Below are 110,398 nucleotides of genomic sequence, written 5' to 3' on the forward strand. Positions count from 1 at the left end.
GACCCCCTCGGCTCGGCACGCCAGGACCCCGGCGCCCGCATCCCGAAGACCCGCACCACGTCCCCCTACGACGTCACGCAGGCGTTCCAGGACCTCAGCGGCACCGTCGACGCCATCGACACCCAGCAGCTCGCCGAGAGCTTCGAGACCATCTCCCAGACCTTCGAGAAGTCGCCGCCGCACGTGCGCAAGGCGGCCACCGGCCTGTCCGACCTGTCGAGGACCGTGTCCAAGCGCGACCGTGAACTGTCCGAACTCCTCAAGGGCAGCGCCCGGTTCACCAAGACGCTGGAGAGCAAGAAGGCCGGCTTCGAGACCCTCATCGAGGACGCGGGACCGCTCCTCGGCGAGCTGCGCGACCGCCGGGACGCCATCAGCGCACTGCTCGAGGGCAGCCGCGACCTCGGCACCGAACTGGGGGGCCTGGTCGCGGACAACGACAAGCAGCTGGACCCCACGCTCAAGGCGCTCGGCCGGGTCACGACCGTCCTGGAGAAGAACGGCACCCAGCTGGACAAGACACTCGCCCTGGTCGGCCCCTACTACCGCCTCGTCGGCAACACCCTGGGCAACGGCCGGTGGTTCGACAGCTACCTCTGCGGGGTCGTGCCCCGCGACTACCTGCCCGCCCAGTCCCAGCCCACGAACGGGTGCATGCCGCCGAAGCAGCAGGCGGCGGCCCGGGGGAGCGGTGAACGATGAGCAGACGCAGACGACTCCTCTCGGCCGCGATCGCCCTCGCCGTGGTCGCCGCCGGGCTGGCCACGGCACGGGCCCTCGACGACGGCGGCACCCGGATCACCGCCTACTTCGACCGCGCCGTCGGCATCTACGCGGGCTCCGACCTGCGCGTCCTCGGGGTACGGGTCGGCGAGGTGGAGTCGGTGCGGCCCGAGGGCACCCGGGTGCGGGTCGAACTCGACCTCGACGACGGCGTACGGGTCCCCGCCTCGGCGCGGGCCCTGGTGATCGCACCCAGCGTCGTCGCCGACCGCTACGTGCAGCTCACCCCGGCCTACCGCTCCGGACGGACCCTCACCGACGGCGCCGTCCTGCCGGCCTCCCGCAACCGCACCCCGGTCGAGATCGACCAGCTCTACGCGTCGATCACCGAGCTCAGCGAGGCACTGGGGCCCGACGGGGCCAACTCCTCCGGTGCCCTGTCCGAACTGCTGAAGACCGGTGCCGCCAACCTCGACGGCAACGGCGAGGCCATCGGCGGTGGCATCGAGGAGTTCGGCAAGGCCGCCAAGACCCTCGACGGCTCCAGCGACGACCTGTTCGCCACGTTGAGCAGCCTCCAGACCTTCACCACCATGCTGAAGGACAAGGACACCGAAGTCCGCACCGCCCAGGAGGGCCTGGACACGGTCGTCGGCTTCTTCGCCGACAACAAGGACGACCTGGCCGGCGCCCTGGAGGAACTGGGCACCGCACTCGCCCAGGTGAAGACCTTCATCGAGGACAACCGGGGCGAGCTGAAGAAGAACGTCGACAAGCTGGTGCCGATCACCGAGACCCTGGTCCGCCGGCGTGCCTCGCTGGCCGAGGCCCTGGACGTCGCACCGCTGGCCGCGGGCAACGTCGTGGGCGCCTACGACACCGACACCGGCATGCTCGACGGCCGCGCCAACCTCAACGAGATCAGCATGGGCGGCCCCTTGCTGCCCCTGCCGGTGACAGGCGGTTCCGCGACGTCGGGGGAGGGGGCGAGGTGAAGCGCGTCATAGGCCGCCGGGGCCGGGGAGCCGATCCGGTGGAGGCTCCCGGCGAGGACCAGGTGGAGACGGCGCGGGCCGACCGGGTGGAGGTCCACGGCACGGTGCGGCGGGGAGCACGCACCACCGGTACGGCCGTCGGCGCCGGACTGGGCGGAGTCCTCGCCCTCGGGCTCGGCTTCGCCCTGGCCCTCGGCGCGTTCTCCGTCACGGCCCCCCGCTTCGGCGGCATCGAGGACCTGCCCCTGCCCGGCGGCGCCGACCTCGGTTCCCACCCCTACACCGTCAGCGCCGAACTCGACGACGTCCTCAGTCTCGTGCCGCAGGCCGCGGTCAAGGTCAACGACGTCGCCGTGGGCCGGGTCACCGAGATCCGCCTCGACGGTGACGACTGGTCGGCCCGCGTCACCATGGAGATCAACGGCGACGTGCGGCTGCCCGCCGACGCCACCGCCCGCCTCGAACAGTCCAGCCTGCTCGGCGAGAAGTACGTCCAGCTGAGCGCGCCCGCCGAGCCGGCCGCGGGCAGGCTCGCCGACGGCGCCGTCATCCCCCTGGTGCGCACGGGCCGCAACACCGAGGTGGAGGAGGTGTTCGGCGCCCTGTCCCTGCTCCTCAACGGCGGGGGCGTCAACCAGCTCAAGACCATCACCCAGGAGCTCAACAAGGCTCTCGGCGGACGCGAACCCGAGGTCCGTTCGATGCTCAGGCGGGTCGAGAAGCTGGTGGGCAACCTCGACGACCACCGCGGCGACATCACCGACGCCCTCGACGCCGTCAACCGCCTGTCCTCGACGCTCGCCGGACGCAAGGACGACGTACGCACCGTCCTGACCGATCTCTCCCCCGGACTGAAGACCCTGCACGAGCAGCGCGGCTCCCTGCTCACCATGCTGCGCTCCCTGGACACGCTCTCCGGGGTCGCCGTCTCCACCGTCGAAGCGAGCAAGGACGACATGGTCGCCGACCTCAAGGCCATCGCGCCCACCCTGAAGGCGCTCGCCGACGCGGGCACCGACCTGCCCGACTCCCTCCAGGTACTGCTGACCTACCCCTTCACGGACGAGGTGCTGAACGGGGTGAAGGGCGACTACCTCAACGTGTACCTCACCATGACGGCCGCCCCCGGCACCCAGATCATCCCGCCGCTGGTGCCCCGGAGCACGCCCTCGCCCTCCGCCTCCCCGCAGCGTGGGCGCGACAGCGCATCCGGCAAGCGGTCCGGTGCCGGAGCCCGCGGCGGGGCCACCCCCTCGGCGCCCCTGCCCCTCCCCTCCGTCTCGACGCCGCCCGGGAACGGAGACGCGCAGCGATGATCACTCTCGCCGTACGGCTGAAGAACCTCGCCTTCCTGGTCATCGCGGTCCTCGTCCTCGGCTTCGTGGGCATCCGCTACGCGGACCTCGGCCGGTACGTCGGCGCCGCCGACTACTACACCGTGGACGTCGAACTACCGCGTACCGGCGGGCTGTTCACGCACTCCGACGTCACCTACCGGGGCGTGTCGGTGGGCCGGGTCGGGCCGATCGACCTCACCGCCGACGGGGTGGTCGCGCACCTGCGCATCAAGAAGTCCGCCCCGTCGATCCCCGCCGACGCACGGGCCGTCGTGGCCGGGCTGTCCGCGGTCGGCGAGCAGTACATCGACCTGCGGCCCGAGAGCGACACCGGTCCCTATCTCGAGGACGGCACGCGCATCGAACAGCCCGACACCGAGGTGCCGGCGCCTGTCACCGACGTCCTCGCCGGCGTCAACGACCTCACCCGCTCGGTGCCGCTGGAGGACCTGCGCACGGTCGTCGACGAGTTCGGCGCGGCCTTCGAGGGCCACGGCGACGACCTCCAGGTGCTGCTGGACAACGGCAGCGCCTTCGTGGAGGCCGCCGACCGGGCGCTGCCCTCCACCACCCGTCTGCTCACCGACGGCGAGACCGTGCTGCGCACCCAGGCCGAGGAGGCGGCGGCCATCCGCGGCTTCGCCGACGGCGCCACGGAGCTCGCCCGCACCCTCAAGGGCTCCGACGCGGACCTGCGTCGCCTGCTCACCGTCACACCGGAGGCCGCCACCCAGGTCAGCGGCCTCCTAAGAGACCTCGACCCCAGCCTGGGCGTCGTCCTCGCCAACCTGCTGACCACCTCCGAGGTCGCCGTCACCCGGCAGCGCGGCATCGAGGAACTGCTCGTGAAGTACCCGGCGGCCGTCTCCGCCGGCGCCACCGCCGTCGACGGAGGAAAGATGAAGCTGGGCCTGGCCGTCACCTTCTTCAAACCCCTGCCGTGCACCGCCGGCTACGGCGGCACCCGCTACCGCAACGGCCTGGACCTCGGTACCGCCCCCGCCCTCAACACCGGTGCCTCCTGCACCGCCCCGCCCGGCAGCGGAGTCAACGTGCGCGGCTCGGCCAACGCTCCTCGGGGCGGCCCGGTACCCGAACCGGCCAGGCCCGGCTCGCTGCCCTCGGGCAGTAGCGGCGGCTCCGGCAGCGCGAAAGGGCCGACGTCCCCGAGCGCGTCCGCCGTCGAGCCGCTTCCGGGTGCCCTCGCGCTGCCGGACGTGGGCGGCGCCCGGGCTCCGGGCCTCGCGGGGCTGCTCGGCGCGGACGAGGAGGGCGGCCGGTGAGGCGGGCCCGGATCCTCACCGGAGCGGCCGTGGCGCTGTCTCTGGCCTTCTGCGGCGCCGGAGCGTGGACCTACGCGCAGGCACGCGGCGACGACTCGCTCGCCTACGGCCGCGAACGCGACGAAGCACTCGCCGACGGGCGCGACCGTCTCTCCCTCCTCCACACGCTGGACGCCTCCTCGCGGGAGCGCGCCCGGGAGGGCATCCGGGTCTGGCGCGCCGCCGCGACCGGCCCGCTGCGTGCCGAACTCGGGCGTACCAGCCCCGAGAAGGGGGCCTCGGCGCGCGGCACGGTCACGGAGGCCGCCCTCACGGCCCTCGACACACGGGCCGGCACCGCCAAGCTCATCGCGACCGTGCGCGTCGAGGTGACGCCCGCCGGAGCCGCGCGGACGACCACGGACCGCAAACGCCTGGAAGCGGTCCTGGCCCGCACGGGGCCGGGCGAGTGGAAGGTCAAGGCACTGAGCGCGGTACCGCTCGCGCGGACGGCTGAGGAGGACGACGGCCGATGACACGGCTGCTGCACATCAGGCGGGCCCGGGACGCCGCGGCCGGGGCCGGACGAACGCCACCGATCGGCGCCGACCGCGACGAGGCCGGCGAGGAGGGGGCGCGCGGCGCGCACTCGGGCGGTGGCACCGAGGCCGGGAACGAGGGCGACGCCGAGCGAGGCGAGCACGACAGGACCGCCGAGCAAGGAGCGCACGACAGGACCGCCGAGCAAGGAGCGCACGACAGGACCGCCGAGCGGGACGCCGAGAAGGACCGCACCGCCGAGAAGGATGGGCCCGCCGAGCGGGACGCCGGGGACGGCGGGGACGACAGGGCGGCCGGACCCGACGCGGACTCCGAGGCGCGACGCCCGGATCGCCGCCGTCCCTGGCGGAGCCGGCTGAGCCGGACCGTCCCGGCGGCGTGCGCCGCGGCGCTCGTCCTCGGCGGCTGCGGCTTCTTCTGGGCAGCTCACCAGGCGCGGTCCACCCCGTCGGCCGAGAACCACGCGTTGACCGACACCGCGGCCAGCACCCGCGTGGCCGGGGACGTCGGCAACGCCCTCGCCCGCGTCTTCTCGTACACGCCGGACGGAGTCGAGGCCACCGAGCGGTCCGCACGCGCCGTCCTCGGCGGACGGGCGGCCCGTCAGTACGCCGAGCTGATGGACCGGGTCCGCGCGGACCTCGCCGAGCAGCGCGTCACCCTGAGCACCCAGGCCGTACGCACCGGAGTGATCGAACTCGACGGCGACCGGGCACGCCTCCTGGTCTTCCTCGACCAGATCTCCCACCGCGGCAAGGACGGCACCACTTCCGCGGCGGCTCAGCTCACGGTCACCGCGCGTTGGGAGGAGGACCAGTGGCGGATCGTCGACATCAGGACCCACTGAAGCCCGAGCGGCGGAGGGGAGCACTCATGAAACGCGCGGCGGCCCTGCCGGCCGGGCTCCGGGCGTTGCCGGTCACGGGCCTCGCCCTCGCCCTCACCCTGGTGGCCGGGGGCTTCGCGGCGTGGACGGGCTGGGACTGGTACGAGGCGGCCCACGACGACACGAGGGCGTACGCGGTGCAGCGCGACGAGGCGCTCGCGGCCGGGGAGCAGGCGGTCCAGAACCTCAACACCCTCGACCACCGGAGCCTCGACCGGGGCCTCGACCTGTGGGAGTCCTCGACCACCGGTGACCTGCACGAACAACTGGTGTCCGGACGCTCGGAGTTCGCCACCCAGGTGAAGGGCGCCAAGACGGTCACCACGGCACGCGTGCTGTCCGGCGCCCTCACCGAACTCGACGACCGGGCCGGCCGCGCCCGGGTGCTCGTCGCCCTGAGGGTGACGGTGAAGGCGCCCGGTGACGCGAGCACCGACAAGGACAGCCGCATGCTCGGTGAACTGACCCGCACCGGCGGCCACTGGAAGCTCAGCGCCCTGGGGCAGGCTCCCGTCGGCGGCACACCGGCCGGCTGACCCGGCCGGAGGAGAGGACGACACACCATGCCGACGACCCGGCACCACCTGAACAACCTCCGCCGCCGCCAGGCCCGCGAGGCCCTGCGCTCCCCGGCGGGAACCGACGCTCCCCAGGGACGCGGCCCCCTGCGCACCCCCGTCGCCGTCGACGCCCCCGAGGGACGAGGGCGACTGCGCGATCAGCCCCGACCCGACCGGACCCGGCACACGCCCCCCGCCGCGACCGATCCCACCCGGGCGACCTCACCCGCACGCGGCACGGGCACGGGCACGGACCAACTCGACCGGGCACCCCGGCGCCCGCCCGCGGCCCACCGCCACCGTCGGGCACTCGTGGCCCTCTGCCTCCTGACCCTGGTCCTCGGCGGCTTCGCCGGCTGGGCACACGCCCGCGCGGAGTCCCTCCGCGACACTCCGGCCGCACACAACACCGCCCTCTCCGACACCGCCCGCACGAGCGAGATCAAGGGACAGTCCACGAAGGCCGTCGCCGCCCTCTTCTCGTACGACCACGCCGACCCCGACGCCCTCGACAAGGCCGCGAAGGAATGGCTGACGGGGCGCGCCGTCGCCCAGCACCGGGACCTGTTCGGCGACGTCCGCGCCCAGGCCGACCAGCAGAAGGCGGTGATCACCACGACGGTCACCGACAGCGCGGTCGAACGCATCGACGGTGACCGGGCCCGCGTCCTGGTCTACGCCGACCAGAGCAGCGTCAGCACCGCGGGCGGCAAGAAGGCCGAGGACGACGGCACCTACGCCGGGGCGATGTTCGCCGTCGACGTCCAGCGACGCGACGGTCGTTGGCTCGTCTCGGGCATCGACACCTTCGGCCGCTGACACCCGTACGCGCCTCACGACCAGGGAGTGACAGACCATGCCCGAACCCCGCGACCGACGCGTACCCGTCCGGACCCGGCAGGGTCTGCGGGCGACCGCCGTCGCCGTGACCGCGGTGGCGGCACTGACCGCCTCGCAAGCCCCCGGGCTCCCGCGGGAGGAAAGCGCCCGCCCGGGCTCCGAGGGCCGCTCCGCGCCGGCCGCGGACCTCCCGTACGCCGAGCTCGCCCCGCCCGACGACGGTTCATACCACACCGAACTCCCGCCGCTGGTCACCCCGAACGTCCCGCCGCGCGCGGGGCAGGCCGCCCGGGCGCGTGCAGAGTCCGGCATACCGGCCACCGTGCTGCGCGCCTACCGTGCCGCGGAGAAGTCCGTCGGCCGGACGGACCCGGGCTGCGCGCTGCCCTGGGAACTGCTCGCGGCCATCGGCAAGGTGGAGTCCGGGCAGGCGCGCGGCGGAGCGCTCGACCGGCACGGCACCACGCTCGGCCGGATCACCGGCCCGGCCCTCGACGGCCGCGGCTTCGCCCTGATCCTGGACAGCGACGGCGGCGTCCACGACGGCGACAGGACGTACGACCGGGCGGTGGGGCCGATGCAGTTCCTGCCGTCGACGTGGGCGCGCTGGGGCGCGGACGGCAACGGCGACGGCCGCGACGACCCCAACAACATCTTCGACGCGGCCCTGGCCGCCGGGCACTACCTGTGCGCCGGGGACCGCGATCTGAGCCGGGCCGCCGACCTCGACCGGGCGGTCCTCAGCTACAACCACTCCCGCTCCTACCTCGAACTCGTCCGCCACTGGCTGGACTTCTACCGCGGCGGCGTGCACACCGTGCCCGACGGCAAGGGCGTCATCCCGCAGTCGCCCGGAGCCGGCGGCGACACTCCGGCGACGGAGCCGGCCGACAAGGACGAGCGCGGGGGCGCCGGCGGCAAGGACGGACGCGGGGGCGGCGGCAAGGGCGAGGACGGCATCGTCATCGGCCCCGATCCCGGCACTCCCGTCCCCTCCCCCTCCCGCTCGGATCCGCCGTCGTCCTCACCGCGGCCGTCCCCGTCCGCGACGAGGCCCGTCCCCTCCCCGTCCCCCGACCCGTCCCCGACGGGCTCCCCGTCACCGGACCCCTCACCGACTCCGACCCCCACCGACTCGCCCACGCCGACCCCCGACCCGTCCACCCCGCAGGACTGCCCCACCGACTCGGCGAGTCCCTCCCCGAGCACCGGCACCTCTCCCGGCCCGGACCCGGAGGCTCCCGGGTCGGAGCCGACCTGCCCGGCCTGAGCGGGTCATCAACACCCTCCGGGGACGTGACGCGGCGGCCACGTCCCCGGAGGCTCACGCATCGCACGGCCCAACCGTGGAAGAAGGGCCGCATGACGTCACACAAGGAACAGCAGAATGCCGCCGACTTCTACGACTTCGAGAGCGCTCTGCCCGAGGAGGAGCGCAAGATCCTGGCGAGGACGCGGGAGTTCATGCGCGACGAGGTCCGGCCGCTGGTGACCGACCACTGGGCCGACGGCACCTTCCCCATGGAGCTGATCGCCCGCTTCCGGGAGAGCGGGCTGGTCGGACTGCCGTACGAGGGCTACGGCGAGCCGGGCCCGGCCGCCAGTCATCTGCTGACCGGGATGATGGCGATGGAGATGAGCCGTGTCGACGCTTCGGTGGCCACCTTCTTCGGCGTGCACAACGGACTGGCGATGTACTCCGTCCAGGCGGGCGGCGACGAGGAGCAGCGCGAGCGCTGGCTGCCCGGCATGGCGAGGATGGAGACGGTGGGGGCGTTCGCACTGACGGAACCGCTCGACGGCTCCGACATCGCGGCCGGCATGCGCACCACCGCCCGGCGTGAGGGCGACACCTGGGTGATCGACGGGGCCAAGCGCTGGATAGGCAACGCGACGTTCGCCGACCATGTCGTCGTCTGGGCCCGGGACGTCGAGGACGACCAGGTCAAGGGATTCGTCGTCGGTCGCGGCACACCCGGTTTCACGGCCGAGCCCATCGCGCACAAGACGTCGCTGCGCATCGTGCAGAACGCGGACATCACCCTGACCGGCGTGCGGGTGCCGGAGACCGACCGGTTGCAGCGCGTCTCGTCCTTCCGCGACGTCGCGGAGATCCTGCGCGCCACGCGCAGCGGGGTCGCCTGGCAGGCCCTGGGCGTCATGATCGGCGCCTACGAACTGGCCCTGCGCTACGCCACCGAGCGGCAGCAGTTCGGCAGGCCGCTCGCCGGGTTCCAACTGGTGCAGGACCTCCTGGTCAAGAGCCTGGGCAACATCACGTCCAGCTGGGGGATGCTGCTCCAGCTGGCCCGGATGCAGGACGCCGGAGTCTTCCGGGACGAGCACTCGTCGCTGGCCAAGGCACACGTCACGGCCCGCATGCGGGAGGTCGTGGCCTGGGCACGGGAGATCTTCGGAGGCAACGGCATCGTGCTGGAGCACGACGTCGCCCGCTTCTTCGCCGACGCGGAGGCCATCTACTCCTTCGAGGGCACCCGGGAGATGAACACCCTGATCGTCGGAAAGGCGATCACCGGGGAGAGCGCCTTCGTCTGACCCTCCCGGCAGTCAGCGGAAACCGCCCCGGCATTCGGCAGGCCCCGCCGGGTACGCGCGTACGGGTAACCAGTAGCGTTCACGAACGAGCGGAAGAGATCATGACGGAGAAGCCCGAGGACAAGACCCCCATCCGATCCTGTATCGCCTGCGGCACGCCCGCCGGGGACGGTGAGCTGTGCGAGCACTGCGGCAGGGTCCTGGAACTCCCGGCGGAGAACGGGCTGACGGAGGACCGGGCCGCGGCGGTGCGCCGGGACTTCGAGGGCCGCGGCAGGTAGCGAGCCGCGAGCGGGGGTACACGCCCGGCATGGCAACGAGGAACGATCACCGGGCAGCGTCGCCCCGCACGCGTCAGATCCGCCAGCTCCGCCATATCAGGGCCTTCTACGGGGCGGGGTTCGCCCTGTGGGCGGCATCGGCCGCGTGGACGGGCCTGGAGTCCCCCGGGAGCCGGCAGATGTGGGTGGCCCTGCTCCTCCTGGGGGTCTTCACCGGTCTGCTGCTCACGGCCTCGACCTGGGTCCGGCGCCTGGAGAGCGACGGCCCGCGACGGCCCGCGCGCCATGCCGCCGCGCGTGTGACGGCGACCTCGCCCCACGGGACCCCCTGACGCGGGCGGCGCGAAAGCGGGCGCGGGAACGTCGTCACGGTCGCCGGCATCCCTCGCGCACCGGGTCACTGACGCACGCGCGCCTGCGGGACGGCTTCGGGGCGGTCCCTCAGGCGCGGCGGGCGGCCCAGACGGTGCGCTCGGTGCGCACCGCCAGGTCGTCGCGGCGCAGGATGCTGTGGGGGCTGTCGGTGTCGAGGAGCTGGTCGAGCGCGGTCAGGTCCTCGGGGTGCAGCCCGGTGGCTGCGGCCTGGCGGATGCGTCGGAGACCCGCGAGGGCGTAGCGGCCGACGGTCTCGCTGCGGGAACCGTCGATGTCGACCGCGAGGGTGCGCCGACCCTCGATGGTGAAGCCGGCGGCGGTCAGCAGCGGGCCCCAGTCGGCGCCGCGGTGGGGCATGTGCTCGGCCTGGTGACGGTCGGTCAGGGCGTGGCAGCGCTCCTCCAGGCCAGGTCGGCCCTCCGGGGCGTTCTCGGGCAGGAAGCGCGGGAAGCCGGCCAGTTCCACCACGGCGAACACGCCGCCGGGCGCGAGCGCGTCACGGACGGTTCGCAGCGCCCGGTCGGGGCGGGACAGGTGGTGCAGGGAGGCCGACGCCCACACCAGGTCCGGTGAGCCGAGGTCGGGCCAACCGGGGCTGTCGAGGTCGGCCTGCACGGTGCGCACGCGTTCCGCCAGGCCGTGGGCGCCCGCCTTGGCCCGTAGGTGCTGGAGAAGCGCGGCGGAGGCGTCGACGGCGGTGACGTGTGCCCCGGGGAAGCGGTCGAGGAGGGCGAAGGTGCCCGTGCCCGTGCCACAGCCCAGATCGACGATCCGACGCGGACGGGTCTCCAGCGGCAGCCATGCGGTGATGGAGCTGAGGTGCTCGGCGAGAACCTCGGCGTCCAGGTCGAGGATCTCCGCCAGGTCGTCCGCGTCGTGCTCCTGGTGGCGCCCCTGCTGTGCGCTGTGGGGGAGGGGGTGCGGGTGTGTTCGGTCCATGCCTTTCACCCTAGAAGGCTCATGCGCATGCAGCATGATGTCTCCCGGTTTGCGCAAGAAGAGGGGCGCGGGCGCTGCCGGGCGCGCAAGAGGGCGCCCGCCGTGGCGCGGGTCCGTACGGTTACCGGCCGGCCCTCCGAGGGCTGCTGTCACCGTCCTCGCTCTGATGGCCGCGGCGCGCGTCGCGATCGAAGATGCCCAGGATCTCGCAGGGTCCGCCTTCCGCGCCGATCGCGTGCGGCATCATCGTGGGGAACTCGGCGGCCTGGTTGGCTTCGACGCGATAGCGGCGGTGGCCGAGCATGAGGAGCGCGGTGCCGGACAGGACGACGAGCCATTCGCGCCCCGGGTGCGCCCGCATGCGGGCGGGATTCTCGGGAGGCGGTTCGGTCATGCGCCGGCGCACCACACTCATGCCGGGGTCTGCCTTCACGAGCCAGCGCATCGAACCGTGGGTGCTGTCGATCACCGGACTGGTGATCACGTCGTCGGCCGCGGTCTCCACGAGCTGGTCCAGCGTGGTGTCCAGGGCACGGGCGATCGTGACGAGCTGATCCAGCGCGAGGCGGCGTTGGCCGTTCTCGATGCGGCTCAGCGAGGACTGGCTGAGCCGCGCGCGTGTGGCGAGTTCCTCGAGTGACCAGCCCTGCGCCACTCGAAGGGCCCGGATCCGCTTGCGGACGAGGCCGTCCAGATCGTCATCCCCTTGCGTCATGAGCAGCACTGTATGCGGCTCCCGCATGACGTTGTCGCACGCACCACTCCCACCAGCCGGTCCGACTCACCGTCAGTGCCCTGTGTCATCATGCGGACGCGTCCCAGGAGTGGGCCGCGAGCTGTTAGCCAGGGTGTCAGGGGGTTTGTGCATGGGCGCGGGTACCGAGCCGGACGGCTCGTCCAGGTCCGACGAGGAGTGGGAGCGGTTCCTCCGCGAGTCGGTGGAAGGTGCCGCGGACTCGCCCAAGGAGCCGTCGGCGAGGGCCCGGGAGGTGGCGAAGCGACTGCGTGCGGAGCCCGGTCGCGACGTGGAGCGCTGGCGCAGCTACACACCCGCGCGACCCAAGCGGCGTACGGGCTGGTACGTGGTCGGGGTGCTGGCCTCGCTGGTGCTGCTCGTCGTGGCGCTCGCGCCGGGACGGACGGCGGACCTGTTGGCCGGCGGCGAGGAGGCCGGCTCCCCGACCCCGGCGGCCGAGCCCACCCGCCCCACCGGGGACGAGCCGTTCCGCGGCTCTCCGGCGGCGAGTTGGGCGAGCGGGGCGGAGGGCATCAGCATGCCGAAGGCCAGGGCCGTCGGCTGGATGAGCGAGACCGAGGTCGAGCGGGCACTCGCCCGCAGCCGGGACTTCGTCGTCCGGACCAACCTTGACCGTGCGGTGCTGCGGGGCGAGCGCCCCGAGAAGGCGATCGCACTGATCAACCCGCATCAGAAGGACGTTCAGGACCTTCTCGGGACCGCGTTCCGGAGCCCGAGCGAGGACGACGACCCCCTCCTGCTGTTCAGCCGCTTCCAGCCCTCCCGCACCCGCCTGGTCGGTGAGATCGTGAAGACCCGGGGCGAGCTCACCTACCGTGAGGGCGAGCGCGGCGCGCTCCAGGTGACCGCCGACGTCACCTTCGTCTATCCGGTCACCCGTGCCGACGGAGGCGGCGACGGCGAGATCGTGCGCACGATCGTGCGACGGGAACTGGTCCTCAACTGGGACGATCCTCGCAAGGTGATCACCGAGCCGGGCACGTTCTCGATCGTCTCGTACAAGTACGACATGACCAACGGCGGCTGCGGTACCCCCACGGGCTATTTCACCCCTCCCTTCGGCACGGACCGCCCGGCGGGCGAGACCGGCCCGGAGGTCGATCCGTACGACCGCAGCATCCCGGTCGGGCGGGGCGCGTCGTCCGGGGACGAGTGCGCGAGGGCGACGCGGTCCTGACGGTCCTCACTCACCGTTTCCGCCACACGGAGACGTGTGGCCCACGTCACTCCTCGGCTGCGCCGGGTGCCCTGGTGAGGGACTCCTGGTAGACGTCCGCGTAGGTGCGTGAGTCCTTGATGAGGTCGTCGCAGAACGCGGCGACGTCCGTGCCGATGAGTTCCACGACCCCCTTGCCGGCGGCGGCGCCCTCCTCGAAGAAGTCGACGATCCCGGGCAGCAGAGGCCCGTCGGGCAGGTCGACCGGTCCCACCTTGAACAGGTACTTCTGCATCTCCTTGTAGACGATCCGGTAGTCCGGCGGCAGTGCCTTGACCCGGGCCACGTGCGCACGCCACTGCTTCTTGCCCTCGATGATGTCCTGGATGCCCATGTCAGCCTCCCAGCCGGCCCAGTTTCCTTGCGGCATTCCTGTTCAACTGCTCGCGCCAACGGTCGCGATAGGACTGAGCCCCTTCTCCGTCGGCCAGCGCCGCGCAGAAGCCCTGGACGTCGTCGCCGAGCACCTCGTGGACGCTCTGCCCGTCCGCCGCCGTCTCTTCGAGCAGTCCCAGGGCCGAGTCGAGGATCGGCATCAGGTTGCGGCCGGTGAGACTCCCGTGGGGGAGCAGGTGGGCCTTGATCTGTTCCCACGCCGCCCGGTAGTCGTCCGGCAGGGCCGCGGCCCGGACTTCGAACGCCGTCCATTCCCTGGTGAGATCGCTGCCTGTGACGGTCTCCCAGAAGTTCATCTCCCGCCCTCCCTGAGCCTGTCGATGCGCGATGAGACGTACTGCCATCTCGTCCAGAACCTCGCGCGTTCCTCACGTCCGGCGTCGTTGAGCGCGTAGAACTTGCGCGGCGGACCGACCCCGGACGGGCGTTTCGTCACCTGGACGAGCCCGTTCCTCTCCAGCCGCAGCAGGATGGTGTAGACCGTCCCCTCGACGACGTCGCCGAAGCCGAGCTCGTTGAGCCGGCGGGTGATGGCGTACCCGTAGGTCTCCTCGCTGCCGATGATCTCGAGCACGCAGCCTTCGAGCGTGCCCTTGAGCATCTCCGTCAGGTCGTCCATCGTGGACCCTCCTCGGCACCCTCGGTACTGCGTAGTACCGAGTACCGCTACACGGTACCACTGAGTAGCTGAGGAGTGCGTCGTAGGCGTAGGGGAGAGTGGAGTTGGTGGAGGAGGCCTACCCGGCCGGGTACCTCGGAGGGGATGCGCTCACCGGTCGCCGTCGATCGCGGGGCGGGCGTCGGCGGCCGTCACCGTACCCAAGCGGGTCCGCGCGGCGGACAGCCGGCGCCGCAGCCGTTGCGGCGGAGTCGCCGGCAGCGCGCGCGAGTCGCCCCGTGCGTAGTACCGCTCGACGTAGTACTGGCCGGCGCTGAGCACGCTCGTGACCGCGATGTACCAGAGCGTCGCGACCATGAGCAGCGGGATCACCTGGTACGTCTGGTTGTAGATCAGCTGCACGGAGTACAGCAGGTCGTGCACGGCCAGCACGCTGACGATGCTGGTGCCCTTGAGGGTGCCGATCAGCATGTTCCCGGCGGTGGGCACGATGGAGCGCATCGCCTGGGGGATGACGACGCGGCGCAGGGTGCGCCGCCTGCTCAGCCCGAGCGCCTGGGCGGCCTCGGTCTGGCCGGGGTCGACGGAGAGGATGCCGCCCCGCACCACCTCGGCGGCGTAGGCGGTCTCGTGGAGGGTCAGGCCGATGACCGCGGTGAGGGTCGGACCGAGCAGGTTGACCGTCTTGACGGAGACGAACTCCGGTCCGAACGGGATGCCGAGGCCGAGCGTCGGGTAGAGGGCGCCGATGTTGAACCAGAACAGCAGCTGGACCAGCAGGGGAGTGGAGCGGAAGATCCACACGTAGCCCCAACTCAGCGTGCGCAGTACCGGGTTGCCCGACAGCCGCATCACCGCCAGCACGGTGCCCAGCAAGAAGCCGAGCACCATGACCGCTCCGGTCAGCCACAGGGTCAGCAGCAGCCCGTCGAGCACGGCGGGGGTCGTGAAATACCGCCTCACGAGGGCCCATTGGAACGCCTGGTTGCGGACGACGGAGTTGAGCACCATGGCGCACACCAGCAGCGCGGCGGCGGCGGTCGCCCACCGGCCCAGGTGCCGGCGCGGCACGATCCGCGGCAGGCCGGAGTCTGTTTCCACGTCCCGCGGGGGTGGCGAGGTGGGGGCGGAGGTGACATCGGACGGTGTGACCATGAGGAGGCTCTCCGGGGGAGGGAATCACGGGCTGGGTGACCACCCGGTGGCGCGTGCGGTGCAGGGCAGCGGCACCACCGCTGCGCGCGGCTGAGGCGCGCGGGCGGGAATGCGCGTCGTCACGAGCGCCGCGTCCCTCAACGCGGCCGGAGAGGCTGCCGCACAGGGCGGAGCCGTCCGTCGCCCATCGTAAGTGCGCACGCGCCGCAGGTGTCAACTGCGCCTCGCCGGGCCGGATCCGGCGGTCCGGCATACGGGCGTTGCTTGACGAGAGGCCCGTGGTACTGCTCAATTAATCGCATGAATGCCCAGCAGCGCTTGGTCTCGCGCGACCACATCGACTTCGGTCGGGTGTGGTCCGCGGCGTGTTGCGTCTGACTCGGCAGCGGGCCGTCTGACCGGCCCTTCCCTCCCTCGGTGACCCCGTCGCGGGCCGAGTTCGCTCTTCGCGCGCGCTGCCGCATCTCCGCTTCCCCCGACGCACGGCGTCGTCACACCGGCACCTTCCTCCCTTCTGACGCTTAGTCATCTCTGCCCCCACGCATGGCGACTCCGTCATGCCTGCGTGCGGTCGCTCCTGAAAGGGCCACTGTCATGCCCGTGGAATTCCTCGGCATCGCCGCCACCCACGACGGCTCCGAGACCACCCCGCGCTCCGGCGCCGCCTTCGACAAGGAGTACACACTCCGGCTCGCCCGGGCTCATGAGGACCACGGCTGGGACCGGGTGCTCTTCGCCTACGGCTCCGGCTCCCCCGACCCCGCCCCGGCCGCCGCGTACCTCGCGAGCCGCCTGGAGCGCCTGCAGATCCTCCTCGCCCACCGGCCCAACGTGTCGTACCCGACGTTCGCCGCGAAGACCTTCGCCACCCTCGACCAGATCAGCGACGGCCGCCTGACCGTCCACTTCATCACCGGTGGCGACGACCACGAGCAGGGCCGCGAGGGCGACACCCTCACCAAGGACCAGCGCTACGCCCGCACCCGCGAGTACATCCGGATCGTCAAGAAGATCTGGACCACGCACGAGCCCTTCGACCACGAGGGCGAGCACTACCGCTTCCACGACTTCGTCAGCGACGTCTTTCCCGTCCAGCAGCCGCGCCCGAACGTGTCGTTCGGCGGTTCGTCGCCCGCCGCCCTCGCCGCCGGCGGTGCGGAGGCCGACGTCTTCTGCCTGTGGGGCGAGCCGCTGGAGCGGACCGCCGAGCAGATCGAGGCCGTGCGGGCCGCCGCGAAGGCCGCGGGCCGCACCGACGTGCCCCGCATCCAGGTGGCGTTCCGGCCGATCATCGCTCCGACCGAGGAACTGGCCTGGGAGAAGGCCCACCGCACGGTCGGCGCCATCCGGGAGCGGGGCGCGACCGGGCCGGGGCGGCGCCACCGCACCGGCGCCCCGCAGAACACCGGCTCGCAGCGGCTGATCGCCATCGCCGAGGCGGGCGAGCGCTACGACCGCGCCCTGTGGACCCCGACGGCCGCGGCGACCGGCGGCGCGGGCAACTCCAACGCCCTGGTCGGCACCCCGGAGACGGTCGCACAGGCCCTCCTCGACTACTACGACCTCGGCGTCGACATCCTCTCCGCCCGGGGCTACGACCTGCTGGACGACGCCATCGACTTCGGCCGGTACGTCATCCCCCTCGTGCGCGAGGAGGTCGCCAAGCGCGACGCCGGACGCGCGGCCGGCGTTCCGCGGTCCCTGGCGGCGGTGGGCGAATGACGTCCGTAGCCGAGACGCCGTCGCGGGCGGCGGCCCTGACCGTCGTCCACGTCCCGGTCTCCGACCCGCGCGTGGGGCCCCTGCTGACCGAACTCGGCCACGAGTACTCCACGCGCTACGGCAGGGACGCGCACGCCGAGATCGCCCGCTACCCGGACGAGGAGTTCACCCCGCCGCACGGCGGCCTGCTCCTGCTGCTGCTGGAGCGCGGAGAGCCCGTCGCGGGCGGCGCCTTTCGCCGCTACGACGCGGCCACGGCCGAGCTGAAGCGGATCTGGACGCACTCCGCGCACCGCCGGCGCGGGCTGGCGCGCCGCGTGATCGCCGAACTGGAACACGAGGCCGGCGCACGCGGCTACCGCCGGATCCACCTGACCACCGGGCCACGCCAGCCGGAAGCCCGCGGCCTGTACCTGTCCACCGGCTACACGCCGCTGTTCGACACCGAGGCCGACCCGGAAACCATCGGGCCGCTGCCCTTCGAGAAGCACCTGCCCGTCACCACGTCCCCCGGAAAGGCCACGGACCAGTGAAACTCCCCGCTTTCGGAGGCCGCCTGCGCGGCACCGCCGTCCTCGCGCTGCTTCCGCTCCTCACGCTGACCGCGTGCGGCTCCGGCGACACCGGCGGCACCGCGGCCGTGGGCGCCCAGGCCTCCCCGGCACCCACCACCGACCCGGTCGCCTCCGTCCGCACGGTGGACTCCGTCGCCGCCCTGCTGCCGGCCGACGTCCGCCGCTCGGGCACGCTGCGGGTCGGCAGTTCGATCGGCTTCCCGCCGGGCGCGTACTACCCGAACGGGTCGGACAAGGCGCCCGCGGGCCAGGACATCGACCTCGCCGACGCCGTCGCCAAGGTCCTCGGTGTGCGACTGCGCCGCCAGGACGCCTCCTTCGAGACGATCCTGCCCGCCCTCGGCAGCGGCAAGTACGACGTCGGCACCGGCAACTTCGGCGTGACCACCGAGCGCCTGAAGACCATCGACTTCGTCACCTACGTCAACGACGGCCAGGGCTTCGCGGTGAAGAAGGGCAACACCGCGATCGAGAAGGTCACCGACCTCACCCAGCTGTGTGGACTGACCGTCGGCACCGGCGCCGGCACCACCTTCGAGACCACCCTCACCGCGCAGAAGGACGAGTGCGCAAAGGCCGGGAAGAAGCCCTACGACGTGAAGGTCTACTCGGAGAACGCGGCGACCCTCACCGCACTCCAGCAGGGCCGCATCGACGTGATCATGTCGACCATCAACGGCTTGCGCTACCAGGCCTCCCAGCCCGCCTCGCAGACCACGTTCCTCGGCGAGTACCACCGCCTCGACGTCGGCTTCGCCTTCAAGAAGGGCTCCCCGCTCACCAAGGCCTTCCGGGCCGCCGTCGACGAACTGATCAAGGACGGCACGTACGCCCGGATCCTCCGGAAGTGGGGCACATCCGCCTCCGCGATCGAGACGTCGCGCATCAACCCGCCCGAGCACGCGTAAGAGCTGAGCAGGAACCCCACCATGGCATCCACCACCGACGCCGCACCCTCCGGGGCGGCCCCCGCGGGCACCCGCCCCCAAGCTCCGCCCGCCCCGGACGATCCGGCCTCCCTCACGGTCGTCCCCGCCCGCCACTACGCCCGCTGGGTCGCGGCTGCCGCCGTGGTCGTGCTGGTCGCCCAGTTCGTGCACGGCCTCGCCACCAACCCCGTATGGGAATGGGGCGTCTTCCGCGACTACGTCCTGTCCGAGACCATCGTGCAGGCGGTGTGGGTGACCCTCCAGCTCACCGCCTACGCCACCGTTCTCGGCTTCCTCCTGGGCACCGTGCTCGCCTTCATGCGGCTGTCCCGCAGTCCCGTGCTGCAGACCGTCGCCTGGACGTACATCTGGATCTTCCGCTCGATCCCGATGATCGTGCAGCTGGTGTTCTGGTTCAACCTGAGCGCCCTGTACCAGGAGCTGGGCATCGGCGTCCCCTTCGGTCCGGTGTTCTGGTCGGTCGACAGCAACAGCCTCATCGGCACCATCGGCGCCGCGATCATCGGTCTGACACTGCATCAGGCCGCGTACGCCGCCGAGATCGTCCGCGGCGGCGTCATCTCCGTCGACCACGGGCAGCTGGAGGCCGCCGCCGCGCTGGGCATCCCGCGACTCCGGCAGATCCGGCGCATCGTGCTGCCCCAGGCCATGCGCGCCATCCTGCCCACGGCCGGCAACGAGATCATCGGCCTGCTCAAGGGCACCTCGGTGGTCTACGTGATGTCCATCGGCGAGCTGTTCTACCAGGTGCAGGTCATCTACGGCCGCAACGGCCGGGTGATCCCGCTGCTGCTCGTCGCCACCGCCTGGTACGTGGTGCTGACCTCCCTGCTGTCGGTCGCCCAGTACTACGTGGAACGCCGCTACGCCAGGGGAGCCGACCGCACCCCGCCACCGACCCCCATCCAGCGCGCCCGGCGCTTCGCGCGAGGCCTGCGCGCGGCGGCCGCCCGGCGCGACCGCCCCGTCGTGCCGCTGAAGACACTCGGACCCGTAGGAGAGAGCCGATGAGCGAGGTCATGGTGGACGTCCACGGCGTCCACAAGAGCTTCGGCCCGCTGGAGGTGCTGCGCGGCGTCGACCTGCGGGTCCGCGCCGGCGAGGTCACCGTGGTCCTCGGCCCGTCCGGCTCCGGCAAGTCCACGCTGCTGCGCACCATCAACCACCTGGAGAAGGTCGACCGCGGCCTGATCAGCATCGACGGCGAACTCATCGGCTACCGCCGCTCGGGAAACCGGCTGCACGAACTGAAGGAGAGGGAAGTCCTGAAGCAGCGCACCCACATCGGGTTCGTCTTCCAGAACTTCAACCTCTTCCCCCACCTCACCGTGCTGGACAACCTCGTCGAGGCACCGGTCTCCGCCCTGCGCCGCCCGCGCAAGGAGGCGGAGGAGACGGGCCGCCGGCTCCTGGAGCGGGTCGGCCTCGCCGACAAGGCCGGCGCCTACCCGCGCCAGCTCTCCGGAGGCCAGCAGCAGCGCGTGGCCATCGCCCGTGCGCTCGCCCTCGAACCGAAGGTGCTGCTCTTCGACGAGCCCACCTCGGCACTCGACCCCGAACTGGTCGGCGAGGTCCTCGACGTCATCAAGGACCTGGCCCGCACCGGCACCACCATGATCGTCGTCACCCACGAGATCGGCTTCGCCCGCGAGGTCGCCGACACCGTGGTCTTCATGGACGACGGCCTCGTCGTGGAACAGGGCCCGCCCTCGGCCGTCCTCGACACCCCGCGGCACGAGCGCACCCGCGCCTTCCTCTCCAAGGTCCTCTGACCCCCCGCCCCTCCCGCACGCAAGGAGCACTGCCATGGCCACCACCCCCACCGTCCGCCGCACCACCGCGGCAGCCGCCGGACTCGCCACCGCCCTCGTCCTCGCCGGCTGCGCCAATCCCACCGACGGCGGCACGACCGAGGTCGCGGCCACACCTGGCGGCAAGACCACGACCCGGATCAACATCAGCCCGGACCAGAACCGCGTCACGACCGCCAAGGTCGACTCGATCGCCGCCGAGGTCCCGGAGCGGATCCGCAAGAGAGGCACGCTCGAGCTCGTCGCCTCCTCCGGCTCCGCCGCCCCGCTCACCTTCCACGCCACCGACAACAAGACCGTCATCGGCGTGGAACCGGACCTCGCCCACCTCGTCGCCGACGTGCTCGGACTGAAGCCCCGCCTCCACACCGTCTCCTGGGAGAACATCTTCGTCGGTCTCGACAGCGGCAAGTACGACGCGGGCCTGAGCAACATCACCGTCACCGAGGAGCGCAAGGAGAAGTACGACTTCGCCACCTACCGCGAGGACAACCTGGGCTTCGAGGCGAAGAAGGGCAGCGGCCTGGAGGTCGCCGGACCCGAGGACCTGGCGGGCAGGACGGTCGCGGTCAGCAGCGGCACCAACCAGGAGAAGCTCCTCGTCGAATGGAGCAAGGAGAACGAGAAGGCCGGCCGCGAACCGGTGGACATCAAGTACTACCAGAACGACAGCGACACCTACCTCGCCCTCCAGTCCGGCCGCATCGACCTCTACCTGGGCCCCAACCCGACCGCCGCCTACCACGCGGCCACCACCGGGAAGACCGAGGTCGTCGGTACCTACTCCGGGGCCGGCGCCACCCTCCAGGGCCTCATCGCCGCCACCACGAAGAAGGACAGCGGCCTGGTCGAGCCGCTCGCCGCCGCGCTCAACCACGTCATCGACAACGGCACGTACGCGAAGGTGCTCCAGCGCTGGGGCCTGTCCGACGAGACCGTCACCGAGTCCCGGATCAACCCGCCGGGCCTGCCCAGGACCAACCAGTAGGCACGCCCCTCGCAGGAAGGCCCCTTCATGTCATCGGCAACACCGTCACCCCTGCACCTCGCCGTCGCCCTGGACGGCACCGGCTGGCACCCCGCCTCCTGGCGCGAGCCGGACGCCCGGCCCCGGGACCTGTTCACCGCCGCCTACTGGGCGGGCCTCGTCACCGAGGCCGAGCGCGGACTGCTCGACTTCGTCACCTTCGAGGACGGCCTCGGCCCCCAGTCCTCCCACGCCTTCGACCCGGACGAGCGCACCGACCAGGTCCGCGGCCGCCTCGACGCCGTCCTCATCGCCTCCCGCGTCGCCCCGCTGACCCGCCACATCGGCCTCGTGCCGACGGTCGTCGCCACCCACACCGAGCCCTTCCACATCTCCAAGGCGATCGCCACCCTCGACCACGTCAGCAACGGCCGCGCGGGCCTCAGGGTGCAGATCACCGCACGCCCGAACGAGGCCGCCCACTTCGGCCGCCGCACCGTCCGGCGTATCGAGGCCTACGACAGCCCCGACGCCCTGGCCACGGTGACCGACCTGTTCGACGAGGCCGCCGACCACGTCGAGGTCGTGCGCCGCCTCTGGGACAGCTGGGAGGACGACGCCGAGATCCGGGACGCCGCCACCGGCCGCTTCATCGACCGGGACAAGCTGCACCCCATCGATTTCGAAGGCAGGCGATTCAGCGTCCGGGGACCCTCCATCACGCCCCGCCCGCCACAGGGCCAGCCGATCGTCAGCGCCCTCGCCCACGACACCGTCCCGTACCGGCTCGTGGCCCGGGCCGCCGACGTCGGCTACGTCACGCCCCACGACGCCGACGAGGCCAGCGCCGTCGTCGGCCGGATCCGCGCCGAGCAGGACACCGCCGGCCGGGCGTCCGAGCCCCTGCACGTCTTCGGCGACCTCGTCGTCTTCCTCGACGACGACCCGGCCACCGCCCGGGCACGCCGGGAACGGCTCGACGCGCTCGCCGGACAGCCGTACACCGGCGACGCGCCCCACTTCACCGGCACGCCCTCCCAACTCGCCGACCTGCTCCAGGAGTGGCGCGACGCGGGGCTGTCCGGGTTCCGGCTGCGACCGGCCGTCGCGGCCCACGACCTGCCGGCGATCACCCGCGGTCTGGTCCCCGAGCTGCAGCGCCGGGGTGCCTTCCGCCGCGCCTACGAGGCCGGCACCCTGCGCGGCCTGCTGGGCCTGGCCCGCCCCGCCAACCGCTACGCCGCCGCCTGAGCCGGAAGGACCCCGGACCCATGACCGAGCCCCTGAAGCAGATCCACCTGGCCGCCCACTTCCCCGGCGTCAACAACACCACCGTCTGGAGCGACCCGCGGGCAGGCAGCCACATAGAGTTCAGCTCCTTCACGCACTTCGCCCGAACCGCCGAACGCGCCAAGTTCGACTTCCTCTTCCTCGCCGAAGGCCTCCGGCTGCGCGAACAGCACGGAGAGATCTACGACCTGGACGTCGTCGGACGCCCGGACACCTTCACCGTCCTCGCCGCGCTCGCCGCCGTCACCGAACACCTGGGCCTGACCGGCACCATCAACTCCACCTTCAACGAGCCCTACGAGGTGGCCCGCCAGTTCGCGAGCCTCGACCACCTCTCCGGCGGCCGCGCGGCCTGGAACGTCGTCACCTCCTGGGACGCCTTCACCGGCGAGAACTTCCGCCGCGGCGGATTCCTGCCCCAGGAGGAGCGCTACTCCCGCGCCGAGGAGTTCCTGGCCACGGCCAACGAACTCTTCGACTCCTGGCACGGCGACGAGATCCTCGCCGACCAGGAGACCGGCCGGTTCCTGTCGGACGCCAAGGCCGGGGCCTTTGTACACACCGGCCGGCACTTCGACATCCACGGCCGGTTCAACGTCCCGCGGTCCCCGCAGGGCCGCCCCGTCGTCTTCCAGGCCGGCGACTCCGACGAGGGCCGTGAGTTCGCCGCGGCCGAAGCGGACGCCATCTTCAGCCGCCACGGCACCCTCGAAGCGGGCCGGGCCTTCTACACCGACGTCAAGAGCCGCCTGGCCAAGTACGGCCGAGGCCGCGACCAGCTCCTCGTCCTGCCCGCGGCGACCTTCGCCCTCGCCGACACCGACGCCGAGGCCGAGGAACTCGCCCGCGAGGTGCGCCGGCAGCAGGTCAGCGGTGCCACGGCCCTCAGACACCTGGAGTTCGTCTGGAACCGGGACCTGTCCGCGTACGACCCGGACGGACCGCTTCCCGACGTCGACCCGGACATCGGCCAGGACCACGTCTCCCAGGGCCGCGCCCAGGTCCGGATGTACCGGGACCCGCTGGCCACCGCCCGTGAGTGGCGCGACCTGGCCGCGGCCAACAAGTGGTCCATCCGCGACCTGGTCATCCACACCGGCAACCGGCAGAACTTCGTCGGCTCCCCGGCCACCATCGCCCGGACCATCGACGCCTTCGTCCAGGCCGACGCGAGCGACGGCTTCATCCTCGTCCCGCACCTCACCCCGACCGGCCTCGACGAGTTCGCCGACAAGGTCGTCCCGCTGCTTCAGGAACGGGGCGTGTACCGCACGGAGTACGAGGGCACGACCCTGCGCGACCACCTCGGCCTGACCCACCCGGACCACGTCCGCGCCGAGCGGGTCGCGTCGTGAAGTTCCTCGCCATCACCCTCATCGCGCACCGCCCCGACCCCGTCACCGGAGTGCGCAAGCCCACCCACGACCGCTTCCGGGAGGTCCTCGACAACGCCCTGCTCGCCGAGGAGCTGGGCTTCGACGGCTTCGGTGTCGGGGAGCGGCACGAGCGGCCGTTCCTCTCCTCCTCCCCGACCGTCGTGCTCAGCCACGTCGCGGCGCTCACCCGGCGCATCCGGCTCTTCACCGCCGTGACCACTCTGAGCCTGCTCGACCCGGTGCGCGCCTACGAGGACTACGCCACCCTGGACCACCTCTCCGATGGCCGGCTGGACCTGATCATCGGCAAGGGGAACGGCACCGCCCAGCGCGAGCTCTTCCACGTCACGGGGGAGGACCAGTGGGACCGCAACGCCGAGAGCTACGAGGTCTTCCGGCGGCTCTGGCGCCAGGACAAGGTGACCGCGGCCACCCGCTTCCGCCCGCCGCTGACGGACGCCGAGGTCTGGCCGCGCCCGTACCAGCGGCCCGTGCGGGTCTGGCACGGCAGCGCGACCAGCAAGGAGTCGGTCGACCTCGCCGCCCGCTACGGCGACCCGCTGTTCTCGGCGAACGTCACCCATCCCATCGAGCCGTACGCCGAGCTGATCCGCCACTACCGTGAACGCTGGGAGCACTACGGTCACGACCCGGCCCGCATCGCGGTCGGCGCCGGCACGGCGGGCATCCACGTGGCGCCCACCTCCCAGCAGGCGCTCGCCGCCTACCGGCCGGTGTTCGAGGCCAATCTCGCCTTCGCCCGGCAGACCGGACTGCCCGTGGTCTTCGAGACCCTGGAGGACTTCGCCGAGCGCAGCTCCGCCCTCATCGGCAGCCCCGAACAGGTCATCGACAAGGTGCACCGCTACCACGAGCGGTTCGGGCACACCGCGCTCCACGTCCCCGCGGACGCGGGCGGCCTCACCGACGCGCAGCACCGCCACTCGCTGGAACTGTTCCAGTCGGCGGTGGCCCCCGTGCTGCGCCAGGACATTCCGGACCCGCCGTTCGCGTGGGCCCCGGTACTGCCGGCAACACCGACCGCTCGTACAGAAGAAGGGCTGGCCCATGCCTGACATCCCCCTCGGCATCCTCGACCTGGTCCCCATCTCCTCCGGATCCACGGCGGCGGACGCCCTGCACCACTCCATCGACCTCGCCCGGCACGCCGAGCGACTGGGCTACGCGCGCTACTGGGTCGCCGAACACCACCTCAACCCGGGCGTGGCGGGCACGTCCCCAGCCGTCGTCCTGGCCCTGACCGCCGCGGCCACCACCACGATCCGGCTCGGCTCGGGCGCTGTCCAGCTCGGGCACCGCACCGCCCTGTCCACCGTCGAGGAGTTCGGCCTGATCGACGCCCTGCACCCCGGCCGCCTCGACCTGGGCCTGGGACGCTCCGGCGGGCGCCCGCCGGGGGAGAGCGCGACCGTCCCCGGGGCCACCCCGGCCACCGCCGGCCGGGCCCCGAACGGCCTGCTCATCCCGCCCCGCTTCTCCTTCGCGCACCTGCTCGGCTCGCCGCGCGTCGCCCTGCAGCGCAAGCTGCTCCTGCTGCCGAACGCCGAGGCCCAGGACTACGCCGAGCAGATCGACGACATCCTCGCCCTGCTGGCCGGCACCTACCGCTCCGCGGACGGTGTCGAGGCGCACGCGGTGCCGGGCGAGGGCGCCGACGTCGACGTGTGGATCCTGGGCAGCAGCGGCGGCCAGAGCGCCGAGGTCGCGGGCGCCCGCGGGCTGCGGTTCGCCGCGAACTACCACGTCAGCCCGGCCACGGTCCTGGAGGCGGTGGACGGCTACCGCTCCCGCTTCAAGCCCTCCGCGTTCCTCGACCGGCCCTACGTCAGCGTCTCCGCGGACGTCGTCGTCGCCGAGGACGACGCGACCGCCCGGGAACTGGCCACCGGCTACGGCCTGTGGGTGCGCAGCATCCGCACCGCCGAGGGCGCCATCGAGTACCCGACCCCCCACCAGGCGCGCGCTCACGCGTGGAGCGACGAGGACCACGAGCTCGTGCGGGACCGCGTCGAGACCCGCTTCGTGGGCTCACCGGGCCGGGTCGCCGACCAGCTGGAGCAACTCCAGGGTGCCACCGGAGCCGACGAGTTGCTGATCACGACGATCACACACGGACACGCGGACCGGGTCCGCTCCTACGAGCTGCTCGCGGAGGAGTGGCGTCGCCGGGGCCACGCCCCCGGGGCGCCGGGCCGGGAATCCGCCGCGCCGGGACCGGCACGCTCCGCGGCGGCGGAGGCCCACGCCCGGTGACCGCCGTGGGTCCGGCCACCAAGGCGCACGCCCGGTGACGGCCGCGGGCTCCGCCCGCGGTCTCCCGCGCTCAGCGGCTCGAAGCCGCGCGGTGGGCACCGGCGTTGCGCACGAACACGTCCGCCGCTCCAGTGGGTCCCCGACGCCGTGGCCGCCGAGGGCCAGGAGCTGCACGGCGATCCCGACGCGGTCACCGAACCGCCCCACCGCCTCCGCAGAAGGCCTCGACCGCTTCTGGCGCGACGTCCGCACCCACACGCTCCACGCGCCGGTCGCCCACAAGCGCCGCGAGGTCGGCCGCCCCGTCCTGACCGGCGAACTGCCGCAGCCCACCCGGTACTCCTGAAAGGTCCCCGCCATGGCCACGATCCTGTCCGTCTCCGGCAGCCCCTCCGCCACCTCCCGCACCGCACGCCTCCTGCGCCACCTGGACCAGCGGCTCATCGCTCAGGGGCACGAGGTGATCCCCCTCGACGTCCGCGACCTGCCCGCCGACGCCCTGCTCGGCGCGGGCTTCCGGCACCCGGCGATCGTCCAGGCGGCGGCGCTGGTCGAGCGGGCGGACGGGGTCGTGGTGGGCACCCCCGTCTACAAGGCCGCCTACTCCGGGCTGCTGAAGTCGCTGCTCGACCTGCTCCCGCAGTACGCACTGGTCGGCAAGACGGTCCTCCCGCTGGCCACCGGAGGCTCCACCGCCCACGTGCTGGCCATCGACTACGCGTTGCGCCCCGTGCTCAGCTGCATGGGCGCCACGCACATCGTCCCCGGCTGGTTCACTCTCGACAAGGACATCACGGCGGGCGACGACGGCACCCTGTCCGTCGCGCCCGGCTCGGCGGAGGCCCTGGAACAGGTCACGGACCGGTTCTCCGCCGCCCTGGGCGGCCGCACGACCGTACTGGCGGCCACGGGATGAGCGCCGCCCACGTGATCGCCGGCGACGCCGAGGCGGAGCGGCTCCCGGCGTCCGGGCTGCTGGACTGGCGATCCGGGTCCGAGCAGCCGAGGCCCTGCTCCGGCTTCGACCCGCAGACCGTGGCCTCGGTCCGGGCCGGGCCGGCGCGCAGCGAGTCCAGGGGCAGCGGCGCATGCTCGCCCCGCACGGTGGCGGCAGCCACAGGGCTCCGGCAGCGCCCCTCCGGCCGACCGGGCGGCCCCTCCCGCGCAGGTGGCGTTCGCCGGCGCGGGACGTCCGTGAACGCGCCGTCGCCGAGACCGAAGGGGACCCGTGAGCCCTGACGGAACCGCTTCGCCGTCCTGGCCGTCGCGGACAAGCCGAGGCACGGGCAACGGGCAGTAGAGGTGCCTCCGCTGTTCGTTCAGCGTGTGACCAGCAGCCCGCGCCCCCGCAGCACCCGGCGCTCCAGCGGGCTGAAGATGAGCAGGTCGATGGCGATGCCGACGAGAAGGATCAGGAAGATGGCCAGGAACACCTGCGAGATGCTGGCGTTGTTCCGTCCGTTCTCCAGCAACTGCCCGAGTCCGACGCCGAGATCGGGCGAGGAGGCGATGATCTCGGCGGCCATCAGCGAGCGCCAGGAGAACGCCCAGCCCTGCTTCAGCCCCGCGAGATAGCCGGGGAGTGCGCCGGGCATCACGATGTGCCAGGCGCCCCGCAGGCCGGTCGCGCCCAGGGTCCGTCCGGCGCGCAGGAACAGAGGGGGGATCTGGTCGATGCCCGCGACGAGTCCGTTGGCGATGGAGGGAACGGCGCCGAGCAGGATCACGGCGTACATCATCGAGTTGTTCAGACCCAGCCAGAGCACGGCGGGCGGCACCCAGGCCACCGATGGCAGCGACTGCAGACCGGACAGGATGGGGCCGACGGCCGCCCTGACGAATTTCACGCGGGCGACCAGCAGGCCCAGCGGAGTGCCGATGGCGAGGGCCATCAGGAAGCCGAGCAGGCCGCGCGAGACGGACGTCCAGATGTAGTCGAGCAGCGTGCCCTGCCGCCAGGCGTCGGCCACCTCGTCCCACACCGCGGACGGCGAGGGCAGCTTGTAGTCGGGGGCGATCTCGGCCCAGACCAGCAGTTGCCAGATCACCAGGACCAGTGCGATGGCGCTGATGGGCGGCAGTACCTTGTGGACCAAGGTCGCGCGCAGCGGTGGACGGTCGACCTGTACGGAGTCCAGCGCGTCGAGGCCGGCCTCCAGCCCCGCCAGATCCTGCGCGTCTGGTACGTCCTGGGATTCCCCGGCGGCCGATGAGCCGTCCTTCCGGGCGTCGACGCCGGTGTCAGTGCTGGCCATGGCGGCGGATCTCCTTGCGCAGTTCTTCGGTGATCTCGGCGGACAGTTCGGCGACCGCGCTGTCCTCGATGCGGCGCGGCTGCGGAATGCCGACGGTCCATTCCCGGGCGATCCGCCCCGGCCGTGAGGACAGCAGCACCACCCGCTGCGCCAGCTTCACCGCCTCGCGCACGTTGTGTGTGACGAACAGCACCGACAGTCCCGTCTCGTGCCAGATACGGGTCAGTTCGTCGTGCAGCACGTCACGGGTGATGGCGTCCAGCGCCGCGAACGGTTCGTCCATCAGCAGCACGCGGCTGTCCTGGGCCAGCGCCCGGGCCAGTGCCACGCGCTGGCGCATACCGCCGGACAGTTCGTGCACCCGCTTGCCGTGCGCGCCCTGCAGCCGTACGAGTTCCAGCAGCCGTTCCGCCTCGGCGCGGCGCTCCGGCTTGGCGACGCCGCGCAGCTTCAGCGCGAGTTCGATGTTCTTGCCCGCGGTGAGCCAGGGGAACAGGGCGTGTTCCTGGAACATCAGGGCAGGCCGGCCGTCCGTGCCGATGGAGCCGGCGGACGGCAGGTCAAGTCCCGCGACCAGGTTGAGCAGGGTGGACTTGCCGCAGCCGGAGGCGCCCAGGAGGGTGACGAACTCGCCCGGGGCGACATCGAGCGTGATGTCGTCCAGCACGAGTTGCTGCCCGCCGGACGTGCCCGGAGCGGGGAAGGACTTCGAGACGTGCTCGATACGGGCGGCGTGCGTGACCGCCGCGGTGCCCTCGTCGGCCTTGGCGAGGGTCGTGGTCGTGGCCATGGTCGTCACCTCCTGGGTACTCAGCGGGGCGTTGTCGTCGTCTGCGGTTCGGCTACTCGGCGCCGAGACCGGCGTCGTCGACCTCGTCCCTGCCCTCGGCCTTGAGGACCTTGTTGAGCGGTGCGAGGTCGTAGATGCCCGTCAGATCGGGCTTCTCCAGCAGACCGGCCTTCACCGCGTGCTCCGCCTCGGTGTTGAGGGTGGAGGCCAGCGGGTCGTCGAGGAAGGTGATGGACTTCCACGCGGGGTCGATGACCTCGGCGGGCAGGGCCTTGCCCGACTCCGTCTTCAGTGCCGCGTTGGCGGAGGCCTTCGACTTCTCCGGGTTGGCGTTGATCCACTCGTTGGTCTTCACCGAGCCGCGCAGCACCGCCTCGACGACGTCCGGGTGGTCCTTGAGGAATTCCTGCCGCACGATGATGTTCGTGATCACGAACTTCTTGTCCGGCCACAGGTCGGCCTCGTCGAGGAGGACCTTCGCGCCCTCGGCGACCAGCTTGGAAGCGGTCGGCTCCGGAACCCAGGCGCCGTCGATGGAACCGGACTTGTAGGCGTCCGGGGTGATCTTGTTGTCCGTGCGGACGACGGAGACGTCGCCCTTGCCGCTCTCCGCGTCGACCTTCCAGCCCTTCTCGGCGATCCAGTTGAGGAACGCGACGTCCTGGGTGTTGCCGAGCTGAGGCGTGGCGATCTTCTTGCCCTTGACGTCGTCCAGGGACTTGATCTTGTCGGGATCGACCACGAGCTTCACGCCACCGGAGGCGGAACCGCTGATGATGCGCAGGTTCTTGCCGTCCGACTTGGTGTAGCCGTTGATGGCGGGAGAAGGGCCGATCCAGCCGATGTCGATGGAGCCGGCGTTGAGCGCCTCGATCTCGGAGGGGCCGGCGTTGAAGGTCGAGGCCTTGATCCTGGTGCCGCCGAGCTCCTTCTGGAGAAGGCCCTCCTGGACGCCCACCAGAGCGGTGGCGTGCGTGAGGTTGGGGAAGTAGCCGATCTTCACCTCGTCGGCGGAGAGCTTCTTGGCATCCGCCGCCACCTCGGTGCGCTTGTCGTCGTCGGCGGCGTCGGAGCCGTAGCCGCAGGCGGTGAGCAGGAGGGGGAGCGCTGCCGCGACGGCGATGGTGCGCACTGCGGTGAGCGGTCTTGCAGCAGACACGGAGGTGTCCTCTCGGGGAATGGGTTGATCAGGCAGAAGCCGAAGCGGGAGGCGCAAGCACATGGGCGTGCTCTTGCGCTCCGCTCGCCGGCCCTCGACGGCTGGAACGCCGCGGCGGGGCCGGGAGCGGAGGTGTACGGGGAGGGCCACAGGCGCGTGACGCCGGAGACCGGCGAATGGTCCGCCGACGGCCTCAGGCGGGCCGACAGATGGCGCTGGACGTGCGGCCGAGGTCGATGTGGCGGCGGGAGGTCAGCAGGGGGAGCGGCAGGTCTGCGCAAGTGCGCGCGCTCATGGCCACCCTCCGATCCCTATCTTTCCTACCTGGCTGATAGGGATCGTGGCAGAAGGAGGCGTCCACCCCAAGGGGGTGTTCATATGATGGACGTGACTATCTCGCTCTTTGGGACGTGCACCGTTCGGCGGTCACGTGCGTCAGGGATTCACCCAGGCGTTGGGGGCGTCGGTCAGTGCGGTGACGTTGGCCGGCAGTTGGGCCGATGCGACGTCGGCGAGCGACACGCCCTCGAGGATCTCGCGCACATTGGACCGCAACGCGATCCACAGCGGGAGCAGGGATTCGGCGGGTCCGGTGTAGGACAGCTCGGGCGGGCGGACCCCGCGCACCGAGACGAGGGGGCCCTCCACCGTGCGGATGACGTCGGCGATGCTGATCGACTCGGCGGGCTTGGCCAGCCGGTAGCCGCCGTTGCCGCCGCGTTGGCTGAGTACGAGACCGCCCCGGCGCATGTCGTTCAGGATGCCTTCGAGGAACTTGTGCGGAATGTCCTGGGCGTCGGCGATGGCCTCCGCCTTCAGCGGCCCGTCGTCCCGTGAAGCGGCGAGCTGCAGTGCAGCACGTACCGCGTAGTCCGCTCTGGCTGAGATCCGCATGTGTGCATTATCCCGTACGCATCGGTCGGCGACCGCCGCGGGGCGGGCCGCGGCGGGGGTGCGGGGGAGGCGTCGTCGCCCCGGTCGGCCGGTCCCGCCGTGGCCCCCGCTGCCGGCCCCGGGGTCGGCTGATCACCCCCGTGGCCGGGGACCCTGGCAGCGGGACCGGCCGGCTCGGGCATGAGCGGGACGGCGCGATCCGGTCTCCCCGGCCCGCATGTCCGCCTCCGGATCAGGCGGGCAGGACGAACGGAGGGTGAGCGCCGCTGAGGAAGTAGTGTCCGACATCGCGGAGCCGATGCGAGACGGGCTCGTACAGGGTGTGTGCGCGGGTATTGCGCCAGAACCGGTCGAAGCCCAGCCGCGTGGAGGTGGAGCGGGCGCCGATGACGTCGAGGGCGCGGATCGTGGACTCCTGCGCTGCCCGGGCCGCGGCGCTTTCGGCCATGGCCACGAGGGCGGAGATGTCCGCGCACTCGTCGTAGGTGAGGTTCTCGTCGCGCTCCAGCCCGTCGCGCACCGCTTCCAGCGCCTGAGCGGTGAGCGCCGACGCGGAGCGGGTGAGGACGGTGAGTTCTCCGTAGGCGGTCTGTACCTGCGGGTCGTGCGGGGTACCGACCGGCCAGGAGGGGTGCCCGGCCGCGTGGCCGGTCCTGCTGTACTCACGGGCTTCGGCGAGCACTCCCTCAGCCATGCCGAGAAGGAGCTGGGCGGAGAACAGACGCCCGACCGGAGAGGCCAGGGCGGCCCGAGGCGACAGCAGGTCCTCGTCCGCGGACAGGGTGCCGAGCACGTCCTCGGCCCCCACCGGCACGTCGTCGAACTCCACGCTGCCGCCGGCCGCGAGCCGCTGGCCGAAGGGGTCGGCGTCGCCGTCGATCACCACACCGCGACGGCCGGGATCCACTACGACGGCGAGTGGCTCACCCGTGTCCTCCCGCACGCCGCGCACGGCGAGACGGTCGGCGACCTGGACCCCGGAGGTGTAGCTCTGCCGGCCGTTGAGCACCAGGCCCTTGGAGGTCCTGGCCAGTACCAGGGGCGGCTCCTGACGCGCGAAACCGCCGCCCCAGCACCACTCCTCGGCCGCGGACCGCTCCTCGATCCGCGCGGCGAGAGCGGGCCCCGCGAAGAACCGGACGCTCCATGAAAGGAAGTAGTGAGAGCCCAGCAGCTGACCGATCGCGCCGTCGGCCGCGGCGATCTCCCGGACGACGGCGTACGCCGTCAGCCGGTCCGGTCCGGCTTCCTGGGACCCGGTCGGCATCAGGAACGTCAGTAACCCCGCCTCGCGCAGCCGGGACACCTCGTCGAACGGGGCCTTGCCCGCCTGCTCCCTGGCCACCGCGTCCGTGGCCAGGTCGTCCGCCACCTCACGGGCCACGCGCAGCCAGTGAGCCCGGCCGGGTCCGCTGCGGTCGGACGGCGGGGTGGAGAGGGGTGGCGCGGACGCAAGGCCCATGGAAGTCGACTCCTCAAGGTCGGCCGCACAGCGCGGCGTCGGGGCTCTCCTGCTGGTCGGGCACGTACTTGTAGCCCATGCGCCGAACGGTGACGATCCGGTGCCGGTGAGCCTCGCCGAGCTTGCGGCGCAGGCGGGCGATGTGGACGTCGACCGTGCGGCCGTCACCGACGTGGTCGTAGCCCCAGACGGCGCCCACCAGCCCATCGCGTGAATGCACGTGGTGGGGGTGCTGGACGAGATGCGCCAGCAACTCGAACTCCAGGTAGGTGAGGTCGAGTTCGCGTCCGTCCACCTCGGCGACGTGCCGCGCCGTGTCGATGCGGACGGCGTCGTCTCCCACCCACCGGTCAGGGGGCGAGACCTCGACGCTGACCGGCCGGATCTCGGGCCGTGGCCCGTCCTTGACGAAGAGCTCGGCGGGATCGGTGCCCTCCGGGACGAGTACGAGGTAGCCGACGAGCGGCGGGGGAGTAGGTCCCTGGGTGCCTCGCCGCGCGGTGTCGCCCACCAGGTGAAGACGGGGGGCGGGGGAGGGGGACGGGTCGTGCGGGGTGGTCCGGGCCGGAAGTGCCGTGGTCATGGCGGTTGTCCCTCGGAAGTGTGTGCGGCCGTCAGGCGTTGTGGGTGACCTCGCCCGATCGCCTGGGAAGGCGTGAGCGGAGCGACATGGGTGAATGCGTGAGTCGCGTGCTTTACGCGTGACAGCAGGCGGCACTGACGACGTGACCAAAGTCGACATGCCGACGACGAACGAGTCGTTGCTGCTTACGGGACATGTTCATCATCCTGCGCACCCCCGGTGAACGCCGTCAAGGTTTCCCTAGTAAGTCCATGGGAAAAGTAGGGAAGGTCTCACACTCTGAGAGGCCGGCGGGCTCTTGACGGGGCCCGGCCGCGGCCTGACACTCCTTTACGGGATTCCTAGTGGAACGGTAGACAAGCATGGTCGGTGCTGTGCTGGACCTCGACAGCGACGCTGTCCGCGTCGCCGTCCGGCCGCTGCCCCTGCTGACATCCCGCCGCCACATCGACCTCGTACGTGTGTGCAGTGCGGCGAGTTCCTCGCAAGCCGGTGGTCCCGCCCCCGCCTGACCCTCCGGTGCACCTACCGCTCGGCCGCGCCGCAGCCGTCGCGCGCCGTATCCGTCCGTGCCTGTGACCGAGCACTTCGAGGGAGACGTATGCCCGCCTCATCCCTGACGTCCGTGCCGTCCTTCCGGAGCAGGATCGGCTGCGATCCGCGGAGCGGCTACTACGCTGCGCCGCACCGCTACCGGCTCCACCTCTCGCCGTCCTGTCCGCACTGTCTGCGGATCGCCGTCGCACACAGCCTGCTCGGCCTCGACGACATCCTCCCCGTGACGCTGCTGCCCGCCGTGCCCGACGCCCCGGACGGCGGGTATCTCGCGTTGCGCCCGCTGTACGAGGCCAGCTCTCACCAGCATCCCGGCCCGGCGGTGGCGCCGGTCCTCAGCGACGACTGGACCGGCAGGATCGTCAGCACCCATACTCCCGACATTCTGCGGGACCTCGCCCGGCAGTTCGGTGGCCGTGGCCCTGATCTCCACCCGCGCGGCGCCGCGGAGGCGATCGAGGCCGTCGCCCGGCTCTGCGAGCGGGGCATCACCCGGGCCGCCCAGCGCGCCGGCGAGTCCGGAGGGGACTCGGCGGCACGCGACACCGCCCTGGCCACCCTCCTGCGCACGCTGGACGTGCTGGAGTCGCGGCTCGCTTCCCGGGAGCGCCTGCTGGGTGACGAAGTCACGGTCGCCGACTTGCACTTGTGGGTGACACTGGTGCAGCTGGACCTGGTGCACCGCCACCACCTGGACGCCGCCGCCGTGCACCGCATCACCGTCCACCCCCGTCTGTGGGCGTACGCACAGCGCCTGACCGCGCACCCCGCCTTCGGTACCCACCTCGACCTGGACGGCATCGCCCGCAGGCACCACGCCCACTGCCGGGGCGAGGAGGCCGCCGGCGCGGCGGTGCAGATCGTGGACTGGGCGGCGTACGCACGCCGTCAGGCCCCGCAGCGGGCGCGTCAGCCCGGCTGAACGGGGGTCCACCGCCGGCGGTTTCGGCCGACGGCAACCCGGCCTCCGCCCTCCGCCCGGCAACACCGCATGACACGACCGGCACCGCACGACAGGCCGGGCGTCACTCACCAGGGTGAAAGCCGGGCTCCCTTCCCCGCCCTGGCGCATGCCCGGCGTGACTCACGGGGACGATGGCCCGTACGACCATTCCGGCGCCCGGACCTCAGGAGGCCGCCGATGACGGATGTGGTGTTCACGGCAGACTTCTCCAGTGACCGGCAATGGGTGGCGGGCCGCTCGTGGGCCTATCCCGACGGTGGCCCCGTCAATCCGGACGACAACAAGCTGGATCATCTGACCTCCGATCCCGCCTACAGCCGCACCGGCCGCTTCCGTGCCACGCGGCGCCCGGACGGGCTGTGGGACGCGGGCCTGCTGACCACGGAGGAGAGCGCCGACGGCTTCATGGTCCGCACCGGCGACCGCCTGGAGGCGACCGTCAGGCTCCCCACCGGCCTGGGGGCCTGGCCCGCGATCTGGACCTGGCGTGACGGTGGCAATGAGGTGGACGTCTTCGAGTACCACCCCGACAACCCCGACCTGCTGGAGCTCACCAACCACGTGCGCCGGGGCCAGGCCTACGTGCGCGACGAGGCCGTCCGCCCGGGGGGCCGTGTGGACATCGCCGTGCGGTTCGGCCGGGACAGTGTGGTCTGGTCGTTGAACGGACGGCGGGTGTACGCGGACGGCCGAGGAGTGGGGAGCCGCTGGCACGCCAGTCTCATCGTGAACCTCTCCGTCTGCGCGGGCCGCTACCACCCTGCACCTGAGGACGACGTCACCGAGTTGTCCTACGAGGTGGAGCGGCTGGTGGTGCGGCGTCCCGCTGCGCGCGGCACGGGGTGAACCGGGGGAGCCGGCCGTCCACGGCTGCGATCGCGCTCCGGCCCGCAGGCACCGGAGACGGTCGCGGCGGGACCGGGGCCGTGTGGAGCGTCAGCGGTTCACCTGCCCGTGCCCCTTTCGATCGATGCGACGCCGCTGGTCGTCCTGCCCTCGCCGTAGGATGCGGCGGTGCGTACGGTCGAGCTTCTGTTGGACGAGACGGCGGAGCTGGCGGTCCGGGAGGCCTGGCGGCGGCTCGCGGACGCGGGGCTGCCCAGCCAGGCGCGCCATCGCTCCCCGACCAACAGCCCGCACCTCACCCTGGCAGCCTGTCCGGAGCTGACCGCCCCGATCCGCTGGGAGCTCGCCGAGGTGGCCGCCGCCCTGCCGCTGCCGGTGCGGTTCACCGGAGTGGTCCGCTTCGAGCGGCCGACCTCCGTGCTGGCCTGGGCGCTGGACCTCGACTCCGCGCTGGCCGGCCTGCACCGCCGGGTGTGGGAGGCGGTGGCCTCGGACAGCACGCCCGAGACGCTCAGCCCGTTCCACGCACCGGGGCGCTGGAGCCCGCACGTCACCCTCGGCCGCACCAGGCGGGCAGGTGCCTTCGCAGGCCGGCGAATCCCCGAACTGCTGCCGGCGCCACCGCTGGCGGTCCGGCTCACCACCCTGCGCAGCTACGACACCGTGACCGGTGCCCTGGAGGTGTTGGAACCCCGTCAGCCCCGCCCCTGAGGCGCCGGAAGCCGACGGGCGACGGCCCCGACGAGGCGGCGGTCCCGCGGTGGGAGCCACGGCCCGGCAGTCAGGAACTGCCGGGTACGGCGTGTCTCGGGGGGCGGTGCGAGAGTCGGCACTGGCTGGACACACAGGCCGACCGTCACGCTCAGGAAGTAGGGGTCTTCGGCTGTTGACGGGCGTGGTGGGTGGTGCGGAGTTCCTGGTTGATGCGCTGGGCTTCTTCGAGTTGGTCTTCGAGGATGATGATGCGACAGGCGGCTTCGATGGCCGTGCCGGAGTCGACGAGCTCGCGGGCGCGGGCGGCGATGCGCAGCTGGTAACGGGAGTAGCGGCGGTGGCCGCCTTCGGAGCGCAGGGGTGTGATCAGGCGGTGTTCACCCAGCGCGCGGAGGAAAGCGGGGGTGGTGCCGAGCATGTCGGCGGCCCGGCCCATGGTGTAGGCGGGGTAGTCGTCGTCATCGAGGGGGACGACGGGGTGGGGACTGCCAGGGGGCATAGGCCTCTTCTTTCAAGGGACGCGTCGAGGGGCCCGAGTGCCGTGCCGGCACCCGGGCCCCGAGCTTTCAACACCATCTGCCGGCAATTATTGCCGACCTTCTGTGTCCGCAGGTCCGCCTGGGAGGGCGGGGCTGCGGGGATCGCGGATGCGTGACCGGGGACCACCTTCCAATCCGGGGTCTGCGGTACCCGGGCGGACTACTTCCTCGCCCGGGCGATCCTGATGGCGTTCTGCTCCTTACCTCGTTGTACTGCCGATTTATCCGGTATTGCTCCGCGGCCCGGGGGCCGCTCCTGCTGTGTGCGTGGCAGTTCGTCTCTGCCGCGCCCTTGGACTTCTGGGTACGCAAGAAGACTAACTCCCCTCGACGGCAATGTCTACTCTCGGCGCTACAGATTTACTCCAAGGGTTGCGGGTGGGAGTCTGCTTGTCCTGCGTTCGGATGAGCGGCTTGTCCGGCGGGATCCGACCGGGGGAGAGGGCCGGTGGGAGTAGGAGTGCGCTCCTCGATGCGGAATACTTGCTCGATGGGTTCACGTACTTTCCCGGTCAGTCAGCCGATCACGATCCGGAGGGCCGTTGCGCGGGATGCCAGACGGCTGACGCGGCTCGTGCGTGGCTCAGCCGCCTACGAGGGCAGGTACGCGGCCGCGGTCGCGGGCTACCGGGTCGGTCCCGACTACATCGAGGCCCACCGCGTCTTCGTGGCCGTCGGCACCGACGACCCCGAAGGCAGGGTGCTGGGGTTCTACTCGCTCGTCCTCGCGCCACCCGAGCTCGACCTGTTGTTCGTCGCCGACGAGGCGCAAGGACGGGGTATCGGGCGGCTGCTTGTCGCGCACATGGAGTCCGAGGCCCGTGCTGCCGGAGTCGACCGTGTCAGGGTCGTGTCGCACCTTCCCGCCGAGGATTTCTACCACCGCGTCGGCGCGGTACGCACCGGCACCGCGCTCGCGCACCCGCCCGCCGTGCCGTGGGACCGTCCCGAGTTCGAGTTCCGCATTTCTTCCGAATGACGCGGGGCCGCGGCTCGGCGGGGCACCGGCCTCGCCGCCTGCGGGGCGGCAGGGCGGAGGGCCGCGTCACTGAGCATCGTCCCGACGGGCCGGATCGGAAGAACTTCCTCCACGGCGCCCCTCACGGACCTCGGCGGGGGCGACGGGAACGAGGGTGAAGACGCGGACGGCTCGCCCGCAGTCTCGGGCGTAGTCGTCGAAGCAGGGCATCCGGGCGAGGATGCGGTCCCGGGTGGCCTGTTGTTCCTGGTCGGTCAACAGGCGGGCGCGCACCGCGATCGTTCGGCCGTGCCAGTCCACCGACGCGAGCGGGTTGCGCAGCAGGTGGTGGGACCAGGCGGGGTGACGAGGGCGGCCGAAGTTGGTGGCCATGACCGTGAAGGTGCCCGATGCCGTTGCGTCGGTCAGCAGGGGTGTGCGGCACGGTGTGCCGTCGCGTCGCGTGGTGTGCAGGACGAGGGTGGGCACCAGCAGCCTGCTGGGCATCCAGCGGCCACGGGTCCAGCGGTGGAACCGGCGGTCCAGTCGGGGCAGCAGCCGCGGGCCCCATCGGCGCAGCAGCCGGCTGTTGCCCACCAGGCGCAGGAAGCGTTGTCGCCGGTGACCCGGGAGCCTGTCGGTGGCGGTCTCGGGTACGGTCATGGGCGCGTGGTGGGGCTCGGTGCCGTCGGCGCCGGTGGCCGAAAGGGATGGTCGGCCAACTCCTGGGAGAGGTCCCAGAGCCGCTGGACGGCCTGGGCGTCGCTCGCCCGCCGCGCGGCGCGCACCCGCACGGGGGGACCGGAGCATTCCCATCGGCCTCCCGGGCCCAGGAACTCACCGGCGGAGATGTGGGGATCCGTTGCGGCGCGTACCAGGGTCCAAGCCGCTGCGGCCGGCGAGGCCCACCGCGTCTGCAGGCCGCGCAGCAGTCGGGCCTCGGCCTTCCGGCCGGTCGTGTGCAGGACGTGGGAGGCCAAGGTGGTGTCGACCAGGCCCGGATGGGCGGTCACGGCGCCCAGCGGAAGCCGGTGGGCCCGCGCCCACGTGACGAGTCCATGAGTGAACAGCAGTGCCGCCAGCTTGGAGTCGAAGTAGGCCTGCCAGCGGTGGTACCGCTGGGGTTCATGAGGCCGGGCGCCGTTGCGGCCGAGCCAGTGCAGCACGGAGGAGACGTTCACCACCCGGGGCCGGGGTGTGTTCAGCAGGGCGGGCAGGAGACGGCCGGTCAGCGCGAAGTGACCGATATGGTTCACCGCGAAGTGCATCTCGAAGCCGTCCGCGGAGCGAGTGGGCGGCAGCGCGGCCACCCCGGCATTGTTGATCAGGAGATGCAGGCGCCGTCCGGCGAGGGCCGTGATCCGCTCGGCCGCCTCGTGAACCTGGGCCAGGTCCCCCAGATCGCACACGACGCTCTCCGCGCGGGCGGAGGCCACCTGGCGGCGCACCGCGTCCGCCGCTGAGCGGCCCTCCTCGGCCGACGGGCAGGCGATGATCACGTGTGCGCCGCAGCGGGCCAGGTGCTGGGCGGCCGCCGCTCCGATGCCGCGGGAGGAGCCCGTGATCACTGCCGTACGCCCGGACAGGTCGGGCACCTGCGCGGGCGTCCACGTGGGCTCGGGGGCATGCCACCTCTGCCACGGTCCTGGCAGGCCGGTACTCACACCACGTCCATCGGGTCGGTCCGCGTCGACGCGAGGTGAGGTCTGCTGTAGTGCCGGGTGCGCAGGCAGAAGACGAGCATCGCCAGCAGACCGGTCGCGACGAACCAGGGAAGTGCTCGCGCGGCGCACCAGAGGGCGGGGGTGCTGGTGAAGGAGGCGGCCAGGGCCGCCTGCGAAGGGCCGTACAGAGGCAGGAGGTTCAGCCCTCGCTGGTCGCCGGCCGGGTTGGAGACAGGGCTCTGCAGGCCGACATCGATGAGCGTGGCCATGACGACGACGAAGAAGCCCTCGAGTTCCCCGCGCAGCAGGAATCCGGCCATGATGCCGAGCCCTCCGTAGGCCAGGCTCGCCCCCGCCACGGCGGCGGCGACCGTCCAGGGCTGGGTCAACTGCCAGGACAGACGCAGCAATACGGTGGTGTAGCAGGTCAGCACGGCAGTGACGACGAGGAGGCCGATGACCTGGCCGGCCAGAAGCTGCAGACGGGGGTACCCGGCCAGCACCAGGCGCTCGTCCATGTCCCGGGCGCTGAAGGTGGCCATGAACATCATGAAACCGGCGATCACCGTGACGGCGTGCAAGGCGCTGGAGACCTGGATCGTACGGCTCATCGAGGCGGTCACCTCGATGCCGAGTGCGCTGTTGTCGAACGTGACGGCCTTCTGCAGGGCGGTGGCGCGGACCAGATAGATCCAGGTCGGGATGAAGAAGGCGGTCAGGAGCAGCGCGAAACGATTGCGGAAGTGACCGGTCAGGGTGAACCCCACGGCCACGGTGAACGCGGTCCACCGATGTTTCATCATGCGGCTCCCTGTGGGTGGAGGCGCCCGTCACGCAGTTGGTGGACCATGTCGAAATGCTGCAGGTCGTGGAGCAGGTGGGAGACGACCACCACCGAGCGGCCCTGGCTGCGCAGCCGGTCCGCCAGGTGCCAGAAGCGCTGGTGCGTGTCCCAGTCGAAACCCTGGTACGGCTCGTCGAGTACCAGCAGCGGCGGGTCGTGCATGAGGGCGAGGGTCAGGTTGAGTTTCTGCCGGGTGCCGCCACTGAGCCTGCCCACCTGGGTGCGCCGCTCGTCGGCGAAACCGAGCAGATCGACCAGCTCCCAGGCCCGCTCCAGGTCCGGGAGGCGGTAGGCCACCTGGAACAGCCGCAGGTGCTGGGCGACCGTGAGGGTGTCGTTGACGACCGCCTGTTGAGGGCAGTACCCCAGCGCGCTGAAACGCCGCACGGTGCCTCGGCTCGGCGTGAGCTGCCCGACCGCGATCTTCAGCAGCGTGCTCTTGCCCGACCCGTTCTCCCCCACCACTCCGGTCAGGCTGCCCGCCGACACCGTGAAGTCGACGCCCCGCAACACCGAGCGTCGACCGTAGGACTTGTGCACGTCGCTGATGTGCAACCGTCTTTCCGGCGCCATGGGGCTCCTTCGCTGGCTCGCCGTCATACCCCTCACACAACGACGCAGGAGGCGCGCCGATACGCCCGAGAGCACCAGGTACGAACCTGGTGGCGGCTTGCTCGTTCACCTACCGTGACGATGATCATCGCGACGTGTGGGCGAACGAAGCTGGCCCGGTGGTTGAGTGCGTACCTCGCTCCTCCGTGCCTACCGGTCGCCGTCGGCGCCACGGTCAGCCTGCGCCTCACCTGGCCGCACCCCGGCGGGCTCCTGTGGGGGCTGTTCGGCAGCGGTACCTGGGCCCTGCTCTGTGCGGCGATGGCGCTCTTCGGTGCCCGTCTGGGTGGTTGGCCCTCGCTCACCCCCTCCCGGCGCGGTCCCCGGCTGCTGCTCCTGTCCGCGAGCGCCGTCGCCGGTGTCTGCGTGTGGCTGCTCTGCGTCCGCCTCGGAGCCCCCGCGCACCTGCTGTCGGTGGGAAGGACGGCGCCGCTGCTGGCCGCGCTGGTACTCGCCTGCACCCTGGCCACCAACGTGTCCCTGCACGCCGCTTCCGCGGCCGCCAGTGTGACCCTTCTCGTCCTCCATCTGGGAACGGGCTGGGCAGTCCTGTACCTTCTGGTCGCCGCTGTCGGCTGGTCGCGCCTGCACCTGCGCGTCCACACACCGCTCCAGGTCCTCGCGGGCGCGTCGCTGGGCACGTCGGTCTGCGCGGCCGTGGTGCTCCTGCACCGCTGAGGGGACGCGCGCACCGGCAGCGGTGCCTGACGCCGGTCCCACCGCCGGCTCACCACGCGGCCCATCCGTCAGGGCCGGCGGCGGGGGCCGGCCCCGGTGCTCCTCCTTCGATGGCACCGGGGCCGGAAGCTCCGCGGGGCGCGCGGACGTCAGTCGTCGTACGACAGGCCGTGCCCGGAGCGGAAGAGGACCTTGGTCGGGTCGTCGGCCCGCTGGACGGGCACGGGCAGCTTGCCGCGCGGCTCGACCCGGCCGGCGATCACCCGGGCGGCGGCGCGCAGTTCGACCTCGGTCCAGCAGTAGGAGACCAGCGATGCCGGGACCTCGCCGAGGTGGGCGATGTCGTAGGGGTTGCGCACCGCGAGGTGGACGACGGGGACGCCTGTCGCCAGCAGCCGGGCCACCAGGGTGCGCTGGGCGCTGGTGGCGCCGACGTTGTCGGTGGTGACCACCACCGCGTCCCGCCCCCCTGCGGCGGCGACGGCCTCGTCGATCGTCGCAGGGTCGGGCGCCCGGCCGGTGGCGAGGTGGGTGGTGCTGTAGCCCAGTTCGTCGAACGCCTTGGCCAGTTCGGGCACCGTGGTGCGGGTGTCGTCGGTCGGGAAGGCCGGGCTGGCGCCCACCACGAGCAGCTTCTTCTGCCCGCGGCGCAGCGGGAGCACTCCGTCCTCGTTGACCAGCAGGGTGGTGGTGCGCTCGGCGATCCGAGCGGCGGCGAGGCGGTGCTTGCGGGCGCCGACGACCCGGTCGACCCCCTTGGCAGCCACGTACGGGCTGCCGTCGAGCAGGCCGACCTTGTCCTTCACCCGCAGGATCCGCAGGACGGACTCGTCGAGTCGGTCCTCGGTGATCTCTCCGCTGCGGACGGCGGCCAGGACGCCGTTGTAGGCGACGTCGATGTCCGGCGGGAACAGCAGTTGGTCGACGCCCGCCTTGAGGGCGAGGACGGGCACACGGTCGTCGCCGTACTTGGTGCGCACCCCCTGCATGTTGAGTGCGTCGGTGACGATCACGCCGTCGAAGCCGAGTTCCTCCCGCAGCACGCCTTGGAGGATCGTGGGCGACAGGGTGGCCGGTTCGTTGCTGGGGTCGAGCGCGGGGACCTGGAGGTGCGCGGTCATGATCGAGTCGACGCCGGCGGCGATCGCGGCCTTGAAGGGCGGGGCGTCGATGCGGTCCCACTCCTCGCGGGTGTGGGTGATCACGGGCAGTCCGGTGTGGCTGTCCTCCCCGGTGTCCCCGTGGCCCGGGAAGTGCTTGGCGCAGGCCACGACGCCGGCCCGCTGGTAACCCGTCACCTGGGCCGCCACCATGCGACCGACCGCGCGGGCGTCGGCGCCGAAGGAGCGGACGTTGATGATGGGGTTGGCCGGATTGACGTTGACGTCGGCGACCGGGGCGAAGTTCTGATGGATGCCCAGGGCGGCGAGTTCGGTGCCCGAGATCAGTCCGGCGGTGCGTGCGTCGGAGAGAGAGCGGCCCGCGCCGAGCGCCATCGCCCCCGGCAGCTGCGTGGCGCCGCTGCCGATACGGACGTTGGCCCCGTGCTCCTGGTCGATGGAGATCAGGGACGGTATGGGGGTGGGAAGGGCGAGCGAGGCCCGCTGCACGCCGTTGGTCAGATCCGCGAGCTGGCGTGGGTCCTTGATGTTGTTCGCCCAGCCGGAGAAGTAGATGACTCCGCCGATGTGGTACTTGGCGATGAGCTCGGCCACGGTGCGGACGCCGAGTTCCCTGAGGTTGCGGTCCTGGTCGAACCGGCTGGGAGAAGTCGCCGACGTGCCGTAGAAGTAGGGCACGAACAGCTGGCCGATCTTCGCCTCGACGCTCATCCTGGAGATGATCTTCTTGAGGCGGTGGTCGCGCCCGTGCGCGACCGCGGGGGTGGCCGCCACGCCCACGACACCCGTTGCGCTCGCGGCGACGACGGTCGCGGAGGCGAGAACGGTGCGTCTGGACAGACTTCGGTCCTGCATGCGGGCATGCTCCTTCCGGCCTTGCTCGTCAAGGGAATCGAAGGAAACGCGAAGGACTTCCGAACAGCGGGAAACGTAGCCCGCAGGTCACGAGCGGGGCAAGAGGTCTAGACAAAATAGGTCTAGACAAAGCGGGGGAGTGGGCTCCGGCCGCAGGCGCGGGCACGTCGAGCGGTGAGACCGGCACGGGTACAACCTTTGACGGCGTGCGGATGTCTTCTCGGTGAACGCAGCAAGGTCCGTGCCCTCACCGCACTGTCCGACGGCGGGGAGACGCACACGGTCGCACGCCCTCTCGTGCTGACGCCGCGGTGTGAACCGGTGCCCACCCGGCACCCCACCGGCCCCGCCCCGGCACCCAGCTCGAACAGTGGCTGCACAACCTCGTCCGCGACGCGGCCGATCGGCAGCCGTGGGCAGTCCCGGAGACCAAGGAGGGTTTCCTCGTGCGTCACCTCAGACAACTGGCCGTCACGGCCACGGCACTCCTCACCCTCGGCGGCGGCGCGGTCGGCACGGCCTCCGCGGCCCAGGCCGCCGTGCCCTTCCCATCCATCGGGTGGCAGCAGCGCAACTGCGACTACGACGGCGACGGGTTCGACGACGTACTGTCCGGTGCCCCCGGCGCCACGGTGAACGGTGGCCCCGGCGCCGGTTACGTCACGGTGCAGTACAGCTCGTCGAGCGGTCTCAGTACGACGAAGAAGAGCGTGCTCCACCAGGACGTCTCCGGCGTTCCCGGCGGTGCCGAGGCCGGCGACGGCTTCGGCGGGGCCGTCGCCTCGGGTGACCTGGACAACGACGGATACGACGACGCCGTCGTCGGTGTCCCGGGTGAAGACCTCACCGGTCTGCCCGACGCGGGCGGGGCCGTCGTCTTCTGGGGATCGCCGACCGGACTGCACGGTTCCGACAGCACGTGGCTGGAGAACGACGACCCGCGGGCGGGCGCCCGCTTCGGGCGGGCCGTCGAAGCGGCCCGCTACTTCGCCCCCGATCCGGCGGACCCGGACGCCGACCCGCGCGATTCGATCGCCGTTCTGGAGAACGACGCCCTGCTCTTCTTCACCCGCACGCCCGGCCAGGTCGCGCAGCGGCTGACGATGTCGGACCGCGGGGTGCGGGCCGGGGACGTCGCACCGCCGGGCACCGGCTTCGAGTTCCGCAGCCTCAGCCACGGCAACTACAACGAGGACCCCTGGGCCGACCTGGCCGTCTCCGGCGTCACCACCGGGAAGCAGCCGGGCCTCGGCACCGTGCACGTGCTGCACGGTGCACCGGACGCCGGGAGGCTCGGCGACGGTGGCACGTTCCCGGGCGGTCCGGCTGTCGTCTCCGGGGACTGGGACGGCACGGGACAGGACGACCTCGTCATCGGTGACACGGGCGCCGGCGCACCGACGGGCGGCGGAATCACCCTCTACCTGGGGCGCGGTGACCTGTCGGGGCTCGAGCCCGAGCCGGCGCAGTACTGGACCCAGGACTCTCCCGGCGTGCCCGGCACCTCGGAGGCGGGTGACCAGTGGGGTGCCGAGCTGTCGGCCGGGGACACCGACGGCGACGGCCACCCGGACCTCGCCGTCGGTGCGCCCGGCGAGGACATCGGCAGTGTGCCCGACGCCGGTGCCGTGTGGGTGCTGCGCGGCGACCGGACCGGCTTCAGCGGGGCCGGGGTGAAGAGCTTCGACCAGCAGCTGGCCGACATCCCCGGCACGGCGGAGAAGTCGGACCGCTGGGGCGGGCAGGTCCGGCTGGTCGACGCCAACAGGGACGGCCTCTTCGGGCTCCTGGCGGCGGCACCGGGCGAGAACACGGACGATGGCTTCGTATGGGTCCTGCCGGCGTCGTCGTCGGGTCTGGTCGCCCACGGCTCATGGACGTACGACGGGGCGCGTCTCGGGGCGCCGACGGCCGACGCGCGCTTCGGGGCGGCGATCGACGAGTAGGTGCCGGGTTCCTGCCCGCCGCCCGTCGAACTCCCCCGGCCGCCGGGGGAGTTCGACGGGCGGGGACGATCGCACTCGGTCACTCGGCCTCGCGCCCGTCCGCCCTCCCTCAGGCTCTTCTTGTGAACGGCTTGTGAGGGCACCACCTGGCAGGTGTTCTTTCACCCTCCTGTGGGACTCGGGCGGTCCTTACGGCAGGAGGGTGTTGATGATGGCTGAGACGAGCCGTCCCGCCTCCGGCGACCATTCCGGGCGTTCTTCCTCGGGTGGTGAGCCGGTGGGGGAGTTGGTGCAGCGTGCGTCGCAGCAGCTCACCGAGTTGGTGCGGGCGGAGATGCGGCTGGCGCAGGCGGAGATGAAGGAGAAGGGCAGGCGCTACGGCAAGGGCGGCGGCCTGTTCGGCGGGGCCGGTCTCGCCGGCTTCTTCACCCTGCAGGCGCTGATCGCCACGGCGATCGCCGCCCTCGCGGTGCCGCTGCCGGTGTGGGCGGCGGCCCTGATCGTGACCGCCGTTCTCGGCACGGTCACGGGTGTACTCGCGCTGACGGGCAAGAAGGAAGTGACGCGGGCCGCCCCACCGGCCCCCGAGCAGACCATCGACAGCGTGAAGGCCGATGTGGCCGAGATCAAGGAGAGTGCCAAGCGATGACCCAACCGCCCCACGACGAACCCACCGCGGAGAGTCCGGAAGAACTGCGCCGACAGGTGGAGCAGACCCGCCACGAGCTGGGTGACACGGTCGAGGCCTTGGCCGACAAGACGGACGTCAAGGCCCGCGTCCAGGAGAAGGCGGCGGCGGCCAAGGAGCAGGCGTCGGCGAAGGCCACCGAGCTGACCGGGGAGGTCAGGGCCAAGGCGGCCCAGGCCGTACAGGTGGTGCAGGAGAAGCTGCCCGAGCCGGTCACGGCGAAGGCCGCAGCGGCCGCGGAGCAGGCGAAGGCCAAGGCAGGACAGGCCCGGCAGGTCTGGCACGACCAGGCCCCCGAACCCGTACGCAACAACCGCACGCCGCTCATCGCGGCCGGAGCGGCGCTCGTCGTCGCCTGCGTGCTGCTGCGCCGCAAGAAGAAGTAGCGGGGAGGAAGCCGAGCACGGGAGGGTGAAGGACAGGCATGCCAGATCTGCTTCCGCCCTCCCGCAGGCCGTCGGTGACGCGGCGTCGGTCGGCCACCCACCGTCCGGGCGACTGCCGGCCCCTGCGGGGCATGGCCCGCTGTCTTCCGTCGCGCGGGCGAGACCCTGGCCGGCGTCGCCCTCACGGTTGCGGTCGAGAGCGACGCACAGCCGGTCGAGGGCGACGCACAGCCCGCTTCAGACGACCAGAACCCGGCGCCCGCGCGTGTGACCGGCTTGGCTGTCGATGTGCGCCGCCGCGGCCTCGGCGAGGCCGTACGACTTCTCGACCGGGATGTGCAGCTTCCCCCGCGAGATGAGGCCGACGGCCTCGGCGAGCGCTTCCGGCACGCTCCCGGCCACGCCGGAGAAGCGGACACCGAACCGCGGCGCGTCGAGATCGGCGATGGAGATCACCTTCCGCGCGTCCCCGGTCAGCTCGACGAGCTCGCGGATCACGCCCGAGCCGGCCAGGTCGAGAGCCGCGTCGACCCGGCCGAGCTCCCGCACCCGCTCCACCCAGCCCTCGCCGTACGTCGTGGCGACGGCACCCATGCTCCGCAGGTAGTCCTGGTTCGCGGCCCCGGCCGTGCCGATCACCTTGATGCCGCGGTCGCGGGCGATCTGCAGCACCGCCGATCCGACTCCTCCGGACGCACCGCTGACCAGCAGCGTCTGCCCGGACCGCACACCGGCTTCGCGGATGACGCGCAGCGCGGTCTCCACCACGGAGGGGTATCCGGCCGCCTCTTCGAACGTCAGCCCCTCGGGCATACGGGCCCAGGCCGACAGCACGGCGAACTCGGCATACGTGCTCGACCCTTCGCCGAACACACGGTCGCCGACCTCGATCCCTTCGACCCCCTCACCGACCTCGTCCACCACCCCGGAGGCGTCGAGCCCGACTCCGGAGGGCAGCTCGATCGGATGGGCCCCCAGGACCTGGCCTTCGCGGATCCTCCAGTCGACGGGGTTCACTCCCGCCGCCCGTACGGCGATGCGTATCTCGCCGGGGGCCGGGTGGGGCTCCTCGGCATCTATGAGGTGCAGGACTTCCGGTCCGCCGAACTCGGCGAAGCTCACCTTTTTCATGGAGCGACCGTAGCACTAACGGTTAGTGTTTTGGACTCGTTATGTTTTTGCACCTGATAGCGTGGGCGCATGACCGTGCCGACCGGACGCCGTGAGCGCAAGAAGGCCGCGACCCGTCAGAAGATCGCTGACGCCGCCCTGCGTCTCTTCCTGGAACGCGGGTACGACGCGGTAGGCATCCGTGACGTGGCTGCCGAGGCCGACGTGGCCGTCACCACGCTCTTCTCTCACTTCGCCTCGAAAGAGGCCCTGGTCTTCGAGCAGGACGAGGACTTCGAACAACGCCTCACGCGGGCGGTCTCCGACCGGGCGCCGCACGAGCCGCTCATCCCCGCGCTGCGCCGTGAGATCCAGGCCCTGGTGCGCCATTGCACGGCGGGCAGCGCCGCCCCGATCTGGCAGATGATCGTCGCGTCACCCGCCCTGCGGAAGTACGACGAGGCGATGAGGCTGCGCCACGCGGAATCGCTGGCGAGGGCCATCGCCGCCGATCTCGACCTGGCGCGGCCCACCACGGCCTGTCAGGCGATCGCGAGGTTCGTGATCGACGCCTTTGCGCTGGCCCGTGAGGCGGCCGATCCGGAGGCTGCGCTGGACGAGACCTTCCGGATGATCGAGGCGGCCTGGGAGGTCACCCGCACCTCCGCAGACTCCACCGGCACGGCCGGACGGTAGTCAGGACGCGCCCCGCCCGGCGCGAAGGTGCTCGCCGCCGAACTGCTTCCCCGGAAGATCCGTGTCAACGCGATCGCCCCGGGCTTCATCCTCACCCCCACCATGGGCGTTGCCGAACTGACCGAGGAGCAGCGCGCCGAGTTCATCGAACAGGGCAACGCCTCCACGCCGATGGGCCGAGGAGGCACCGTGGAGGAGGTCGCCGCCGCGGCGTTGTACCTGGCCGTCGAGGCCACCTTCACCACCGGCCTGGAACTGCCCGTGGACGGCGGGTTCGGCCGGGGCCTCGGCGCATGATCGCCCCCACTCGGCAAGCGGCCCCGCATCGACTCCGCTGCGCCGGCGCAAGCCTGTGCAGACCACAAGCTGTCCCCCCGCGGCCCGCTCAGCCGGTCGCGGGGGGACAGGGATGGTGCACGGCCTCCGACGTCTCTCCACCGCCCCGCCGTGCCCAGAGCCGATGACGGCACAACCTCAGTCGGGGACTCCCGGCATGCCCCAATGAGCAGATCGGTCGTTGACTTGGGCTCTCGGGCATGCTTGCTGCCATGTCGTGAGGGCTGGGGGAAGGCCGGGGCGTCCGAAGAGGAGCGGCCTGCCGCGCAGGCTCAGGCGGAGACGTGCCAGGTTGTGGACGTTGTCGTAGATGACGAGGACGCGGGCCACGCGGTGGGCGTCGTGTTCGGTGATCCGTCCGCCGACGCGGCGCAGGCGGAGTCTGGCAGGGCCGTCGGCTTCGCCCGGGACGATGTGTGCCTCGACCAGACGCCGTCGGTCCCACGCCCAGTGCGCGATCTCCCCGAGTAGGTAGAGGGCGCCTGCGTAGAGTGCCCATGTGGCGTGCGAGGCCGACCACATCAGCAGCCCGAGGAGGCAGAGGAGACCGGCCGTCACCCCCATGCGTTGCAGCCGTGGAACCATGCGCATGCTCTTGTCGTCCGCTTCCCAGAGCACTACTTCGCCGGCAGCCATGCCGTCATCATGGGCCTTGACCGTCCTCGTGGAAAGAGCCGGAGTGCGCCGGCGAGGACGGTGCCGGTCGCGGGAGCGCGTTTCAGGCCGTGCCCCGGGCGTCGACCCGGTTCGTGGCCGAGGTCACGGAAGGCGGCCGAGTACGGGCGCGGCATCGGCCGCCGGTCGGCGACCCACACGCGAGGCACACCGCGAGAGACGGCGCTCTCTACGGGACGGTACCGGCAGAGCGCGGCGAACAGCGGGGTCCGTCTTCGCCGAAGCCGCCTTCCGGTTCAGGCCGGGCCGAGAACGCCGGGGGTGTCGTGCAGGACGACGCTGTGCTGGAGTGGGACGCGTCCCACGTCGATGCCGTACATCGGTGAGGTCTGGTCGCCGGTGCCGAAGGCGATGCCGAACAGCAGCTTGAGGTCCTCGGAAATGCCCAGGGTCTGGCGGACGGTGTCGGCGTAGACGCCGAGGACGGCCTGCGGTATGCCCCGGTAGCCGCGGGCGGTGAGGGACAGCAGGAAGTTCTGGGCGTACATGCCGATGTCACCGGCCGCCCGAACCCCGTCGCCGAGGACGGGCATGAAGAGCAGGGCCACGTGCGGCGCTCCGTAGAAGCGCAGGTTCTCGCGGATGACTTCCCGCCTGCCCTCCTGGTCCGAGCGGGCGACACCCCGAGTCCCGTAGACGATGGCCGCGTGCTCGTGCGACCGGTCCCGGTGGATGCCCTGGCCGTAGTCGGCGGTGAAGTCGAGAGAGGTCCGGTCCTCCTCGAACGCCTTGAGCAGCTCACGGCTCAGGCTGTCGCGTGCCGCGCCGGAGACGACGTGGACGTTCCAGGGCTGGGTGTTGCTGTTCGACGGGGCGGTCTGGGCGTCTTCCAGTACTCCGCGAATGTCCGAGGGGGGCAAGGGAGTGGACAGGAACTGGCGGGGGGAGTGCCTGGTGCGCGCAAGGTCGGTGAAGAAAGTGGCGGTAGACAACTAGCGGTCCTTAAGGAGAGGTTTCCCGGCACGGCTGCACGGCTGCACGGCTGCACGGCTGCACGGCCGGGCCGCGGCGGTTCGGTGCAGGTCGGCTCAGCGGTGCAGGGAGCGGTTGAGTTCCACCGTCTCGTCCAAGGTGGGCGCGGAGGTGAGCGTGGCGAAGCGGCTCATCTGGCGGTCGCGGTTGCGCGGGGCTTCGTCGCGGTCGGCGGCGGCCAGCGCCTGCTCCAGCTCGGGCAGGGTCAGTTCCGTGCAGTAGGCGGGCGTCATCGGCTGCTGACGCCAGGAGTCGGCGAGTACGCCGGCGTCACAGGGGTCGAAGCCGCTCTCGTCCACCAGGCCCATGCCCACGCGGCGCGCTGCGTCGGAGTCCGCGGCGACCGGGAGCGCGATACGCCCCGGGGTGCCCGCCGGAACGCCCCGGGTCTGCAGGGTTCCTGCCAGGACCGCGTTCCATGCCTTCACCACGGGCCGGCCCAGCTGCTCGGCGACCCACAGGCTTTCCACCTGCCCCTGGTCGACGGCCTCGACGCGGCCGCTCAGCTCGGGGAAGTAGTTGGAGGTGTCGATGACCACGGTTTCGGTGGGCACGGAGGCGAGGAGCGGGGCGAGGTCCGGGATGCGGCCGAAGGGGACGGACAGGATGATCACGTCCTTGTCCCGGACGGCTTCCCGGGATGTCACCGCGCGCGCCCCGAACTCCAGGACCGCGGCGTCGACGGTCTCCGGACCCCGGGAGTTCGCCACCTCGACGTCATGCCCGCCGGCACTGAACGTGCGGGCCAGCGTGGTTCCGATGGGTCCTGTTCCGATAACGGCAAGTTTCATGATTTGTCCTTTGGGGGTTGCGTCACTCCCCTGGGAAGGGGGTGAGGGGCGACGGCGTCTCCGCGCGGGAGGACGCCGTCGGAGTTTTCCCGGCGTGGCGGTCTATCCGGCGTCGCCGGGCCGGCGGTAGCCGCTCTCGATGAGATCGCGAAGACGGCCGAGCGCCTCGTCGTCGGCTGCGCCGGTGCCCATCAGCCAGGCGACGGAACAGGCCGCGAGGAACAGGTCGAAGCCCGTCACCGCGGGCCGCGCGCGCCCGGCCCGTTGGGCGGCCCGCACGTACTCATCGGTGGTGCTGATGAGGGCGTCGCAGGGCAGGGTCAGCGGGTTGTCCGGCTCCTGCGCCTTGGCCGCGGCCATGAGCGGCTCGGGCAGCCCGCTGAACGCGCTGAAGTACTCCTCCATCGCCCGCAGCCACTGCCGCAGCCGCTCGGAGGGGTCATCGAGGCGGGCGATCTCCGCCCGGCGCGCCACCAGCTCGTCCGCACGGGTCTGCAGCACCGCCGCCAGGAGCGCCTCCCGGGTCGGGAAGTGCCGGTACAGCGTCGCCGGCCCCACCCCCGCCTCCTTGGCGACCGCCTCCAGCGACGTACCCACTCCGAACCGCAGGAAGTGCCGCTGAGCCGCCTCCAGGAGTGCGGCCCGGTTGCGCAGAACGTCCGCCCGCGGCTTGCGTCCCTGCCGGTCGTCCGCCCTCATGCTCTCCGCCTCCATCATTCCAACGAAACGGATGCCGACTCCGTATTGATGCGAGCGTAAAACGGAGGCGGCCTCCGGTCAACTCGGCCGCCCCTGAGGCACGTGCCCGGGGGCGGCGCGTGCCCGAAGGCGACGCGTGCCCGAGGGCGACGCGTGCTTGTCTCGACCGCGGGCCTACAGGCCCTGGTGCTCTCACCGGGAAGGTTCGCCGGGGCGGTGGCGTCACCTCGATAGGCTGAATGTCATGACCAACTCATACGCGAGCGCCGACGATGCCGCCGTCGCGACAGCCGGAGCGCGGGCCGGCGCGGACGTGGTCCGCGGCATGTACGGCCGGCGGCTCGACCGCATCGACAAGGGCGCCGGGGATTTCGCCACCACCGCCGATGTGGAGGCCGAGAAGGCGATTCTCGGCGTCATCCGTGCCGCACGGCCCGACGACGCGGTCCTCGGTGAGGAATGCGGGCGGCAGGGTGCCGCCGACGCCGCGCGCCAGTGGTTGGTGGATCCCCTGTGCGGCACGCTGAACTACGCCGTCGGCACCATGCTGGTGGCCGTCAACGTGGCGCTGCGCGGGGGGCCGGCGGCCGTGGCCGATCCGTTCAGCGGCGAGGTCTTCTTCACCGACGGGGAGACTGCCTGGGTGCGGCATGACGGCGCCGACGACGCCCTGCTGACGCCCACGCCCACCACCCGATTGGTGGACATCAACCTGGATCCGCCGTTCCCGAGTGCGCCCGGACTGCGGGCCGTCAACCTGCTGGCTCACCCCGAGTTCGTCGACCGTTTCCGGCCTCGGGTGGTGTCCACCACGCTGGCGCTGGCCTGGGTCGCTGCCGGCAGGCGCGCCGCGTACGTCACCGATGGCAGCGACCTCTCCACGAGCGTGCACTTCGCGGCCGGCATCGCCTTGTGCCGGGCTGCCGGCTGCGTCGTCACCGGGATCGACGGTGCCCCGATCGGTGCGTCAGGTCGTGGGCTCGTGGCCGCCGCCGACGAAGAGACCCACGGGCTGCTGACGTCGATGATGCGGAGCCGAAGCTAGTGCCCGGACCGCACGAACTGCGCGGGCCGGAACGAGCTGCCCACGGTGAGAGGGCTGCGCCGCCGAAGGAGTCGGACGTGCCGGAGCCTCGCGTTGCGTATCCGCTCACTCCCGCTCCGTGCTCAACACCTCGGCCCCGTACCGATGATGTGCGGTTCGCGGTCTTCTGTGGCATCCGCTAAGCGGTGAGCGCGCCGTCCAGATAGCCCCGAACCGGTCCGTAGACGCCACCGGGGATCAGTCCTCGCAGCCCCGCCGCCCCGACCCAGGCCACTTCGGCGACCTCCCGCGGCGACGCCACTCCGGCCGTGCCACTCAGCACCCTGCACGCCACGTAGAGCACGCGCCAGCCCGTCACCGGATGTACACGACCGCCCAGCACCACGGTCGGTGCCACCACGACACCCGCCTCCTCCATGGCCTCCCGCGCTGCCGCCGAGCGCACCGACTCGGCCTGCTCCACCTTGCCGGAGGGGAAGGTCCACAAGAGCTCGCCGACGGCCACCCTGCGGCGGATCAGCAGCACCCGACCGCCCTCGACGACCACCGCGCCCGCAACCGTGCCACCCGAACCCACTCGACGACCTTAACGCCGGTGCCTTCGTGGTGGCGTCGGAGACGGCGCGACTGAGCCGGTCGCGCGTCGCCAGGCGGCTCGCCGTGCCGCCGTCTGCGCGGTGGTGATGTCAGGAGGGAGCGTCGGTCAGGGAAGGGGGGTGGGCCAGGGACGACGTCAGCGCCTGCTGTGCCAGTCGGCGCCGGGGCGGGTCCCGCCCAGCGGCTGCCCGTCGGCGGTGACGCTGATCAGCTGCCTGCCGCCAATGCCGCACGCGCGGTGCTGAGGATCTCGTCGGAGAGCGGGGAACCGCTGGTGGCCCGGGCCAGGACGAGTGCGCCGAACATGGTGCACAGCCGGGTGATGCCGTCCTGGTCCTCCGTGGTGAGCCACTGGGCGAAGTCGCCCACGCCCTCGGTGTAGATCCGGCGGGCCTCCTGGTCTCCGCCTTCGCGTGCCATGTCGGTGGCGAGCGCGGCGACGGGACACCCGTCCGCCGGGCTGTCGCGGTGCTCGGGGGAGAGGTAGGTGTCGATCAGCGCCCGCTGGGCGGTGTCGCGCCGTTCGCCGTGCTGCTCGAGTCCGTTCCGGTGGCGGCGGGTGAGTTCTGCGAAGGCATGGGCGGTGGCCTCGTCGATGAGCGCCTCCTTGGAGGCGAACTGCTTGTAGAAGCCGCCGTGGGTCAGACCGGCTGCCTTCATGAGGTCGGCCACGCTGACGTGCGTCCCCCGCTCGCGGAACAGGTGCGACGCGGTTTCCACGACCCGTCGGCGGTTCTCCTCCGCCTGCGCCTGCGATACGCGGCCCATCGGCCACCTCCAGATTGGATGTCGACTGGCATCTATCGTAGACCAGTGTTTAGATTGTGGCCGTAATCTAATTTGGCCGGGTCGGTCACGGGCCGGCCGTAACGCTGGGAGTGGGCATGGAACTGAAGAACGCGGTCGCGGTGGTCACCGGCGCCAACCGGGGGCTCGGCCGGCATCTGGCCGCCCAGCTCGTGGTACGCGGAGCGCGTGTGTACGCGGCGGCCCGGCGCCCCGAAACGGTGGACCTGCCGGGGGTCGTCCCGCTATGGCTCGACGTGACGGACGAGGAGTCGATCCGGGCCGCGGCCCGCCTCGCGTCCGACGCGACGCTGCTGGTGAACAACGCCGGCATATCCACCGGTACCCCGTTGATCGCGGGCAGCCCGGACGCGGTCCGCCTGGAGATGGACGTGAACTTCTTCGGTCCGCTCGCGGTGACGCGGGCGTTCGCCCCCGTCATCGAGGGCAACGGCGGCGGAGGCGTGCTCAATGTCCTGTCGGTCCTGTCCTGGCTGCACCCGGCCGGCCTCGGAGCGTATGCGGCGGCCAAGGCCGCGGCGTGGGCGCTGACGGGCGCGGCCCGGGAGGAACTGGCGCCCCGCGGTATCACCGTCTCGGCCCTGCACGTGGGGTACATGGACACCGACATGGCCGCGAGCGTCCCCGCCGACCAGCGGGCCGACCCCGCCGAGGTCGCCGCCCAGGCCCTGGACGGTGTCCAGGCGGGCCTGCCCGAGATCCTCGCCGACGAGATCACCCGGTACGTGAAGCAGAACCTGGCCGCATCGCCGAACGCGGCATGAGCACACGCGCATCCTGATGGGCCCCGATGCCCGGCGGTGGATACCGCGTCGGGGATCACCGCCGGCCCATCGGCGAGCGGCCCCGGCGATCCGCCGCGGACCGCAACGAGCTGTCCCTTGTCGGCGGAAGCCGGGGACGTACTGCAGTCGCGTCCCCCTGCGGACGGGAAACGGAGACGACGATGAAGGCTTTCATGATCGAGCGGTACGGCGACCGGGACGGCGGCCGCGTCACCGAGGCGCCGGACCCGCAGGTGGGCGCCGACGACGTGCTGGTCCGGGTCCGCGCGGCGAGCGTCAACCCGCTGGACCTCAGGATCCGCGACGGCGGCTTCAAGGCGATCCTGCCGTACCGTCTCCCTCTGGTCCTGGGCAACGACCTCGCCGGGGTGGTGGTCGAGGTGGGGTCGGACGTCACCCGGTTCGCAGTGGGCGACGAGGTCTACGCCCGGCCGGACAAGGACCGCATCGGCACCTTCGCCGAACTCATCGCCGTCCACGAGAACGACCTGGCGTCCAAGCCGGCCGGCCTCACCATGGTGGAGGCCGCGTCCCTGCCCCTGGTCGCCCTGACCTCGTGGCAGGCGCTGGTCGAAAGGGCTCAGGTCCAGCCGGGTCAGAAGGTCCTGATCCACGGGGGCTCCGGCGGCGTCGGGACCGTAGCCCTCCAACTGGCCAGGCGGCTGGGCGCGCACGTGGCCACCACCGCGAGCGCGGCCAAGGCCGACCTGGTCCGGGAGCTCGGCGCGGACCTCGTCGTCGACTACCGGACACAGGACTTCGAGGAGGTCCTGGACGGTTACGACGTCGTCCTGGACACCCTCGGCGGCGCAACCCTGCAGAAGTCGCTGCGGATCCTCAAGCCCGGCGGGAAGGTCGTCAGCATCGCCGGACCCCCTGACGCGGACTTCGCCCGCGAGCTCGGTGCGAACCCGGTCCTGCGGCAGGCGATGAACGCGCTGAGCTGGAGAACCCGGCGCCGCGCCAAGCGTCAGGGCGTCACCTACTCCTTCCTGTTCATGAAGGCCGACGGCGGCCGGCTGGGCGAACTCACCCGGCTCGTCGACGCCGGGGACATCCGTCCCGTCGTCGACCGCGTCTTCCCGTTCGAGCGGACCCGCGAGGCGATGGAGTACGCCGAGAAGGGCAGCGCCAGGGCCGGCAAGGTCGTGGTCGCGATGGGGTGAGGGCCGGCCCCCTCACCCGCAACTCCAACCGGTACGTCCCTGACGACCAGAGGGCCCTGCCCTCCGCCGCCCCCGCTCAGGGGTGCCTCGGGCGCCCCGCCCCCGACGCGATGGGCGGACGGCACCCGGCTCTCCCGCTCGCGCACCTGACGCGGGCGATCCGGCGTGTCGTGGCGGGCCGACGATGCGGCGTCAGTCCCGTCTCGGCGCGGCGGCGATGCGGCGTCGTCAGTCCGTCCTGGCGCGGCGGCGATCTGGCGTCGTCAGTCCGTCCTGGTGCGGCGGGCGTAGGCGCGGGCGGCGCGGGCGCGGTCGCCGCAGCGGGTGCAACACCACTGGCGGCGGCCCTGCTTGAGCAGGAAGCGGTTGCAGGGCGGGGAGGCGCAGGCGGTCAGGCGGGCGGCGTCGGGGGAGGTGAGCAGGTCGGCGGCGTCGGCGGCGATGGCCGCGAGGGCGTGCTCGACGATCGCGGTGGTGGGGTGGGGCGCGGCGCGGTAGGGGCCGGTCTTCTCGTCCCACATCAGCAGGGACGCGGTGGGGACACGGGTCATCGCGTCGTTGACCGCCGTGACGGCGGCGGGGAGGGCGGGGACGCCGGCGACACGGGAGGCCAGTAGGGACCTGACCTGTTCACGCAGGGAGCGCAGCTGTGTGGCGCACACCTCCGCCAGGCCGGCGCCGTCCGGGGCGAGGCCGCGCCGTGCCAGCCACCGCTCGGCCCGGGCCGGGGTGCCCAGGAGGTCGGCCGTGTGCCCGCCGGGCAGCGCGACGGCGCTGTTGGCCAGGGCCAGGGCGGGGTGCTCCGCCTCGCCCTGCGCCGCCGGCAGGGCGGCTTCTTCGGTCGCGAACTCTTCCATGCTCCTCATGGTACGGGTTGCGTCCATCCGTGAGGCGTGCGTACAGTCCGTCTCACGGCTAACGCACCCTCTATCCGTGAGGATTCTCCACGTGTCTTCCCCGACCCAGCAGACCGATCCGTTCCCCGTCCGTGTCTTCGGCGGCCCGACTGCCCTTTTCGAGTACGGCGGCCTGCGCTTTCTCACCGACCCGACCTTCGACGGTCCCGGTGACCATCAGGCACCGGCCGTCGTGCTGACCAAGACGGCGGCGGCCGACGGCAGCCCGGACGACCTCGGCCGCGTCGACGTGGTCCTGCTCTCGCACGACGAGCACGCCGACAACCTCGACACCTCCGGCCGGGCCCTGCTCGCCGACTTCCCGCTGACGCTGACCACCCCCGGCGGCGGGGAGCGTCTCGGACAGGCGGCCACCGGCCTCGCCGACTGGCAGTCGGTCGAGCTCGACCGCCGGGACGGCGGGCCCGGTACGGTCACCGTGACCGGCGTACCCGCCATCCACGGCCCCGGCCCGCGCGAGAAGGTCGAGCCGATCACCGGCCAGGTCGTCGGCTTCGTCCTGACCGGCGAAGGCTTGCCCACCGTCTACGTCAGCGGCGACAACGCCTCCCTCGACGCGGTCAGGGACATCGCCGAACGCTTCGCCCCGGTCGACACGGCCCTCCTCTTCGCCGGAGCGCCCCGCTTCACCGAGGTCTTCGACGGCGAGGTCATCGTCCTGGACAGCGCCCAGGCCGCCCAGGCGACGGAGATCCTCGACGCCGGCCGCGTGGTCCCCGTCCACTACGACAGCTGGGCCCACTTCACCGAGGGCCGCGACGAGCTCGTCGCCGCCTTCGCCGCCGCCGGACTCGCCGACCGCGTCGACTTCGGCGTCCGCGGCTGACCCCACGTACGTCGGGCGCATGGGCCGGACACGGCCGGGCACCGGTCGACGGGCTCGCCGCACCTGTCGACCGGCGCCCCCGCGCATCGAACCGAAGGCCCCCAGGGCCTTGACCGACCCGATCCGCGGCACCCGTCATGCCTCCGCCCTGCTGCCCGCACACCGCCCTGTCCGTACCGGACTCCGCCGTGACCTGTACCAGGCGGAGTGTCGCGGAGACCAGAGAGCTGCGGCTCGGCGCGGAGACACTCATGCCTCCACCTCGCGCGTCGTCAGGGCCTCCCTCGCGAACATGACCCGCCATCTCGCCATCTGAGTGCGGCGTGGCGGCTCAGCGACGCTTTGTGTGGGCCGGAATCGGTACGACCGGCGGCCGCCACTCTCGCCTGAGCAATCCGAACACCCACGAGTCGGACACGTCCCCGTTCACGACGCAGTTTTCCCGCAACGTCCCTTCCCGCGCGAATCCGATCTTCTCCAGGACCCGGGCGGACGCCATGTTGCGGGTGTCGGTCTCGGCCTGGATCCGATGCAGGTCCAGTGTGTCGAACGCCCACTGCAGCAGGGCGTGTGCCGCTTCCGTCGCGTAGCCGTGGCCCCACATCGCCTCGGTGAGGCAGTAGCCCAACGACGCGCTGCGGTAGTCCGGGTTCCATTCGGTCAGAACGCACCACCCGACGAAGGCCCCGTCTGAAGCACGGTCGATGGCCACCCGCACCCCGGTGCCTTCGTCCGCCATCGTCCGGCACATCGTGACGAAACGCTCGGCGCGGGCCCGGTCGGTCCACGGCGGGGAGTCCCAGTAGCGCATCACGTGGGTGCTGCTGTGCAGGGCGTAAAGGGGGTCCGCGTCGGCGTCGGTGAAGGGGCGCAGCCGCAGGCGCGCGGTGTGCAGTGTCGGGGTGGTCAACGTCATGCGCACCATCTTGTGTCCTCAGGGGGCGGACACCACACCGCATTTCCGATCACGGTCCAGCCCTCCCGACCAAGGCACCGCCTACCAGCGACTGTTCCCGCTGCTCGTGACGTCGTCGCGGGGGAGGCGGGCCACGGAGCGCAGCGTGCACGGTTGGGCTGGACTCGCGTACGCCGGCCGCGGTGCCCCTCGGAGTGTGTGGTGAGGTGCCCGCGGGCGGATGTGACGTCCGAAGAGGTACAGCCCCGCGATGTCGCCCGCGCCACCGCGAACGGCCGACCTCCCAGCTGCTTCTGACGGCCCGTCCGCTCACGAGCCCGCTCGCTCCCTCCAGCCCTCCTCTAGCGAACGCTGCTTAATGCAAGCCTAAAGAAAAGTCGTGTCAGACTCCTTGACCGAATCTGGCGCGGCGGGCAAGGTTCCGGAGAGCGCTCTCCCACAATGCCCATTTCGAGGAGCCCTTCATGCCCGCAGTCGGCATACCCCCAGCGGCGCCGGTGCCCCGCAGACCCGGCGGTCGCGCCGCGACCCTGATGTCCCGCAGACCCGGCCGCCGTGGTCTCGTCGGTGTGGTGGTCACCGCACTGGCGGCCACCCTTCTGGCCTTCGTCCCCGCCACGCAGGCCCAGGCCGCGCCCGTGCTGCTGTCCCAGGGCAAGCCGGTCACCGCCTCCAGCCAGGAGCACTACGGCACCCCGGCGACCGCCGCCGTCGACGGGGACAACGGCACCCGCTGGTCCAGCGCCGCGGCCGACCCGCAGTGGATCCGCGTCGACCTCGGCGCCCCCGCCTCCCTCAGCCAGGTCGAGCTGCGTTGGGAGGCCGCCTACGCCAAGTCGTACCGCATCGAGACGTCCCAGAACGGCACCGACTGGTCGACCGCCTACTCCACCACCACCGGCGCGGGTGGCGTGGAGACCGTGAACGTCTCCGGCACGGCCCGCTACGTCCGGATGCTCGGCACCGCCCGAGCCACCGGATACGGCTACTCCCTCTGGGAGTTCAAGGTCTTCGGTACGACCGGCGACGACCCGGGTCCGGTCATCCCGGGCGGCGGCGACCTCGGCCCGAACGTGCACGTCTTCGACCCCTCCACGCCCGGCATCCAGGCCAAGCTGGACCAGGTCTTCCGGGAGCAGGAGTCGGCGCAGTTCGGCTCCGGCCGGCACGCCTTCCTGTTCAAGCCCGGCACGTACAACAACCTCAACGCCCAGATCGGTTTCTACACCCAGATCGCCGGCCTCGGACTGCGCCCCGACGACACGACGATCAACGGTGACATCACCGTCGACGCCGGCTGGTTCAACGGCAACGCCACCCAGAACTTCTGGCGCGGCGCGGAGAACCTCGCCGTGAAGCCGGTCAACGGCACCAACCGGTGGGCGGTCTCCCAGGCCGCGTCGTTCCGCCGGATGCACGTCAAGGGCGGCCTCAACCTCGCACCCAACGGCTACGGCTGGGCCAGCGGCGGCTACATCGCCGACAGCAAGATCGACGGCCAGATCGGCAACTACTCGCAGCAGCAGTGGTACACCCGCGACAGCTCGATCGGAGGCTGGTCCAACAGCGTCTGGAACCAGGTCTTCTCCGGCGTCCAGGGCGCGCCCGCCACCGGCTTCCCCGAGCCCCGCTACACCACGCTCGACACGACGCCGATCTCCCGCGAGAAGCCCTTCCTCTACCTCGACGGCAACGAGTACAAGGTCTTCGCCCCCGCCAAGCGCACCAACGCCCGCGGCACCACCTGGGAGAACGGCACCCCGCAGGGCGAGTCGATCCCGCTGAGCCGGTTCTACGTCGTCAAGCCCGGCGCCACCGCCGCCACCATCAACGCCGCCCTCGCCCAGGGCCTGCACCTCCTCTTCACCCCGGGCGTCTACCACGTCGACCAGACGATCAACGTCAACCGCGCGAACACCGTCGTGCTGGGCCTCGGCCTCGCCACGATCATCCCGGACAACGGGGTGACCGCGATGAAGGTCGCCGACGTGGACGGCGTGAAGCTCGCCGGCTTCCTCATCGACGCCGGACCGGTCAACTCCCCGACGCTCCTGGAGATCGGCCACCAGGGCGCCACCACCGACCACGCCGCAAACCCGACCACCGTGCAGGACGTCTACATCCGCATCGGTGGCGCGGGCGCAGGCAAGGCCACCACCAGCATGGTGGTCAACAGCCACGACACGATCATCGACCACACCTGGGTCTGGCGGGCCGACCACGGCGAGGGCGTCGGCTGGGAGACCAACCGGGCCGACTACGGCGTCCGGGTCAACGGCGACGACGTCCTGGCCACCGGCCTCTTCGTCGAGCACTTCAACAAGTACGACGTCGAGTGGTACGGCGAACGCGGCCGGACGATCTTCTACCAGAACGAGAAGGCGTACGACGCCCCGAACCAGGCCGCCATCCAGAACGGATCGACGAAGGGGTACGCCGCCTACCGCGTCGACGACTCCGTGGACACGCACGAGGCCTGGGGCCTGGGCAGCTACTGCAACTACAACGTCGACCCGAACATCCGCCAGGACCACGGCTTCAAGACCCCCGTCAAATCGGGAGTGAAGTTCCACAGCCTCCTCGTGGTCTCCCTCGGCGGCATGGGTCACTACAACCACGTCATCAACGACACCGGAGCCTCCACGGTCCCGGCCGGCACGTCGACCGTGCCGTCCACTCTCGTGTCCTTCCCCTGACCGGCCGCCCGTCGGCCACGACTCCCCTCCGGGCCGGAAGACGTCCCCGCGCTCCGGCCCGGAGGGGCCACCAGGCGGCACCCCCGCCGCCCCGCCCCGTCGGCTCTCCCCAACCCGCCAGGAGCAGAAGTGTCCACAGCCCTCTCGTACCGCAGACCAGCCGGTCGCGCCGGCGTACCCCTGCTCGCCCTCGGCGCTCTGGTGGCGTCGACGCTCGCCGTCGCAGCCCCGCCCGCCCAGGCCGCGGAAGCCCTGCTCTCCCAGGGCAAGCCGGCCACCGCGTCGTCGCAGGAAGGCGGTGCGTACGCCGCCTCGGCGGCGGTCGACGGCAATCTCACCGGCACCCGCTGGGCCAGCCAGTGGAGCGATCCGCAGTGGTTCCAGGTCGACCTCGGGCAGCGTGCCGACCTCAGCCGGGTTGTGCTGACCTGGGAGGGCGCGTACGGCAAGAGCTACCAGATACAGGCCTCCGACAACGGCACGGACTGGCGGACCTTGAAGACCGTCACCGGCGGCGACGGCGGCACGGACGAGATCGCGGTCTCCGGCGCCGGCCGCTACGTCCGCATGCTGGGCACCGAACGGTCCGGTGGCTACGGCTACTCCCTGTGGGAGTTCCAGGTGTACGGCAGCACGGACGGCACGCCTCCCGTCGGTGGAGGGGCGGTCGAGGTCACCGGCTCCCAGGGCGACTGGCGACTGACCGTCGGTGGCCAGCCGTACACGGTCAAGGGCCTCACCTGGGGCCCCGCCATCGCGGACGCCCCGAAGTACATGCCCGACGTGAAGTCCATGGGAGTCAACACGATCCGCACCTGGGGCACCGACGGCGGCACCAAGCCGCTGCTCGACAGCGCCGCCGCGCACGGCATCCGCGTCGTCAACGGCTTCTGGCTCCAGCCGGGCGGCGGCCCCGGCTCCGGCGGCTGCGTCAACTACGTCACCGACACCACGTACAAGAACAACATGCTCACCGAGTTCGCCAAGTGGGTGGAGGCGTACAAGAGCCACCCGGCGACCCTCATGTGGAACGTCGGCAACGAGTCGGTCCTCGGTCTGCAGAACTGCTACAGCGGCACGGAGCTGGAGGCGCAGCGCAACGCCTACACCGGCTTCGTCAACGACGTGGCCAAGAAGATCCACAGCATCGACCCCGACCACCCCGTCACCTCCACCGACGCCTGGACCGGAGCCTGGCCGTACTACAAGCGCAACGCCCCCGACCTCGACCTGTACTCGATGAACTCCTACGGAGACATCTGCGGTGTCCAGGAGGACTGGGAGGAGGGCGGCTACACCAAGCCCTACATCATCACCGAGGGCGGGCCCGCCGGTGAGTGGGAGGTGCCCGACGACGCCAACGGCATCCCCGACGAGCCGACCGACGTGCAGAAGGCCGAGGGGTACTCCAAGGCCTGGGACTGCGTCACCGGCCACCGGGGCGTCGCCCTGGGTGCCACCCTCTTCCACTACGGCGTCGAACACGACTTCGGGGGCGTCTGGTTCAACCTCGTACCCGACGGGCTGAAGCGGCTGTCCTACTACGCGGTCAAGCGGGCCTACACGGGTTCGGCCACGGGCGACAACACCCCGCCGGTCATCTCGAACATGACCGTCAGCCCGGCCTCGTCAGCGCCGGCGGGCGGTGAGTTCACCGTCCGGGCCGACGTGCGGGACCCCGACGGCGACCCGGTCAAGTACAAGATCTTCCTCAGCGGCAACTACGCCAACGGCGACAAGCGCCTGGTCGAGGCGCAGTGGCGCTCCACCGGAAACGGCACCTTCGCCGTGACGGCCCCGGAGAAGCTCGGCGTGTGGAAGGTGTACATCCAGGCCGAGGACGGCCGTGGCAACGCGGGCATCGAGACGAAGTCCGTCAAGGTCGTCGCTCCGCCGGTCACCGGCACGAACGTGGCGCTGAACAAGCCCACCACGGCCTCCTCCTTCCAGCAGTCGTACGGCGACTGCCCGTGCGAGCCCACCAAGGCGACGGACGGCAGGACGGACACGCGCTGGGCCAGTGACTGGAGCGACCCGCAGTGGCTCCAGGTGGACCTCGGCGCCGCCACCGCCCTCCGCAAGCTCCAGCTCGTCTGGGACCCCGCCTACGCCAAGTCCTACGAGGTACAGGTCTCGGACAACGGCAGCACCTGGCGCACGGTCCACACCACCACCGCCGGCAACGGTGACATCGACACCATCGACGTCACGGCGACCGCGCGGCACGTACGACTGCACCTGACGGCGCGTGGCACCGGCTGGGGCTACTCGCTGCACGAGTTCGGCATCTACAGCTGACCGACGGCGAAGGGCGCCCACGGGCGCCCTTCACACCACCCCCACTCGGTACCTCGGCGGGCAGGAGGCCCCATGAGACCACGTTCGAAACTCCCCGCGCTGCTGCTCGGCTGCGCGCTTCTGGCAAGCGTGCTCGGCGTCGGCACCGTCGCCACGGCGGCCGGTCCCGGCAGCGCTCCGGCCGCCTCGGCCGGCGCCCACACCGGGCACACGATGGCGGTGTCGACCCAGGCGTCCGCCGACGATCCCGACGGCGACGGCTACATACCGGCCGTCCCCCAGGTCACCGGCGTGACCCCGTCCCAGGCCACCCCGCCGCCGCGCTACCACAAGGAGTTCCAGGCCAACTGCGCGGTCACGCACACCGCGCCGGACGACCCGATCGTGTACCCGGGGCAGCCGGGCAAGTCCCACGACCACACCTTCATGGGCAACAGGACGACGAACGCCGGCAGCACGACGGGGAGCCTCTACGGCGGCAACACCACCTGTCTCGCGCCGGCCGACGCCTCCGCGTACTGGATGCCGTCCCTGTACAAGGGGGACAGGAAGATCCTCCCCGTCGGCCCGCAGGTCATCTACTACAAGGCCGGTGTCACCGACTACACCAGCGTGCGGCCCTTCCCCAAGGGCCTGCGGTACGTCGTCGGCAACCCCATGCAGAGCGCCCAGGAGTTCCGCGCCCACAAGGGGTTCGTCGAGGGCTGGGAGTGCGGTGACAGCTTCTTCAACGTCGACTTCCCGGCGAGCTGCCCGAGCCGGCCCGACGTCCAGCTGAACATCCGCTTCCAGGCCCCCAGTTGCTGGGACGGAAAGTACCTCGACACTCCCGACCACCAGAGCCACATGGCCTACCCGGTCGTCAAACCCGGCACCAACGACAACATGTGTCCGGCGTCCCACCCGGTCGCGCTGCCGATGATCGAGTTCAAGATGGCCTTCCCGGTCAACGGCGACATGGGCGACGTGCGCCTGGCCAGTGGGCGCGGCTACTCCTTCCACTACGACTTCTTCAACGCGTGGGAGGAGAGGACCCTCAAGGCGCTGGTCGACCACTGCATCGTGGGCGGTCTCCAGTGCGACACCCGCGGCTACGACCAGAACCACCCGGAGCGCGGTGCGGTACTGAACGCGGACCACCGGCTGCCCTGACCCGGCCGGTCTCCAGGGCCCGGCGGCACCCGCTCGGTAGGGGTGCCGCCGGGCCCCTTCGGCCTGCCCGCACGCCCGCGTCCGCCGTCGTCCGGGGGGACTTGACGGGGGAGAGGCGCTCGTCAGACGGTTGGGAGAGCGCTCTCCCGTCGCGGGAGGGGCAGAAGGCGAGGCGGACATGGACGACGAGGCACTGGATCGGCTCATCGACAGGCTGAGCCTGGAACAGAAGGTGCGCCTGCTCACCGGCGCGACGACCTGGCGCACCGCCGGTGAAGCCGGCATCGGGCTGCGGGAGATGGTGACCTCGGACGGCCCCGCCGGAGTGCGCGGCGAGGCATGGGACGAGCGGCGCACCTCGGCCCTGCTGCCCTCCGCCTCCGCCCTGGGCGCGATGTGGGACGAGGACCTCGTCGAGCGGCTCGGCCGCCTGCTCGCCACCGAGGCCGTCCGCAAGGGCGTCGACGTCGTCCTGGCCCCCACGCTCAACCTGCACCGCAGCCCGCTGGGCGGACGGCATTTCGAGTGCTTCTCCGAGGACCCGGAACTGACCGGCCGCACCGGCGCCGCGCTCATCCGCGGCATCCAGGCCCTCGGGGTGGCGGCCACCGCCAAGCACTACGTCGGCAACGACTCCGAGACCGACCGGCTGACCGTCGACGTCCGGGCGTCCGAACGCGCCCTGCGCGAGGTGTACCTCGCGCCCTTCGAAGCGGCCGTCGCGGCCGGGGTGTGGCTCGTCATGGCGGGCTACAACGCCGTCGGCGGCACCACCATGACGGCCAGCCCGCTCCTGGCGGAGCCCCTCAAGGGGGAGTGGGGGTTCGACGGCGTCGCCGTCTCCGACTGGGCTGCCGTGCGCACCACCGAGGAGACCGGACGCGCCGCCCTCGACCTGGCGATGCCCGGCCCGGACAGCCCCTGGGGCGCGTCCCTGGTGCGGGCGGTGAAGGACGGTCAGGTCGCGGAGGAGGGGGTCGACGACAAGGTGCGGCGGCTGCTGCGGCTCGCCGCGCGCGTCGGGGCGCTCGAACCACGACACCCGCGCCGGGCTCCCGCCCAAGCGTCCCGCGGCACCCGGACGCTGCTGCGCCGCGCCGTCAGCGCCGGTTGCGTCCTGTTGCGCAACGACGCCGTCCTGCCCCTCGACCCCGCCGAGCTGACCACCGTGGCGGTCGTCGGCGTGCACGCGGCGTCGCCTCGGGTGCAGGGCGGTGGCAGTGCGGGCGTGTTCTGTTCCGACGTGGTCACGCCGCTGGCGGGCATCCGGGCCCGTCTGCGGGGCCGGGCCTCGGTGGTGTACGAACCCGGTCCGGCGCCGGGGTCGCCACCCGCTCCCCTCGGCACCGATCACTGCAGCGATCCGCGCTCGGGCGCCCCGGGCGTGCTCCTGCGGGTGCTGGACGCGGCGGGGCGGGAACTGCACGCGGAGCACCGGCTCTCGGGGCGGCAGCTGGAGCCGGACCTGCCCCCGGGCGCCCACACGGTGGAGATCGCCGCGGTGCTGCATCCCCGTCGGGCGGGGGAGTGGACGTTCGGCGTCGGGGGCTTCGGACGCATGACGCTCACCGTCGGCGACCACGTGCTGGTGGACGGGGAGTTCCCCGGTGACACGGACGACCCGGCCGTCGTCCACGTCAACCCGCCCGTGCACACGGCACGGACGGCGTTGACCACCAGGCGTCCCGTGGACGTGGTGGCGCGGCGCGAGCTGGTGCCCGGCCGAGGGCGCGCCACCGTCGTCACCGCCGCGCCGCCGGAACCGGACCCGGCCACCGCGCTCGAGGACGCGGTACGGGCGGCCGGCGAGGCCGACGCCGTGGTCGTGGTCGTCGGCACCACCGAGCACAGCGAGACAGAGGGGTACGACCGGGCCGGGCTGGCGCTCGGCGAGCTCCAGGACGGGCTGGTCCGCGCGGTGGCCGCCGCGAACTCCCGCACGGTGGTGGTCGTCAACAGCGGCGGACCGGTCGAGCTGCCCTGGCGCGGGGAGGTGGGTGCCGTGCTGCTCACCTGGTTCCCCGGACAGGAGGCCGGCGGAGGGCTGGCCGACGTCCTGTTCGGCCTCGCCGAGCCCGGCGGCCGGCTGCCCACCACCTGGGCGGCCTCCCTGGCGGACGCCCCCGTCACGCGTACCCGGCCGGTCGACGGTCGGCTGGACTACGCCGAAGGCCTGCACATCGGCCACCGGGCGTGGCTGCGGTCCGGTCGCGAACCCGCCTACTGGTTCGGTCACGGCCTCGGCTACACCACGTGGGAGTACGCGGCCGTGGAGGTCCCCCCGCGCGTCCTGGCCCACGAGCCGTTCACCGTTCGGGTGACGGTGCACAACTCCGGTGAGCGCGCCGGGCGTGAGGTCGTACAGGTCTACCTGGCCCGGCCCGGATCGGCGGTCGAGCGTCCCGTGCGCTGGTTCGCCGGGCATGCGGCCGTACGGGCGGAAGCGGGCCGGACGGCCACCGCCGAGGTGGTGGTGAGCCCGCGGGCGCTACGGCACTGGTCGGAGGCGGACCACGGCTGGGCCACGGAGCCCGGCCCCTACCGGCTCATGGTGGGCAGGTCGGTGGGGGACGTGCGGTGGGAGGGGACGGTCACGGTCGGCGGCCCGTGACGAGGGTCGAGGCCGTGGCTTCGCCTGGGGGACGTCGGGTGGGGGAGGGGGACCCAGGCCGTGGCGGACGACCACGGTCCCTGCTCACTGCTTGCCGCTCGCGCGCGGGTCGACCCGGTCGCCGGTAGACCGCGGGGTGCGGCCGGCGCCGCTCACTGCACCGACCGCTCCCGCAGGGCCGTCCGCCACGCCGGGTCCTGCTCCGCCGGTTCGGCTTCCTCCGGCCGGCCGCCACGGGCGAAGAAGTCGGCGAGCGGCAGGATCGCGGCCCCGACGGTGACGGCGTCCGGCCCCAGGGTGCCGAGGTCGATGCGGACACGGGCGGCGGGGTACGTCAGGGCGTAGGAGGTGGCGTGGGCCGTCACCGCGTCCAGGAAGCGCCGGCCGAGCTGCAGTCCGGCCCAGCCGCCGACCAGGATGCGCTCGGGCTGGAAGAGGTTGATCAGGTCGGAGAACCCCGCGCCGAGGTACTCGGCGGTCTCCTCCAGCACGGCCAGCGCCGTGGCGTCGGGTTCCGGGCCGGCCCCCGACGCGTCGGAGGCCGGGTACGCGGCCGCGAGCATCGCGGTCAGCGCGGTCTCCTCGTCCGCGCCCACGGGCGGCCGGCCGCCGGCCTCCGCCCAGCGCTGGAGCAGGGCCTCCGCGCCCGCGTACGCCTCCAGGCAGCCCTGCGCTCCGCAGCGGCACCGGCGCCCGCGCACCCGTACCGTCAGGTGGCCCCACTCGACGGCGCGGCCCGGTCGCATGTCGTCCCCGACGACGCAGGCGCCGACTCCGGAGCCGAAGAGCACCACCGCCGCGCTCTGCGCGCCCCGGCCGGCGCCGAACCACATCTCCGCCTGGCCCAGCGTCTTGGCCCCGTTGTCGATGTAGTACGGCACGGTCTCGGGCAGGATCCGGGACTCGCGCAGCAACCGCTCCAGCGGAACGGCGTCCCAGCCGATCGTCTGGCCGTGCACGACCGCCCCGTCCTCGGTGCCCCGGGCGACGATGCCCGGCACGCCGATCCCGACGCCGAGCAGCCGCTCCGCCGCGATGCCGGCCTCGGCCAGAACCTCGGGGATGCCCTCGCGCAGGTGCGTCATGACCAGGCCGACGTCGTAGCGGTCGACGCGGCGCGGCCCCTTGGCCTCCAGTGGTCTCTCCACCCGGGCCAGCTCGGTGAGGGCGAGGTCGAAGAGTTCGATCCGTACCCGGGTCTCGCCGATGTCCACACCGATCATGTAACCGCTGCGCGCGCTGATGCGCAGCAACGTGCGGGGACGGCCGCCGGCGGAGTCGACGCTTCCGGCTTCTTCCACCAGTCCTTCGGCGACCAGCTCGGAGACCACGTTGCTCACCGAGCCGGAACTCAGCCCGGTGACCGGCCCCAGGGAGAACCTGCTGAGCGGCCCGTCGAAATACAACCGTTGCAATACCGCGGTGCGGTTCTCCCGCCGCAGGTCACGCACTGTACGGCCGCTGCGTACTCTCACGCTCGCCCCCTCGTTCGGAACTCCTCACCGCAACTTACAGGTGGCAGGGCCCTTGACGCGACCTTCACTTGAGGTTTAACTCACATCCTAAATTAAGCCGTGGGGGATTTCAGGGAACGTGGGGCGCAGCTCCGACCCCCTCCGCGGGCGACCCCGTCACCTTCCGGAAGGCCTCTGGAGTCATGCGCAGAATCAGAGCCGCAGCCGTCGGCGCCGTCACCCTCTCGTTCGCCCTCACCCTGGCTGCCTGCGGCGGGGGATCGTCCGGTTCGGAGGGGTCCAACGAGCAGCCGAAGACCCTCACCTACTGGGCCTCCAACCAGGGCGCCAACCTGGAGGTCGACAAGAAGGTCCTCCAGCCGGAACTCGACAAGTTCGAGAAGGAGACCGGCATCAAGGTGAAGCTGGAGGTCGTGCCCTGGGCGGACCTCCTCAACCGCATCCTCACCGCCACCACCTCCGGCCAGGGGCCCGACGTCCTGAACATCGGCAACACCTGGAGCGCGTCGCTGCAGTCCAGCGGCGCCCTCCTGCCCTGGGACGCGAAGAACTTCGAGGCGATCGGCGGCAAGGACCGCTTCGTGGAGTCCGCCCTCGGTTCCACCGGCGTGCAGGGCCAGGACCCGGCGGCCGTCCCGCTCTACTCCATGGCCTACGCGCTCTACTACAACAAGAAGATGTTCGCCGACGCGGGCATCGAGAAGCCGCCGGCGACCTGGGAGGAGCTGGCCGAGACCGGCCGGAAGCTCTCCAAGGACGGCAAGTGGGGGCTCGGCGCCGAGGGCTCCAACCTGTCGAACAACATCCACCAGGTCTTCGTGCTCGGCAAGCAGCACGGTGCGGACTTCTTCACTCCGGACGGCAAGGCCGACTTCACCTCCGACGGCGCGGTGGCGGCGGTCAAGCAATACGTCGACCTGATGGCGACGGACAAGATCGTCGCGCCCGGCAACGCCGAGTACGCGCAGAACCAGTCCCTGAGCGACTTCGCCAAGGACAAGACGGCGATGGTGCTGTGGCAGACCGCGTCGGCCACCTTCAAGGCGCAGGGCATGAAGGACGACGAGTGGGGCGTCGCGCCCGCCCCCGTGCAGTCCGGCGAGCCCGGCTCGGGCAAGGCGACCAACTCCATGGTCGCGGGCATCAACATGGCGGTCTTCAAGAACACCAAGAACATCGACGGTGCCAAGAAGTTCGTGAAGTTCATGACCAGCGACGAGGAGCAGGTCGTCCTCAACAAGGCCTACGGCTCCATACCGCCGGTCAAGGCCGCCCAGCAGGACCCGGCCTTCAACGGCCCGGCCCTCAGCGTGCTCCGGGAGACCCTCGCCACCAGTGCCAGCGCACTGCCGCAGGTCCCCGAGGAGTCGCAGTTCGAGACCGTTGTGGGCACCGCCGTCAAGGAGCTCTTCGCCGACGCCGCCGCAGGTCGTGCGGTGACCACCGAGTCAGTGCGGGCCAAGCTCGAGAAGGCCCAGCAGCAGATGCCCAAGAAGTGAGCACGGACACCGACATGACTACGACCGCTGCCCTCAACGCAGGCGAGCGGACGGCACGCAAGGACGACCCCGGAGCGGCGCCGCGCAAGCGCCGCTCCGGGCGGCTGCGCCGCATCGGACTGCCGTACCTGCTGTTGTTCCCTGCGATCCTGCTCGAACTACTGGTGCACCTGGTGCCGATGGTGATCGGCATCGTCGTCAGCTTCAAGGAGCTGACCCAGTTCTACATCCGCGACTGGGACACCGCACCCTGGGCCGGCCTCGACAACTACAAGCTGTCGGTCGACTTCGACGCCCCCGTGGGCGAGGCGCTGCTCAACTCGTTCTTCACCACCTGCCTGTTCACCGTGCTCTCCGTCGGCCTGTGCTGGCTGCTGGGCGTCGCCGCCGCGATCTTCATGCAGGAGTCGTTCCGCGGCCGGGGCTTCCTGCGCACGGTCTTCCTCGTCCCCTACGCGCTGCCCGTCTACGCGGCCGTCATCACCTGGTCGTTCATGTTCCAGCGGGACAACGGACTGGTGAACCACGTGCTGCACGACCAGCTCGGGCTCACCGACAGCGCCCCGTTCTGGCTGATCGGCGACAACAGCTTCATCGCCCTGCTCGTCGTCTCGGTGTGGAAGGGCTGGCCCTTCGCCTTCCTCATCATCATGGCCGGTCTGCAGAACATCCCGAAGGACATCTACGAGGCCGCCGCACTGGACGGCGCGGGCGTATGGCAGCAGATCCGTCGCATCACGCTGCCGGCCCTGCGCCCCGTCAACCAGGTCCTCGTCCTGGTGCTGTTCCTGTGGACCTTCAACGACTTCAACACCCCCTTCGTCCTGTTCGGCAAGGCCGCGCCGGAGGCCGCGGACCTCATCTCCATCCACATCTACCAGTCCTCGTTCCAGACCTGGAACTTCGGAACGGGCTCCGCGATGTCGGTCCTGCTGCTCCTGTTCCTGCTCGTGGTGACGGGTGCGTACCTCTGGTTCACCTCCCGAGGAAGGAAGGTCACCGATGTCTAGCCCCACCGCCCGCCGGCCCCGTTCCCCGATGGCCGCCCCGCGGTCCTTCCTGTGGAGCCGCCGCGTCTTCCTGACGCTCCTCACGGTCTTCGTCCTGCTGCCGGTCTACGTGATGGTCTCCAGCTCGCTGAAGCCGCTGGAGGACGTGTCGGGCAAGTTCGAGTGGATTCCCTCGGGCCTCACCGTCCGCCCGTACTTCGACATCTGGGAGACGGTCCCGCTCGCCGACTACTTCATGAACTCGCTGATCGTGGCGGGCGCGGCCACGGTCTGCTCCGTCACCATCGCCGTGTTCGCGGCCTACGCGGTCAGCCGGTACTCCTTCCGCGGCAAGCGCCTCTTCACGGTGACCGTGCTGTCGACCCAGATGTTCCCCGGCATCCTCTTCCTGCTGCCGCTGTTCCTCATCTACGTCAACATCGGCAACGCCACCGGCATCGCCCTGTTCGGCTCCCGCGGCGGCCTGATCCTCACGTACCTCACCTTCTCGCTGCCGTTCTCCATCTGGATGCTGATCGGCTACTTCGACTCCGTCCCCAGGGACCTCGACGAGGCGGCCAAGGTGGACGGCTGCGGACCGATCGGCGCCCTCTTCCGGGTCATCGTGCCCGCCGCGATCCCCGGCATCGTCGCCGTGGCCGTCTACGCCTTCATGACGGCCTGGGGCGAAGTGCTCTTCGCCTCCGTCATGACCAACGACACCACCCGCACGCTGGCGGTCGGCCTCCAGGGCTACTCCACCCAGAACGACGTGTACTGGAACCAGGTCATGGCCGCCTCACTCGTCGTCAGCCTTCCCGTCGTCGCCGGCTTCCTGCTCCTCCAGCGCTACCTCGTCACCGGCCTCACCGCCGGCGCCGTCAAGTAGACCCGCCCGCACCCGCGCCCCCGCCCCGCACCCGAGACCCCCCGAGAGGCCCTCTGTGTCCGATTCGCTTGACCTCGCCGCCTTCCCCGCCGACTTCACCTGGGGCACGGCCACCTCCGCCTACCAGATCGAGGGCGCCGTCGCCGAGGACGGCAGGGCACCGTCGATCTGGGACACGTTCTCCCACACCCCGGGAAAGATCGACAACGACGACCACGGCGACGTGGCCTGCGACCACTACCACCGGTGGCCCGAGGACATCGCCCTGATGAAGCGGCTCGGCGCCGACGCCTACCGCCTGTCCGTCGCCTGGCCCCGAGTCGTGCCCGGCGGCGACGGGCCGGTCAACGCGGCCGGACTCGACTTCTACGACCGGCTCGTCGACGGCCTCCTCGACGCGGGCATCACCCCCAACGTCACCCTCTACCACTGGGACCTTCCCCAGGCGCTCCAGGACCGCGGTGGCTGGACCGCGCGCGAGACCGCGGAACACCTCGCCGAGTACGCCTCCGTGGTGGCCGGCCGCCTCGGCGACCGCGTCACCCAGTGGGCCACGCTGAACGAACCCCTGTGCTCCGGCTGGATCGGCCACCTGGAGGGCCGGATGGCCCCCGGCCTGACCGACCTGACCGCCGCCGTGCACGCCTCGTACCACCTTCTCCTCGCGCACGGCCTCGCCACCCGGGCGATCCGGGCGGCGGCACCGGGCGCACAGATCGGCCTCGTCACCAACCACTCCACCATCGAGGCCGCCTCGACCCGCCCGGAAGACCTCGCGGCGGCCACCCGCATGGACGGCCACACCAACCGCTGGTGGCTCGACCCGGTCTACGGCCGGGGCTTCCCCGCCGACATGCGCGAGCTGTACGGCGTGGAGCTGCCCGAACGCCCCGGCGACCTGGACACGATCGCCGCGCCCCTCGACTGGCACGGCCTCAACTACTACTTCCCGGCCACCGTCACCGACGATCCCCAGGGCCCCGTGCCGTACGCCCGAGAGGTCCGGCTGCCCGACGTACCGCGCACCGGCATGGACTGGCAGATCGACGCGGGCGGCCTGGAGGCCCTGCTGCTGCGCCTGACCGACGACTACGGGGTGCGCAAGCTGTACGTCACCGAGAACGGCTCGGCGTTCCCGGACGCCGTCAGCCCCGACGGCGAGGTCCACGACCCGGACCGGGCCCGCTACCTGGAACAGCACGTGGGCGCCTGCGCCAGGGCGGTCCGCAAGGGCGCACCCCTGGCCGGCTACTACGCGTGGTCCCTGCTCGACAACTTCGAGTGGGCCTACGGCTACGACAAGCGTTTCGGCCTCGTCCACGTCGACTACGCGACGCAGGCCCGCACCGTCAAGACCAGTGGCAGGCGGTACGCGGACATCATCCGCGCCCACCGACAGTCCCACGCCTGACCGCACCGGGACCGGGACGGCGCCGTCGTCGGCCCTGTCGTCGGCCACCGAGAGGAGAGGCCGGCCGCCAGGGCCTGGTCGTCTCGCACACTCGCCCGGTGACACCGGCCCCCGCGGACTGGCCGCGGGGGCTTCCCGGTGCGACCGCGATGAGCACGGGCGCCTTCGCCGTGAAGAGTCCCGACAAGGCCGGTGGCGGTACCTGCCTGTCCAGGAGCGCCTTGCGGGGCGCCGGCATGTCGAGGTCCGTCATCAGCCGGAAGGCGAAGAACGACATCGGCGTGGTCGCGGTCCACGCCCTGGTGGACGGGTCAAGCTTCTCGCCGGCCTCGCGGCAGCCCCCGGCCGGCCGACGGAGTCCACCGACCGTCCGCGTCAGGGCTTGCTCTCGGGTGCCGGGCCGCGCGGAACAGACGTCAGGGCGTGACGGGAGGCCGGCGGGGTGCCGCGAGTACGTCCCGGAGCACGTTCGCGAGCGTGACGCGGGCCAGTTCGTCTCTCAGGGTCTTCTCGATGCCCTCGTAGATGTTCTGCATCGCCGGCTGGATGCCGTGCCCCACCACGCATTCCTGGTCCGGGGTGGTGCGGTGCATGGCGAACAGCGGGCCCGGTTCCACCGCCTCGTACACGTCGAGAAGGGTCATCGACTCCAGCTCGCGTGCCAGCGACCAGCCCGCGCCCACGCCCCGCCGGGACTCCACGAGCCCGGCCTTGCGCAGCTCGCCGAGCAGCCGTCTGATCACCACGGGGTTGGTGTTCGCGCTGGTCGCGATCTGCTCGGAGGTGGCGACCTCATGGCCTCGGCGCTGGTAGAGGCCGATCCAGGCCAGCGCGTGGGCGGCGATGGTCAGTCTGCTGTTGGCGCTCACGGACTCCTCCTCTCGACCGCAACGCTTCATGTTACGACAGCGTAGTCGTAACAGAGATGGTTGCGACGAGTTGTCGTAACCATTACTGTTGCGACTGCGGGGAAGAAGAACCAGACAACGAGGTGAGAAGAATGAGCAAGCCACTCACGGGCAAAGTCGCCCTGGTCACCGGGGGGTCGCGCGGACTGGGAGCCGCGACCGTACGGCTGCTGGCCGAACAGGGCGCCGACGTCGCCTTCACCTACGTCAGCTCCGAGAAGCAGGCGCGGGCCGTCGTCGACGAGGTGCACGGCAAGGGAGCCAAGGCCGTCGCCCTCCAGTCCGACCAGGCGGACACGAGCCGGGCGCCGGCACTGATCGACGACGTGGTGGCGCACTTCGGCGGCCTGGACATCCTCGTCAACAACGCGGCGATCTCCGCGGCCGGCGCGGTGGACGACCCGGACGCCGACACCGCCGCGCTGGACCGGATGCACGCCACCAACTACCTCGGCGTGATCGCCGTCATCCGGGCCGCCGCCCGAGTGCTGCGCCCGGGCGGCCGCGTCATCACGGTGAGTTCCGGACTGGGCACCCGGGTCGGCGCCCCGGGCCTCGCCGACTACTCGGCGACCAAGTCCGGGATCGAGAGGTACACCATGGGCGTCGCACGCGACCTCGGGCCCCGGAACATCACGGCCAACGTCGTGGAGGCCGGACTGATGGAGGGCGGCATGCAACCGCCGGACGCCGAGACCCTCAAGCTCCTGGTCGGCTCGCTGTCCCTGCAACGCATGGGGCACCCCGACGAAATCGCCGCGGCCATCGCCTTCCTGGCGAGCCCCGCCGCGTCGTACGTCACGGGCGCGGTGCTGGACGCCCACGGCGGCTACAACGCCTGAACCCGAACGTCGGCCGGCCGGCGCGGTCCGTCAGCCGGTCTTGGGGGCGCAGCGCATGCCGACGTAGACGCAGCGTGTGCCGTCGGGCAGGGCGGAGAAGATCACCGGTGTGTAGTCCGTACTGAAGGCTGAACCCACACCCGTGCCGGCGAAGGCCGTTTCAGTGACCGGCAGCAGGTCGATCTGCAGGGGCTCCGAGAGGTCCTTCATGCCGTCGACGAACTCGTAGAGTGCGTGCCCGGCGCCGTCCTCCTCGGTCACCGTGATGACCACGCCCTCGCGCCGGTACGTGCCGACGAGCGGACCCCAGTCCACCACGGGGGGCGTGGCCGACGGGGCGAAGGGCTCCGGCATGGCCACCCCTGCCAGATCGGCGAGAAGCTCGCGGTAGAGGGCTGCGTACACCTCACGCGCGCCGCCGCCGTTGGTGAGCAGCGCGACGGCGACGCCGGCCGACGGCACCACGCGCAGGTAGCCGTACTGCCCGATGGAGGCGCCGTCGTGACCGTATCCCTTGACGCCGTTCCAGTCGTACAAGGTCCAGCCCAGACCCCAACCGTCCGAGCTGACCGTCCATTTGTCAGGGCAGTCCACCTCCCGGCGTTGCATCAGGGCCACTGCCGCCTCGGAGAGCACGCGGGTGCCGTCCTCGGCCACGCCGCCGGCAAGGTGCATCCGCGCAAGCCGGGCGAGGTCGCCCGCCGTGGCGATGACCCTGCCGTAAGGGCCCGCCGACCGCGGCATCATGTCCCACTCCGGCGCTGGTGCCGGCTCCTGGCCCGGCTCGCCCAGGTGCCCCATGGCCGCGCGGAAGCGCAGCGCCTCTTCGGGCAGGGTCATGGTGTGGGTGAGACCGAGCGGGGTCAGCAGCAGGTCCTTGAGAGCTGCGTCCCACGTCTTGCCGGTCACCACCTCGACGATCCGGCCGAGCACGTTGTAGCCGACGCTGCTGTACGAGATCGCACTGCCGGGCGGGCAGTCGAGCGCAACGTCTTTCGTGGCCTCGACGTACTTGGCGAGGCAGTCGTCGCCGCGCCCGCTGTCGTGATTGAAGTCGCAGGTGAGCCCGCTGGTGTGGCTGAGCAGTCGACGGGTGGAGATCATCGCGGTCGCTCCGGGGTCACCGATGGAGAAGTCCGGCAACACGTCCGTGACCGGTGCGTCCAGATCGAGTCGGCCGGACTCGATGAGCTGCATCACCAGGGTGGCCGTGTAGATCTTGGCTATCGAGCCCATCTGGAAGACCGAGTCGGTCGTCGTCTCCACGTTGGTGCCGCGGTGCAGGACGCCGCTCGCCCATTCGTGGACGGTCCCGTCGACGAGGACGGCCAGGGACGCTCCCGGCACGTGGTGCTGGGAGCAGAGCTGGTCGAGGCGAGCCTGCCACCGGGCGAGATCCAGCTTTCGCCCGGCCGAGTTCCGGGCTCCCCACGTCCCTTCGACGCTCCAATTGCCGTGTTCGTCAAAACTCATACCGTTCAGCACGGCTGACCCCCTTGGTGGCGTACGACGTTCTCTCGATGCGCACACTGTACGCATCAGAGATCAGCGTTCGCAAGCGGCGTACAGTGTCGGCTACGGTGAGGGACGACAAACAGCAGACCGACCGATGGGAGTTGGCGCGTATGCCCGCCGACGCGAAGCCGATCACCTCCGTGTGGGCGCGTCCGCATCGCCCGCAGAGAGAGCAGCTGACGCGGGAGCAGATCGTGGCCGCGACGATCGAGCTGCTGGACGCGGAGGGTGTCGAGGCGCTCAGCATGCGCAAACTCGGCACCCGCCTGAAGGCCGGGGCCACTTCCCTCTACCGGCATGTCGCCAATCGGGACGAGCTGATCCAGCTGGCCGTGGACGACGTGTTCGGTGAGCTGGGCCCGCCGGCCGCCGCCACCCGCAGGACATGGCGCACGTCCGTCGCCCGCGCCGCCACCGAGCTGCGGGCACTCGTCCTGCGCCACCCCTGGGTCGGTCCGGAACTCGGCCAGGTCGGGCTACTCCACGTCGGCCCGAACGCCGTCCGTATGACATCGGGTCTGCTCGCTCAGTTCCAGGCGGCCGGTTTCCCCGAGGGTGAGGAGGACCAGGCGGCGGGGGCGCTCATGTCCTACGTCGTCGGGATCGCCACCAGCGAGGCCGCGTACCTTTCCCTGGTCACCCGCAGTGGTGTTTCCGAGCGCGACTGGCTGTCGGACCACAGTTCGAACTTCGGGGAGGAGGTGGACCCGAGGCAGGTCCGTGAGGACCGCTTCGCGTACGGGCTCGACCGGATCCTCGACGGGCTCGCCAGTCGGCTCCCGCCGGGCGAGGACTCTGGGGCTCGCCGCACCGGGCGGTGACATGGCGACAACCGTTCCGCTCGGCCGACCGTAGCGACGAGCGTGCGACGGAGACCCGCTGGCTGCGATGAGCCGGGCGCGGCTTCGGCATCCCGCGGGTCGGCGGTCGGGGGCCACGGAACACGGCTGTTCGCCGGGGCTCGCACACCTGAGAGTCCGTTCGGATCACCCCGCCGTCACGACCGTCCGGCTCACACCGCCGTCGCGTCCGTCGTGAGGGCGCGGTCGATCTGTGCGGGGGACAGGGCGTGCTCGATCGCCAGGATGCCCGCGCCGAGCACGCCCGCGTTCTCGCCGATCCGCCCCGACACCGAACAGGCGGGCCCCCGGCTCCCGTGGGGAGATGCCGGGGCCCGCCTTCGGCGCTGCCACCCGCAGGGTGGTGCCGGCCTGATCGTCAGGGCAGTTGCCACTTCTGGTTGGCTCCGGTGTGGCAGGCCCACAGGTGGACCGGGGTGCCGTCGTTCCAGGTGCCGCCGGAGGCGTCGAGGCACTTGCCGGACTGCGGGTTGCGTACCGTGCCGTCGGCCTGCGGTTGCCAGGTCTGTGCGCCGCTGCCGTTGCAGGTCCACAACTGGATCTTCGTGCCGTCGGTGCTGCCGCCGTCCGACACGTCCAGGCACTTGCTCAGGGCTCGTACGGTTCCGTCGCCGGGCAGCGTCCACTGCTGGGCGCCGGTGCTGTTGCAGGTCCACAGCTGGATCTTCGTGCCGTCGGCCGTCTGGGAGTTGTCGACGTCCAGGCACTTGCCGTTGACGCCCTTCACCTCACCGGTCCCGGACGCTGCCCCCGGCAGTCTGTTGAGCGTGTACCAGGCTTCGGTGCTCCAGAGCGTTTCGCCGCCGGCCGAGCTGAAGGGGCGGGGAGAGCGGACGTGGACCACGCGGTCGGCCTTGAGGCCCGGGATGGCGAGGGTGACGGTCCTGCGGTCGGCGGAGAGCGTGGCCGACTGCGCGGTGAGCGCCTCCTCGTCGACCTTGGGGCCGCCGTAGTCGGCGGTCGGCACGTAGCGCCACTGCTTGATCTTGTAGTGGCCGGCCAGTTCGTTCGCCGTGTCCGTCGACAGGGGCTGGGTGTACTCCAGCTCGAAGCCGCCCGGTACGGCGCGCATGGCGCGGATGTCGAAGGCGTTGGCGCCGTTGGGGGTCAGCTTCTGCAGACCGTAGGTGAGCTTGCCCTCCTGGCCCCAGTTGCCGCCCGCGCCCAGCCCGCCGGCGTAGAGCGCGCCGTCCGGACCGACGCTGATCCGGGTGACCCCGGCCTCCAGTCCTTGCGTGAGACGGAAGACCGCTCCTTGATACTCGCCGCCGACCTTCTCCAGGAAACCGCGCTGGATACCGCCGTAGGTCACGTCCCCGAACAGCATCTGGCCGGCGAACGGCCCGTCCTTCAGTTGCAAAGGCGTGCTGGGCGAGTTGGCGATCTCGTTCTGCGGGAGCCACAGCACCGGCTTGGTCACCGGCTGGGAGTCGAAGGGCCCGTCCGGGTTGGTGTGGTGGTTGAAGAATCGGCCCTGCTTGATGTGCACGAGCTTGGACGAGGGGAGCCAGCCGCCCTGGTTGTCGGTGACGAACATGCCACCCTCGGGGCCCCAGCCGATGCCGTTCGGGGTGCGCAGCCCACCGGCGACGTAGGAGACCTGGCCCGTCGCCTTGTTCACCTTGATGGTGGTGCCGCGGTTCGCGGCGGGCTGCGGGTCCGTGGTGGCGCCGCCGTAGTTGATGGAGACCGACAGGTTCAGGTAGAAGAACCCGTCCTGGTAGAGCAGGCCGAAGGCGAACTCGTGGAAGTTCCCGCCGAAGGGCCAGGTCGCCACCCGCCGGTACTGGTCGGTGACCTCGTCGCCGTTGGTGTCGTTGAGCTCGGTCAGTTCGTGTTTCTGGGAGACGTAGAGCTTGCCGTCGACGTGCTTGATCCCCATCGGCTCCCTCAGGCCGGAGGCCACCTTCTTGGCGGTCACCTTGTCGGGCCCGGTGCTGCCGGTGACGTTGCTCAGCAGGTAGACCTCTCCCGCGGTGTTGTTGCTGCCTCCCCAGGTGGCCACGGCCAGGCGTCCGTCAGGGAGCCAGTCCATCGCGGAGACCTGCGGCTCGAAGCCGTTCGGCCGGAGGTTGGTGAGGGTGTAGTTGGGATGCACACCGGTCAGCGGCAGGCCGTCTCCCGGGGAGTCGGTGCCTCCCTCGCACTCCTTGCGGCCCGGAGCCGTCACGCGCACGACACCGGCGTCGGTGCTGAGCACCGAGTTCGGCACGACGCTGAAGGCCGAGGCGCCCGGCGGTTTCCAGGACAGCGTGAGCTGCTGTCCGCCGTCGCGCTCGAAGTGCTCGATGCGCAGCGAGTGAGAGCCGGCCGTCAGGTCGACCGTGGCGTCCTTGGGGTCCGGTCCGTGCAGACCGTCGTGGTTGATGACCAGTTGGTCGTCGATCCAGAGCCGGGACCCGTCGTCGCTGGTGAGCCGGAAGGTGTAGCCGCCCGACTGTGCGGCGCCGAGGTTGCCGAGGACGTGGGTGACGAAGTGGGACTCCAGGCCGAAGTCGTCGGCCGAGGACCAGTCGATCACGGGCATCAGCTTGTCGACGTTCGGCGTCTGGCCCGCCTTCAGCGTGCAGATCTCGTTCAGCGGGGCTTGCACGTCGAAGACGCGCAGCGTGACACCCGGTTCCTGCGGGGGGAGAGCCGCGGCCTCCGAGTCGTCCGCCGGAGACGGGGACGACGACAGGCCGACGGCCAGTAAGGAAGCGATGATCGTTCCGGCCAGGCGTCTGCCCAGCCGACGGGGGTACAGCCGTGGATACACGTGACCTCCTGACGGTCCCTCGGGCATGAGGAACTCGATCGGGTAAGTGGGAGATCCACCGCTGCCGGGACGCGCCGTCGTCCCGGATACGGAGGGGTGCATACGTGGGCCCAAGGGGGGCGCACGGCGTCGCACCGGACACAGTAGGGACTTCCACCGGGGCCGTCCACGCTTTGTCATGAGCGAGGGAAAAGTTCTGGCCGGTCGAGACGTCCTCCGCGCCGCGGCCGGGCACCACCGTCGGAAGCCGGCGTTCGGGTGGTCGGAAAAGCGCAAGTCTCGTACGCGGACCACAGGACTACGTCTTTGGTACCGGACCACCCGGGCCCGCGGTCCGATCCGCCGCACCCCGACTCCGCATAGCGTCACACCATGCGTATAGGACTACTCGGCACCGGCAATGTCGCCCGAGCACTGGCCCATGGCTGGAGTACCGCGGGACACGACGTGCTCCTCGGTTCACGCCGGCCCAAGGAACGAACCGACCTCGGTCTCCCCGTGGCGAGCCTGAGCGAGACGGCAGCCCACGCGGAGGCACTGGTCAACGCCACTCCGGGGGCCGTCTCCGTGGAACTGCTGCACTCCATCGGGGCGTCTGCACTGGCCGGCACCCTGCTGATCGATGTCGGGGTCGGCCTCTCCGACGACTTCACCGAGCTCTCGCACCCCAACAGCAGCCTGGGTGAACAGATCCAGGCGTCCTTCCCCCTGACGCCCGTCGTCAAGACGCTCTGCACCATGGACTCCACCGTGATGACCGCCCCGGACGGTCTCGACGGTCCGAGCACCGTCTTCCTCTCCGGCGACGACGCCGAAGCGAAGCGGACCACCGGCCGGCTGCTCACCGACCTCGGCTGGCCTCCGTCGTCCCAGCTCGACATCGGAGGCATCGTCACCGCACGCGGGCAGGAGCACTTCGCCCTGCTCTTCATGGGTATCGCGGGCGGTCTGGGGGGCCACACGTTCAACATCAACGTGGTCACCCCGTCTTCCGCCCAGGTGTAGTGATCACGACCGCTGTCAGCGCCGATCGGGCGAGGCCGCGCGCCTTCGCCCCACAGGCCTCGAGGTGTGGAGCCTCAAGGCCTATGGGGCGGGGTCCGGCCCGGGGAGTGACCCACGGCAGCCAGGTCAGCGTCCGGCCGTCACGAAGGCCGGGTCAGCGGCGGCTTCGGCGGCGTGCGAGTCGGTGGAATGCCTTCGGCCCGGGGGTCGGTGCGGGCAGTGCTCCCGAGACCGCGTCGGCCAGCAGGGTCCCGACCGTCTCCGCCGCGCAGACGCGGTTGGCGCCGATGCCTCCGGAAGGCCCCCGTTTGATCCAGCCCACCACGTACGTCCCGGCCCTTCCGATCACCCGGCCGCGCTCGTGCGGGACCGTCCCGGTCGCCTCGTCGTACGGCAGTCCCGGCTGCGGCACTCCGCGGTAGCCGATCGCCCGCAGCGCCATGCCGGCCGGAATCTCCAGCTCACCGGCTCCGCCGGCGACGCGTACGGCGCGCATGTGCGCGTCCCCGCACACTTCCACGGGCGTGGACAGGAAACGGAAGACGATGCGACGCCGCCGTCCTGTCGCGCTCGGTGGCGCGGACCAGTCGACGGTCTCCCGCGCCACGCCCCGCAGCACCGCCGCCTTGTCCTTCGGTCCGGCGGCGTCGATCACCGCCCCGATGCGCGGATCGTGGGCGTCCACGACCAGGTCCACCTCGGGAAGGTGTTTCAGGGCGAGGAGTTCGGGCCGGGTGCACGCCGCGTCGTCCGGACCTCGCCGTCCGAGCAGCACCACCTCGCGCACCTTGCTGTGCCGCAGCTCCGCCAGGGCGTGGCGCGCGATCCCCGTGTCGGCCAGTGCCTCCGGGTCGGTGACCAGGATGCGGGCGACGTCGAGGGCGACGTTGCCGTTGCCGATCACGACGACACGTTCGCTCGAGAGATCGACGGCGTCCGGTGCGACGTCCGGATGCGCGTTGTACCAGGCGACGAAGGTGGTCGCGGACAGGCTGCCCGTACGGTCCTCGCCGGGTATGCCGAGCCGCCGGTCCGTGGCAGCGCCCACGGCGTAGATCACCGCGTCGTGGTGTGCCGCGATCTCCTCGGTCGTGACGTCTCCGCCCACCTCGAGGCCGAGGTGCATGCGCACGCGCGGGTGGGTGTGGAAGCGGGCGAACGTATCGCCGATCTTCTTGGTCGCCGGGTGGTCCGGGGCCACACCGTAGCGGATCAGGCCACCGGCGGCCGGAAGCCGGTCGATGAGCGTCACCTCGGCCCGGGTGTGCAGCAGCAGGTCCTCAGCGGCGTACATGCCGGCCGGCCCGGTACCCACGATCGCGACCCGCAGTGGCCCGAAGTCCGGCGGCAGTACGCGGTCGAAGGCCGGCTCGCCCCAGGAATGGAAGTTCGGCCCGGAGGCGTTCGCCCCTGCCCCCTCCGCCTCTTCCTCGGCCTGCTCGAAGTAGGCCGCGTTCATGTCGGCGTACTCCCGCTGACCGGCGGTCAGGCTCTCGACCGGGAAGATGGCATCCACCGGGCACGCGTCGGCGCAGGCGCCGCAGTCGATGCAGGTCTTCGGGTCGATGTGCAGCATCTCGGTGCTGCCGAACGCCTGCTCCTCGGGTGTGGGGCGAATGCAGTTGACCGGGCAGACGGACACGCACGTGGCGTCGCTGCAACAGGTCTGGGTGATCGCGAAGGCCATGTCGTCCGCTCGGCTCCGGGTCGTCAGATCAGGTTGGCGCGCTGGTAGAAGAACAGCGCGGGCTTGGTGAGCAGGCCGACCGAGGTCAGGAACTCCATGAGACCCGAGCAGCTCGACCGCATCATCGACTTGTGGTGCTCGTTGGCCTTCGCCTCGCGGAGGGCGCGCTCCTCGTCCAGGCCGGCGTTCGCGTAGACCTTCCGGTTCACCATGCTGGTGACGATGACGTAGGCCGCCACGGCGATCAGGAGCGACTGGATCTGGCGCCGTGTCCGTCCGGCACGCGCGAGGTGCCTGCGCGTCTCGTCACGGGCGAACTTCATGTGCCGTGACTCCTCGACGACATGGATGTTGTTGATGGTCCGGACGAACGGCACGACCCGTTCGTCGCGCATCCAGTCGCGCTGCATGACGTCGAGGACCTCCTCGGCGACCAGGATCGCCGCGTACGCGGCCTCACCGAACGCGACGGTCTTGAAGAGCCTGCCGAGTTCGACGGCTGTCCGGTGCGGCCGGTAGGCCGGCGCCTGAAGCTTCTTCGCACCCCGCGCGAACATGATCGAGTGACGGCACTCGTCGGCGATCTCCGTGAGCGCCCACTGGAACGTGTCGCTGGTCGGGTCCTTCGCGTAGATGTCCCGCAGCACCATCTGCTGCAGGATCATCTCGAACCATATGCCGGTGCTCGCCACCGACGCCGCCTCCTGGCGCGTCAGTGCCTTGCGCTGCGCTTCGGTCATCTCGTTCCAGTACGCCGTCCCGTACAGCGTGCTCCACTCGGGGCTGGCGCCGTGGAACTCCGTGTCGAGCGGCGTCTCCCAGTCGACCTCGGTGAGCGGGTCGTACGAGAGCTGCGCGGACGAGTCGAGCAGGCGCCGGGCGATGCCGTCGTCCGGCGTGCGGCTCTTGGTCCTGGGGCGCGAAATGTTGAGGGCCATGTCGGGACTCCTCGAGTCGGGTCCGGGGGTTGCCTCGTTCTCGGCTGCCATTACTGGCGGTAACAGAGCCTTGTTGACGGACTTTATAGCAAGAGACGTCGTGTGCACACCCCCGAAAGGACAGTCGGCCGAGCCGGCACGTCCTGCGCGGCGGCCGACCCGCCCCGACGGATCCGCGCACGCACGTGGTTAGGGACCAAGTGCCCGCCCCGGCGCAGCGGATGCGCCCGCCCGTGCCCCTCTGGCCGGGTCGGGTCGTGCCACGCCGCCCGGCAGGATGAACCGGTCCAACTCGCCCGAGCCGGCCGGAAGGAACGCGCCGGTGACCGTGCGCGGTCCGCTTCGTTCATCCGGGCATGAGAGCGAAGCCTGACAAAGCGGACGCCTGTCGTGTCTACGCGCAGCCCCACCGGGCAGTGTCTACGCGCAGCCCCACCGGGCAGTGCGGAAGCAGGGCCGGGCCCGACCCGCGGACACCGTGAACGGGTCGGCACTGCCGTATCCGAGCGGCTGGTTCTGCGTGGGCCTGGCCGACCGCCGGCGCCCGGGCACGGTGCACAGGGTGGCGTTCATATTCCGCGGCACGGGCGGGTCCTGTCGCGTCCGGGCTAAGCCAGCAGCAGCGGCATGTCCCAGTCGGCCGGTGTGCCGTCCACCGCGTACGAGTCCAGGGCGAGCGCGACGCCGGCGGCCCCGTCGAGGTAGCCGGATACGTCGGACCCGAACGGCACCTTCGTCATCGTGAAACGCAGCCCGAAAGGCAGTGCCGGATCGAAGGCGGCGACGAGGTCGGCGGCGATGTCGTCGCGCAGTTCGGCCAGCCGGGGGTCCTGCCACCGTTCGTCGAGTCGGCCGAGCAAGTGCAGGGCCCCGGCCCAGCCGTGGCACAGCGCATGGTCGTCGATGCCCCAGGCCGACCGGGGAAGGACGAGCAGCCGATCCACCGAGGCGCGGGCGAGGTCCGTGAAATCCGTCCGGCCGAGCGCCTGTCCGGCCAGCTGCAGAGCGCGGGAAACCCCGGGAGTCCCGTAGCACCAGGCCGGCCACTTGGCGCTTCCGTCGTAGGCGGCAGGCCCCCGTTGCCACTGGGCGAAGGAGAGGTAGCCCGGCCAGAACAGGCCGTGCTCGTCCGTCACCGCCCAGGTCCGCAACAGTGCGGCCGTCGCCTCCATGGCCTCCTGCTGCCCCGGTACGCGCACCTTCTGCTCCCACGCCAGGGCCATCAGGGCGAGCGGCCCGGCGACGCCGTGCGAGAGGCCCAGGTTGAGATGGCCACCGGGGAACGCGGCCTCGGAGCCGACCCGTGGCGCGTCCAGGGCCCACCAGCGCGGCACGTCCGCGCCTTGGTGCTCCACGGTGCCGAGCGAGAGGCGCACGAGGTAGTCGAGCACCGCCGTCAGCGGCTCCTCACAGCTCTCCGCCCGGGCCAGCAGGTAACGGCCGACACCGGTCAGCCCGCGGACCACCTCGTAGTGCCCGATCGTCGGCAGCGGCCGGTCCTCGACGGGCGGCAGGACCGTCCGTACGAGATCGCGCTGGTAGGTGTCGAAGCGCTGGAGCGCGGAGACGTAGCCCCCGGTGGTGCGGTGAGCGAGGAGCACGGCGAACGCCAGGGCCCCCGGACCCTTGAAGATCCCGCCCGCGGCGCCGGGCCGGCCCGAGACGGCGCGGGTTCCCGCCGTGAGATACGCGTGGGCGCGTGGCACCTGCCGCGTCGTGTCCCGGGCCGCTCCCGCGAACGCGAGCGCCAGCCCGGGGCTGCCGCTGCCGAGGGTGAGCTCGGCCCAGATCGGCTCGTCCACCCCGTCGTCCGCGGCCTGGGCGGGGATACGCGTGGCCGCCATCGTGGCGGCGGGATCGGCGAGCCGGTCCAGGATCTCGGCGGAGACGGCGGCAGCACGCTCCCGGAGGTCCCGGCCGGACCGGCCGATCGGGTGCTCCCGTGTCCCGCCGTCGGTGGTCCCGTTCATCGTGTGCTCCCGCGTCCCGCCCCGGTGCTCCCGCTCATCGTCCGCTCCCTCCCTCGTGCCGCAGGCGCCCGGCATGGGTCCGCACCGCGCCCCGCAGAACCGCGTACCCGCGCGTCTCGGCCGCCCGGTCGATGCCGAACAGGCGGTTGTGCCGCATGTGCAGCAGCGACAGCAGGGCCTCGTCGCGGTCGGCCTCCGGAGCGGACAGGAGCAACTGCCCGTACGCGCGCGGCTCGGGCGACTCGGACCACAGCGCGCCGAGGGACGGCGCCCCGAGTGCTTCCGCGGCCGACGACACCGCGTTCCCCGGTCTGATCAGCCGGTCGGCCACGGCGCGGTGCCGCTGGTAGACCTCGTGCTCCGGGGTCTTGGTGAACATCCGGTCGACCCAGCCGCACCAGTCCCAGTCCCCGAGGGACTCCAGAAGGACCGCGTGCCCGAGCCCGGCGAGCACGGCGGCGGGGAGCGCCCGCGCGACGCCCCGCAGAGCGCGCAACTGCACGAGCGCCGACAGGCTGTCCGTGCGGAAGAACCGCTCGGCCGCCTCCTGCAGGGCCTCGCCTCCGTACCGGTCGCTCTCGGGCCGGTACGTGTCGAGGGTCATCGTGCGCAGGGCCCCGCGCTCGACGAGGGCCCGTGACACACGGCTGACCACGGGCAGCACCCGGCCGTTCAGCGCCGCGGGATCGCCGTGGAAACGCAGCCGCAGATGCGGCTCGGGATCCTGGTAGCGCAGGAAGAACCAGCGGTCGACCTCGTCCTCGACCTCGGCGAGCACGGCCGGAAGATGATCGACGAGCAGAGCGTCGTGGGCCGACGGCTCCGCGTACCACTTGACGAACAGCCAGTCCTCGCCCGGCAGATGGATCCGGGCCGGGGCAGGCCGGACCGGCAGGGCGGTCCGCGCCCGCGCGGTGTCTTCCGGTGCCGTACGCCCGGCGGGCCGCCGCGCCCCCGCGAGGGGCACCACGATCTCCGTGCTGTGCCCGCCGTTCCAGCCGAGCCCGGCGCCGTCGGCCGTCAGGTCCTCATAGAGGACGAACTGGGGATGTGCGGCGGTCAGTTCGGCGCGCAGCAGGCTCCGGTCCCAGGACTCGCGCAGGTCGACGGGGTACATCTGGTCGTTGCGCGCGATCTGGAGCCGGTCCGGGACGGCGAGGCGCCGTCGCCACGCGTCGAGACCCTGCTCCCACACCTCGGCGCCCTGTGCCCGGGCCGCGTCGCGCAGCCGGCGGCCCGGCAGCCAGCGCCCCGGCATCGCCACCACCCGCCCGTACCGAATGCGCGGCAGGTAGGGCAGGGCGTCATGGCCCGCCCAGTCCCAGCCCGACCACATTCGGGGCCGGGCCGCCGCGAGATCCATGAGGAACCGGGCCACCGGCGGAGCCTGTGTGTCCAGAGCCAGCATGTGCGGCAGCACCGGACGGACCGGCCGGCCGCTCTCCGGACACAGCAGCCGCAGCCCGTCGGAGCCGGCGGCGACGACCAGCGAGCGCCAGTCGAGACAGCAGGGGTCGTCCCGGTCGTCGGCGATGCCGACGGGGATGCGGTACGGCAGCAGCCGGGGCACCTGGACGATGTTGAGGCCGCGCGGCTCGTGGGGCATCAACTCCACCTGGGCCGCGATCACCGCGTCGTCGGGGTCGACGGCGGTGTCGGCGGCCAGCCGGGCGAGTTCGCCGGTGAGCCCCGCAGCCGCCGCGAACCGGCCCGCGGTGGCGCCCGCCGTCCAGGCCCCGATGTGCGGACTGCCGAGCAGCCGGAAGTCGCCGCGGTCCAGTGCGGCGGTGCTCTCGGCGAGCACCTGGAAGCAGAGTTCGAGGCTGCGCGGCGGCGCGGCCGCGGGATCGTGCCCGGCGACTTCGGCAAGTCGCCCCACGATGTCGTCGGTCAGCACCAGGTCGCCGCCGGACAGGACGGCCTCCTGCAGCAGCTCGCCGATCATCGCGCGCCTGGGGCCGTCCGCCTCGTCTCCGGGGCCGTTGCGTGCGTACACGGGCTCCGCACCGTACTCGGGGGGCAGGCCGAGTCCGCGGTGCGGGTCGACCAGCTCGCCCAACGGCACGGCGCAGGCGGTGCCGTAGCGTTCGATGAAGCGTTCGCGGTAGTCCCGCATGTACGCCAGCGTCGTCCACTCCGGGGTGATCGCCCAGATCGCGGCCGCATACCGGCACACCTCCTGGCCGACTGCCTCCGGTACGACGAACTCGCCGGGTATGTGCAGATCCACGTGCAGGGGTGGCCGGGCGTGCGCGTCGCCGTCCGTGCCGGGGACGTCGAGGCGGCGGACCTCGTCCAGGAGCTGCTGCCAGGAGTCGCCGCCCAGCCCCGGGGGGTCCTCCTGGTGCCGTGCACAGGCCGCCCGGACGTCCCGCAGCGCCTGCGCGTCGTTGGGAAGCGCCGCCTCCAGGACCGCCTCGATGCCGTCGAGCAGCTCGGCGTCGATGCGGTGCGGGGTGATCGAGGTGAGCAGGAAGCCGTGTTGCACGAGTCCGGCCAGCTGACGGTCGAGCCGTTCGGCGTCCAGCGTGGGAAAGCGTTCCGTCAGCGTGACGAGCAGCTCGGCATACGGCACCGGAGTCCGCGCCCGTTCGCGCACGGCGCCGACCAGGGCGTTGTCGCGCACGGACTGCTCCTGTCCGCCGGTGCGCAGATACAGCCGCCCGTCCCGCAGGAAGCACAGGTCATTGATTACGACGTCCACGCGCCTGCGGACGGAGGGCTCGGCGAGCCAGGCCAGTACCCGGCGGCGCAGCCACGCCCCGTCGAGCCGGACCGCGACCTCGCCGGTGCCCGGCTCCGCCTTGGCCGCGGAACCGAACCGGGCGGTGCCGACACCCGCGAACAGGCCGAACGGCGTGGGGCGCGCCCCGGCGCGGCGGGCGTACCGCGTCAGGGTCCGCGCGGCGCTCAGGGTCCGCTTGCGGCCCAGCGCGGTTGCGCCTTCGTCACTGGCCAGGCCGGCCAGGCTGCGGGCCAGCGAGCCGCTGGCGACCCGGACCGCCTGGCCGAGCAGGGGATCGGAGGCGAGCTGCCGCGCCCCGGAAACCGGCTCGGCGGCGTCGACCGTGGCCAGAGCGGCGCCGCGTGGCCGACTCGCCATGCGGACGAGCACCGGCTCCCGTACCTCGAATGCTGACGTTGCTTGCTGGGCTTCGGACTCCGCCGCCACGTGTGTGCTCCTCGCCGTCGTACGGAAGAGCGGGGCGGTTCCGGGACCGCCCCGCTCGGAAGAGCCCCGAGGGGGCCTCAGTCCGTCAGCAACAGATGGGGCAGCGCGTGCCGATCGCGTAGCTGCTGGGCGAGGTGAAGGTGCCCTGGCCGAACGACTCGGCCTGCTCCGGGAGATCGGAGACGCGCAGGTCCAGGTCGAGGTCGAGCTCGGGGGCTTCGTGGGACAGAACGATCTCGGTACGCATGCTTCTCCCTTGGGTGGTGGGGTTGCACGGACTCGAACATCCAGGGCCCCGGTCGAGGCCTGGACATGCGCAACCTTTGCTCACGCCACTGACAGTCGGTAGACGAAAACGAGCCATTGATCAAGGGCCGACAGCTGCCGAGGACGGGGCGCGGTGAAGGGGTCCGCGCGTGTGAAAGGCGGCAGCGCCGCCTGAACCACCCGAGTGCCCCGCCCTTCGGCCCAGGTCAGGGGGCATGAGCCGACCAGCCGACGATCCTCCCCGACAGTTCGACCCGCACTCCTGCGGCACGGCCGATGCCCGCACCGACCGCCGTGCCAGATCGGCCAGTTCAGCGCCTCGGGCGCACCATCGACTACCGTCTCCGCCTCAGTCTCGGGAGTGGCCCAGGGGACGCGGTGACGGCCGGCGTCGAACTACTGGGCAGCGGCCTGGCCATCGAAGGTGCTCCGGCCCTCGAAGTCCGTAGGGCCTTGCACACAGCGGGCACCCAGCTGCTGGACCGCCGGCGGGCTCACCTGGGCAGCGCGCTCCGGCTGGGTGAGGAGGAGCTGACCCGGCTCCGTCACGTGGCCGGGTTCTATGAGGCCGTCTACCGCAATGGCGTCTTCTCCCGGCGCCGTAACCTGCTCACCCTGGCCGACGCACGCACCACCCTGGCTCATCTGACCGCGGCGGTGCCCGCGTACGTGGTGGAGGACATCGCAGAGCAGTTCGAGCTTGCTGAACGGCCCTTCGCACCCTTCAGGCAGCTACCGGAGGGGCAGCGGGTGTGCGGGCCGGTGTTCGCCGGCAGCGGCGACCTGGGCGGAGCCGACGCGGACTTCATCGTCGGCGGGCTGCTCGGCGGCGCGATGACCTTCGTCGAGCCAGGTGACCGTCACGGTGAGGAGCAGGCCGGGGGAGAGGGCCACGAGGTGGCGCTTGCGCCGGTGGCCGCTGCCGGAGGCAGCCACTCACGCGGCGGGGTGCTCCGGCAGGGCGAGAAAGTCCGGCCAGGAGATCTCGCGGCCGATGAATCGCGGCTGCTCGAACGGCCAGTCGGTGGCGATCCACTGCGGCACCAGCGCGTCGAGGGCCTGCTCGACCTTGCTGCCCACCAGATCGTCCACCACCCACCATGAGATGTCGCCGTCCGCGCCGACCCTCTCCGGCGGGTCGATGTAGACGCAGCCGAGCAGGGCTGTCTCCGCCGAGTCGAACAGCGCGTAGTTGAAGGACTGGTGTGCGGCGATCTCCTTCTCGTGCCGCAACAGGTCGGCCCGGTCCGCCTCGAAGGTCATGGTGGCCGCGGGCCAGCCCCAGGCCGGGCCGTAGATGGTCCACAGCCGCTCGCGCGAGCCCATCACAGCCGGATAGTCGAGCGGGGTGTCCGCCTCCCGGATCGGCCGCAGGTGATGACCACCACCCGGCAGCGGGACCAGCACGGGGTGGACGAAGTCATCGGGAAGCCAGCTCATGGGGCCCGACCGTAGCAGCGCGCGGCCGTTCGATCCCCTGGGTTTCCCCCGAAGACCGCCGAGCCCTACCAAGCTGCCGTCCCCTCGCCCCGCTGCTGACGCGGGCGTGACTCTTCGATGCCGACGTCCGGCAGCAGCCTGCCTCGCTGCCGCGGTCAGTACGAGTCGACGCTGATCGAGTAACCGGCATCCGTGCTGAGGTCGGGACGGCTTCCATGGCCCTCTTCCGCGAGAAGCTCGGCGGTGAGGAAGACGACCCGCAGACTCATCGTCTTCCTGACGAAGCTCAGGTCGTCGGGCGCAGCGTCGGGGTCCGGGCTCCATCCGTCCTGTTGCGCTGCTGTCCGGTAATGCGCCGCCACTTCGGCCCGCGTGCCGGGAAAGGCGTACGTCCGCTCTGCGTACACCGTGACGTCGCCGCTGTCGGCCCAGCAGCCGGCGTCGACCTCCTCGAAGCCCCGGGCGACGGTGGCTCTGTCGGGCCGGGAGTCAAGGATGCCGAGGGCCGCCATCTCCTCGACCCGGGCGTCGGCCCCCTCGCAGTCCCGGGCGAGATCCGTCAGCGTGCAGCCGGTGAGTGCCGAGGCCGCGAACATGGTCGCCAGGAGGAGAGAGACAGGTCGGACGCGGACGCAGGCTGCTGTTCCCAGGGACAAGGCGGGCTCCAGGGCGTAGTCCGAGGCAGAGGACGAGTCACTCTCGGCACGGCCGGTTCTACCAGAAGCCGCTACCGTCGCATCATCCAGGGCGTGCGCCAGCCGGTCGCCTGGCCGTTGCAACGAGGTAGGTAGCGAGATGACGAGCGGCGGATCGGATGTCGACGCAGCCTTGGTGGCCCTGGCGTGGGAAAGGCTGCAGTCGGAGACACCGCCGGCCGCGGTCTGCGGTGAACTCGCCGCGCGGACGCCATGCTGGTGGGACGCGGTGCTGGCCGTCGGCCGGGCGATGGGGATTCCGGAGTCGGAGCTGCTGCGGCGCCTGCACGGCACGCCGCAACAGGTGCGGAGCGAGTTCCGCCCTGGCGAGGAGGAGCTGTACGGCGACCTGATGGCGGTGCTCGGGGTGTTCGACATCCCCAGACAGCTCGACGAGCGGGAGTCGGTGATCGCGGAGAGTCTGCGGACCGCGATGCGTGCCATGGGGGGTGTGGCGAGCGGCCACGGCCTCGGTCTCTCACGCCGCCTCGTCACGGGCGAGTTGGAGAGCGTCTTCCGTTCGCTTGCACGTTCCGGTCCGCGGGCCGACCGCGGTCGGCCCGCGGAGTTCTGGGGAGCCCTTGTGGCCGCCGGTGAACTACTCGATCCAGCGGACGGAGACGAGCGGGGGACCGTGGCACAGGCGCTCGCCGAGTGCCGGCTGCACCTGGCCAACTGCGCCCGCTAGGCGACGGGCAGGTGGGAAGAGGCCGCGCGGGCCCAGGCTTGCATCCTGCGCTCGCTGCACCTTCTGGCCATGGTGCAGGAGTTCGGCTCCACCTGCCTGGTCGCCCGGGCCGAGGACGGCATCCGCGGGTACGTCTTCGGGTTCGTCACCCCGGGCGGCACCGGGTACGTGCATCTGATCGCCACGCGGGACGATGCCCGTGGTACCGGTCTCGGGCGTCGCCTGTACACGGCGTTCGCTGAAGCAGCGGAACGCCACGGTGCACGGACGTTGAAGGCGATCACGTCGGTCGGGAACACCGGCTCGGTCGCCTTCCACCGCAGCCTCGGCTTCGACGCGACGATCGTCGACGGCTACGACGGCCCCGGCCGGGCCATGGCCGTCTTCCGCCGAGATCTGCCGCTCGAATTCCCGCGGCCCTGACCCGCCCACCATCACCGGTGCTCGTCCACCAGATCGTCAGCGGTGAGATGCGCTTCGCTCGTAGCAAAGCTTGGCTGCCCGCCGAGGTGAGCCCGGTGACAGCTGGTCGACGGCATACGGTCCCGGGTTCACACCGGTGTCCCGTGGCGGGACAGGCCCCGTCCTCATCGCTGCGATCAACGAGCGGTTGTGGCGTACTGATCCGAAGCCAACTCGAACACCCGCACTCGCCGGTCGCAGGAGGGGTTCACGGTCTCACGGACCGGATGCATGCCCAGTTTGGTCATGATCCGTTCGGAGGCGTTGTTGCCCACTTGAGCGATGCTGACGATCCGTTCCAGCCCTCGCTCCTGGAACCCGAACCGTACAGCTGCCGCAGCGGCCTCGGTGGCCAGTCCCTGCCCCCAGTGGGAACGTCCCAGCCGCCAGCCGACCTCGACCGCCGGCAGTACCTCCGGCAGGAAGTTGGGCACCGAGAGACCGGTGAACCCGGCCAGTTCGCCAGTGGACCGGATCTCCACGGCGAACAGGCCGAAGCCTTCCGACTCCCACTCGCTCTCCCATGCCTGGACCCTGCGGCGAGTCTGCTGTTCGTCAAGGACGCTGCCGTCACGGATCCACCGCATGACCTCGGGATCGGCATTGACGGCGGCCATGGGGGCAACGTCCTCCTCGCGCCAGCGACGCAGGATCAAACGGGGAGTCTCAAGAGTGACCATCGGATCATTCTGGATCGCAGATGGGCTCTCCGCCATCCTCACCAGGAAGTTCCGGTGCACGCTGTCGAGGAGAGGCCGACGGATCCGGTCGGCGGCTGTGCCCGGGTCCCAGTCGTGCGGCAGGGCCGTGCCGGTACGGGGGACAGCCTGCGGCGCCTGGCGCCGAGGGCGAGGGCTAGAGTCGTGGGTGATCCTTGTCATTGAGGAGGGGGCTCGGAGGATGAGCGGGACAGTGACAGCCGTCAGCAGCAACGGCGAGTACACGTTCACCAAGCCCAACCGGGACAGCATCACGCTGCTCGCCGGGCTTGGTGTGGAGGGCGACGTGCATGCCGGCGTGACGGTCAAGCACCGCTCACGCGTCGCGCAGGACCCCACCCAGCCGAACCTGCGCCAGGTGCACCTCATCCATGAAGAGCTCTTCGCCGAAGTCCGTGCGGCGGGATTCGAGGTGCTGCCCGGTGACCTCGGCGAGAACATCACCACCAGCGGTATCGATCTGCTGGGCCTGCCGGTCGGCACCTTGCTGCGCATCGGCGACGAGGCGGTGCTGGAGGTGACCGGCCTGCGGAACCCCTGCCTGCAGATCGACAACTTCCAGGACGGGCTGCTCAAGCAGGTCGTCGGCCGTGACGAAGCCGGCAACATCGTGCGCAAGGCAGGAATCATGAGCATCGTGAAGAACGGCGGCGTGGTGCGCCCGGGCGACACGATCAAAGTGGAGCTTCCCGGCGGGCCACACCGGCCTCTGGAGCGAGTCTGACGTCTCCACCGGGCCGGCCATGACGCGCCATCGACCGCCCGGGTTCTTGTGGCGTGAGCATCAAGCAGGCCCGCGCGGCCGTCTCACACCCAGAGGCCGATTCGTCCCTACGTCGCTGTCGCCCAACCGGTAACGGGGAAGGTCCGGCCCGTCAGGGCGTGAGAGTACCGTCGAGGGTGGAACGGCAGTCGATGACCTGGTCCACGCCGACGAGTCGCAGGACGCGCAGGACGGCGTCCGTGGGGGCGGCCAAGCGCAGCCAGCCACCGGACGCGGCGATGTCCTGGTGGGCGGCGATGAGGATGTTGATGCCGCTGGAGTCCATGAAGGTGACCTGGCGCATGTCGAGCACGATGCGGGGCCGGTCCGTGCCCGCCACGTCCAGGGCCTGCCTGAGCTGCCCTCCGGTGTCGTTGTCGATCTCCCCGGTGAGGGCCAGGACGCGGATGCCGTCGATGACGGTGGATACGGCGGACAGTCTGTCCGTCTGATCGGGGCGTCCGCTGTCCGTCGTCTGTTCCTGGGCCATGTGGGGGATCCTTGCACATCCCCGCACCGCACCTGACGGGGCCTCCGCTGCCGTGCTTCACGGAAGACGGTCCTGCCAGAAGACCGGTGCCGGATATTGGCAGGCATGGGCCGACCGTGCGTGGGTATGCGCGCGGGCATGAACGGGGTAGCGAAGGTGGCCGCAGTGGAAGCAACGCCTGTGGGTGAGGACGGCCCGGCGCCGTATGAGCAGGTCCTCCAGACGACGACCGCCCTGGACGGTGACAGCGCGGACATCGGCCGAGCCCGCCACGTGGCAGCGGCCTTCCTGTCCCGGGTTCAGGCCGAGCACGGGCTGCCGGTGTCCCAGCGGGCGATGGAGGTGACCCAGCTGGTGATCAGCGAGCTCGTCACCAACTCCCGCAAGTACGCGCCGGGCCCGATCCTGGTGGATCTGAGGATCACCGGTGACATGGTCGAGGTGGCGGTGTGGGACTCGGACTCCGCCCTGCCGATGGCACGGGCTGCCGATGCCGGCCGGGTCGGCCAGCACGGGCTGGAGATCGTCATGGCGGTGGCCCAGGGCTTCGAAGCCCGCCGGGAGCCGGTCGGCAAGCGGATCACCGTCCGCATCGCTCTGTTCGACGACCCCGGCGGCGCCGTCAGCGGCCGAACCCTCCTCTGACCCTCCGGCTCTCGTCCGCCAAGCGCTGTGTCCGTGAAGGTACGCCGGTTGGTGTTCGCGCCGGACACCACTCGGCCGGCCCTCGTGCACCCTCAGCGGGCGGGAGGGTCGTCGTCCCCGCCTGCTCAGCTCTGCCGAGGGGGACTTCGTGTCCAGACGGCGACGACGTGCCCGGCCGGACCCAGCCAACCGGTCACCCGTCGGTCCGTGCCCCCGTCAAGTGAGCGGAAGCCGGCAGGCAGGGACCTCAAAGACCAGTTCGAGACCATCCTCCTCATCCCACTGCTCTCCGACCTGGACGAAGCCGAAGCCCGAGATCGTGGCCAGGGACGCCACGTTGTCGGGGCCGATCGTCGCCCGCACGGTCGTGACCGTGGGCTCCGCTCCTGCCAGGCGAAGCAACTCGACCAGCGCGGACCGGCCATATCCCTGGCGACGGAAGTCGGGGGCGACGGAATAGCCGATCTCGACCATGCCGGCCTCATCGGGAGGTCCGTGGAACCCGGCATGTCCGACGACGAGACCTCCGTCGCCGACGACCGCCTGCCGCACCATCCACCGCGCATGGCCGGGATCGGCGGCCATCTGGTCGAGCCGGAACTGCCACAGCCACCGTGCGCTGTCGGTCATGAAGTACTCGGTCAGCGAAATTCCGGCCTCCCTGCCGGCCCCGGACAGGTCTCCAGCCAGCAAGGCGGACATCGCACCACCGGCCAGCTCGACAAAACGGACGCGTTTCGGGCTCCGCAGGAGCGGTCTCCGGAGATCGGCTTCATCTGTCACCTGCGGATGCTCGCTGACGAACCCGAAACATGTCCAACGATTTCGAAGCAGGCCGCCGACCAGCTCGCGCCACTGTTCACCGTCACCACCTCACTGCGGTGACCATTCCTGGTCACGGCGCCAACTAGCCCTGTACCAGGGTGCGCAGGACGCAGAATTCGTTCCCCTCGGGGTCTGCCATGACCACCCAGTTGCGGTCCGCTCCTTGGCCCACGTCCGCCCTGGTGGCGCCGAGGCCGAGCAGTCTGGACACCTCGTTCTCGGTGCTGCGGTCGATCGGACTGACGTCGAGATGCAGCCGGTTCTTGACGGTTTTGACCTCCGGCACGCGGATGAACACGAGGGTGGGCGGCATCTGGCGGGCCCGGACCTCCTCGACGGTCGGCACCCAGGAGCCGATCTCGACCTGGCGCTCCCGCGGGGCAGAGCGCACGCGCCGGCCGATCAGTTGCCCCGCGTATTCCGTGTCATCTCGACTGCCTCGGTGATGGCGCGTTGCCTGAGATCGCCGAACAGCTGCATCGTGACGGCGGCCAGGACGTCGTCCCCGCCGACAGTACGCCCGTCCCCGCAGCGGGTGGACAGGGCGAGGAGGGGGTCCTTGAGCAGCGGGACCGGGGCCGGCTCGCCCGGCACCACCGGACTGACCGTCCCGAACCGCTTGACCCCGCCCTCGCGGACGACCTTCGCCGCGTCCCGGGCCAGGCCCGTCAGGAACACGCTCGCGATTCCGTCCAGGTCGCGGACCATCGCCGGGACCGCCCTCACCCCCCGGCTCTCCAGCAGCCTTCTCACCCCGGCCTCGAACCGGTGGGCGCCGGCCACACCCCTGGGTGTACGCGCCCCGCGGCGCTGACGAAGAGACACGAGCGCACCATCGGCGTTGCGCACCTCGCCCATCAGGCCGTGGAAGGTGGGGCTGTGCAGGTACCACTCCGATCCCACCTCCACCTCGATGTTCCGGTCGATCGCCGAGATGAGGTCCTTGGGAATCAGCCTCTTCCTGGCCTCCTCGGCCGCCGCGCTTCTCGCGCCGTCGATGATCTCCGTCAGCACGGTCCGCGTCACCGACGCGGCAGCCCAGGCGGCCGGCCGGGAGACGTGCAACGAGGTCACGTCCCTGAACACCGCTTTGACGAGCTGAGGCTTGAACGGCAGGTCGGTGACGACGGAAGCGGTCTGCGGGGCGCTGCGCTCGGTGGGTAGGGGTTGTGTGGTCATCGAAGAATGGCTTTCTGCTGTCGAAGGTGTCAGTGGCCCGTGTGCCGCACCGGGCGGCGAGACCACAGAGCTCTGCGGAGGGTGCCGAGCCGGCACAGGGGCTGCCGGGCGGTGCCGCCGGCACACAGGGGGCAGGCGGCCCCGCCCGGATGCTCGGCGTTCCGGCGACCGGGCGTGCGGCAGGGGGCGCCACACGGGCGATGCGCTGTGGTGCGTCGCCGTGCCGATCAGGCGCCCCGGTACCTGCTGACTGGTTCACTTCGCTGATGTTGCCACCTGGGTCTGACAACGGCAGCTGCCCCAATGCGGTCGCAGAGCACCGTCGCTGCGGACGTGGTTGGTGTTCGGGCGGCGCGCCTTCGAGAAGGGCGGTCTGAGCGCGGCTCGTGGGAGTCGGGTCCTGATCAGGCGAGGCGAATCCTGGAGGCGGTCGGTGCTCCTCACGTGGAGGAGCGAGGACGGTGGTGGTCGCGCCATGCACGTGGCGAGAGTCCGTACGCCTGTTTGAAAACCTTGCTGAAGTGGGAGGCGTCCACGAAGCCCCAACTCCGCCCCACCGCAGCGATGGTGCGCGACCGCCCCTTCGGGCCGGCCAGCTCTCGCCTGCATGCGGCAAGGCGGTGTGTACGGATCCAGTCTCCGAGGCTGATGCCCGACCGGGACAGCACCGCGTAGAGGTGGCGCACGGAGATGCCGTGTGCGCGAGCGATCCGTGCGGCCGACAGATCCGGGTCTGCCAGGTGGGCCCGGACGTACTGCGTGACGCGCAGGGTGAGTGTCGCCTCCAGCGGTCCCTTGGCCAGTTCGGAGTTGCCGTGTTGCCACGTCAGGACTGCGCGGAGGAGCTCGATGCTGGGTTCCACCACGGCGTCGGCGTGCCCGCCCTGGTGCAGTTCGTCGGTGGCGGCCAGTTGGCAGAAATAGTCGAAGGCGAGACGCGCGACGGGGTTGTCGGATCCCAGAGTGACCGTGCTGGTGTCCCGTAGCAGTCGGTCGGGGAGTGCGAGCGCCGCGCGCGGGAAGCGGAGGAAGTGGTGGTCGACCCCCTCGTCGAAGAGCAGTGTGTAGGGAGAGACCGATTCGTAGACGGCCAGCTCTCCCGGCCTCAGCACGCATTCGCGGTCGTTCTGCACCACCAGGCTGGTGCCCGACACCTGGAGGCCGAGGAAGACGGCCGGCTCCTCGTCCGCCCGGGCCAGCCGCTCAGTGCGACGGACAGTGACCGCGGACGCCCGCGCCGTACAGAACGTGAGAGGCCCGACGTCGCCGAGCCCGATGCGGACGGAGATGTCCTCGGCCGCGGGACGATGCTCGATGTCCACCGCCACCAGCGATTCCCACACCGCGTGCCGCACCAGCTCCTCCCGGTCGCGCGGCGGAATGAACGCAGTGTCCAGGACCGGGCTCATGAGGCGGACCCGTGTCCGCGGCGGTCACGGGGTCGGCCCGACCACTCCACAGCCCGTTCCCTCACGGCTCACCCTTCGCCACGGACGCATCCCGACATCATTCTGGTAGGGATCGGTGCCGCGGTTCAACGGACACGACGGTCACACGTAGGCCCCCGGCCCAAGGTACCGAGACCCGCGCACCACCTCGCGCACGGCTGACAAAGCATCCTGCACGGCTGACAAAGTTCCGCCACCGCGTCCGGCCTACGGTCTTCAAGCGATCCCGAGACCAGATCCCCCGGAACGGCCGCGGGCCGGAGGCGGGCGTCGCGACGGGCGGCCACGTCCGCACGCCGGGCATCCAGGCCCGGCGCCACCTCGGCCGGAAAGGTGACACGTTCGTGAAGCAGAAGGCCTTCGTCGCCGCTGCCGTGACCGCGGTGTTGTGCTGCGTGGCCGGTTGCGACGTCCAGACGAAGCAGCAGGCCACTCCGGACGTCGAGGTGCGGGATCTCACCGTCCGGGAGGAGATCGAGATCGGGCGCGCCGAGGAGCGGCTCGTCAAGACCTGTATGGAGGAAAAGGGCCATCGCTACTGGGAGTTGCCGGTGCCCGGCGTGGACGAGCGCAAGGCCGGTCGCTATGTCACCGACGACGTGGAGTGGGCGCGGAAGCACGGTTACGGCCGCGGCTTCGAGGAACGGTCCGAAGAGATCCGTCGGACCGACCCGACCACCGTCTATCAGAACAAGCTCCGTCCACCGGAGCGAGCCGCCTTCAACCGGGCCCTGGACGGCGACTACCGGGACCGAATGAGCGTCGAACTGCCCGGCGGAACGGGCACGGTGGACGCTCCCCGCGGCGGGTGCGCCAACGAGGCACGTGCGAAGCTCTACGGGGACTCCGAGGCATGGTTCGTCACCCGCAAGACCATCGAGGGCATCCTGCCGCTCTACGGCCGGGACCTCATGGAGGATGCTCGACTCAAGAAGCCCCTCGCGAAATGGGCGCGGTGCATGAAGGAAGCCGGTCGCCCCTTCGCCGACCCGGGCCGGCTGCGCCGGAACCGCATGGTGGTGACGGACGGGATGCCTTCCGCCAAGGCACACGAGTTCGACAGGACACTCGCGGTTCTCGACGCGACCTGTGCCCGGAAGACCTCCCTGGCCGAGATCATGCGCGCCCTCGAAACCTCGTACCGGGAGAAGGCACTCCAGCGGTACGAAAGGGAAAGGGACGACTACCGCACGATGCGCCTGCACGCCCTGCGTGAGGCCGAAGACGTCCTTTCCTGACAGTCCACCGAATCCCCCTGCCACTTCACTCGCGGCGGATCCCTGTCCGCGATCCCTGCACCCCACCCACCGAAGGAGCTCATCATGCGCAAACTCTCTGCCGCGGCTGTCGGAGCGGCGCTTGTCGGCATCAGCTTGGTAGGCCCCCTGCCCAGCGCCTCCGCCGCCGCGGCGGCCACGTGCGCGGACAACTACGACAACGCTCTCGCCGGCTACATGTACGCCTACAACGGCGCCAACTGCGAGGGGCAACTCGGTCTCGCGGTCGGCAACGACCAGAACTGGGGCGACTCCGCGAGCAGCTTCCAGGGCTCCGACACCAACAGGGCCTCGTCAGTGCTCAACATGGGTAGGTACTCACAGGTCAAGTTCTTCGCGAACCCGACCACCGGGTCGGCCTTCAACCCTCACATCTGCCTGACCCGCGCCGAGGGTTACGCCTCGAACCTCAGCGACGACTACTTCATGGAGGACCCGGTCTTCGGCAGCGCGAACAACAGCATCAGCGCTCACATCTGGGTCGAGTTGACCGCGTGCAGCGCCCTCGCGCAGTGACGGTGCCCTGACGGGCCGCTCCGTACGGCCTCCCGGCATCACCTCGGCCCGAGGGACGAGCTTCGGCGGGGCGAGATGATGCCGCGAGGAAGTCGGTAAGGGAGTCGGAAACGACTTCGGCACCGACGGCGCTCGGCTTGGACGATGCGGTCCACCGTTCGGTCATGTCTGGCACCGTGAGGCGAAGTTGTCTGCTCTGTTCGCGGTCCGGCTGGCGGGAATGTAGCGGGATGTCTCGGTGTACCAGGCCAGCGCACCCTGGCTCATGATCTTCAGCTTGCCGATGATGTCTTGGACCCGTTCGAGATCCAGGGCGGGCAGGCCGAGATCGGTCACGTGGTCGGGGAAGACGCGTTCAAGGTGGAGGAACTCGGCAATCCGGGCTGCGATGGCGCGGGTGATCTGGTGCTCGGCGTCCGCGCGCGAGAGGCCGTGCAGCCGGCGCAGAAGATTGACGGCGTTGTGGGTGTCACTGGCTGCTTCGTCCCGAGCCGCTCCGACCAGGTCGTTCTGAAGGATCATGACGCTGAACGCCGTCTCCAGCACGTCCTGCCAGGCGGTGGTGCGGCGCACCGAAGACGGAACGTCGAAGCCCAGAGCGCCCTCGATGTAAGCCACGTCGAGGATGAGCCCGATCGTCTTGTACCTTCCCCGCAGGTACTCGCAGTGCCTCGACACCTCCAGGTCGATGTCCGGCGCGCGACGCAGACGCTCGTTGAATGCCTCGAGTCCGAAGCCGTAGAGGGCGTCGATGTTACCGGCGGCGACCTGATCGTAGTAGGCATCGCTGCCGGCGGCGGCTGTGCGCCGGCAGAGGTCCGCCAGGGAACGCAGTACCGGCTGACAGGAGTCCGAGCCACCGGCCGGTACCGCGCTGTCCCCGGCGCACCGCAGCACGTGTTCCATGTCCAGCGACAGCTTCAGCCACTGATCGCAGTCCATCTGCGGTGCGACGTCGTCCACGTAGGTCCACCAAGACCACCAGTAGGCGAGCAACAGGCCGTAGTCGAAGCTTGTGTACGGATAACAATGGCTGGGCCAAGCCCCCACCCGCATGCCCGCATACCGGGCCCGTACCTTCGGGTCGGGAAGCAGACCCATGTCACCCATCCACTTCAGTGACTGGGACTGGATCTCTTCGACGTGCGGATGGCCCACGACGGGCGTGCCGGTGAAAGCGGGAACGTCCCCGATGACCATGGAAAACCCTTCGCCTTCTACTTCCCAGCCTTGTCCTTCTCGCGCCGAAGAACACGAAAGAGCGTGCCTGCGCGCGTGTCACGACCAACGATGACAGCGGCGGCCAGCCGAAAGGCGCAAGAATGTCGGCTCGTCAGAGTGAAGGTCCGCAGAGACCATGCACGAGGGGTGCACTGCCGGAGCGTTCACATCCTCTGTGCTGGTCGGCGACGCGACACTGCCGACGGACGCCTCAAAACCACATGCGACCTTCGCCCAGGCATGCTGGGATCGATCGCTATGAATGATCATTCCCTCAACGAAGCCGACTTGCTGGACAGGATGGAGCGGAACCTGGCGGAACATGCCTGTCACCTGCACCGGAGTATGACCGGTGCGACCGTCACGGATGCTGGTGACCTCCTGGTCGCGGACAGCGGCCTGGACGACGACACGTTCAACATCGTTGCGGCGGCCCGCTTCACCGCCGCCGACGCCACGGCACGGATCACCGAGACTGCAGGGACGCTGGCTCGTACCGGCCGTCGCTTCTCCTGGTGGGTGGGGCCCGCCTCGACACCACGGGACCTCGGCACCCGCCTGACGGCGGCCGGTCTGCCGCCATCCGAACGCGAGACGGCGATGTGGGCCGAACTCGACGACACCTTGCCACCGCCTGCCGCCCAGGAACTGGACATCCAGAGGGTGGCCACGCCCGGACAGCTCGCGGACTACGCCATGGTTCTCGCCGCGAACTGGGACCCGCCCGCCGAAACCGTCCGCCGCTTCTTCGCCCAGGCAACCCCGCAGGCACTGGCCGCGCAGTGCCCGGCCCGGTACCTCGTCGGCTACGTGGAGAACCGTCCGGTCTGCTCCGCCGAGGTCTTTCACCACGCGGGGGTAGCCGGCATCTACAACATCTCGACCCTGGCCGCCCACCGCCGACGCGGCTACGGCGGCGCCATCACGCTCGCGGCACTGCGCTCGGCCCGCGACCGAGGCCACCGCATCGCGGTCCTGCAGGCATCAGCCGACGGTGAGCCCGTCTATCACCGCCTGGGGTTCCGCTCCTGCGGCCAGTTCACCGAACACGCCGTCGACCCCTGAACCGCCACACTCCAATGGCCCTCCGCCCGCCCTTCCTGAAGGTGCGGGTCACAACCACTCGTTGACGTGGCGACAGCACGACGTATCTGGAGGCGGTCGAAGCGCGTGGATCGGTGTTCCAGCGGTATTGGACATTGCCGAGTGCTCCTTGGTTGTCTTTCCGGTATGACGCGACATCTCCGACTGCGCTTATCGCTCGCCACGTTGACCGCGTTGGCGCTGCTGGGCGGCCTCGCCTGTGCGGTGGGTGCACTCACCGGCGACACGCACGCCGCCGACGGGGTGAAGGCCTCCGACAGCGCCGCCCGGGTGCAGGGCAGCGCCTCCTCCGCTTCCGGCCTGTCCAAGACGCTGAGAGCACTCGAGAAGTCCTACGACGGGCGGATCGGTGCGGTGGGCATCGATCTGGGGGACGGCCGGACGGTCGCGTACCGCGCCGACGAACGCTTCCCGTTCAATTCCTCGTTCAAGGTGTTCGCATGCGCCGCGGTGCTGGACAAGGCACGCACCGGTGACCCGGGGCTGATGGAGCAGGTGGTGCGCTGGGAGCCCGCCGACATGGCCGGGTTGACCGCGAACTCCCCGGAGACCACCGAGTACACCGACACCGGGATGACGCCCGCGCAGCTGTGCCGCGCCGGGATCACCAAGTCCGACGGGTTCGCGGGCAATCTGCTTCTGGAGCAGATCGGCGGGCCGCGCGGGTTGACCGCCTTCTTCCGCGCCGTCGGCGACCGGTCGAGTCGCCTGGACCGCCCGGAACCTCGGCTGACCGAGTGGGAGCCCGGCGGAGTGCGGGACACCACCACCCCCGCGGCGGCCGCACGGACCTTCACCGAACTCACCACCGGTGACACCCTTCAGGGCGGTGACCGGGCGCGATTGGTCGGCTGGTTGAAGGCCAGCGTCACCGGCGCCGACCGGATCAAGGCGGGGCTGCCGAAGGACTGGACGGTCGGAAACAAGACCGGCACCGGCGGCGCGAGCAACCATGGCACCGCAAGTGACCTGGCGATCGTCTGGCCACCCGGAACGGACGCGCCGCTCATCCTGTCGGTGTACACCAACCGCAACCACGACAACACCGCACACGACGACAAGGTGATCGCATCCACCGCCACCGCGCTGGCCACGGCCCTCGGCAGAGTCTGAGCGGCCATCCGCCCTGCACAGGGCAACCGGGAGGACCCACACGCGAAGCCGACTACGGACAACACCTGACGCGATAGGCCGGGCCGTACGGGCTCCAGCTGTCCCCAGGTGTCGGGTACCGTGCCGAACGGCTCCACGCTCCGTGCTGCGTCCCCCGCCGGGTCGCCGGCGAGCAGGCGTTGCGCCTCTCGGTCGGTGAGGGCTGTCGCCATACAGCCACTTCCCGACGCGCACGCGCACCCGACCAGCGGCACCGCGATACGGCTAGTGTCGACGGCATGAGCGAAAACTCGGAGCGTTCCGTCACCGTCGAACGCATCAGCAGCGGCCAGTTCGTAGCGACCAACGCCCGTGGCGGATCGATCAGCTTCGGTACCTCCCCGGGTAGCGGTCCGGACACCGGATTCACGCCTGTCGAGTTGTTCCTGGCCGCGATCGGCGGATGCACGGCTGTGGACGTCGACGTCGCCACCGGCCGACACGCAGAGCCGACCCAGTTCTCCGTGAGGGTCACCGGCGACAAGATCAGCGATGACCTGGGCAACCGCATGACGAACCTCGAGGTCACGTTCACCGTGGCGTTCCCGGACGGGGAGGAAGCGGAGCGCGCCCGTGCGATCCTGCCCCGTGCGGTCAAGGCATCCCACGACCGTCTCTGCACCGTGAGCAGAACCGTGGAGACCGGCACGCCCGTGACCACGACGATCGCCGACGCCTGACAGCTGGGCCGCGCAGAGGGGTGGGTGGTCGAGCGGCCGCACTTCGCGGCCCTCGCCGAGACCCACCCGTTTTCAGTTGCGTGACCTCCCCGAAGAGACGCCGCGCCCCATGCCGCCGAGACAGGCTGGCCAAGGGATGAGGCGACAGAGCAAGGGCTCCGTCACCTATCCCGGCCGGCCAGCCAGCCCGGCTCACCGGCCACCGCCGCGCGCGGCGGCGTCCTACCTGCGTTGCCGGTGGGGTGGCGTCGGTGGTTCTCGGTCCTCAGGCAGCCCGGCCCACACGCGTGCGGCCATTGCGTCAGCCTCGTCCTGCGGTGTCCCGGCCTGCACCAGGATGATTCCACGGGACTGGTCCGGAAACGTGACCTCCCGCATTGCCGTACCCAGCGGGCGCGGGCCCATCGGCTCGTCCGGCATGGCGGCCTCCCTTCGACGGCTGCCGCCCAGGTTACGGGGACGTCCCCGGAAAATGGGGACCCTCGTCCGGACGGGGCACAACCGCGAGTCGCGACAGGACGGAACACGTCCCTGACAGACCAAGCGGGGGAGCGGGTACTGGCAGTAGCCAGTGTGCATGCGTGATCCGGTGTCTGGGAGGAGCGACGGTGACGTCCGCCTCCCGAACAGGTGCGCCATGGCCGCGGGCACGGTTGGTGGGGTTGTTCGTCACCGTCACCGCCAAGACCGCCACCGATGTCGCCGAACGCATCCCCCGCGATGCCCTCGATGTACGCTGCGCCGCTGCGGAGATCCGCGCTTGAACACGGATGTAGGCACTGGCCAGGCCACAGGTCGTGCCCAAGCCGGCTCGCCAGGTTTCCGCGTCGCGCAGGCAGCCTGCGAGAGGTGCGCTGCGCCCGCTTTGAGCTAGGCCGCGTGCTTCGGCTGCGCACACGGTCCCCAGTCGGCGGTGGAGGGCGGTCACTGTTCTTGGTGGGTGAAGACGCGGTCGAAGCGCAGGGCGGCCAGGTCGTGGCGCTGGATGGCCCAGACGACGGTGGCGGATTCGATGGAGTCGAGGTCCTCGTCCTGGCAGGTCCAGGATGCCAGGTTCACCCAGTCTTCACCGTCCTCGGCTTCCAACAGCTCGTCCAGTTCCGTGGCCGTTGCATTGCCGCCGAGCTGGATGGGCCCGCTCACGTCCAGGAGTTGCGGGTCGGTCGCCCTTTGCCAGACTTCGCCGAGCTTGAGGGCGAGGTCCTCCTGCTCTTCGTCGTGCTCTTCGCCCCACTGTTTGCGGGCGAAGTCGTACGAGTCGAGTGCGGAGAGGCCGGACCCGACGATGCCGAGGGGCCGCTGTCGGTACGGGCTCTGAGTCGACGAGGGCCCCGTGGAGGGACGTGGCCTGGTCGGCGTACCGGCCGGGACGTAGCGCACGGCGTCGGAGGTGATGCCTTCGCCGTTGCCGTCCCACTCGACAGAGGCGAAGAACAGCAGCCGGCCGTCGGGGGGCAGCGGAAGATCGGTTGCGCGCTCCGGCAGCAGAGCGCAGTCGATGGAGAAGACGAAGGGGTTGGCTGGGATCGGCGCGCCCAACGGCAGGGACGGATCACCGCCCCTCTGGCCCACGCACCGCGGCCCGTTGCTCTCTGCGAGATGAATCGCGGGGCGGACGCCGCGTATGAACGCCTCGACGGTCTGCGGGGGAAGATTCCTGGCGGCGGCCTGGGAACGGAAGAGCTCCGCGGCGACAGCGAGGTTTTTCTCGAACATGCATGCACCCTAAGGGAGGTGCGCTGTCCACGACGTCGTAACCGAGGCCCTGGAACTGCTCGATGCGGTACCGGAGTTCAGGGCATCAGCGATGGACGCTTCCAGCCTGCCGTCATCGGCCGTGTCGGATGAGGACCTCTCGCACGCTGGTCAGGTCCGCTTCCTTCTGCTTTTCGTCGTCGTACCGACCGTCCTCTTCCCGGATCGCGACGCTGGTCTCCGCGGTGAAGTCCTGGCCGAACCGGTAGACGCCCAGGCAGTAGTCGAAACCGGACTCGCCGAAGAGGTCCACGTCCTCGCGGCGGCAGTGCTCCGCCAGACCGCTGGACACGTGCCAGTGTGTGCCGTCGTACCAGAAGACACCGCCTGCGTAGTGAATGGTCCGGCCCGTCGCGGAGTCCGTGAGGTTCAGAGACTCGTAGTTTTCGGGACGGTCGCGGACCAGGGCGACCAGGGGTTCGGGGACGCCCTCGAAGAAGGACTCCTGAAGGGCGAAATCTTCCTCGGCGTACAGGTTCAGCGACGACTCGTGGTCGAACGTCAGCAGGAGTACGCGGCCGTCGTCCGTGAAGTACCAGACGGCGGACTGGCCGCCGCGGTCGTTCCATGCCAGCCGGTGTGCGCCGGCCACCGTCACCGGTTTGACCTCGGCGAGGTCGTCCACGACGGCCGCTCGGTGCCGTACTTCTGGGAGGGGTGTCGCCACCAGGGCGTCCCATATCGCGTTACTCATGGCCGCAGAGTATCCACCGCCTACGACAAGGCCGTCACGGACCATCTCGCCGACCTCCCCGTCGCCTCATCTGGTCAGCAGGGCGCGTTGGGCGCTGCTGACTGCAGACGGACGGGGCGCCGCTCCAGCCTTTCCGCTTGACCCCCTCGTCACTCGATGTGGTGACATGTGGTAGTTGATTCACTGCAAGGAGTTACTATCGCTGCACCAGTGCGACGCGTCAGAGGTGTCGTGGTGTCAGGCAGAGCCGATCGACTGGTCGTCCATCGCCATGGCTCACCTCAAGGAGTGTTCGTGAAGCTCTCCCTCCGTCCTCGCCGTGCCGTTCTGGCGGCAGCGTCCGGTGCCCTCACCGCGCTGGCCGCGGTGGCGCTTCCGGGTCCGGCCCATGCCGAGTCCGTGCGTGGTCCAGAAGTGCGTCAGGCGGCTGCCGGGTCCCTCGCCCCGTGCGGCTTCTTCCGGTACAGCGTCCGCGAGTCCCAGTTCGCCGGCTACGGCCACTGTGGAGAGACGACGGTACTGGTCCACGTCGACGTCAGGGGCGGTGGCAGTACGAACGACTACCACCTCTGTGTCGGCCCCGGCGCCACCCAACTGCCCGGCGCCGGTCCGAACTACCTCAACGCGTACTACATCGGTGGAGCCGGTTGCGCTCTCGGGTCACGTACGGGGCACTCGGCCCACTGAGCCGAGCCCGAGGGTTGGATGGGCCGTCCGCACCGCTGCCCACGTGAGCGTCGGTGATGTTCGCGTAGATCGATCAGGGTCAGGGCGACACCGGGGAAGGCCTAGGACGCGTGGGCGGGGCGGCGTGTGCGCAGGACGAGGGTCGTGCCGCCCGCGACGGCGAGTGCCGAGGCTCCCGCCATGGCGGCGAGCGCCGGAGCGGACGTGCCGGTGCCGGCGAGGCTGGGGCGGGAGTCTTCGGCCGCCCGCAGGATCAGTCGGGTGACGTCACCGGGATTGGTCTCCATGACTGCGTGCGGCGCGTCGACCTCGACGGTGGTGGAGTCGGCACGCTCGGCCATGAAGCGCAGGTTCTCGGTGCCGATGGTGCGGTCGTCCGTGGGTACCAGGTACCAGGAGGGGATCGTCTTCCAGGCCGCTGCCTCGGTCGGCTCCGATCCGGTGACGACCGCCGCAGGGCGCTGGGCTGCCGCCAGGATGTCGGCCTGGCTCCGGTCGAGCCGGTCACTCAGGAACACGTCGCTGAACTTGTCGGGCTTGATGTACAGGTCCACATCCGTGGGCCCGTCGCCGAGGGGGACTGCGTCCAGGGCGGTGGGCACGGGAGCCTCGGGGTCGTCCGTGAGGCGACTGCCGGGGTATTTGGCCGCCAGTTCCAGCGTGGTCTCACCCTTGTCCGGCGCGAAGCCCGCCACGTAGACGAGCGAGGTGACGTTCGGGTTCCCGGCTGCGGCGTTGGTGATCACGGCGCCGCCGTAGGAGTGGCCGACCAGGACGATGGGTCCCTTGATCGACTTGAGTCGGGCCGAGAGGTAGGCGGCGTCGCCCGACAGGCTCCGCAGAGGATTGGCCGTGGCGACGACCGGGTAACCCTGGGACTGCAGTCTCTCGGAGATCTCGTCCCAGCCGGAGGCGTCCGCCCAGGCCCCGTGCACGAGCACGATCGTCGGCTTGATGCTCGCGTGGGACCCGGTGGGACCGCCGCTCTCGGAGGCCGCGGTCGGCATGGCCGCGAGGAGGACGGTCGCGGGGACGGCCAGCGCGAGGGGGAGGATGCGCCCGGCGCGGGGGTGCTGCGCTATTCGCTTCATGTTCACTTCCGTGTGGAGGGGGCTGCTCGCCGTCGACATTGCTCCGGGCCCGGTCACGCGCACAGCCGGGGAGGTCCAGGCGGGTGACTGCTCTGTTCACTCATTCGAACGAAGTGAAGAAAGTCGGGCATACCAGTAGATTTGGTTCCTGGGGTCGCGACCGACCGCGCGTCACCAGCGCCACGCCGGTTCCGGCGGCCGCCTCACCGCGTGGGCATCGCCACACGGGCACCGCACCGCATCGACAGATCCGAGCGGAGGAACGCCGTGGGAACGGTCACTACACAGGACGGCACGGAAATCTTCTACAAGGATTGGGGACCACGCGACGCCCAGCCGATCGTGTTCCACCACGGCTGGCCGCTGAGCAGCGACGACTGGGACAACCAGATGCTCTACTTCCTGGGCCACGGTTACCGCGTCATCGCGCACGACCGGCGCGGCCACGGGCGTTCCAGTCAGAGCGCGTCCGGCCACGAGATGGACACCTACGCAGCCGACGTAGCGGCGATGACCGACGCACTCGACCTGCACGACGCCGTCCACATCGGCCACTCCACCGGAGGCGGCGAAGTCGCCCGGTACGTGGCACGGGCCAAGCCGGGCAGGGTGGCGAAGGCCGTGCTCGTCGGCGCCGTGCCGCCCCTCATG

General features: G+C 71.0%; 108 protein-coding genes and 3 pseudogenes (2 of these 111 cut by a window edge). 61 read left to right on the top strand and 50 right to left on the bottom strand.

Features of this window, described 5'->3' with window-relative positions; translation table 11 throughout:
- The 12 genes from SAM23877_RS34055 to SAM23877_RS34110 form a co-directional block, all read left to right on the top strand.
- On the top strand, positions 1 to 702 hold the 3' portion of the coding sequence (locus tag SAM23877_RS34055; RefSeq protein ID WP_053141564.1) for an MCE family protein. The gene continues 402 nt to the left of window position 1, outside the view; 702 of the gene's 1,104 nt are visible here — the last part of the coding sequence; its start codon lies off the left edge, out of view; it ends in the stop codon at positions 700 to 702.
- Positions 699 to 1,718 carry an MCE family protein gene (locus SAM23877_RS34060; RefSeq protein WP_053141566.1) on the top strand — a complete coding sequence of 340 codons (1,020 nt, stop codon included), beginning with the start codon at positions 699 to 701 and terminating at the stop codon, positions 1,716 to 1,718. Before SAM23877_RS34055 ends, SAM23877_RS34060 begins: the two co-directional genes overlap by 4 nt.
- Before the next feature lie 104 nt (positions 1,719 to 1,822).
- Positions 1,823 to 3,034, top strand: a complete 1,212-nt coding sequence (locus tag SAM23877_RS34065; RefSeq protein WP_053143146.1) for an MCE family protein — start codon at positions 1,823 to 1,825, stop codon at positions 3,032 to 3,034.
- Entirely contained in the window at positions 3,031 to 4,338 is a 1,308-nt protein-coding gene (locus SAM23877_RS34070) for an MCE family protein (RefSeq protein ID WP_053141568.1), read from the top strand. Before SAM23877_RS34065 ends, SAM23877_RS34070 begins: the two co-directional genes overlap by 4 nt.
- Entirely contained in the window at positions 4,335 to 4,853 is a 519-nt protein-coding gene (locus tag SAM23877_RS34075) for a hypothetical protein (protein ID WP_053141569.1), read from the top strand. The genes SAM23877_RS34070 and SAM23877_RS34075 overlap by 4 nt, the downstream gene beginning before the upstream one ends.
- A 62-nt stretch (positions 4,854 to 4,915) precedes the next feature.
- The gene (locus tag SAM23877_RS38520; protein ID WP_079030858.1) at positions 4,916 to 5,725 is read left to right on the top strand and encodes a nuclear transport factor 2 family protein; all 810 of its coding nucleotides are present in this window, start codon (positions 4,916 to 4,918) and stop codon (positions 5,723 to 5,725) included.
- Between the two features lie 26 nt (positions 5,726 to 5,751).
- Positions 5,752 to 6,300: a hypothetical protein gene (locus tag SAM23877_RS34085; RefSeq protein ID WP_053141571.1), complete on the top strand. Its 549-nt coding sequence runs from the start codon at positions 5,752 to 5,754 to the stop codon at positions 6,298 to 6,300.
- 27 nt (positions 6,301 to 6,327) lie between these two features.
- Positions 6,328 to 7,143, top strand: coding sequence for a hypothetical protein (locus tag SAM23877_RS34090; protein WP_053141573.1), 816 nt, complete (start codon positions 6,328 to 6,330; stop codon positions 7,141 to 7,143).
- A 37-nt stretch (positions 7,144 to 7,180) separates the two neighbouring features.
- Positions 7,181 to 8,434 carry a lytic transglycosylase domain-containing protein gene (locus SAM23877_RS34095; protein WP_053141575.1) on the top strand — a complete coding sequence of 418 codons (1,254 nt, stop codon included), beginning with the start codon at positions 7,181 to 7,183 and terminating at the stop codon, positions 8,432 to 8,434.
- Between the two features lie 92 nt (positions 8,435 to 8,526).
- Entirely contained in the window at positions 8,527 to 9,720 is a 1,194-nt protein-coding gene (locus SAM23877_RS34100) for an acyl-CoA dehydrogenase family protein (RefSeq protein ID WP_053141577.1), read from the top strand.
- Positions 9,721 to 9,821: 101 nt separating this feature from the next.
- On the top strand, positions 9,822 to 10,001 hold the full coding sequence (locus SAM23877_RS34105) for a hypothetical protein (RefSeq protein WP_053141582.1): 180 nt from the start codon (positions 9,822 to 9,824) through the stop codon (positions 9,999 to 10,001).
- A gap of 29 nt (positions 10,002 to 10,030) precedes the next feature.
- A complete protein-coding gene (locus tag SAM23877_RS34110; RefSeq protein ID WP_053141584.1) occupies positions 10,031 to 10,333 on the top strand; it encodes a hypothetical protein in 303 nt (100 codons plus the stop codon).
- Between the two features lie 109 nt (positions 10,334 to 10,442).
- On the opposite strand, the gene SAM23877_RS34115 is transcribed toward SAM23877_RS34110, so the two are convergent.
- Positions 10,443 to 11,315, bottom strand: a complete 873-nt coding sequence (locus tag SAM23877_RS34115) for a class I SAM-dependent methyltransferase (RefSeq protein WP_053141586.1) — start codon at positions 11,313 to 11,315, stop codon at positions 10,443 to 10,445.
- A gap of 121 nt (positions 11,316 to 11,436) precedes the next feature.
- Positions 11,437 to 12,030, bottom strand: a complete 594-nt coding sequence (locus tag SAM23877_RS34120) for an XRE family transcriptional regulator (RefSeq protein WP_053143147.1) — start codon at positions 12,028 to 12,030, stop codon at positions 11,437 to 11,439.
- Positions 12,031 to 12,181: 151 nt separating this feature from the next.
- Between SAM23877_RS34120 and SAM23877_RS34125 the strand changes: the two genes are divergently transcribed.
- Positions 12,182 to 13,249: a hypothetical protein gene (locus tag SAM23877_RS34125; protein WP_053141588.1), complete on the top strand. Its 1,068-nt coding sequence runs from the start codon at positions 12,182 to 12,184 to the stop codon at positions 13,247 to 13,249.
- 46 nt (positions 13,250 to 13,295) lie between these two features.
- Here the strand turns inward: SAM23877_RS34125 and SAM23877_RS34130 are convergent, their stop codons facing one another.
- From SAM23877_RS34130 to SAM23877_RS34145, 4 genes are all read right to left on the bottom strand, one after another.
- The gene (locus tag SAM23877_RS34130; RefSeq protein WP_053141590.1) at positions 13,296 to 13,622 is read right to left on the bottom strand and encodes a DUF1048 domain-containing protein; all 327 of its coding nucleotides are present in this window, start codon (positions 13,620 to 13,622) and stop codon (positions 13,296 to 13,298) included.
- 1 nt (position 13,623) lies between these two features.
- Positions 13,624 to 13,980 carry a DUF1048 domain-containing protein gene (locus SAM23877_RS34135; protein ID WP_053141592.1) on the bottom strand — a complete coding sequence of 119 codons (357 nt, stop codon included), beginning with the start codon at positions 13,978 to 13,980 and terminating at the stop codon, positions 13,624 to 13,626.
- Positions 13,977 to 14,303, bottom strand: a complete 327-nt coding sequence (locus SAM23877_RS34140) for a PadR family transcriptional regulator (RefSeq protein ID WP_053141594.1) — start codon at positions 14,301 to 14,303, stop codon at positions 13,977 to 13,979. Before SAM23877_RS34140 ends, SAM23877_RS34135 begins: the two co-directional genes overlap by 4 nt.
- Before the next feature lie 150 nt (positions 14,304 to 14,453).
- Positions 14,454 to 15,458: an amino acid ABC transporter permease gene (locus SAM23877_RS34145; protein WP_053141596.1), complete on the bottom strand. Its 1,005-nt coding sequence runs from the start codon at positions 15,456 to 15,458 to the stop codon at positions 14,454 to 14,456.
- Between the two features lie 594 nt (positions 15,459 to 16,052).
- On the opposite strand from SAM23877_RS34145, the gene SAM23877_RS34150 reads away from it, so the two are divergent.
- The 12 genes and pseudogenes from SAM23877_RS34150 to ssuE all read left to right on the top strand — a co-directional run bounded on the left by SAM23877_RS34150 (position 16,053) and on the right by ssuE (position 27,339).
- Positions 16,053 to 17,180: an LLM class flavin-dependent oxidoreductase gene (locus SAM23877_RS34150; RefSeq protein ID WP_053141598.1), complete on the top strand. Its 1,128-nt coding sequence runs from the start codon at positions 16,053 to 16,055 to the stop codon at positions 17,178 to 17,180.
- Positions 17,177 to 17,713 (top strand): GNAT family N-acetyltransferase, encoded by a 537-nt coding sequence (locus SAM23877_RS34155; RefSeq protein WP_053141600.1) that lies wholly within the window; start codon positions 17,177 to 17,179, stop codon positions 17,711 to 17,713. Before SAM23877_RS34150 ends, SAM23877_RS34155 begins: the two co-directional genes overlap by 4 nt.
- The gene (locus SAM23877_RS34160; RefSeq protein ID WP_053141602.1) at positions 17,710 to 18,663 is read left to right on the top strand and encodes an ABC transporter substrate-binding protein; all 954 of its coding nucleotides are present in this window, start codon (positions 17,710 to 17,712) and stop codon (positions 18,661 to 18,663) included. The genes SAM23877_RS34155 and SAM23877_RS34160 overlap by 4 nt, the downstream gene beginning before the upstream one ends.
- 21 nt (positions 18,664 to 18,684) lie before the next feature.
- A complete protein-coding gene (locus tag SAM23877_RS34165) occupies positions 18,685 to 19,716 on the top strand; it encodes an amino acid ABC transporter permease (RefSeq protein WP_053141604.1) in 1,032 nt (343 codons plus the stop codon).
- Positions 19,713 to 20,477, top strand: coding sequence for an amino acid ABC transporter ATP-binding protein (locus SAM23877_RS34170; RefSeq protein ID WP_053141606.1), 765 nt, complete (start codon positions 19,713 to 19,715; stop codon positions 20,475 to 20,477). The genes SAM23877_RS34165 and SAM23877_RS34170 overlap by 4 nt, the downstream gene beginning before the upstream one ends.
- A 34-nt stretch (positions 20,478 to 20,511) precedes the next feature.
- Positions 20,512 to 21,504, top strand: a complete 993-nt coding sequence (locus SAM23877_RS34175) for an ABC transporter substrate-binding protein (RefSeq protein WP_053141608.1) — start codon at positions 20,512 to 20,514, stop codon at positions 21,502 to 21,504.
- A gap of 27 nt (positions 21,505 to 21,531) precedes the next feature.
- Complete coding sequence (locus SAM23877_RS34180) at positions 21,532 to 22,734, top strand: LLM class flavin-dependent oxidoreductase (protein ID WP_053141613.1); 1,203 nt, start codon at positions 21,532 to 21,534, stop codon at positions 22,732 to 22,734.
- Between the two features lie 20 nt (positions 22,735 to 22,754).
- Positions 22,755 to 24,128 (top strand): NtaA/DmoA family FMN-dependent monooxygenase, encoded by a 1,374-nt coding sequence (locus tag SAM23877_RS34185; protein ID WP_053141615.1) that lies wholly within the window; start codon positions 22,755 to 22,757, stop codon positions 24,126 to 24,128.
- Positions 24,125 to 25,225, top strand: a complete 1,101-nt coding sequence (locus SAM23877_RS34190) for an LLM class flavin-dependent oxidoreductase (protein WP_053141617.1) — start codon at positions 24,125 to 24,127, stop codon at positions 25,223 to 25,225. Before SAM23877_RS34185 ends, SAM23877_RS34190 begins: the two co-directional genes overlap by 4 nt.
- A complete protein-coding gene (locus SAM23877_RS34195; protein ID WP_053141619.1) occupies positions 25,218 to 26,423 on the top strand; it encodes an LLM class flavin-dependent oxidoreductase in 1,206 nt (401 codons plus the stop codon). The genes SAM23877_RS34190 and SAM23877_RS34195 overlap by 8 nt, the downstream gene beginning before the upstream one ends.
- Positions 26,424 to 26,564: 141 nt before the next feature.
- Positions 26,565 to 26,769, top strand: a pseudogene (locus SAM23877_RS34200) (acyl-CoA dehydrogenase family protein); the annotation flags it as partial.
- Positions 26,770 to 26,781: 12 nt separating this feature from the next.
- The gene (gene ssuE / locus SAM23877_RS34205) at positions 26,782 to 27,339 is read left to right on the top strand and encodes an NADPH-dependent FMN reductase (protein ID WP_053141623.1); all 558 of its coding nucleotides are present in this window, start codon (positions 26,782 to 26,784) and stop codon (positions 27,337 to 27,339) included.
- Positions 27,340 to 27,742: 403 nt separating this feature from the next.
- Here the strand turns inward: ssuE and SAM23877_RS34210 are convergent, their stop codons facing one another.
- The 7 genes from SAM23877_RS34210 to SAM23877_RS34235 form a co-directional block, all read right to left on the bottom strand.
- Entirely contained in the window at positions 27,743 to 28,678 is a 936-nt protein-coding gene (locus SAM23877_RS34210) for an ABC transporter permease (protein WP_053141625.1), read from the bottom strand.
- Positions 28,665 to 29,468 (bottom strand): ABC transporter ATP-binding protein, encoded by an 804-nt coding sequence (locus SAM23877_RS34215; protein WP_053141627.1) that lies wholly within the window; start codon positions 29,466 to 29,468, stop codon positions 28,665 to 28,667. The genes SAM23877_RS34210 and SAM23877_RS34215 overlap by 14 nt, the downstream gene beginning before the upstream one ends.
- Positions 29,469 to 29,520: 52 nt before the next feature.
- Positions 29,521 to 30,627 (bottom strand): aliphatic sulfonate ABC transporter substrate-binding protein, encoded by a 1,107-nt coding sequence (locus SAM23877_RS34220; protein ID WP_053141629.1) that lies wholly within the window; start codon positions 30,625 to 30,627, stop codon positions 29,521 to 29,523.
- Between the two features lie 193 nt (positions 30,628 to 30,820).
- Entirely contained in the window at positions 30,821 to 30,922 is a 102-nt protein-coding gene (locus tag SAM23877_RS41970) for a putative leader peptide (RefSeq protein ID WP_335341086.1), read from the bottom strand.
- Positions 30,923 to 31,062: 140 nt separating this feature from the next.
- A complete protein-coding gene (locus SAM23877_RS34225; RefSeq protein WP_053141631.1) occupies positions 31,063 to 31,521 on the bottom strand; it encodes an RrF2 family transcriptional regulator in 459 nt (152 codons plus the stop codon).
- 232 nt (positions 31,522 to 31,753) lie between these two features.
- Positions 31,754 to 32,983: an acyl-CoA dehydrogenase family protein gene (locus SAM23877_RS34230; protein WP_053141633.1), complete on the bottom strand. Its 1,230-nt coding sequence runs from the start codon at positions 32,981 to 32,983 to the stop codon at positions 31,754 to 31,756.
- Between the two features lie 13 nt (positions 32,984 to 32,996).
- Positions 32,997 to 33,566, bottom strand: a complete 570-nt coding sequence (locus tag SAM23877_RS34235) for a winged helix-turn-helix domain-containing protein (RefSeq protein ID WP_053141634.1) — start codon at positions 33,564 to 33,566, stop codon at positions 32,997 to 32,999.
- Between the two features lie 601 nt (positions 33,567 to 34,167).
- Here SAM23877_RS34235 and SAM23877_RS34240 point away from each other — a divergent pair.
- The 3 genes from SAM23877_RS34240 to SAM23877_RS34250 all read left to right on the top strand — a co-directional run bounded on the left by SAM23877_RS34240 (position 34,168) and on the right by SAM23877_RS34250 (position 36,642).
- Positions 34,168 to 35,043 (top strand): glutathione S-transferase C-terminal domain-containing protein, encoded by an 876-nt coding sequence (locus tag SAM23877_RS34240; protein ID WP_053141636.1) that lies wholly within the window; start codon positions 34,168 to 34,170, stop codon positions 35,041 to 35,043.
- A gap of 219 nt (positions 35,044 to 35,262) precedes the next feature.
- Positions 35,263 to 35,931, top strand: a complete 669-nt coding sequence (locus tag SAM23877_RS34245) for a LamG domain-containing protein (RefSeq protein ID WP_053141638.1) — start codon at positions 35,263 to 35,265, stop codon at positions 35,929 to 35,931.
- A gap of 168 nt (positions 35,932 to 36,099) precedes the next feature.
- Positions 36,100 to 36,642, top strand: a complete 543-nt coding sequence (locus tag SAM23877_RS34250; protein ID WP_053141640.1) for a 2'-5' RNA ligase family protein — start codon at positions 36,100 to 36,102, stop codon at positions 36,640 to 36,642.
- A 151-nt stretch (positions 36,643 to 36,793) separates the two neighbouring features.
- On the opposite strand, the gene SAM23877_RS34255 is transcribed toward SAM23877_RS34250, so the two are convergent.
- Entirely contained in the window at positions 36,794 to 37,144 is a 351-nt protein-coding gene (locus SAM23877_RS34255; protein WP_053141643.1) for a MerR family transcriptional regulator, read from the bottom strand.
- Positions 37,145 to 37,674: 530 nt separating this feature from the next.
- Here SAM23877_RS34255 and SAM23877_RS34260 point away from each other — a divergent pair.
- The gene (locus SAM23877_RS34260; protein ID WP_107291926.1) at positions 37,675 to 38,163 is read left to right on the top strand and encodes a GNAT family N-acetyltransferase; all 489 of its coding nucleotides are present in this window, start codon (positions 37,675 to 37,677) and stop codon (positions 38,161 to 38,163) included.
- 66 nt (positions 38,164 to 38,229) lie between these two features.
- Here SAM23877_RS34260 and SAM23877_RS34265 read toward each other — a convergent pair whose 3' ends face one another.
- The 4 genes from SAM23877_RS34265 to SAM23877_RS34280 all read right to left on the bottom strand — a co-directional run bounded on the left by SAM23877_RS34265 (position 38,230) and on the right by SAM23877_RS34280 (position 41,223).
- The gene (locus SAM23877_RS34265) at positions 38,230 to 38,805 is read right to left on the bottom strand and encodes a nitroreductase/quinone reductase family protein (protein WP_053141645.1); all 576 of its coding nucleotides are present in this window, start codon (positions 38,803 to 38,805) and stop codon (positions 38,230 to 38,232) included.
- The gene (locus tag SAM23877_RS39800) at positions 38,802 to 39,737 is read right to left on the bottom strand and encodes an SDR family NAD(P)-dependent oxidoreductase (RefSeq protein WP_159042035.1); all 936 of its coding nucleotides are present in this window, start codon (positions 39,735 to 39,737) and stop codon (positions 38,802 to 38,804) included. Before SAM23877_RS39800 ends, SAM23877_RS34265 begins: the two co-directional genes overlap by 4 nt.
- A gap of 65 nt (positions 39,738 to 39,802) precedes the next feature.
- Positions 39,803 to 40,609 (bottom strand): hypothetical protein, encoded by an 807-nt coding sequence (locus tag SAM23877_RS39805; RefSeq protein ID WP_159042036.1) that lies wholly within the window; start codon positions 40,607 to 40,609, stop codon positions 39,803 to 39,805.
- A complete protein-coding gene (locus tag SAM23877_RS34280) occupies positions 40,606 to 41,223 on the bottom strand; it encodes an ABC transporter ATP-binding protein (protein WP_053141650.1) in 618 nt (205 codons plus the stop codon). Before SAM23877_RS34280 ends, SAM23877_RS39805 begins: the two co-directional genes overlap by 4 nt.
- A 162-nt stretch (positions 41,224 to 41,385) precedes the next feature.
- Between SAM23877_RS34280 and SAM23877_RS34285 the strand changes: the two genes are divergently transcribed.
- Entirely contained in the window at positions 41,386 to 41,940 is a 555-nt protein-coding gene (locus tag SAM23877_RS34285; RefSeq protein ID WP_053141654.1) for a phosphatase PAP2 family protein, read from the top strand.
- Positions 41,941 to 42,089: 149 nt separating this feature from the next.
- Here the strand turns inward: SAM23877_RS34285 and SAM23877_RS34290 are convergent, their stop codons facing one another.
- Positions 42,090 to 43,916: a glycoside hydrolase family 3 protein gene (locus SAM23877_RS34290; protein WP_053141655.1), complete on the bottom strand. Its 1,827-nt coding sequence runs from the start codon at positions 43,914 to 43,916 to the stop codon at positions 42,090 to 42,092.
- 446 nt (positions 43,917 to 44,362) lie between these two features.
- Between SAM23877_RS34290 and SAM23877_RS34295 the strand changes: the two genes are divergently transcribed.
- The 3 genes from SAM23877_RS34295 (at position 44,363) to SAM23877_RS34305 (ending at position 46,936) form a co-directional block, all read left to right on the top strand.
- Entirely contained in the window at positions 44,363 to 45,862 is a 1,500-nt protein-coding gene (locus tag SAM23877_RS34295; protein ID WP_053141657.1) for an FG-GAP repeat protein, read from the top strand.
- Between the two features lie 211 nt (positions 45,863 to 46,073).
- Positions 46,074 to 46,511 (top strand): phage holin family protein, encoded by a 438-nt coding sequence (locus tag SAM23877_RS34300; protein ID WP_244903093.1) that lies wholly within the window; start codon positions 46,074 to 46,076, stop codon positions 46,509 to 46,511.
- Positions 46,508 to 46,936 (top strand): DUF3618 domain-containing protein, encoded by a 429-nt coding sequence (locus SAM23877_RS34305; protein WP_053141661.1) that lies wholly within the window; start codon positions 46,508 to 46,510, stop codon positions 46,934 to 46,936. The genes SAM23877_RS34300 and SAM23877_RS34305 overlap by 4 nt, the downstream gene beginning before the upstream one ends.
- Before the next feature lie 237 nt (positions 46,937 to 47,173).
- On the opposite strand, the gene SAM23877_RS34310 is transcribed toward SAM23877_RS34305, so the two are convergent.
- A complete protein-coding gene (locus tag SAM23877_RS34310; protein WP_053141663.1) occupies positions 47,174 to 48,067 on the bottom strand; it encodes an NADP-dependent oxidoreductase in 894 nt (297 codons plus the stop codon).
- 69 nt (positions 48,068 to 48,136) lie between these two features.
- Here SAM23877_RS34310 and SAM23877_RS34315 point away from each other — a divergent pair, with 69 nt between their 5' ends.
- On the top strand, positions 48,137 to 48,742 hold the full coding sequence (locus tag SAM23877_RS34315; protein WP_053141665.1) for a TetR/AcrR family transcriptional regulator: 606 nt from the start codon (positions 48,137 to 48,139) through the stop codon (positions 48,740 to 48,742).
- Positions 48,743 to 48,769: 27 nt separating this feature from the next.
- Positions 48,770 to 49,039: an SDR family oxidoreductase gene (locus SAM23877_RS34320; protein ID WP_244903042.1), complete on the top strand. Its 270-nt coding sequence runs from the start codon at positions 48,770 to 48,772 to the stop codon at positions 49,037 to 49,039.
- Between the two features lie 177 nt (positions 49,040 to 49,216).
- Here the strand turns inward: SAM23877_RS34320 and SAM23877_RS39810 are convergent, their stop codons facing one another.
- From SAM23877_RS39810 to SAM23877_RS34340, 4 genes are all read right to left on the bottom strand, one after another.
- Complete coding sequence (locus tag SAM23877_RS39810; RefSeq protein WP_159042037.1) at positions 49,217 to 49,714, bottom strand: hypothetical protein; 498 nt, start codon at positions 49,712 to 49,714, stop codon at positions 49,217 to 49,219.
- Positions 49,715 to 49,989: 275 nt separating this feature from the next.
- A complete protein-coding gene (locus SAM23877_RS34330) occupies positions 49,990 to 50,685 on the bottom strand; it encodes a nitroreductase (protein WP_053141670.1) in 696 nt (231 codons plus the stop codon).
- A 96-nt stretch (positions 50,686 to 50,781) separates the two neighbouring features.
- Positions 50,782 to 51,516 (bottom strand): NADPH-dependent F420 reductase, encoded by a 735-nt coding sequence (locus tag SAM23877_RS34335; RefSeq protein WP_053141672.1) that lies wholly within the window; start codon positions 51,514 to 51,516, stop codon positions 50,782 to 50,784.
- 102 nt (positions 51,517 to 51,618) lie between these two features.
- On the bottom strand, positions 51,619 to 52,215 hold the full coding sequence (locus SAM23877_RS34340) for a TetR/AcrR family transcriptional regulator (protein WP_053143149.1): 597 nt from the start codon (positions 52,213 to 52,215) through the stop codon (positions 51,619 to 51,621).
- Between the two features lie 244 nt (positions 52,216 to 52,459).
- On the opposite strand from SAM23877_RS34340, the gene SAM23877_RS34345 reads away from it, so the two are divergent.
- Complete coding sequence (locus SAM23877_RS34345; protein ID WP_053141674.1) at positions 52,460 to 53,260, top strand: inositol monophosphatase family protein; 801 nt, start codon at positions 52,460 to 52,462, stop codon at positions 53,258 to 53,260.
- Between the two features lie 178 nt (positions 53,261 to 53,438).
- On the opposite strand, the gene SAM23877_RS34350 is transcribed toward SAM23877_RS34345, so the two are convergent.
- Together SAM23877_RS34350 and SAM23877_RS34355 are read right to left on the bottom strand one after the other, a co-directional pair.
- Positions 53,439 to 53,837 (bottom strand): NUDIX hydrolase, encoded by a 399-nt coding sequence (locus tag SAM23877_RS34350; RefSeq protein WP_053141676.1) that lies wholly within the window; start codon positions 53,835 to 53,837, stop codon positions 53,439 to 53,441.
- A 227-nt stretch (positions 53,838 to 54,064) separates the two neighbouring features.
- Positions 54,065 to 54,625 (bottom strand): TetR/AcrR family transcriptional regulator, encoded by a 561-nt coding sequence (locus SAM23877_RS34355; protein WP_053141678.1) that lies wholly within the window; start codon positions 54,623 to 54,625, stop codon positions 54,065 to 54,067.
- 116 nt (positions 54,626 to 54,741) lie between these two features.
- Between SAM23877_RS34355 and SAM23877_RS34360 the strand changes: the two genes are divergently transcribed.
- Positions 54,742 to 55,428, top strand: coding sequence for an SDR family oxidoreductase (locus SAM23877_RS34360; protein WP_053141680.1), 687 nt, complete (start codon positions 54,742 to 54,744; stop codon positions 55,426 to 55,428).
- Positions 55,429 to 55,610: 182 nt separating this feature from the next.
- Positions 55,611 to 56,615, top strand: a complete 1,005-nt coding sequence (locus SAM23877_RS34365; RefSeq protein WP_053141682.1) for an NADP-dependent oxidoreductase — start codon at positions 55,611 to 55,613, stop codon at positions 56,613 to 56,615.
- Positions 56,616 to 56,878: 263 nt separating this feature from the next.
- Here the strand turns inward: SAM23877_RS34365 and SAM23877_RS34370 are convergent, their stop codons facing one another.
- The gene (locus SAM23877_RS34370) at positions 56,879 to 57,472 is read right to left on the bottom strand and encodes an ABATE domain-containing protein (protein ID WP_053141684.1); all 594 of its coding nucleotides are present in this window, start codon (positions 57,470 to 57,472) and stop codon (positions 56,879 to 56,881) included.
- A 91-nt stretch (positions 57,473 to 57,563) separates the two neighbouring features.
- On the opposite strand from SAM23877_RS34370, the gene SAM23877_RS34375 reads away from it, so the two are divergent.
- Positions 57,564 to 58,358, top strand: a complete 795-nt coding sequence (locus SAM23877_RS34375) for an MBL fold metallo-hydrolase (protein WP_053141686.1) — start codon at positions 57,564 to 57,566, stop codon at positions 58,356 to 58,358.
- A gap of 331 nt (positions 58,359 to 58,689) precedes the next feature.
- Here the strand turns inward: SAM23877_RS34375 and SAM23877_RS34380 are convergent, their stop codons facing one another.
- Positions 58,690 to 59,274, bottom strand: a complete 585-nt coding sequence (locus SAM23877_RS34380; RefSeq protein ID WP_053143151.1) for a GNAT family N-acetyltransferase — start codon at positions 59,272 to 59,274, stop codon at positions 58,690 to 58,692.
- A 464-nt stretch (positions 59,275 to 59,738) separates the two neighbouring features.
- On the opposite strand from SAM23877_RS34380, the gene SAM23877_RS34385 reads away from it, so the two are divergent.
- The 4 genes from SAM23877_RS34385 to SAM23877_RS34400 all read left to right on the top strand — a co-directional run bounded on the left by SAM23877_RS34385 (position 59,739) and on the right by SAM23877_RS34400 (position 68,031).
- A complete protein-coding gene (locus SAM23877_RS34385; RefSeq protein WP_053141688.1) occupies positions 59,739 to 61,970 on the top strand; it encodes a discoidin domain-containing protein in 2,232 nt (743 codons plus the stop codon).
- A 129-nt stretch (positions 61,971 to 62,099) separates the two neighbouring features.
- Positions 62,100 to 64,268 carry a discoidin domain-containing protein gene (locus SAM23877_RS34390; protein ID WP_053141690.1) on the top strand — a complete coding sequence of 723 codons (2,169 nt, stop codon included), beginning with the start codon at positions 62,100 to 62,102 and terminating at the stop codon, positions 64,266 to 64,268.
- Between the two features lie 72 nt (positions 64,269 to 64,340).
- Positions 64,341 to 65,420 (top strand): DUF1996 domain-containing protein, encoded by a 1,080-nt coding sequence (locus SAM23877_RS34395; RefSeq protein WP_053141692.1) that lies wholly within the window; start codon positions 64,341 to 64,343, stop codon positions 65,418 to 65,420.
- 178 nt (positions 65,421 to 65,598) lie between these two features.
- A complete protein-coding gene (locus SAM23877_RS34400) occupies positions 65,599 to 68,031 on the top strand; it encodes a beta-glucosidase family protein (protein WP_053141694.1) in 2,433 nt (810 codons plus the stop codon).
- 152 nt (positions 68,032 to 68,183) lie between these two features.
- On the opposite strand, the gene SAM23877_RS34405 is transcribed toward SAM23877_RS34400, so the two are convergent.
- The gene (locus SAM23877_RS34405) at positions 68,184 to 69,506 is read right to left on the bottom strand and encodes an ROK family protein (RefSeq protein WP_053141696.1); all 1,323 of its coding nucleotides are present in this window, start codon (positions 69,504 to 69,506) and stop codon (positions 68,184 to 68,186) included.
- Between the two features lie 182 nt (positions 69,507 to 69,688).
- On the opposite strand from SAM23877_RS34405, the gene SAM23877_RS34410 reads away from it, so the two are divergent.
- From SAM23877_RS34410 to SAM23877_RS34425, 4 genes are read left to right on the top strand one after another with little or no spacing between them, the layout of a single operon-like run.
- Complete coding sequence (locus tag SAM23877_RS34410) at positions 69,689 to 71,005, top strand: ABC transporter substrate-binding protein (protein WP_053141698.1); 1,317 nt, start codon at positions 69,689 to 69,691, stop codon at positions 71,003 to 71,005.
- A 14-nt stretch (positions 71,006 to 71,019) separates the two neighbouring features.
- Positions 71,020 to 72,015 carry a carbohydrate ABC transporter permease gene (locus SAM23877_RS34415; RefSeq protein WP_053143153.1) on the top strand — a complete coding sequence of 332 codons (996 nt, stop codon included), beginning with the start codon at positions 71,020 to 71,022 and terminating at the stop codon, positions 72,013 to 72,015.
- A gap of 28 nt (positions 72,016 to 72,043) precedes the next feature.
- Positions 72,044 to 72,883, top strand: a complete 840-nt coding sequence (locus tag SAM23877_RS34420) for a carbohydrate ABC transporter permease (protein ID WP_053141700.1) — start codon at positions 72,044 to 72,046, stop codon at positions 72,881 to 72,883.
- A 55-nt stretch (positions 72,884 to 72,938) separates the two neighbouring features.
- A complete protein-coding gene (locus tag SAM23877_RS34425) occupies positions 72,939 to 74,294 on the top strand; it encodes a GH1 family beta-glucosidase (RefSeq protein WP_053141702.1) in 1,356 nt (451 codons plus the stop codon).
- Between the two features lie 416 nt (positions 74,295 to 74,710).
- Here the strand turns inward: SAM23877_RS34425 and SAM23877_RS34430 are convergent, their stop codons facing one another.
- Positions 74,711 to 75,163, bottom strand: a complete 453-nt coding sequence (locus SAM23877_RS34430; RefSeq protein ID WP_053141704.1) for an Rrf2 family transcriptional regulator — start codon at positions 75,161 to 75,163, stop codon at positions 74,711 to 74,713.
- Positions 75,164 to 75,294: 131 nt separating this feature from the next.
- On the opposite strand from SAM23877_RS34430, the gene SAM23877_RS34435 reads away from it, so the two are divergent.
- Positions 75,295 to 76,044, top strand: a complete 750-nt coding sequence (locus SAM23877_RS34435) for an SDR family NAD(P)-dependent oxidoreductase (protein ID WP_053141706.1) — start codon at positions 75,295 to 75,297, stop codon at positions 76,042 to 76,044.
- A gap of 30 nt (positions 76,045 to 76,074) precedes the next feature.
- Here the strand turns inward: SAM23877_RS34435 and SAM23877_RS34440 are convergent, their stop codons facing one another.
- Positions 76,075 to 77,517, bottom strand: coding sequence for a serine hydrolase domain-containing protein (locus SAM23877_RS34440; protein ID WP_053141708.1), 1,443 nt, complete (start codon positions 77,515 to 77,517; stop codon positions 76,075 to 76,077).
- Positions 77,518 to 77,669: 152 nt separating this feature from the next.
- Here SAM23877_RS34440 and SAM23877_RS34445 point away from each other — a divergent pair, with 152 nt between their 5' ends.
- Positions 77,670 to 78,380, top strand: a complete 711-nt coding sequence (locus SAM23877_RS34445; RefSeq protein WP_053141711.1) for a TetR/AcrR family transcriptional regulator — start codon at positions 77,670 to 77,672, stop codon at positions 78,378 to 78,380.
- 397 nt (positions 78,381 to 78,777) lie between these two features.
- On the opposite strand, the gene SAM23877_RS34450 is transcribed toward SAM23877_RS34445, so the two are convergent.
- Positions 78,778 to 81,111: a ricin-type beta-trefoil lectin domain protein gene (locus tag SAM23877_RS34450; protein ID WP_425314794.1), complete on the bottom strand. Its 2,334-nt coding sequence runs from the start codon at positions 81,109 to 81,111 to the stop codon at positions 78,778 to 78,780.
- Between the two features lie 438 nt (positions 81,112 to 81,549).
- Between SAM23877_RS34450 and SAM23877_RS34455 the strand changes: the two genes are divergently transcribed.
- The gene (locus tag SAM23877_RS34455) at positions 81,550 to 82,182 is read left to right on the top strand and encodes an NADPH-dependent F420 reductase (protein WP_053141713.1); all 633 of its coding nucleotides are present in this window, start codon (positions 81,550 to 81,552) and stop codon (positions 82,180 to 82,182) included.
- 154 nt (positions 82,183 to 82,336) lie between these two features.
- On the opposite strand, the gene SAM23877_RS34460 is transcribed toward SAM23877_RS34455, so the two are convergent.
- From SAM23877_RS34460 to SAM23877_RS34495, 8 genes are all read right to left on the bottom strand, one after another.
- The gene (locus SAM23877_RS34460; protein ID WP_053141714.1) at positions 82,337 to 83,869 is read right to left on the bottom strand and encodes an FAD-dependent oxidoreductase; all 1,533 of its coding nucleotides are present in this window, start codon (positions 83,867 to 83,869) and stop codon (positions 82,337 to 82,339) included.
- Between the two features lie 23 nt (positions 83,870 to 83,892).
- On the bottom strand, positions 83,893 to 84,807 hold the full coding sequence (locus SAM23877_RS34465) for an AurF N-oxygenase family protein (RefSeq protein WP_053141716.1): 915 nt from the start codon (positions 84,805 to 84,807) through the stop codon (positions 83,893 to 83,895).
- 608 nt (positions 84,808 to 85,415) lie between these two features.
- Positions 85,416 to 86,777 (bottom strand): lanthionine synthetase C family protein, encoded by a 1,362-nt coding sequence (locus SAM23877_RS34470; protein ID WP_053143155.1) that lies wholly within the window; start codon positions 86,775 to 86,777, stop codon positions 85,416 to 85,418.
- A gap of 34 nt (positions 86,778 to 86,811) precedes the next feature.
- Positions 86,812 to 89,949, bottom strand: a complete 3,138-nt coding sequence (locus SAM23877_RS34475) for a lantibiotic dehydratase (RefSeq protein WP_053141718.1) — start codon at positions 89,947 to 89,949, stop codon at positions 86,812 to 86,814.
- Positions 89,950 to 90,034: 85 nt separating this feature from the next.
- Entirely contained in the window at positions 90,035 to 90,196 is a 162-nt protein-coding gene (gene lanA / locus SAM23877_RS36835) for an SCO0268 family class II lanthipeptide (protein ID WP_063484126.1), read from the bottom strand.
- A gap of 752 nt (positions 90,197 to 90,948) precedes the next feature.
- Positions 90,949 to 91,152 carry a hypothetical protein gene (locus tag SAM23877_RS34485; RefSeq protein ID WP_053141722.1) on the bottom strand — a complete coding sequence of 68 codons (204 nt, stop codon included), beginning with the start codon at positions 91,150 to 91,152 and terminating at the stop codon, positions 90,949 to 90,951.
- Entirely contained in the window at positions 91,153 to 91,656 is a 504-nt protein-coding gene (locus SAM23877_RS34490) for a GNAT family N-acetyltransferase (RefSeq protein WP_053141725.1), read from the bottom strand.
- A 155-nt stretch (positions 91,657 to 91,811) separates the two neighbouring features.
- A complete protein-coding gene (locus tag SAM23877_RS34495; protein ID WP_053143157.1) occupies positions 91,812 to 92,252 on the bottom strand; it encodes a hypothetical protein in 441 nt (146 codons plus the stop codon).
- Positions 92,253 to 92,451: 199 nt separating this feature from the next.
- Between SAM23877_RS34495 and SAM23877_RS34500 the strand changes: the two genes are divergently transcribed.
- Positions 92,452 to 93,039: a hypothetical protein gene (locus SAM23877_RS34500; RefSeq protein ID WP_053141726.1), complete on the top strand. Its 588-nt coding sequence runs from the start codon at positions 92,452 to 92,454 to the stop codon at positions 93,037 to 93,039.
- Positions 93,040 to 93,084: 45 nt separating this feature from the next.
- Positions 93,085 to 93,462: pseudogene (locus SAM23877_RS34505) on the top strand (GNAT family N-acetyltransferase); the annotation flags it as partial.
- 176 nt (positions 93,463 to 93,638) lie between these two features.
- Here the strand turns inward: SAM23877_RS34505 and SAM23877_RS34510 are convergent.
- Complete coding sequence (locus SAM23877_RS34510) at positions 93,639 to 94,181, bottom strand: GNAT family N-acetyltransferase (RefSeq protein ID WP_079030861.1); 543 nt, start codon at positions 94,179 to 94,181, stop codon at positions 93,639 to 93,641.
- Between the two features lie 220 nt (positions 94,182 to 94,401).
- On the opposite strand from SAM23877_RS34510, the gene SAM23877_RS34515 reads away from it, so the two are divergent.
- A complete protein-coding gene (locus tag SAM23877_RS34515) occupies positions 94,402 to 94,944 on the top strand; it encodes an MOSC domain-containing protein (RefSeq protein WP_174532275.1) in 543 nt (180 codons plus the stop codon).
- 151 nt (positions 94,945 to 95,095) lie between these two features.
- On the opposite strand, the gene SAM23877_RS34520 is transcribed toward SAM23877_RS34515, so the two are convergent.
- On the bottom strand, positions 95,096 to 95,473 hold the full coding sequence (locus SAM23877_RS34520; RefSeq protein WP_079030598.1) for an STAS domain-containing protein: 378 nt from the start codon (positions 95,471 to 95,473) through the stop codon (positions 95,096 to 95,098).
- A gap of 138 nt (positions 95,474 to 95,611) precedes the next feature.
- On the opposite strand from SAM23877_RS34520, the gene SAM23877_RS34525 reads away from it, so the two are divergent.
- On the top strand, positions 95,612 to 96,118 hold the full coding sequence (locus SAM23877_RS34525) for an ATP-binding protein (RefSeq protein ID WP_418080525.1): 507 nt from the start codon (positions 95,612 to 95,614) through the stop codon (positions 96,116 to 96,118).
- Positions 96,119 to 96,334: 216 nt separating this feature from the next.
- On the opposite strand, the gene SAM23877_RS34530 is transcribed toward SAM23877_RS34525, so the two are convergent.
- The 4 genes and pseudogenes from SAM23877_RS34530 to SAM23877_RS34545 all read right to left on the bottom strand — a co-directional run bounded on the left by SAM23877_RS34530 (position 96,335) and on the right by SAM23877_RS34545 (position 99,531).
- Entirely contained in the window at positions 96,335 to 96,901 is a 567-nt protein-coding gene (locus SAM23877_RS34530; protein WP_425314775.1) for a GNAT family N-acetyltransferase, read from the bottom strand.
- A 124-nt stretch (positions 96,902 to 97,025) separates the two neighbouring features.
- Positions 97,026 to 97,316: pseudogene (locus tag SAM23877_RS39815) on the bottom strand (VOC family protein); the annotation flags it as partial.
- Positions 97,317 to 97,345: 29 nt separating this feature from the next.
- Positions 97,346 to 98,122, bottom strand: a complete 777-nt coding sequence (locus tag SAM23877_RS40925) for a hypothetical protein (RefSeq protein WP_053141735.1) — start codon at positions 98,120 to 98,122, stop codon at positions 97,346 to 97,348.
- Positions 98,123 to 98,562: 440 nt separating this feature from the next.
- Positions 98,563 to 99,531: an AraC-like ligand-binding domain-containing protein gene (locus tag SAM23877_RS34545; protein ID WP_063796803.1), complete on the bottom strand. Its 969-nt coding sequence runs from the start codon at positions 99,529 to 99,531 to the stop codon at positions 98,563 to 98,565.
- Positions 99,532 to 99,914: 383 nt separating this feature from the next.
- On the opposite strand from SAM23877_RS34545, the gene SAM23877_RS34550 reads away from it, so the two are divergent.
- Together SAM23877_RS34550 and SAM23877_RS34555 are read left to right on the top strand one after the other, a co-directional pair.
- Positions 99,915 to 100,808 carry a hypothetical protein gene (locus SAM23877_RS34550; protein ID WP_053141737.1) on the top strand — a complete coding sequence of 298 codons (894 nt, stop codon included), beginning with the start codon at positions 99,915 to 99,917 and terminating at the stop codon, positions 100,806 to 100,808.
- A gap of 84 nt (positions 100,809 to 100,892) precedes the next feature.
- Positions 100,893 to 101,363, top strand: a complete 471-nt coding sequence (locus SAM23877_RS34555) for a hypothetical protein (protein WP_053141739.1) — start codon at positions 100,893 to 100,895, stop codon at positions 101,361 to 101,363.
- 162 nt (positions 101,364 to 101,525) lie between these two features.
- Here the strand turns inward: SAM23877_RS34555 and SAM23877_RS34560 are convergent, their stop codons facing one another.
- Positions 101,526 to 102,563: a terpene synthase family protein gene (locus tag SAM23877_RS34560; RefSeq protein WP_053141741.1), complete on the bottom strand. Its 1,038-nt coding sequence runs from the start codon at positions 102,561 to 102,563 to the stop codon at positions 101,526 to 101,528.
- A gap of 321 nt (positions 102,564 to 102,884) precedes the next feature.
- On the opposite strand from SAM23877_RS34560, the gene SAM23877_RS34565 reads away from it, so the two are divergent.
- The 3 genes from SAM23877_RS34565 (at position 102,885) to SAM23877_RS34575 (ending at position 105,520) form a co-directional block, all read left to right on the top strand.
- Positions 102,885 to 103,649 (top strand): GNAT family N-acetyltransferase, encoded by a 765-nt coding sequence (locus SAM23877_RS34565; protein ID WP_053143168.1) that lies wholly within the window; start codon positions 102,885 to 102,887, stop codon positions 103,647 to 103,649.
- 165 nt (positions 103,650 to 103,814) lie between these two features.
- Entirely contained in the window at positions 103,815 to 104,801 is a 987-nt protein-coding gene (gene bla, locus SAM23877_RS34570) for a class A beta-lactamase (protein WP_063796804.1), read from the top strand.
- A 278-nt stretch (positions 104,802 to 105,079) separates the two neighbouring features.
- A complete protein-coding gene (locus tag SAM23877_RS34575) occupies positions 105,080 to 105,520 on the top strand; it encodes an OsmC family protein (RefSeq protein WP_053141743.1) in 441 nt (146 codons plus the stop codon).
- 924 nt (positions 105,521 to 106,444) lie between these two features.
- Here SAM23877_RS34575 and SAM23877_RS34580 read toward each other — a convergent pair.
- The gene (locus tag SAM23877_RS34580; protein ID WP_053141744.1) at positions 106,445 to 107,236 is read right to left on the bottom strand and encodes a DUF1963 domain-containing protein; all 792 of its coding nucleotides are present in this window, start codon (positions 107,234 to 107,236) and stop codon (positions 106,445 to 106,447) included.
- Positions 107,237 to 107,348: 112 nt separating this feature from the next.
- Positions 107,349 to 107,969 (bottom strand): hypothetical protein, encoded by a 621-nt coding sequence (locus SAM23877_RS34585; RefSeq protein ID WP_053141746.1) that lies wholly within the window; start codon positions 107,967 to 107,969, stop codon positions 107,349 to 107,351.
- Positions 107,970 to 108,263: 294 nt separating this feature from the next.
- Between SAM23877_RS34585 and SAM23877_RS34590 the strand changes: the two genes are divergently transcribed.
- A complete protein-coding gene (locus SAM23877_RS34590) occupies positions 108,264 to 108,656 on the top strand; it encodes a DUF6355 family natural product biosynthesis protein (RefSeq protein WP_053141752.1) in 393 nt (130 codons plus the stop codon).
- A gap of 101 nt (positions 108,657 to 108,757) precedes the next feature.
- On the opposite strand, the gene SAM23877_RS34595 is transcribed toward SAM23877_RS34590, so the two are convergent.
- Positions 108,758 to 109,747: an alpha/beta fold hydrolase gene (locus SAM23877_RS34595; RefSeq protein ID WP_053141755.1), complete on the bottom strand. Its 990-nt coding sequence runs from the start codon at positions 109,745 to 109,747 to the stop codon at positions 108,758 to 108,760.
- A gap of 267 nt (positions 109,748 to 110,014) precedes the next feature.
- On the opposite strand from SAM23877_RS34595, the gene SAM23877_RS34600 reads away from it, so the two are divergent.
- On the top strand, positions 110,015 to 110,398 hold the start of the coding sequence (locus SAM23877_RS34600; protein WP_053141757.1) for an alpha/beta fold hydrolase. It continues 447 nt past the right edge of the window; the window shows 384 of its 831 coding nt (coding positions 1–384); the start codon lies at positions 110,015 to 110,017; its stop codon lies beyond the right edge, outside the window.

The organism is Streptomyces ambofaciens ATCC 23877, from assembly GCF_001267885.1.
Lineage (GTDB): Bacteria > Actinomycetota > Actinomycetes > Streptomycetales > Streptomycetaceae > Streptomyces > Streptomyces ambofaciens.

What these genes read in the sequence shown, in the direction of transcription:
- SAM23877_RS34555 (WP_053141739.1), top strand. Translation starts at nt 100,893, where the DNA reads ATGCGCAAACTCTCTGCCGCGGCTGTCGGAGCGGCGCTTGTCGGCATC.
- SAM23877_RS34560 (WP_053141741.1), bottom strand. Translation starts at nt 102,563, where the DNA reads ATGGTCATCGGGGACGTTCCCGCTTTCACCGGCACGCCCGTCGTGGGC.
- SAM23877_RS34565 (WP_053143168.1), top strand. Translation starts at nt 102,885, where the DNA reads ATGGAGCGGAACCTGGCGGAACATGCCTGTCACCTGCACCGGAGTATG.
- SAM23877_RS41970 (WP_335341086.1), bottom strand. Translation starts at nt 30,922, where the DNA reads ATGAGCGCGCGCACTTGCGCAGACCTGCCGCTCCCCCTGCTGACCTCC.
- SAM23877_RS34240 (WP_053141636.1), top strand. Translation starts at nt 34,168, where the DNA reads ATGCCCGCCTCATCCCTGACGTCCGTGCCGTCCTTCCGGAGCAGGATC.
- SAM23877_RS34520 (WP_079030598.1), bottom strand. Translation starts at nt 95,473, where the DNA reads ATGGCCCAGGAACAGACGACGGACAGCGGACGCCCCGATCAGACGGAC.
- SAM23877_RS34355 (WP_053141678.1), bottom strand. Translation starts at nt 54,625, where the DNA reads ATGGGCCGCGTATCGCAGGCGCAGGCGGAGGAGAACCGCCGACGGGTC.
- SAM23877_RS34595 (WP_053141755.1), bottom strand. Translation starts at nt 109,747, where the DNA reads ATGAAGCGAATAGCGCAGCACCCCCGCGCCGGGCGCATCCTCCCCCTC.
- SAM23877_RS34070 (WP_053141568.1), top strand. Translation starts at nt 3,031, where the DNA reads ATGATCACTCTCGCCGTACGGCTGAAGAACCTCGCCTTCCTGGTCATC.
- SAM23877_RS34465 (WP_053141716.1), bottom strand. Translation starts at nt 84,807, where the DNA reads ATGGCCCTCAACATTTCGCGCCCCAGGACCAAGAGCCGCACGCCGGAC.
- SAM23877_RS40925 (WP_053141735.1), bottom strand. Translation starts at nt 98,122, where the DNA reads ATGACCACACAACCCCTACCCACCGAGCGCAGCGCCCCGCAGACCGCT.
- SAM23877_RS34155 (WP_053141600.1), top strand. Translation starts at nt 17,177, where the DNA reads ATGACGTCCGTAGCCGAGACGCCGTCGCGGGCGGCGGCCCTGACCGTC.
- SAM23877_RS34130 (WP_053141590.1), bottom strand. Translation starts at nt 13,622, where the DNA reads ATGGGCATCCAGGACATCATCGAGGGCAAGAAGCAGTGGCGTGCGCAC.
- SAM23877_RS34380 (WP_053143151.1), bottom strand. Translation starts at nt 59,274, where the DNA reads ATGACGTTGACCACCCCGACACTGCACACCGCGCGCCTGCGGCTGCGC.
- SAM23877_RS34510 (WP_079030861.1), bottom strand. Translation starts at nt 94,181, where the DNA reads ATGGTCACTCTTGAGACTCCCCGTTTGATCCTGCGTCGCTGGCGCGAG.
- SAM23877_RS34455 (WP_053141713.1), top strand. Translation starts at nt 81,550, where the DNA reads ATGCGTATAGGACTACTCGGCACCGGCAATGTCGCCCGAGCACTGGCC.
- bla (WP_063796804.1), top strand. Translation starts at nt 103,815, where the DNA reads ATGACGCGACATCTCCGACTGCGCTTATCGCTCGCCACGTTGACCGCG.
- SAM23877_RS34145 (WP_053141596.1), bottom strand. Translation starts at nt 15,458, where the DNA reads ATGGTCACACCGTCCGATGTCACCTCCGCCCCCACCTCGCCACCCCCG.
- SAM23877_RS34575 (WP_053141743.1), top strand. Translation starts at nt 105,080, where the DNA reads ATGAGCGAAAACTCGGAGCGTTCCGTCACCGTCGAACGCATCAGCAGC.
- SAM23877_RS34445 (WP_053141711.1), top strand. Translation starts at nt 77,670, where the DNA reads ATGCCCGCCGACGCGAAGCCGATCACCTCCGTGTGGGCGCGTCCGCAT.
- SAM23877_RS34370 (WP_053141684.1), bottom strand. Translation starts at nt 57,472, where the DNA reads ATGGAAGAGTTCGCGACCGAAGAAGCCGCCCTGCCGGCGGCGCAGGGC.
- SAM23877_RS34255 (WP_053141643.1), bottom strand. Translation starts at nt 37,144, where the DNA reads ATGCCCCCTGGCAGTCCCCACCCCGTCGTCCCCCTCGATGACGACGAC.
- SAM23877_RS34165 (WP_053141604.1), top strand. Translation starts at nt 18,685, where the DNA reads ATGGCATCCACCACCGACGCCGCACCCTCCGGGGCGGCCCCCGCGGGC.
- SAM23877_RS34365 (WP_053141682.1), top strand. Translation starts at nt 55,611, where the DNA reads ATGAAGGCTTTCATGATCGAGCGGTACGGCGACCGGGACGGCGGCCGC.
- SAM23877_RS34215 (WP_053141627.1), bottom strand. Translation starts at nt 29,468, where the DNA reads ATGGCCACGACCACGACCCTCGCCAAGGCCGACGAGGGCACCGCGGCG.
- SAM23877_RS34090 (WP_053141573.1), top strand. Translation starts at nt 6,328, where the DNA reads ATGCCGACGACCCGGCACCACCTGAACAACCTCCGCCGCCGCCAGGCC.
- SAM23877_RS34135 (WP_053141592.1), bottom strand. Translation starts at nt 13,980, where the DNA reads ATGAACTTCTGGGAGACCGTCACAGGCAGCGATCTCACCAGGGAATGG.
- SAM23877_RS34125 (WP_053141588.1), top strand. Translation starts at nt 12,182, where the DNA reads ATGGGCGCGGGTACCGAGCCGGACGGCTCGTCCAGGTCCGACGAGGAG.
- SAM23877_RS34400 (WP_053141694.1), top strand. Translation starts at nt 65,599, where the DNA reads ATGGACGACGAGGCACTGGATCGGCTCATCGACAGGCTGAGCCTGGAA.
- SAM23877_RS34140 (WP_053141594.1), bottom strand. Translation starts at nt 14,303, where the DNA reads ATGGACGACCTGACGGAGATGCTCAAGGGCACGCTCGAAGGCTGCGTG.
- SAM23877_RS34420 (WP_053141700.1), top strand. Translation starts at nt 72,044, where the DNA reads ATGGCCGCCCCGCGGTCCTTCCTGTGGAGCCGCCGCGTCTTCCTGACG.
- SAM23877_RS34360 (WP_053141680.1), top strand. Translation starts at nt 54,742, where the DNA reads ATGGAACTGAAGAACGCGGTCGCGGTGGTCACCGGCGCCAACCGGGGG.
- SAM23877_RS34395 (WP_053141692.1), top strand. Translation starts at nt 64,341, where the DNA reads ATGAGACCACGTTCGAAACTCCCCGCGCTGCTGCTCGGCTGCGCGCTT.
- SAM23877_RS34245 (WP_053141638.1), top strand. Translation starts at nt 35,263, where the DNA reads ATGACGGATGTGGTGTTCACGGCAGACTTCTCCAGTGACCGGCAATGG.
- SAM23877_RS34300 (WP_244903093.1), top strand. Translation starts at nt 46,074, where the DNA reads ATGGCTGAGACGAGCCGTCCCGCCTCCGGCGACCATTCCGGGCGTTCT.
- SAM23877_RS34110 (WP_053141584.1), top strand. Translation starts at nt 10,031, where the DNA reads ATGGCAACGAGGAACGATCACCGGGCAGCGTCGCCCCGCACGCGTCAG.
- SAM23877_RS34170 (WP_053141606.1), top strand. Translation starts at nt 19,713, where the DNA reads ATGAGCGAGGTCATGGTGGACGTCCACGGCGTCCACAAGAGCTTCGGC.
- SAM23877_RS34490 (WP_053141725.1), bottom strand. Translation starts at nt 91,656, where the DNA reads ATGAGCTGGCTTCCCGATGACTTCGTCCACCCCGTGCTGGTCCCGCTG.
- SAM23877_RS34265 (WP_053141645.1), bottom strand. Translation starts at nt 38,805, where the DNA reads ATGACCGTACCCGAGACCGCCACCGACAGGCTCCCGGGTCACCGGCGA.
- SAM23877_RS34495 (WP_053143157.1), bottom strand. Translation starts at nt 92,252, where the DNA reads ATGTTCGCGGCCTCGGCACTCACCGGCTGCACGCTGACGGATCTCGCC.
- SAM23877_RS39805 (WP_159042036.1), bottom strand. Translation starts at nt 40,609, where the DNA reads ATGATGAAACATCGGTGGACCGCGTTCACCGTGGCCGTGGGGTTCACC.
- SAM23877_RS34260 (WP_107291926.1), top strand. Translation starts at nt 37,675, where the DNA reads ATGGGTTCACGTACTTTCCCGGTCAGTCAGCCGATCACGATCCGGAGG.
- SAM23877_RS34085 (WP_053141571.1), top strand. Translation starts at nt 5,752, where the DNA reads ATGAAACGCGCGGCGGCCCTGCCGGCCGGGCTCCGGGCGTTGCCGGTC.
- SAM23877_RS34585 (WP_053141746.1), bottom strand. Translation starts at nt 107,969, where the DNA reads ATGAGTAACGCGATATGGGACGCCCTGGTGGCGACACCCCTCCCAGAA.
- SAM23877_RS34525 (WP_418080525.1), top strand. Translation starts at nt 95,612, where the DNA reads ATGAACGGGGTAGCGAAGGTGGCCGCAGTGGAAGCAACGCCTGTGGGT.
- SAM23877_RS34115 (WP_053141586.1), bottom strand. Translation starts at nt 11,315, where the DNA reads ATGGACCGAACACACCCGCACCCCCTCCCCCACAGCGCACAGCAGGGG.
- SAM23877_RS34440 (WP_053141708.1), bottom strand. Translation starts at nt 77,517, where the DNA reads ATGAGTTTTGACGAACACGGCAATTGGAGCGTCGAAGGGACGTGGGGA.
- SAM23877_RS34290 (WP_053141655.1), bottom strand. Translation starts at nt 43,916, where the DNA reads ATGCAGGACCGAAGTCTGTCCAGACGCACCGTTCTCGCCTCCGCGACC.
- SAM23877_RS34105 (WP_053141582.1), top strand. Translation starts at nt 9,822, where the DNA reads ATGACGGAGAAGCCCGAGGACAAGACCCCCATCCGATCCTGTATCGCC.
- SAM23877_RS34545 (WP_063796803.1), bottom strand. Translation starts at nt 99,531, where the DNA reads ATGAGCCCGGTCCTGGACACTGCGTTCATTCCGCCGCGCGACCGGGAG.
- SAM23877_RS34150 (WP_053141598.1), top strand. Translation starts at nt 16,053, where the DNA reads ATGCCCGTGGAATTCCTCGGCATCGCCGCCACCCACGACGGCTCCGAG.
- SAM23877_RS34500 (WP_053141726.1), top strand. Translation starts at nt 92,452, where the DNA reads ATGACGAGCGGCGGATCGGATGTCGACGCAGCCTTGGTGGCCCTGGCG.
- SAM23877_RS34100 (WP_053141577.1), top strand. Translation starts at nt 8,527, where the DNA reads ATGACGTCACACAAGGAACAGCAGAATGCCGCCGACTTCTACGACTTC.
- SAM23877_RS34305 (WP_053141661.1), top strand. Translation starts at nt 46,508, where the DNA reads ATGACCCAACCGCCCCACGACGAACCCACCGCGGAGAGTCCGGAAGAA.
- SAM23877_RS34175 (WP_053141608.1), top strand. Translation starts at nt 20,512, where the DNA reads ATGGCCACCACCCCCACCGTCCGCCGCACCACCGCGGCAGCCGCCGGA.
- SAM23877_RS34235 (WP_053141634.1), bottom strand. Translation starts at nt 33,566, where the DNA reads ATGACCACGGCACTTCCGGCCCGGACCACCCCGCACGACCCGTCCCCC.
- SAM23877_RS34580 (WP_053141744.1), bottom strand. Translation starts at nt 107,236, where the DNA reads ATGTTCGAGAAAAACCTCGCTGTCGCCGCGGAGCTCTTCCGTTCCCAG.
- SAM23877_RS34470 (WP_053143155.1), bottom strand. Translation starts at nt 86,777, where the DNA reads ATGAACGGGACCACCGACGGCGGGACACGGGAGCACCCGATCGGCCGG.
- SAM23877_RS34185 (WP_053141615.1), top strand. Translation starts at nt 22,755, where the DNA reads ATGACCGAGCCCCTGAAGCAGATCCACCTGGCCGCCCACTTCCCCGGC.
- SAM23877_RS34315 (WP_053141665.1), top strand. Translation starts at nt 48,137, where the DNA reads ATGACCGTGCCGACCGGACGCCGTGAGCGCAAGAAGGCCGCGACCCGT.
- SAM23877_RS34210 (WP_053141625.1), bottom strand. Translation starts at nt 28,678, where the DNA reads ATGGCCAGCACTGACACCGGCGTCGACGCCCGGAAGGACGGCTCATCG.
- SAM23877_RS34345 (WP_053141674.1), top strand. Translation starts at nt 52,460, where the DNA reads ATGACCAACTCATACGCGAGCGCCGACGATGCCGCCGTCGCGACAGCC.
- SAM23877_RS34335 (WP_053141672.1), bottom strand. Translation starts at nt 51,516, where the DNA reads ATGAAACTTGCCGTTATCGGAACAGGACCCATCGGAACCACGCTGGCC.
- SAM23877_RS34415 (WP_053143153.1), top strand. Translation starts at nt 71,020, where the DNA reads ATGACTACGACCGCTGCCCTCAACGCAGGCGAGCGGACGGCACGCAAG.
- SAM23877_RS34230 (WP_053141633.1), bottom strand. Translation starts at nt 32,983, where the DNA reads ATGGGCCTTGCGTCCGCGCCACCCCTCTCCACCCCGCCGTCCGACCGC.
- SAM23877_RS34460 (WP_053141714.1), bottom strand. Translation starts at nt 83,869, where the DNA reads ATGGCCTTCGCGATCACCCAGACCTGTTGCAGCGACGCCACGTGCGTG.
- SAM23877_RS34280 (WP_053141650.1), bottom strand. Translation starts at nt 41,223, where the DNA reads ATGGCGCCGGAAAGACGGTTGCACATCAGCGACGTGCACAAGTCCTAC.
- SAM23877_RS34310 (WP_053141663.1), bottom strand. Translation starts at nt 48,067, where the DNA reads ATGAAAAAGGTGAGCTTCGCCGAGTTCGGCGGACCGGAAGTCCTGCAC.
- SAM23877_RS34195 (WP_053141619.1), top strand. Translation starts at nt 25,218, where the DNA reads ATGCCTGACATCCCCCTCGGCATCCTCGACCTGGTCCCCATCTCCTCC.
- SAM23877_RS34515 (WP_174532275.1), top strand. Translation starts at nt 94,402, where the DNA reads ATGAGCGGGACAGTGACAGCCGTCAGCAGCAACGGCGAGTACACGTTC.
- SAM23877_RS34060 (WP_053141566.1), top strand. Translation starts at nt 699, where the DNA reads ATGAGCAGACGCAGACGACTCCTCTCGGCCGCGATCGCCCTCGCCGTG.
- SAM23877_RS34225 (WP_053141631.1), bottom strand. Translation starts at nt 31,521, where the DNA reads ATGCGGATCTCAGCCAGAGCGGACTACGCGGTACGTGCTGCACTGCAG.
- SAM23877_RS34410 (WP_053141698.1), top strand. Translation starts at nt 69,689, where the DNA reads ATGCGCAGAATCAGAGCCGCAGCCGTCGGCGCCGTCACCCTCTCGTTC.
- SAM23877_RS34435 (WP_053141706.1), top strand. Translation starts at nt 75,295, where the DNA reads ATGAGCAAGCCACTCACGGGCAAAGTCGCCCTGGTCACCGGGGGGTCG.
- lanA (WP_063484126.1), bottom strand. Translation starts at nt 90,196, where the DNA reads ATGCGTACCGAGATCGTTCTGTCCCACGAAGCCCCCGAGCTCGACCTC.
- SAM23877_RS34385 (WP_053141688.1), top strand. Translation starts at nt 59,739, where the DNA reads ATGCCCGCAGTCGGCATACCCCCAGCGGCGCCGGTGCCCCGCAGACCC.
- SAM23877_RS39810 (WP_159042037.1), bottom strand. Translation starts at nt 49,714, where the DNA reads ATGGCTGCCGGCGAAGTAGTGCTCTGGGAAGCGGACGACAAGAGCATG.
- ssuE (WP_053141623.1), top strand. Translation starts at nt 26,782, where the DNA reads ATGGCCACGATCCTGTCCGTCTCCGGCAGCCCCTCCGCCACCTCCCGC.
- SAM23877_RS34180 (WP_053141613.1), top strand. Translation starts at nt 21,532, where the DNA reads ATGTCATCGGCAACACCGTCACCCCTGCACCTCGCCGTCGCCCTGGAC.
- SAM23877_RS34120 (WP_053143147.1), bottom strand. Translation starts at nt 12,030, where the DNA reads ATGACGCAAGGGGATGACGATCTGGACGGCCTCGTCCGCAAGCGGATC.
- SAM23877_RS34095 (WP_053141575.1), top strand. Translation starts at nt 7,181, where the DNA reads ATGCCCGAACCCCGCGACCGACGCGTACCCGTCCGGACCCGGCAGGGT.
- SAM23877_RS34340 (WP_053143149.1), bottom strand. Translation starts at nt 52,215, where the DNA reads ATGAGGGCGGACGACCGGCAGGGACGCAAGCCGCGGGCGGACGTTCTG.